This is a genomic window from Aeromonas sp. sia0103, assembly GCF_963895295.1.
GTDB lineage: Bacteria > Pseudomonadota > Gammaproteobacteria > Enterobacterales > Aeromonadaceae > Aeromonas > Aeromonas encheleia.
Genome location: NZ_CAWQKG010000055.1, coordinates 225,677 through 337,023 on the forward strand (window position 1 = coordinate 225,677; position 111,347 = coordinate 337,023).

Here is a 111,347-nt window from a genome sequence, read left to right on the forward strand (position 1 = left end):
CGGCATGAAGATCGTCATCGCCGACAAGATGTCTCGTCTCGGCGGCTCCTCCCTGATCTCCGGCCTCAATATGGCGGTGGTCGGCTCCCGCTGGCAAAAAGAGATGGGGGTGACGGATGACAGCTGGGAGCTGCTCTATGCGGACATGGAGAAGGAGTCCAAGGGCTTTAATCATCCCGAGATCAGCAAGGTCGTCGCACAAAATAGCTTGCAGCTCTTCGACTTCATGGCCGAGCACGGCGTCGAATATGACAAGAGCATGGGCAACGGCACTGGGGTTAAAAACCTCGGCGGTCACTCCCGCGCCCGGGTCGTATGGCCAAAAGAGGGGGGGACCGGCGTCATCAAGAACCTGCATGGCTACATGGCCAAGCACCTGCCCAACATCGAGATCCGCAAGCGGGTCAAGCTGGAAGAGATCTATCGGGATGCGACCGGCCGCGTGGTAGGGGTGCGGGTGCGCGAGGAGTATTTCTTCGATCTGAATACCCCCGACTTCGGCCGCAACGACGATCCCGCCTTCAACGGTACGGGTGTCACCAAGCTCTACAAGGTGAAGCGGGCGCTGGTGATGGCCTCGGGTGGCTTCAATCAGGATCGCAAGTTCCGCGGCGATGAGATAGGCGTGCTGCACGATTGCGTCTCTACCGCCAGTCCAGGCGCCACCGGCGGCGCCCTCAAGTGCATGATGCAGGCGGGCTTCAAGCCGGTGCACATGACGCTCTTCCGCTTTGCCTTTGCCATCCCCACCGAGGACATCAACTGGGGCATTCTGGTGAACCCGCAGACCTGCAAGCGGTTCATCAACGAGCACAACAACAACGACCGTCAGGGCCTGGGGCTGGCGATCCTGGCCGAGCGGCGCAAGCTCAAACCCGGCCAGCAGGCGATCCTCATCTATGACCAGACCGGGGTGGACAGTTATCACGACAAGCAGCGCTTCCAGCTCTCGCTGGAGGCGAAAAATGGCACCGAGGGCACCATCTGGAAGTTCGACACCCTGACCGCATTGGCGGCCCGCTTCGAGATGGATCTGGACAAGCTGGAGGCGACCATCGCCGAATACAACGCCAACATGGCCAAGGATCAGGATGCCTTTGGCAAGCCAAGAGCCGTGGTGGGCAATGCCATCGCCATCGGCAAGGCGCCCTATTACGCCATGTATCTCAATCCCCGTTACAACTACAGCCAGGGTGGCGCCCTCATCACCCCCAGGGCCGAAGCGCTGGATGTGGTCAGTCAACAGCCGATCCCCGGCGTCTTCGTCTGCGGTGAAGCCGCCGCCGGTACCTTCGGTTATATCCGATTGACCGCCTGCAGCAGCCTGGATAGCGGTGTCTATGGCATGATCGCCGGCGAAAATGCCGCTAAAACAGAGCCTTGGGCTTAAGGAGCAGAGGAATGAGACCATTATTCCTGACCCTGATGGCGCTGGCGGGCCTCTGGTTTGGCGGCGGTGCCTTGGCCGAGCCTCCTGTCACGGCGATGACGCCCGTCTCCCCGGCGGCCAGCCATAGCCTCAAGCCGCATCATGGCAAGCTCGGCTTCACCTGTGAGAACTGCCATCAGGGGAAGGACCCCAAGCAGTATCAGCGGCTCAAGACCGAGGACTGTCTGGCGTGCCACGGCAGCGCGCAGAAGGTGGCAAATCGCACCCGTTTCATGGATGCGAACCACACCAATCCGCACAACTCGCTGCACGACAAGCTGGATCTCGATTGCTACGAGTGCCATGCCGAGCACAAGCCGTCCCAAAATCTCTGCCAGACCTGCCACGACAATACCCGTGACTGGTTTGGTCCCACCCCCTAGGAGCCTTGTTGATGAATCGAATGAAATTCGGTCTACTGTTGGCGTGCGTCCTGGGTCTGGTCTCTCTGGGGATCAGCCTGATCGGGGCCGAGGTGGTCAAGGCGACCGGTGACGAGCGCTTCTGTGGTTCCTGCCACGAGATGAAACCCATGGTGGAGGCCTATCGGCATGATATTCACGGGGGTAGCAACAGGGTGGGCTTCAAGGCGGAATGTGCCGATTGTCATCTGCCCCATGACAACACCTTCAACTACCTGCTGAAGAAAGCGACCAGTGGTCTCAACGACGTCTACAAGGTGACCCTGACCGATACCAGCAAGATCGACTGGCTCGGTAAGCGGGATAGGCGCGAGGAGTTTGTCTACGATTCGGGCTGCCTCTCCTGTCACCAGGGACTGCTGGAAAAAACGGTGGCCACCAACCCCAAGTCACTGCAGATGCACGCCCATTACCAGGAGATGCAACAAAAAGGGGAAGAACTCCAATGCGTCTCTTGCCACGTGACCATTGGCCACAACGGCGAGCTGCGCAGCCGCTTCAACGAGACCCAGCCGGAATATCAATTCCAGCATGATCTGCGGGCCAGGGAGGCGGCCAAGGCGGGCACGGCCAAGTAATCGCCCTTTACCCTGCCTTAAAAAGCCCTGGATGGAAATTCGGGGCTTTTTTCATTGTTGTGGTGGTCTGCGGCGACGAACCGCTTCAAAGTTGAATCTGTATATAATTATTTGATAATAAACAGTATTCACGAGCAGTTTCAAACTTTCACAGGGCATGGTTTGCCAAATCATCGAGTTTGGTTATGATGCAAGACGCCGTGTTAACCCTAACTGGCATATAACGAGATAAAAAACGGGGTGTATGGGTGATTAATGTATTCCTGGTCGATGATCATGAGTTGGTGCGTACAGGGATAAGACGCATTTTGGAGGATGTCCGCGGGATCAAGGTGGTGGGCGAGGCACAGAGCGGCGAGACAGCCGTGACCTTCTGCCGGCAACACCACCCCGACGTGATCCTGATGGACATGAACATGCCGGGCATCGGCGGCCTGGAGGCGACCCGCAAGATCCTGCGGATCCGGCCCGATGTGCGCATCATAGTGCTGACCATTCATTCAGAGAACCCGTTCCCCACCAAGGTGATGCAGGCGGGCGCCGCCGGTTATCTGACCAAGGGCGCGGCCCCGGACGAGATGATCCACGCCATCCGGCTGGTGCACTCCGGCCAGCGTTACATCTCCCCGGAGATCGCCCAGCAGATGGCCCTGAGCCAGTTTGCCTCGGCCGACGAGAACCCCTTCAAGTCTCTCTCCGAGCGCGAGCTGCAGATCATGATGATGATCACCAAGGGGCAGAAGGTGACCGACATCTCCGAGCAGCTGAACCTGAGCCCGAAGACGGTCAACAGCTACCGTTACCGCCTGTTCAGCAAGCTCAACATCAATGGCGATGTGGAGCTGACCCATCTGGCCATTCGCTATGGCATGCTGGATGCCGACACCCTGTAACCGGAAACCCTGATGCGCAAGAGGCGGCCCGGGCCGCCTCTTGCTTTCCGGTGCCTTTTGCTTTCGGGTGGCGGGGCGCAGTATCCTCTGCTCATGAGCCTTGACCCCTTTGTTTTGAGCCGAGTAGCAGATGACCCTTTCCCCCGAGCCCCTCTTCGATCGCAAGGCGTTTCTGAACGCGGTGACGCACCAGCATATCGACGTCTGTCGCCGGAGCCATCATGACCTCTCCTGAACCTTTCTTCGACAGCAAGGCGTTTCTGAACGCGGTGACGCATCAGAGCGGCGTCTATCGCATGTATGATCAGGGCGGCACCTGCATCTACGTGGGCAAGGCCAAGGATCTCAAGAAGCGGCTCGCCTCCTATTTTCGCACCAACGTCGACAGCATCAAGACCCGCACCCTAGTGCGCCAGATCGCCGATATCCAGCTGACGGTGACCCACACCGAGACCGAGGCGCTGATCCTCGAGCACAATCTCATCAAGCAGTACCAGCCGCGCTACAACGTGCTGCTGCGGGACGACAAGTCCTACCCCTGGATCATCATCACCGCCCATCGGCATCCCCGCATCGGCGTTCACCGCGGTGCCCGCAAGGTGAAGGGGGAGTACTTCGGTCCTTATCCTTCCGGCGGCGCCGTGCGCGCGAGCCTGCACCTGATGCAGAAGATCTTCCCGGTGCGCCAGTGCGAGGATGCGGTCTACGCCAACCGCAGCCGCCCCTGCCTGCTCTATCAGCTCAAGCGCTGCGCCGGACCCTGCGTGGCCGGGCTGGTGAGCGAGGCGGAGTATGCCCAGCAGGTGGAGCTGGCCAAGCTGTTCCTGGCGGGCAAGAACCAGCAGGTGATAGGGGAGCTGGTGGGCAAGATGGAGTCCGCCAGCGGCGATCTGCGCTTCGAGGAGGCGGCCCGCTACCGGGATCAGATCCAGGCGCTGCGGCGGGTGACCGAGCAGCAGTCGGTGAGCGGCAACGTGCTCGACGAGCTGGATGTGGTCGGCGTCGCCTTCGATCAGGGGGCGGCCTGCATCCATGTGCTGTTCATTCGCCAGGGCAAGGTGCTCGGCTCGCGCAGCTATTTCCCCAAGGTGCCGGCGGATACGCCGCCCGAGGAGGTGGTGCAATCCTTCCTGCTGCAGTTCTACCTGTCGGGACAGGGGGGCAGGCAGATCCCGAGCGAGGTGCTGCTGGACGTGGCACTGGAAGACGAGGCGGTGATCGCCGAGACCCTGAGCCAGACCGCGGGCTACAAGGTCCGGGTGCAGAGCCGCACTCGTAGTGAACGAGCACGCTTTATCCGGCTCGCCACCATCAATGCCGAGACGGCGCTGCGCTCGCGCCTCGCCCACAAGAGCACCACCCAGGCCCGCTTCAGCCAGCTGGAGGAGCTGCTGGAGCTGGAGGCCCCCATCGCCCGCATGGAATGTTTCGACATCTCCCACACCATGGGGGAGCGCACCGTGGCCTCCTGCGTGGTGTTCAACCGGGAGGGGCCGCTCTCGTCGGAATACCGCCGCTTCAACATAGACGGCATCACCGGCGGCGATGACTACGCCGCCATGGAGCAGGCACTGGAGCGCCGCTTCGGCAAGCTGCAGGAGCCGGACAAGGTGCCGGACGTGCTGTTTATCGACGGCGGCCTCGGTCAGTTGCGCCGTGCCGAGGAGATCCTGACTCGCCAGCTGGAGTTTCTCGGCGGCAAGTACCCGCTGCTGGTGGGCATCGCCAAGGGGGTGACCCGCAAGGCGGGGCTGGAGACCCTGATCCTGGGAGATAGCCATGAAGAGCTGCACTTGCCGGCAGATATGCCAGCTTTGCACCTTATCCAGCACATTCGCGACGAATCTCACCGTTTTGCCATCACCGGTCACCGTGCCCGGCGGGCCAAGGCGCGCACCACCAGTACCCTGGAAGATATTCCCGGGGTGGGGCCCAAGCGCCGGCAGGCCCTGCTCAAGTATCTGGGCGGGTTGCAGGAGGTGAAGAAGGCAGGGGTGGACGAGCTCGCCAAGGTGCCCGGCATCAGCCAGGAGCTGGCCCAGTCCATTCATGATGCGCTGCACTCGCTCTAGCGCCGTCGAGCGGGGGTAAACTCACCTTTCCGACGTACAAGGGCCGTGACGCAGGGGGCCCGCCAATGCCATAATGGTCCCATCCTGAGGTTATTGATGGATTCATAGACCAAGGCGGGCACCGACCCGGTTGCATCTGCGATCGGCTTGGGGCTACCATGTAGCGGCATACAAGAAGTGGCTGAAAAATAATGACAAATATTCCTAACCTGCTGACGTTTTTTCGGATTTTGCTCATCCCCGTCTTCGTCATCCTGTTCTATCTTCCCTATCAGTGGTCCTACATGGCGGCCGCCATCGTCTTTATCGTGGCGGCGGCGACCGACTGGTTTGATGGCTATCTCGCCCGCAAGCTGAACCAGTCCACCGCTTTTGGCGCCTTCCTCGATCCGGTCGCCGACAAGATCATGGTCGCCGCCGCCCTGGTGGTCATAGTCGAACACTACAACACCATCTGGGTCACCATCCCCGCCATGACCATGATCGGCCGCGAGATCATCATCTCCGCCCTGCGCGAGTGGATGGCCGAGCTCGGCAAGCGCTCCTCGGTGGCGGTCAGCTGGATCGGCAAATGGAAGACCATGATCCAGATGGTGTCGCTCACTGGCCTCATCTGGCAATATGACATCTGGATGGTGTGGCTCGCCTACGTGTTGCTCTACGTGGCGACAGTGCTCACCTTCTGGTCCATGTTCCAGTACATGAAGGCCGCCTGGGGAGATCTGACCTACCACTCCCGCTTCTAGTCTGCCGGCAGGCAAACCGCCGTTTCCCTGCCGTTGGGGCCGGGAAACGGCCATGAGCGGTAAAAGTGTGGGATAAGGGCAAAAAACACCCGAACGATCAGAGTATTAAATGTTTTTGGTTGACTGGACGAGGAACATCGCTAGAATGCGTCCTCGTAGTCAGGCAATCAGCCAGACCGATGCGGGAATAGCTCAGTTGGTAGAGCACGACCTTGCCAAGGTCGGGGTCGCGAGTTCGAGTCTCGTTTCCCGCTCCAAATTCAGACAATCGAGAGCCAACTCTCTTTTGCATGGCGCGTTAGCAAAGCGGTTATGCAGCGGATTGCAAATCCGTTTAGTCCGGTTCGACTCCGGAACGTGCCTCCATATTGACAAGCCCGCCACGCGGGCTTGATACCGATTGCGGTGCCCGAGTGGTGAAATCGGTAGACACAAGGGATTTAAAATCCCTCGACGTTCGCGTCGTGCCGGTTCGATTCCGGCCTCGGGCACCATTAAAATCAAAGACTTACGAAGGCCACTAGCGATAGTGGCCTTTTTTGTTTTTGGCCAAATGGCGACAGAGTGGCGACAGCGCTTTTGATGATGAAACCGCAATCGTGTACTGGGTGCTGAATGCATCTTTCTTGTATGATGCCGTTCTGTTTGATTGCGTATTTCATGCGGCGCCATTCCCTGGCCATGTTCCAGTGCGTTGTCAGACAGAAAGAGAAGGGCCCCACATGGTGGGGCCCTTCTCGCATTCGAAATTCACTCCGGTAGTTCTTCCAGTTTCACTTCCAGCTGCAGGCGGTTGGTGTAGCCCTGATTGGTGAGGTCGTGCACCACCTGGGTGAGCAACCAAGGGGCGACGTCGATGTCGGGTTTGAAGCCACTGACGGTGGCGGGCTGCTCCGGGTAGAGTTCGGGGCGGCCGATGGCCAGGTTGATCTCGAACTCGGCCACTCCGCGCTGCAGCCGCTCCCACTCCGCCCGAGCCGCCCGTTTGGCATTGCCCTCGTTGGCGTACACATGGCGCAGATATTTGACGTTGTCACTGTCGCCGACCAGCAACTCGTGCTGCGCCTTATCCACCTTGATGCCGGGCTCCGGCGCCTTCTGTTTGCGTTTGACCGCGATCTGTTTCTTCTCGCCCGCTTGGGTGTCTTGCCAATAGGCCACCACGCCGGTGTAGGCATTGCGGTCTGCGACCGAAAAGCGATGCCGATCCCCATCTTGGCGAGTCAGTTGAATGGCTGGCAGGGGCTGACCGCTGGCGGTCGTGGTCTGGCCCGCCTTGATGAACAGCAGGCGGCCGGATTTGACCGTCGCAATGGCATCGAGCTGGTCGGCCAAGCGGGTGAGGAAGGCCAGATCGCTCTCGTTGGTCTGGTCGATATGGTCGATGAGCTGACCCTTGAGCGATCCTCCCACGCAGGGGGTGAGGCTGTAGCGGGTGGCCAGCTGACTGACGATGCTGTCGACGGTCACATCGTGCCAACTGCGCTCGCGCAGCTTGTTCATGTCACCACGCAGGTCTGCCGACTTGCCCCGGATGGTGAGCACGTCCGGCGCGCCACCGTGCTCCACCTCGTCGATGGTGTAGGTGCCCTTGTCCACCAGGGCACTGCCCTGCCAGCCAATCAGGGCTTGCAGATTCGCCCCTCGCCGCGGCAAGGCCAGCTTGCCGTCGGTGTCATCGAGGGAGAGCTCTATGGTGTCAACCTCGAAACCCCGGTTGTCAGCAAGGGAGAGGCTGATTAGGCGGGGGCGAATGGCGGCGGAAATATCCTGACCATCGACCAGGATCTGGTAAGCCGGGGCGCGATGCTGGTTCATGTCACCACCCGGCCATAGAGACTACCCAGCGTGCGCCCGGTCAGCTTCTGGCCGACCGTCGCTATCTCGTCATCCACCCGTTTGAGTTTGAGGGTGAACTCAATGCGCCGTGCTGCGCCATCGCGGAAGAACTCCGAGCGGGTCACGCTGGTCCCTTCAATGACAAACCAGCCGCGCATCACCCCATCGCCCTGCAGCAGCGGAAACGCTTCCCCGGTATCGGCCATGGAGTGCAGCAAATCGAGGCTGACCGGGCCGCCGGTCACCTCTGGATAGAGTGAGCCCGACAGGGTGCTGGTCTCATCGTCGCGGCCGGTGAACTGGTAGGCCGGGGCGGTGCCGATACGGGCATTGCCCGGGTGGCGCCAGCCGCGCTCATCCTGCTGTGATTGGGGGGCAAAGGTTCGGCGCTCAAACACGAACCACCCCAGGGTCATCATCATGGTGGGTTCCTCTTACTGGTTATCGCGGGTGGAGGCGTTCTGTTTCCGGCTCTGCTCCCGGTTGAGGCGCTCCATCTCGAGGCGCACCTCGCGGGCGACATCGACGCCCGATTGCCCCGGTTGCTGGTAAACAGTGATGGGGGCATGCACCACGCTGCTGGTCTGGCTGGCGGTCGGCTTGAGTGCCGGTGGCTGGTAGAGGCTTGGCCCGTAGCCACTGCTGCCGGCGCTGGCAGGGCCACTGCCGGCGTTGCCGGTGACGTAGCCGCTCGGCTGAGAGGGCAGGTCGAGCCTGGGCCCCTTCACCTTCTCCAGCACGCCGAAGGCCTCCAGCACCCACGTCAGCCCGCTGAGCAGCGTCTTGAGCGGGGTCAGGGCGGCATTGAATGCCCAACCCAGAATCTCGCCCACGAAGCGGCCGGCAGAGGAGACCGCGTCGAGCGTCTCCTTGGTAAAGCCCAGCGGCTCGAGCAGATTAGTGAAGGCGTTGCCGATGCCGTTGACCAGGGGCGCGAACGGCTTGAAGGCATCGAACACCGGCTGCAGGCCAGCCAGGATCCCCTCGAACAGGCCCGAGAAGAACGCCTTGATGGGCTCCCAAAACTTGATGATGGCGATACCTGCCGCCACGAACAGGGCGAGCGGCCCCAGCAGGGCGCCGACTGCACCAAAGAGCCCGCCGAAGGTGATCCCCAAGGTCGTCAGGGTCAGCCTCAGCATGGCCAGGGGGCCGAGCAAGGCGGCGAGGATCAGGGACAGACCGCCAAAGGCGGCCGTGACCAGGGCGATGACGCCGGCCATCTTCATCAGGGTGTTGGCGAGCTCGGGGTTGTCTTTTGCCCATTGGCCAAGGCGCTCTGACAGGTCGGTTACCCAGGTGGTGAGCGCCTTGATTTCAGGGGCGATAGCCTCACCGACATTGACCATGGCGTTGGTGAAGGTACCGGTGGCGGCGTCCCAGAGGTTACCCAGGGTGCCGAGCTGAGCGTTGACCCGCAGTTGCAACGAGGCCTGCGCCGCCATCTTCCGCTGCACCTCGTCATAGCCGGCCTTGCCCTTGTCGATGAGCAGGTTAAGCACCTGCAGGGTTTGGGCATCGTCGCCATAGATGCCCTTGAGCACCGCCAACCGCTGTTCGGTGCTGAGGGCCTTGAGCTTGGCCAACTGGGCAAACAGGTTATCGAGCCCGGCAAACTCGCCCTTGCCGTCGGTGAAGTTCAGCGACAGCCCGGTGCCCTGGGTCACCTTGGCGACTTGGCCGCTATTCATGCTCATCTGAAACACTTTGCGGTAGGCGTTGCCCGCCGATTCGCCCGCCATGGCAGCCTGATCGGCCATCACCACCAGGGGCGCCAGGGCCTTGGTCGCGGCCAACCCATCCATCCGCAATATGCCGAGGGCGGGGGACAGGTTGCTGAAGGCCTGCTGCATGTTGTTGCTGTCCATGCCGAGGTAGCTCATGCGCTGGATGGTATCCATCAGCCCCAGCATGTCGCCCTCGGTGGTGCGGGTCGCGTCTTGCAGCTTGGCGGCAAACTGGGCCGCCTGGTCAAAGGGCATTTTCAGTTGCACGCCGAGCAAGGCGCTCGCTTCACCCAATCCACCCAGCACCGCCTTGGCGGACATGCCCTGCTGGATCAGCGTGCTCATCATGAGCTGAAACTCGGCGGTGGTACCGGGGAGCCGATTACCCAGCCGGGTGGCCAGGGCCGAGATTTCGTCAAACTCTTTTCCGGTCTTGCCGTTGGCCCCCATCATGGTGACGCGCAGCTCGGTGATGGCCGCTTCGGCCTTGGCATAAGCGCTGATCGGGGCGAGCGCGGTCGCCCCCACCGTCATGCCGGTAGCGATGTTGCTGACCCCCGAGGCAGCGAGGTTGCCGCGCAGCGCCTGGGTCTTCTGGTATCCCGCCCGTGCCTCGGCCAGCTTGCGCTGCTGACGGGTCACGGCATCGAGCTGTTCGCGCTGGTGCTTGAGCTGGTCATTGGCGGCCGCCAGGTCGGTCTTGAGTCGGCGCTGATGGTCAGAGAGGGCCTTGGTGTCGATGCCCGTCTGGCGCAGGGCTTGCCCCATGTCGCCGTGGCTGCGGACCATGTCCTGCTGCTTGGTGGTGAGGTTGCCGAGGGCCTTCTGCGCCTTGTTGTACTCGTTGACCATCATCCGGGTGGGCGCGGTGCTGGCCTCGATGGCTTGCTTGATGCCGTCGAATTTAGCCTGGGCATCCTTGAGCTGGGCGTTGGTCACCCCTATCTGGGCGCCGAGCTTCTTGTAGCCATCAATCTGGGCCGATTGTTGCTCCAGATCACGCACGCTCTTCTTGGTGGCAGCGAGGTCTTTGGCGGTGAGGGTGCTTTGCCGGCTGATGGCCTTGAGGGGGGCGGTCAGTTTGTCGACCGCCCCCAGCATGATCTGCAGCTTGAGTTGTTGGCTCATTCAGGGGCCCCGTGCAGGCGATTGTGACGTTCAACCAGGCGCTGATGCCAGGCGATGAACTCATCGAGTGCCATGGCCGCCATCTCGGACGGCGGCCAGTGCACCAGGATGGCGATGTCGGCCATCAGGTCGTCTATGCAGGCAGGAAGGCCACCTCCGGCTTGATGAAAAAACCGATGATGACCATCCCGGCTTGCAGCAGGTCAGCCGGATCCAGGTTCCCCACTTCCTGCTCGGTCAGGCTGGGGGTGGACACGCGGGGGATGAACTTGATGAGGGCATCGACGTTGAGGTTGAGCAGCTCGACGGTATTGATGCCGCGCAGCTGCGCCACCTTGGCGGGTTTGGTCAGGGTGAGCTCGGTGTAAACCTGCTCGCCGCGCTGGATGGGGGTGGTCAGGGTGATGCTGGGCTGTTCCATGGTGTTGTCTCTGAAAAAGGGGCGGCTGGGCCGCCCGTGGAGGAAGGGTTACAGACCGAGCGCCTTGCGATGCTCGGCCATGCGGTCAACACCATCGGGACCGATGTCGATCATGTTGATGATGTCGATTTCGCACAGCACCTGGCCGTCGACGATTTCCTTGTAGTAGGTGTTGACCATGGAAATTTTTGCCTGGGTGTTGTCGCCGGTCTTGAGGGTGCCGCGGTCGATCTCCTTGAAGCGGCCACGGCAGTGGATCTCCACCGCCGAGACTTCGGCGGTGTCGTCCCGTTGCAGCGAGCCACAGAAGCGCACCACGGTGCCGTCTGCCTTGGGCTCGCCCATGCAGCGCAGCAACTCGTCGCCGTAGCCGCCGAAGGTGAATTCGACATCGAGGGCGCCGTCATCGAGGCCCATGTCGACGTTGACGGCGCCGGGCATGCCGCCGCCCCGGTAAGCCTCGAACTTGCGGGTCAGCTTGGCCGGGGTGAACTCTTCGGCGACGCCTATCCAGTTGTCGCCGTTGAGAAATTGATTCAGATGCTTGAGTTTGCGTGGCATGGCCATGTGGGGTTCTCCTTAGGCGGCCGGGGCGAGGCTGACCAGGTAGCGGTCGGTGATGCGTTGCTGCAGGGTGAGGTCTTCCAGAGGCGGTACCGGGGTGTAGTCGTAATCGACGTAGAGCTTGCCCGCTTTGAGGCTGTCGGCCGGGTTAGATTCGCTGCTGTACCAGCAGTCAAAGCCGAGCAGGTAGCCTTGAGTGACCAGCTGACGGCCCTTGGCCTTGATGCCTTCGACGATGTCGGTCACCAAGGAGGGGGTCATCGGTTTGTCGACGGCCCACATGTGCGCCTCGGCCATGGTGTCGGCCAGGATCTGGGCGGTGCGGGTGTAGTTCTCGAACAGGAACAACGGATCGTCGGAACAGGTGTGTGAGCCCCAGAAGCGGAAGCCGTCCTGCTGGATGAGGCAGGTCACATCGGCGGCGTTGAGCAGGCCGGCGTCGGTGTCCGGGTCTTGCAAGTCCCAGAACACCTTCTTGGTCAGGCCTTCCACGCCGCTGACGGCGACGTTGGAGAGGGTCTTGTGCCAGCCCACCTCCTTGTCGATCAGGGCGCGCAGCGCCATGGCTTTGGTTACGGAGCTGGCCGGGGCCGAGGCGTTGGTGGCGGTGTCCCACTTCTCGAAGTCGCCGAAGATCACCATCACCTCGCGCTCGGCAAAGTTGGTCCGGTAGGCGGTGGCATCGGTCGGGAGGTTGCAGCCATAGGCGGAGACGTAGGCGAAGGCACGCAGCCCTTTGGCCACGCTGGCCAGCTCGGTGGCCACCTGCAGATTGTCATATTCGGGAACGCCGAGGATGCGCGGTGAGACGCCCACATAGGCCTTGGCCCGCTTGAGGGCTTTGAGGCCGGTATAGGTGCCATCAGGTGTCACGGTGCCGATGATGTTGGAGGTGGTGTCCGCAGGCGTGTCGCCCTCGGCGACGCGCACCACGATGGTGAAGGTGTTAACGGTATCGGCGATCAGCTGCAGGTTGCGCGCCAGGTTGCCGGTGGTGCCCGCCTTGGCGACGGCGGCCTGCACGTCGGTGAGCAGCACCGGGGTGTTGAGTGGAAAGGCCGTTTCATCGGCATCATCTGCGACGCAGACCATGCCGATCACCGCGGTGGCGATGGTAGTGATGGTACGGGTGCCGTCGTTGATCTCGACGACTCGTACGCCGTGATGGGACATGGAATGCTCCTGTCTAAGGGGGGATACGGATGACTTGGGCAGGATGCGGAGCGAGGCAGGGGATGGCGAGTGCTGGCGGGTGTGTACTGGGCTGGCACACCCAGCCTATGAAAAACAACACCCCGCATGTAGCGGGGTGGGCGGTGTTACTCGATTGGTTTGATGCTTTCTGTCATTGAGGTTGTTGTGGCCACAGCTCCTTTGCTGGCACCTCCTCCATGTAGCTCATTGCACTCAGTTGCAGGTAGTAATCATGCCAACGCGCCGCGTTCATGAGGTCATTCTTGGATTGGTAGTCACGCAGGACCGCATAGGTAATGCGGATGGTGTCCATCAGTTCGGTGCGGGTGTTCACAGCGACCACCACATCAGAAGGCACCACCTCCCAGTTATCAGCCAGCACATCATTGGCCGTGAACAGGATGGGTAGCTCCACACTCCCCAGCGCTGCCGTGGACACCCCCCTGAGGTAGGGATATTCACCGGTGACCAGCTCGATGTATGCCACCCCGGACACTTCTGGGCGGACGATCTTGCCACCCGCTTTCAACTCACCCATTGCATCTTCAAATTTCATACATTCCCTTAGTAGTAGAGGCCCCAGATAGCGGTAAATTCTTTGTTGATTGAAAGGGTGAGTGTCACGCCGTCAAACGATGAGTTCAGTACTCCGTCATAGTCGCGGTCTGCATTTTCCCCGCCTCGGTTTACGAAGCAAACAGACGAGTCAGTGACGTGTGCGGTCAGCCAAACAGGGCGGGTCCTTAATATCGCGACAACGTGGTAGATGGATTTACCCGCCATGTTGACAGCAAGCGAAGCCGCTCCGGCGCCACTGCCTGGATTCACACGAGCGACCTGAGCCATGGTGTGGGTGTGATTTGAGACCTGTCCGTCCACATAGTCTTTACGGGTCAAGGCGTCGGGGGTTGTCCCCTGAGCCGCCGAGGTCCTTACCGAGGTGAGCGTTAGCACCCGGTCCTGGGCCGAGAATGAGAACACCTGAGGGCCGCCGGTATTGTCCTCCTGCAGGCGGATCCCGTACCCGTCAGCAACTATCCAGTAATCTTTGGTGGTATCTGACTCTCTGAACACAAGGCTCGGGCTAGAACCTTGCAGCACTAGGGGATCACCGGCATGAGAGTCGACCGTCTTCCCGTTGGCCGGCAGGGCGCCCACCTCGGCCGCCGTCGGCGGAGAGTTCTTGCCATACACCCGCCCCTGGAGAAGGGAGTAGAAGCCAGAGCCGGCGTCCAGGGAGGCCAGCAACAGGGTTTTCGTGCCCGCGCCCACGTGCGGGGTGGGGGACGGCGTGAACGTTGATGTGCCATAGACCACCGAGGTCCCAGTCTCGGGCGGCGGCAGCGTATCGCGGTACTCAATGGTCACCGGGAACGCCGCACCATCCACGTAGAAGGCGACGGCACCCGCGCTCTCAGAGGGGACGGTCATACAGCTCAACGAGATCTCGCCAGGCTCGTATTGGAAGAACTCGCCAGAGTATTTAGAGCCCCGGTCAGACCATCCGCCCGCGCCAATCGTGCCAGCAAAGCTGCTGCAGTTCATCGGTAGGCTAGAGCCACCGGATGCCGTATGGATGGTGACGGGCGTCCCGCTTGACCCGACGTCAAGGTAGACGAGGACCGGATACCAGGTTCCGGTCACGGCCCCCGCCGGGGCCTGGATCACGATCTGAGCCATGGCATGTTTTGCGGCCAACGTCTCGTCCAACCCATTTACGTCTCCAATCTCATGCTGGTGAACCACCTCGGCCTTCTCATCCAGCGCCTCTTGCAACCACAGCACGTCGTCAATCTCGTGCTCATGTTCCAGCGGTGCCGCGCCAGCCTCCTGCGGAGTGTGGCTGTGTACCTTTCGCGCAAAGGTGATACTCGCGGTTTGAGGGGTCACCGCACTGGTGTGGTCAGTGCCCTCGTCCACCATGGCCTGGGTGGCCAGCGGGATCATGCCCTGGGCGCCTTCGGTTGCCGCCGGGTGGTCACGACTGGCGGCGTGCTCGGCCAGCTTGGCATCGACATAAGCCCGACTGGCCATCACGGTGTCCGGGTTGATGATGAGCTCCACGGCCGCGGTGTCGCTCACGATCAAGATCATGCGGGTCAGCAGCGAGCGGCCCGCCCCTTCGGCAAGCACCGGCTTGTAGGAATCAGGGGTGTTGCACACCGCAAACAGCTCACCCGACTCGGCGAACAGGCCCAGCTCGCGGATCCAGAACCCCCCGACGGTTTCGGCCATGACCATCTCGGCCACAATCTGGTTGGGGGCGCTGGGGTCGACAAACAGCTGGTTGAGGGGGGCCCGGTGCACCTCGTTGACCAGTTCGGTCATCTCTGCGAGCGGGGTGACGGGTTGGCCGCCGCCGTCTCCTGCCGCCATGGCGGTGAGCGGCAGTGGCGTTCCGCTGGCAATGGCGGCTGCCAACAGGGCCTGCCCCTGGTCAGTCAGGATGCCGTAGTAGATGGGCGCCGCCTCGGTGACTGCGGGAGCGGTTGCCCGCGGCTGGGGCTGGATGCTGTGCAGGTTCTGGATCATATCTCGGTTCGCAGTGGCTGGATGGTCAGCTCTTCGCCCTGGTGACAGGCGGCGGCAGTGTAAAACTGCCCGACGGACTCCAGGTTGATGGTGAGGTGGGTCATGTGGCGCGAGACTGGCTTGGCGTCGTTGAGCTGACGCTCCAGCTCCTGGTAGAGCGTCTCGTCGATACCGACGTCGGTCACGCTGACATCGACGGAGAACGTCCCCGGCTCGGTGGCCTGTTGCCACCACATGGTGATCTGGTTGAGCTTGAAAGTAGGCTCGATGGCCCGACGAATGGCGCCGACGGTGCCCTTGCGGCGGTGCACAAAGTAGCTGTTGCCGATGGCCTGGCGCTTCTTGTCATCGCTCCAGGCCTCGTCCCAGTGGTCGACCGACCAGCTGGCTGCCAGGTGGGGGAGCAGGTGCGCCGGGGCCGAGGCCGGCAGCCACAGGTCGCGCAGTGCTACCGGCAGTTGCACCGCCTGGGCGGTGACTTGCTCCAGGTTGCGCTCGAGCGGCGTGGTATTGGGGGGCAGCAGGGTCATCATGGCGCTCGCTCAACGTTCCAGCCCTCGCACCAGCCCGCCTGCTGCTGGGTGGGGACGATGTCGACCCAGTCGATGAGATCGACCCGGCGCACACCGGGCACATGCAGCACGGCATCGACCGCGGAGCGTGGCACCTCGACACCAAGGCGCAGGCGCGGGTTGACCCACGCGGCCAGTCGGTCGCGGGCGGTCTTCAGGATCAGCTCCGCTTCGGCATCGGTGGCGTCGATGGTGAGCCGCGCATCGATGAGATAGGGCAGGATCTCGGCCGATTGCACCGTCACCCGGTCAGCGCAGGGGGTGACATCCTCGCCGCTGAATGCCGCCTCGACGATGGCCAACAGCTCGGCTGAGGCGCTGCCATCGCCCTCACTACTGAGCACGGTCACCGTCACGCAGGCCGGCGTGGGTGACACGGCCTTGGCATCGCTAACCCGGCCGTCGGCCGAGCGGGCAAAGTACTCATACGCCTGCTCGGGGCCCGCCACGCTCAGACCATCCCACGCCAGCAGGGCTCGCTCGCGCAGGGCCTCGTCGCTCTCCATGATGGTCGGCACAGGGGGTGTGGCGGTCTCGTCGCCCTCCTGAATGACCAGGCGAAACACATCCCAGTTCGCCACCAGGTTGTCGAGGTCAGCCCCCGTTGACCAGGGCAACATGCAGGCCAGGGCGGCGTTGTTGATGCGCTGGCGCAGCAGCATCTCCAGATAGGCATTCTCCTGCAGCGTCTTGGTGATGGGCTCGGACTCCAGCGCCAGGGTGGCGGCAACAGCGGCCTGCTGCTCGGGTGGATAGAGCGCGATGAAGGCATCCTTGCGCTGGGTGAAGAGGACCTCGAAATCGAGGGACTCGATGATCTCGGGTGGGGGGAGCTGCGAGAGCATGACGGCGCTCATGGGGCTTTGATTCCTGTTGGGAGGGTCAGGGAGCCGTGCTCGGTCAGACCGTTGTCAGCGCGGCTCCAGGTCAGGGTGATAACGAGGGCCCCCTGCAGCCCCTGGGGGCCGACTTCGACGCGGCGGATCTTGATGCGCGGCTCCCAGCGGGTCAGGGCATCGACGATGGCGGCCATCAGCCGCAGCCGGGTGGCGGCGTGCTGGGGCTGGTCGATGAGGTAGAACAGCTCGCTGCCGTAGTGGCGGCGCATCAGGCGCGAGCCGACCGGGGTGGCGAGGATGTCGCGCACCGACTGGATGATGTGGTCGGTTTCACTCAAGGTGCGGCCGGTGGCGGCGCTCATGCCCTGCCAGCTCATTGCGGTCCCCCGGTGCTGCCCTGGCCATTCTCTACCCCGCCGTGGCTATGGCTGCCAAAGGCGATGCCACCGATGGTGGCCGAGGACGCGGTCAGCTCGGTGCCCACCGTCACCCCCTGGCTGCACTCGATGCCGCCGCCCACTTTCAGGTCCTGGGTGCACTCGGTGAGCGGGGTATCGAGGGTGACACTGACCGAGGCGGTGAGGCGGGCACTCTTGATCCCGCTGGCGTGCAGCTCACCGGTGCTCGGGCGGTACGCCAGCACGGCGCCGTCCGGGTATTCGATGAGGTCGAGATCGGGGTCCTCGTCTTCGGGCAGCGGTTCGCTCATCTGTGCCTGGTTGATGGCGGGCAGCACGTAGGCGTTGCGCAGATCGCCCGAGACACTGAGCAGCAGCACCTGCTCGCCCAGGGTCGGGCGCTGGCGGACACGGGTATTCCCAGCGCGGGGCACCAGATAGGGTCGCCAGTTGGTTTCGAGCTCGCCGGTCTTGACTCGACATTGCCCCGAGCGCACCGCGGTGACGGTGCCGACGCGGAGCAGGTTGTCGATCAGGCGTTGCAGTTCAATGAGAGTTGGTCGCATGGCCCATTGTTTTGGGCGAGGGCTGCAAAGGCGAGCTGCGGCGGGTGTGCCGGGCGCTGGCACACCCGGCGAATGAGAAAACCGTCGTAATGACGCGGTCCAGGTACCTTACTTGAGCAGCGCCTCGATCAGGATGGCCTCGGCTTCCTTGGCATCCTCTGGGGTGATGGCGAGCAGCTGGCGCTCCGGGTAGCGCACCGGGTCGGCCTTGGGGTGTGGCTTGTCCTTGTCGCCGAAGTGGTGCACGGCGGCAACCTGATCGGCCACGCCGGCAAAGTAGATGCTGGCCTCGGCTTTGGTCAGTTTGGCCTTGAGCCAACGGGCCTTGATGAGGCCCTTGAACATCTTCTGCTGGCTTGGTCGGGTCAGCACCTTGCTCTTGTCGATGCTGATGGTGCGAATGACGCGGGATTTGAGGAAGGTTCGCACCGCGCCCCGATAGCGGTCGTACCCCGTGTATTTTCTGCCAAGGTTGCGATAGTTCTTGAGGTTACGGATCGCCTTGTGACCGCTCGCGGTCTTGTACAAGAACGAGATATGCGCGTTGCCCTGCTGCGGTGCTTTTCGCTCGCGCATCTTCTGGCCGGAGGGGGTGAGGTTGCGCTTGATGCGCGCCTGGTTGCGATCCCGGATCAGATCGTTCATCGCGCGCAGCGAGTGCTGCATCGCCCTTTCATTGCCCATCGCGGCAAAGCGGTCTGCCAATCGTTCCAGATCGGCTATCAGGTCATCGTGATTAGTGCTGGCGGCCATGGCACGTCCTCCCCGTTGAAGTTGTAATCCCACTCCATCCCCGCATAGGGGTCTTCTGGCGGCTCAGGCAGGTGCTCGCAGCACAACCCCGCCTCGGTGGTCCAGACCTTGACCCGCTCGGTCAGCGGGATGGTGATCTCGATGTCATAGAGGTCATTGGCCGAGATCTCGACCTCAAAGCGCAGACCGTCAGCACGCTTGTTGCTGTTGGTCATCAGTTCGGGTTGCTGTCGCCGGATCCACGCCAGCAGGGGGATGACCAGTGCATCCGGGTGGTGGGGGTAGTCGATGACGATGACCCGGGCGTCGTACTGATATTCGAACGAGAGGGAGGTGGCGCCGGTGGCCACCGCCTTGCCCTTGTCGGCGAACACCAGCAACCGATCCGGATTCTGGCGCAGATCGGGGTTGGTGAGGTTGATGGCGGCCCGCAGTTCGGCCAGCTTGTTCATGGCGCCTCCTGCTGATGGATAGCGCCGTGATGGCGATTGGCCGGGGCTTCCGTCATGGCGGGCAAATGCGGTCGGCGTCGGGGGAGCAGGTGATAGACCGAGCCGCGGCTCTTGAGCAGGGCACAGAGCAAGAAGACAGCCAGCACGACGTTGGAAGGGTCAGGAACCGGCAGACCGCCAACCAGCAAGCGCAGCGGGACCGAGCCCGCGGCCACGCAGAGTACCCATGCCAGCCAGGCGGGCAGGGCGCGATACTCGCCGCCGCGGCGGTCAAACAGTATCACCCGCAGGAAAATGGCGAGGCAGATCAAGGTATAAACGCAGGTGTAGATGGCCACGCCGATGGGGGCATCCTGGAGCAGGATCATGGTCCCTCCCGTCGATTGAGCAGGATGTTTAAGAGCCGCCCGGGCTCGGCCCGGATGAGGGGTTGCAGCAGGCGCACCATCATCGCCGACGAGAGCAGCGCGCCGATCTCCTTGCTGGAGGTGACACTGCCCGGCAGTGCGAGGGTCAGCAGCTGGCTGACCAGGTTGGCCAGCAACAGGCCGCCGATAAACGAGGCGATAAACAGGGCGAGTTTGCGCAGCCTGTCCAGTTCATCCGCGGTGGCGGCAAACACCACGGCGCCAGCAAAGGCGCCGAGTACCGTGGCAGGATCGACGCCGGGTAAGTTGAACAGCAACACCAACCCGGTGAGAGTGCCGGTGGCGGCGCCGGTTGAGATAGGGTCAGCCATCAGGCACTCCTTGGGTAATGGTGTTCGGCCAGGCTCTGGCAGTCGATGCAGCGCTCGCATCCCCTGACCGCCTCACGGCGGGCCTGGGGGATGGGTTCGTCGCAGTCGATGCAGAAATGGGGGCCGGTACCACTGATGCGGGCGGCATGGATGCCGGCGTCTATCGTCAGTTGGCGCAGTTGTTCGAGGCGGTCGAGTTCATCGTCGAGACGGCTCATGGTGTCAGTCCCATAGTTGGATTAGGGGGGCCTCGGCCTTGGTCGGGGCGTCTGGCAGGGTGATCAGGGTGCCGATGGGCAGAAGAGGGTCCAGCTCGGCCAGGGCCGGATTGAGTTGCAACACCTGTTCGGTGATGCCTGCGGTGTAGCCGTAGTGGTGGAACAGGATGAGGTCGAGGGTGTCGCCCTGCTTGGCCCTGATCTGCATCAGATGAGTTCCACCGTGAGGTGGCCGGTACCTAGGATGTCCCGGATAGCGAAACGGGCATCGCGGTACATGTCCGCCGCGGTGGTGTCGCGGGCCTCGGTGTCCTTGACCGCGTCACCGGTGGCCGAGCTGTCGAGATAGCGCTCGTACAGGTTGCCGCGTGCCATAGCGTAAACCGCCCGGCGGTAACGGTGCACCAGCACGGACTCCTGGTTGATTGACTCGGCGGGCACGGACATCAGGCTGGGGTAGCCGGCGGCCATCTGGTACTGGCTCCAGAGGGCGAGATCCCCGTTGACGCTGGCCACTGCGTCGATCACCGCATGACGTAGCCGATCGGTCGTGATGGTGCCGTCGGTGCGCATGGTGCTGCGAAAATCCTCCAGCTCGATCACCGGCCAAAAGTCACCGCTGATGACCTTGCCTTCGTTCGGGGGGATGGGGTTGGTGGGGATAAACCCCTTTGTCTGTATCTGCAATGGGCCTCCGAATGGGCGGTGGTCGGGCCGTCAGGAATGCCATCAGGCATGCATCGGGCCCGAGCCGCCCAGGGTGCGGGGTTCGCTCGGTCAGCTGCCGTCGGGGGAACCGGCGGCGGCTTGTTCTTTTTTCACCTCACGTTCGAGCACTTCCAGCTCCTTCTTGATGCCGACCTTGTCATGGAGGGCGATCGCGCGCTGGTAGTGTTCGATGGCGGCCTGCTTGTGACCGGCCCCCTGGCAGGCGCGGCCCGTGGCCTTGTGCAGCTTGGCGTGCACCTGGTCAAACATGTCGCTGTCGGCCAGCAGGGTGAGGTAGTGGCGCAGCAGTGCCAGATCGGGGCCTATGCCTGCGTCTTGCAACTTGATGGCTGTGTCGGCCACCTCTTCGGCGATCAGGGTGGCGGCAGTGCGATCAAAGCGATCCGGGGTGGCCAGGGCGTGCTTGATGACATAGCGGGCCATCGGCAAGGCGCCAGCCAGATCGCCGGTGTCGAGGGTCCACAGCAGAACGGTGACCAGTACGTCATCCTGGCCACCCCGGTCTGCGGCCAGCAGCCCTTGGACCCACGGTTGATAGGCGGCCAGCATGGTGCGTTTGACCTCAATCTTGCGCTCAATGCTCTGAATACCCTTGAGGGTGCGGCGATGTTCGGCCAGCTGCATCAGCTGGAGCTCGTAGGCGTTGGCGTATTGCCGGTCAGCGACCGGAGCCGCCCTGTTCAGGGCGGCTTGGGTCTTGGCCAGGTGGCGTTGGGCGGGGGTCATGCTGACTCGTCCTGCGGCGTTTCCCGAGCCTGGCCGGACAGTGCTGCACCCAGGGCCGCGGGCAGTTCGTTCAGGGCGTTGGTCAGCTCCGCCATGACTGTCAATCCCTGCTTCGCAGGATCTGCTGAGGCACTCATGACGATGTGCTCGGCGATGGCGATGCAGTCATAGTCCTCGACCACATAGGCATCGTTGGAGCTCTCCCAGTTGACGATGCGATCGCGTGCAGGCTGATCTTCAACTCGACGGCGGCGACCGCCCTCCTGCCAGTAGATGGACAAGTTCTCGAGCTTGGTCACCACCAGGCAATCGTCCGGCATGTAGGGCACACGGAGAGCCTTGAGGCCGCCGAGCTGCTTCTTGCTCATCAGCACCTCGCCAGCCAGCTTGCACTGGTTATCGTCGCCATCGTTGATGATCTGGAAATACTTGTCGCCCAGCAGTTTGCGACCGACGAGAACCACCAGATCGGTGTCTTCGGAGTACCAAGAGGCGATCAGGGTGTTGACCAGGTCATACACCAGGGCGTCGAGACTGATGTAATCGCCGGCGTTACCGATGAGGATCTGACCACTACCGGCAACCCCCTCGCTCATGATCTGGGTGGGCTGCTCGAGGCGGGTTTTTTCAATCCAGCCGATGTTGACGTCCTGCAGCATGGGGTTGGTGAGGCGGTCAGTGTTGGGCGCGGCCGAGGTGCCGTTCCAGCCGATCATGATGCGGTCGAGGCCCTGGCGTTGAAGGATGGCATCGCGGATACGAGTCTGGAAGTCGGGGAACTTGGCCCAGGTATCGAGCTTTACATAAGGGGTTGCGGTGTCGTAGTTGGTCTTGAAGCACTCGTAGCCCTTGGCTTGCATGGCGGTCGGGTCGATGGGCTGACGCTCTCCCTGGCTAGTATCGGTGCGGCCAGCGATGGTGCTGGCGATGCCGATACCCACCTTCTCACCCTTGAGCTCGTCCACCGGGATGACGTTGATCATGCCGAGGAAGGCGACCGACTCCTGCATCTTGGTTTCCAGGGTCTGCTGTACGCTCGGCTCCACGTTGAACGAGTTCATGGCGGAGGTAATGGCATTGAGCTGAGCCAGCTTGCTGGTGTACTGCTCGAATTTAAGGCGGGTCTTATTGCGCATGAGGGAGATTCCTTAGCAATTGGTTTCGACGGCGCTATCACCACCGGTCGCGGGATGGCGGGGCTGGGTGAACGCTTCTTGTTGTTCCAAGGTGGCCTTGAGGTCGGCCAGCGCGGTGGCGGTGGTGTCCAACTTGCCGGTCAGGGCGGTGATGGTGTTCGCCTGCTCGGCCAATTTGGCATTGAGGTCAGTGCCCTGGGCGGTGACCTCGTTGGCCACCGCTTCGACGGCCTGGTGCACATCGCTGAAATCGGCGGTTTCCTGCTGCTTGTGGCGGGTAAACAGGGCGGTGACCCGCTCCAGCAGGCCGGGGCCCTTGTCTTGCTCCTCCTCAAATTCGATGGTGGTCTCGATGGCGGCGGTGAACAGGCATTCCGGTGCGCTCTTGCGGCTGGCCAGTGGGTTGTCGCCGGCGCTGGCGCAGAACTTCAACATTTCGGTGCCCATGCTCGCCGGCGAGTCGGTGACCGCCAGCCCCATCAGGTAGGCGCCCTTCTGGTTGAGGTTGGGGTGGATCTCGACCGAGGTGTAGACCTTCTGGCGCTGCTTGTTGAGGGCGATCAGTTCCGGGGTGGGGTCAATCTGGACGAACAGGGCCAGCCGCTTTTCGCCCTCGAGCTCGATCTCTTCGGTCTTGGCGGCGGTGATGTCGCCGTACATCTTGAACATGCCGTTGGGGTCCCAGCCGCGGATGTGCTCCATGTTGACCCGGGAGCCGTAGGTGCCCTGGTTGTAGCGCTGGGCCATCTGCTCAATCCATTCGCGGGAAATGGTGCGGCCATCGGTGGTGCCGCCTTCAACGGCGACACGGAAGAATTTGGACTTAGTTGCCATGGGCGATCCCCTTGGGTGGCGGTAAGTGGTGAGTGAGTCATCAAGTCGCCGCTATGGTCTGGGGGAGGGGCGGGATCGTGCAATTGAGGCTGGGTGTGTGCGGCGCTGGCACACCCACGATGGCGCGGGAGGATGGCTGCGGCTGGGTAGACTGGCGCCATGACCACTGTCCTTTGGCCTTTCCCATGACAACTGCCCCCACCACCCCCCTGCTTTTTCCCCACGTAGACCCCAGACGGCAGGCCATGCACCTGTTCTTCCAGGGCTATCCGCTGCGAGCCATCAGTGAGTTGCTGCAGGTGCCGGAGGGGACGGTCTCGACCTGGAAGAAACGCGATGGCTGGGATGACATCAAACCCATCGACCGGGTGGATTTCGCCATCGAATCGCGCATGGTTCAGTTGGTGATGAAGGAGACCAAGACCGGAGGGGACTTCAAGGAGATCGACCTGCTGGGTCGGCAGCTCGAGCGGATCGCCAGGGTCAACAAATACAGCCACGGCGGCAATGAGGCCGACCTCAACCCGAAGGTGGCCAACCGCAACAAGGGGGCAAGGAAGGCGCCCGATCGCAATGTGGTGGAGCCCGAACAGCAGGCACGTTTAATCGAGCAGTTCGAGTCGACCATGTTTGGCTACCAGCGCACCTGGTTCGAGGCGGGCAAGCATCACCGGATCCGCAATCTGCTCAAGTCGCGCCAGATAGGGGCGACATACTTTTTTGCCTTCGAAGCGTTCATTGATGCGCTGGTGACCGGCCGTAATCAGATTTTCATGTCGGCCAGCAAGGCGCAGGCCCATATGTTCAAGCAGTACATCATTCAGTTCGCCAAAGGGGAGGGGGTCGAGCTCAAAGGCGATCCCATGGTGCTGCCCAACGGGGCGCACCTCTATTTCCTCGGTACCAACACCCGCACCGCCCAGGGCTACCACGGCAACATCTACATGGATGAGTACTTCTGGATCCATGGCTTCATGGATTTTCGAAAGGTCGCCTCCGGCATGGCGATGCACAAGAAGTGGCGCCAGACCTACATCTCGACCCCGTCCAGCCTTTCCCATCCTGCTTATAAGTTCTGGTCTGGTGCTCACTTCAACCGGGGCAAAGCCAAGGCTGACCGGATTGAGGTTGATCTCAGTCACGCCAACTTGGCGGACGGCAGGCTGTGCGGCGACCGGCATTGGCGCCAGATTGTGACGGTCGAAGATGCGGTCCGTGGCGGCTGTGACCTGTTCGATCTCGACGAGCTGCGCGGTGAGTATTCGGAGGACGAGTATCGCAACTTGCTGATGTGCGAGTTCATGGACGACACCCTCAGCCTGTTCCCGTTACTCACGTTGCAGCGCTGCATGGTCGACAGCTGGGAGTTGTGGGACGACTACAAGCCGTTCGCCGCCCGACCATTCGGCTATCGCGCGGTCTGGATCGGCTATGACCCGGCCAAGGGCGCCGCTGGCAGTGATAGCGCTGGCTGCGCGGTGCTGGCCCCACCGCTGGCACCCGGTGGCAAGTTTCGCATTCTGGAGCGCCACCGCTGGAGCGGGATGGATTTTGATGCCCAGGCGCGGGCCATCCGGGCCATGTGCGATCGCTACCACGTGACCTACATCGGCATCGATACCACCGGCATCGGCGAGGGGGTTTATCAGCTGGTGAAGCAGTTCTTCCCGGCGGTGACCGCCATTCAGTACAACCCGAACGTGAAGATGCGCATGGTGATGAAAGCGCAGGATGTGATGAACAAAGGGCGGCTGGAGTTCGACAGCGGAATGACCGATCTCGCCCAGGCGTTTATGAGCATCCGCCGTACCGTGACCCAAAGCGGCAAACTCCCTACCTTTGAAGCCAGCCGGTCGGAAGAGACCAGTCACGCCGACATCGCTTGGGCCACCATGCAGGCCCTGCTGCACGAGCCTCTCGAGGGCACCACCTCCACCAATTCCTCGTTCCTGGAGATTTACCAATGAGCAATCCCATGCCGGCCACGCCGGAGCCCTCTATCGAGGCCTTTACCTTTGGCGAACCGGTGCCGGTGCTGTCCCAGCGCGAGCTGTTCGACTACCTGGAATCGGCCTGGAACGGGCGCTGGTATGAGCCGCCCCTCTCCCTGGTGGGTCTGGCGCGGGTCTACCGGGCGGCGGTGCACCACGCCTCCGCCATCCAGATCAAGCGCAACATCCTGCGCGCCGGTTTCATCCCTCACCCCAAGTTGCCACTGGCCGGGTTCACCGCGCTGGTGATGGATTTTCTGGTGTTTGGCAACGGCTACCTGGGGAAGGTCAGCAACCGGCTGGGCGGGGCGCTGCGCTATGAGCACCTGCACGCCAAGTACGTGCGGCGGGGGCGGTTGCCTGAGCAATATTGGTGGGTAGCCGAGGCGGGCAAGCCGCTTGAGCTGCCGGCCGATAGCGTCGGCCAGGTGAAGGAGAGCGACATCAACCAGGAGATCTACGGTATCCCCGACTATGTGGCGTCGGTGAACTCCGCCCTGCTCAACGAGTCGGCGACCCTGTTTCGGCGCAAATACTACGAGAACGGTAGTCATGCCGGTTTCATCATGTATATGACCGACCCGTTGCACAACGAGAGTGACATCATTGCGCTGCGCAAGGCGCTCAAAGAGAGCAAGGGCCCTGGCAATTTCCGCAACCTGCTGCTCTACGCGCCGAACGGCAAGAAGGACGGAGTGCAGTTGATCCCGGTGTCTGAGGTAGCCGCCAAGGATGAGTTCCTGACCATCAAGAACGTGACCCGCGACGACCAGCTGGCGGCCAACCGGGTACCGCCCCAACTGATGGGAGTACTGCCCAACAACACCGGCGGCTTTGGGGATGCGGCCAAGGCGGCGCTGGTGTTTGATGCCACCGAGATGGACAGCATCCGCGCCAGCCTGATGGAGCTGAACGATTGGGCAGGGGAGGAGATCATCCGTTTCAAGCCCTATCGACTGACAGAAATGACAGGGCAGGCTGCATAAGAGAGGCTAATGTTACAGCGAATACCTGGAGTCTGTGCGTGTTCGAATGGCGTACGAAAAAGCCCCCTCACCAGAGGGGGCTTTGTTTTGTCCTTCACCTGGTGGCCTGTGCGGCCAGCAACTGCACCAGAGACGCCGGCCACACTCATCCGCTCGCGGATCCTCGCTCGCGCTCCAAGAGCGACAGGTGCAGCCTGCCGCCCCTGCCAGCACCCAGCGCGCGGAGTGAAGACCCCGCCTCGCCTGCGCGCTTTATGTGTCGATTTCCATGCGGGTGAACGACTGGGGGCGGGTGGCGGCTCCCCGCGCCAGCGCTGGCCGCGCGCAGGATTCTGGATCCTTTTTACGATCCTTCACTTTCTGTCAGATCCTTTCACATAGTGCGTCATGAGAGGCGGTGGATTCTTTTGGCTACTTATATGCACATTTGGAGGTCCTGATATAAAAATCAGGCTTGGGTTTTAGTTGGCTAGCAAAGTCACTCGCCAGTTTATGGTGCCAATAGGGGGCGATCATCTCCTGGTGAGGTGCTTTGGGACCAAGGGTCACATGCTTGACCGGGCCGAGATGGTGAGTCCGATACAGCTCCAGATAGAGTTTGGGGGGCGTTTTAGGGATCCCATTTTTCATATCGGGTTCTTGAAACTTAATTTCACTTGCACCATATTCTAGATGGGTAACGATAATACGATGTTCTTTTTCTGCCTCATAGTCAGAATTCTTTATAAGGTAAGGTAAAGGCCCTAGCAGTCTTGATAATTGCTGGAGTTTCTCGTTCTCTGGTGCGCTGCTTAGAAATAAATCAACTTCATTTTTTAATTTCACAAATAACTCTGTGAGCTCATGGGCTTCATCATTGCCATGAATTTCATTGTCATTATTAATATATATTATTCGATAGAACGCTGTACTTTCTTGAGGTGATCTTCCGGTGTTGGAGAAAGCTATTCTTGGCTCGTCTTGATGTGCATCAATCTGGGGGGATTGCAATAAGTTAAATTCAAAAAATTTCTCCGTGTTAAAGGTGATTGCACAACCACAAGCATCATCGTTATTATGGTTTTTACTGTAAAATCGCCACATATTCAAGCTATCATCATCTGGCAAAAAGCAGCCAACAAACACTGGCTTGCTCTCTACTGGTGAATGCCCCAGCATGCGCCATAGAATTCTCCCTTCATTGGGGTCATTGAATGCTTTAATATGGCCTAATCGTAGCGGGCTTTCTGCTAATAAAAGGTCACTGCCCACAGAAAGGGATGTGTAATGAGTCATGGTTGGTGTTTTTTCGCTATCAACTTTCAGCTGATTTAAAATCTCTGAACGTATATTGGTTATTGATAGCGACAACGCTTTTCGTTCTATTTCGTCTTGCAGCTCAATCGATTCAAAACGAACTTCGGAGCCAACAGCGCTGGCTGCTTCGCGACATAGATCCAGAGCCTTAGAATAGTTCTTTTCAACTATTCTGCCTTCCATATAGCATAGCGCTAGGTTGAATTGTGCTACTGCACTACCGTTGGCGGCCGCTTTTTGATATAAATCGACTGCTTCATGGATATTTTTCTCTAGACCTCGACCATTTTCGTACATCCAGCCCAGATTGCACTGAGCATCTGGATCACCCTGTTCGGCTGCTTTGCGATACCAAGCAACAGCTTCGCTGTCGCTTTGTTCTATGAGCTTACCATCTAGATAGATCGTCCCCAAATTATACTGGGCTGGGGCCCACCCCTGTTCAGCGGATTTACGATACCAAACAAGCGCTTCACTGTCGTTTTGTTCTACGCCGAGAGCATATTTATACATATGTCCCATAGCATTCTGGCTGCGAGCATGTCCCTGTTTAGCCGCTTTGCGAAACCACTCTACAGCCTTACTGTTGCTTTGTTCTACACCTTGCCCCTTATGGTATTTTTCGCCAAGTTCAAACTGGGCGGGTGCATCTCCAGAGTCTGCTTTTTCGATCAGTGCGGTGATTTCTTCTGGTAGTTCAGACTTATCCATATTCGATTGCCCCTGCTTTTGTTGTTATACCAACCCACACCGATCTTCATTTGCTGTTTTTATCCACAACGTATTGAAAATGATGTACTTATTCTAAATGTGGATATCTTGCCTTAAGTCCTAAACATTGTCGATTGAAGGGGGCGTGGGCCCCCGAGGATTTAACTGATCGAGTTCACATTACCAACTTTTTGCTGTCGGCAGGTGGGGCAGGTGGGGGATCAACCTGTTCCAGTCGCGGTCACCGTGGATGGCGGGCTGAATATGGCGGGTCTTCTCGGCACAGGATGTGCTGGGCACGCTGCAAGGTTATTTGGTATCCACGAATTTTGGAGTAGAAGGTACCCATTGTATGATATTCGGCAACCCGTCTTAACAGCTAAAGGTGAGTGACTGCCCCATTGCCTGTGAAAACCGCGTACGCTATAGACTCCTTTTGTGCTACTTCACTTTATGTTCCTCACTCCAGAAATATCCACCATGAAGTCTCTTATATTTTTTTGTAAATCCTTATATATTTTTATTGATTGTTCATATGCATCACTAACATCAATGGAGTCCTCATGAACTCCCGCGGTTATCTCATCATCTATTTTTTTTGCGGCCTCTAGGCTGAGTATTAGTTTCTTGCTCATTAATGAACGGTAAACATCTAAAACGTATTCTTGTTTTTCCCTGAACTTTTTATATACATCGGCCTCTGGTTTCGGTCCAAGATCCGAAACATCATTAGTTTCGCGTTGCTCAACTTGCATTAACCCATACTCGGAAGCTTTTATGACTTTAGATAGAGATGCTACCAAGTCGAATAAAATGACTTTGTTGATTTCCCATACTCTGTCTTTCTTTTGCCTTAACGTTGTATCAATGTGAATATATGTCGCAACTACCGTTGCCAATGCAATGATGCAATTCGTTATGATGTTAACATTGAACGTTGTCTCCGGGATTGTTGACAGCTTTATTATTAATGATGAGGCTCCAGCACCCATGATGAAACTAAAGAGGTTTTTTATCACAATGTCACCCACATAGAGTTTATGTTGATTTTTAATTGGTCAACGATATTATAAAATATACTTTATGTTGCCGGACAACTACATAACGGAAAAACATTTCTATCATACCTTATGAAGTAAATATGGTCACATTTTTGGTATTGATTCAACCACGTATCACAATGTCGAGCCATGGGATAATAACTTAGCAAAAACAGAGCCAAACGCCGAACGGTGATCCGATTTCAGCGGTTTGCTATACTGTTTATACATACAGTGTTTTCGAGATTTCCAGCATGTTTGCTCAACCCACCCCCGATGCCCCCTTGTTGGAGCTGCCCCTGTTCCTATCCCCTGTGGCCTGCGGCTTTCCATCGCCGGCGCAGGACTACACCGAGCAGACCATAGACCTCAACCAGCTGTGTGTTGCTCACCCGGCGGCGACCTACTTTGTGCGGGCGGCCGGTGACAGCATGGTCGACCACGGGATCAGCGATGGCGACCTGCTGGTCGTGGACCGCAGCCGCAAGGCGCTGCATGGCTGTGTGGTGGTCGCTGCGGTGGATGGCGAGTTCACGGTGAAGAAGCTGCAGCTTGAGCCGTCAGTCTCCCTGCTCCCGGGCAACCCGGCTTATCGGCCCATCCATTTCAGCGAGGGGCAGGAACTGGAGATTTTCGGGGTGGTGGCCTTCGTAGTGCACAAGATGGCGACCCCATGAACAAGCACTGCGCCGTCGCCCTGGTCGACGTGAACAACTTCTACGCCAGTTGCGAGCGGCTATTTCGCCCTGATTTGAAGGGGCGGCCCATAGTGGTGCTCTCCAACAACGATGGCTGCGTGGTGGCCCGTTCGGCGGAGGCCAAGGCGCTGGACATCAAGATGGGTGTGCCGTACTTCCAGATCCGCCAGTTCTTCGAGGCCATGGGTGGGGTCTGGTTTTCCAGCAACTACGCCCTCTATGGCGACATGAGCCAGCGGGTGATGACCATTCTGGAGGGGATGGCCCCGGCGGTGGAGGTCTACAGCATCGACGAGGCATTTATTGAGCTGAGCGAGCGCTGGGCGGGCGACCTGGTGGCCTATGGCCGCCAAGTCCGTGAGCGAGTGCAGCAGTGGACCGGGCTTGTGGTTGGGGTCGGTATCGGCCCCACCAAGACGCTCGCCAAGCTTGCCAACTACGCCGCCAAGAAGTGGCCGGCCACCGGTGGCGTGGTGGATCTGCGGGATGAAGGGCGGCGCGCCAGGCTGATGGCGATCACCCCGGTGGACGAGATATGGGGCATTGGCCGACGGCTCACCGCCAAGCTGGAGGCCCAGGGCATCAAGACGGTGGCCGACCTGGTCGCCGCCGATCCCAAGGCACTGCGGCGCCGCTATGGCGTAGTGGTCGAGCGCACGGTGCAGGAGCTGCGGGGGATCCCCTGTGCCGAGCTGGAACAGGAGGCCCAGGCCAAGCAGCAGATCATCTGCTCGCGCTCGTTTGGGGAGCGCATCACCCAGATAGGCCCCATGCACCAGGCGCTGGCCGGTTACATGGAGCGGGCCGCCGAGAAGCTGCGGGGGGAAGGGATGTGCTGCCGTCATGTCACCCTGTTCATTCGCACCAGCCCGTTCAGCGACCGGGAGCCCTATTACGGCAACCAGGTGAGTACCAGACTGGCACTGCCCACCCATGACACCCGAGCCCTGCTGGCCCTGATCCCCGAGCTGCTCCCCCGTATCTGGCGCGAGGAACAGCGATACCAGAAAGGCGGCGTGATGCTGAGTGATTTCACCCCCGCCAACATGCAGCAGGGCGACCTGTTCGCAGGTGAATCGCAAACCCCGCGCAGCGAGGCGCTGATGCAGGTCATCGACAAGATCAACCAAGGGCGGCTGGGGAAGGTCTACTTCGCGGCACGCGGCCGCGATACCCGGGAGTGGATGATGAAGCGGGAGCAGTTAAGCCCCCGCTATACCACCGCGCTCGGCGAGCTGCCGGTGGTGAAGACATAGGCACCATTAAAACTCTTCATACAATCAAGAGACTTGATATGAAAGATAGAGAGGGACTATGAGTACATTGAATAATTGAGATACAAACCGTGAATTGGTGATCAGACTTCTAAGCCGTCAGAACAAACATTCTTTACAACAGAGTCAATCATATCTTGTAGGAATCCATTCTTTGAGGCAGGGGAACTTTCGTAGCTAATTGCAGCTTCATTATCTGCTTCGTAAGAATAGCTAGCAATTTTCCCATTAGCGTACGCAGCAATAAAATGCCTAGCTCCATCATTGTAGTGACGAACTTCGTAATCAACTCCGTTGTAGGTGAAATTGTGAACAACCTTCATGTTAGTCATTATATAGAAACCTCTGACTGTTTAAATATGAATCATAAAAGGAAACCCTAGAATAGAGCTTCATTAAGGTCTGTCTATGTGCGTGCTAAATTGTTGCGATACAGTTCACAATGTAATGAAGAATTCACCACCACTTGTCCTCATCCACTTTTTGCCAGATAGCGCGTTTAAACTCGGCATCGCTCTGATTACCCTGGCGCATCGGGGGGTCATCAATCCAGCGCGTCAAAGCGCTGTACTCATCATGGGCAACCGGTGCTGAGTGGCGGCGGTTTCCTTGCAACAGGCCAGCTGCATAATCACGCTCATCAGGCGTTAGCATGTTAAGCCAGTCATCAATCTCATGTTGAGGCCATTGCCGCTCGAGGATGATACTGCAGCGGTTCTCGATGGCTTCGCTGCCATGCACCTGGGGCGTGTAGACCGTTGGCTTATTGTTCATCTGCTCTTTCCTCAATCGCTAGTGCTTTGATGTGTGGCTTCATACTGGGCAGGAACTCCCGTACCTCTTCGGGTAATGGGGAAGTGATGGCGGCATCCGTCACCCAATCGATAGACTTGTGCAGTTCGTCAAAGGCAATCTCGAAGTCAGCATCCGACAAATCGTTCCCAAACGCCAGACTCCCTCGAGTCAGGACAGCGCTACGCACTCGCATTCTCAGCTGTTCCTGGCGTAAAGCCTCTGCATCGGTAAAGGCTTTTTCAACCTCGGCCTCCACTGGTGTCAGCATTCCCTTGCTGCAGTGTCCCGGCGCACTGGTCGCCCCTGGCCAGTTGCGGCTCACAATCAGGCGATCGCCGACCAGGCGCACATATTGGCCGCCGGCATTGATGATGCTGCCGTGTTGCAGCAGGGCGGCGTTGCTTGCGTCGAGACCCATTCGGCCCAACTCTTTAGCCAGAGTGGATCCTTTAACCCCTGATTTGGATCCTTCCGTACAGTTATTGACAGAACTCCAAGGGGCGCAGCTGCCGCTGCTCAAGGGCAACTCGCTGCGCTCGCCTACGGCATGCTCGCGCTGCTCGCCCAAACCCGGCACTGCCCCCCCCTTGCGCACTATTTGCCAGCCTTCGGTACGGGTGACGGCCGTGGTCATGCCGATGTCGGTGATCAGCCCCAGCAGCTTGAGAACGTCTTCGCCGTATTTGTTGGCGGCTTCGTCCAGCCGCTTGGAGAGGCGGATCAGGTGTTCTTTACGGGGAGCATCGATGCCCCCCATGGCCTTGATGAAGTCGCCCCAGCGGTTGTGGTCAGCAGCGTGGCGGGCGGCTTCCAGCACGCAGTCCCACTCGATCACCTCGTCACCCAAGCGGCGCAGCTCGCGCCACACGCTCACGGCAGGGCCGCCGATCTGCTGGAACTGGCGGATGCGCCAGCAGCTGGCCCAGGCGGCCACGGCGATAGTGGTGTGGTCAATGGGGGCTTCGGCCTCGTAGTCCATCCCCACCTTGTGGCCGTCGATATTCTTGGCGATGTACTTGGCGATATAGCCAGTTGCGCTCCCCTCACTCTCGTCGATGAACTTCCAGTTCACCCTTGGGTTGATGGCCTTGACGACAGCCTTGTCGTTCACATCCAGCAGCCACTTGATGCGAGGCATCTTGTTACGGGTTGTCATCTTGGCTAGGTGGTCGAGCTGGCCGCCGTTTGGCATCTTCAGTTCGCTACGATCGGTATCGGTGAAGTGATAGGTGAGCAGGGTCAGGAAGTCGCGCTGATGCTCTGGGTTGATGAACAGCAGGCAATGCCAGTGAGGGGTACCGTCGTGGTGTGGCTCCACCACCCGAAATCCGAAAGCCATGATCCCCTCGCGTGCCAGCGCGGCCCGAAAGCGGGCCCACTGTTTGCACAGCAGGCGGTTGGTGATGGTTGGGGTGCTACCGTTGAACCCCTCATTCTGATAGGTCTTTGAGCTGTCTTTGCTGCCCTGGCGCCAGGCGTGATAGCTGGAGGGAGCAGTCAGGGTCAGAAACAGGCCCAGTTTGCCCTGTTCCTGCGCCATATCCTCAAAGCCCCGCATGCGCACCATCAGCTCATGACGGCGGATCTCGGGGTTGGCCACGGATGCCATGATTGCGTCAGCCAGATCGATCTCTTGCCCCAGCTCCTCGTTGACGGCGCTCATGCCCTCCATCCATGCCCGCTGGGCCGCCTTGCGCTGAGTGAACTCTCGCACCGCGTGGGAGCTGGCGTAGGGGCTGACCCCCTTGCGCACCTGCCCGGTGAGGATGGCGATCAGCTCGCAGTAAACTGCCCAGGCGCGGTTGATTTTGCGCCGCCACCAGGACTCATCAAGCAGGCGTATCAGCAGACTGGCGGCGGCCCCTTCGAACTGTTCCACCTCGCCGGCCAAGTCGTCTCGTTCTTTCTGGTTCAATGGGCGGCACAGCAAGCGCTCGACCTTGGTGCGGGGGTGGACCGGCAGGGAGGGGCAGAAATGCCACGCTTTCGCCTGTGAGCCCAGATCGGTCAGCAGCTCGGCGGCGGTGCGCTCGTTGCCCGCCGTTGTCATTAACTGTTGGCAGCGGCGGGCCCACTCGGCGGCGACCAGTTCGCGGCGCACATCGTTGCGCAGGTCGACAACCGGGATCGGGAAGCGGGCCGCTGCAGCGGCGCACACTTCAACGATACGGCGCAACCAGACATTGGCGGTCTTGGGGTTAGCGGGATAGCGGTGCAGGTAGGTTCTGGCCAGCGGCTTGGCAACGTGCCATTCGACACGGGCTAACTGCTCGGCAGCGCCTGACATGTTGATGGCATGGTGGCCCACCAGGTAGTGCTGAGGCAGCTGGATGCCCTGCAGGTTGGTGATTGCGTCATTCATGCAGCCACCTCCTGCGCATCTGCGCACATCTCTGGCAGGTTGGCGCGCACCAAGGCGGCAGCCAGTGGCGGGCACACGGCATTACCACAGCGGGCAACCTGCGCGGTCTTGGTGAACTTCTTGCCGTTGGCATCGTGGGCGATCACGTAGTCAGCAGGGAAACCCTGAGCCGCAAACAACTCATGGGGCTCCAGCATCCGCATCCCGATATCGACGATCTGGTAATCCTCGCCGCGCACGGTCACCAGGCCGAACCGGTGTTTGGTGGTGACAGTTTGCAGTGGCTCATCAGCGGCATGGCCGATATTGGTGCCGTAATACTTGAGCAGGAAGGCCCGCACCTCGCCGATATGCAGCCCGCCAGCGGTGACGGTGGGCATGGGCTCGGTCACCGGCTGGCCGTGCTGGCAGGTGCCGCGTAGCTTAATCAGGTGGCTGGTGACCAGCGCGTTGTGGTCAACGGTGGTCACGGTCGGCAGCGGCTGGGTCAGCTCTGCCCCCACGACGCCGGTGTAGTGCTTGGCCAGGAACGCGGTCACCAGCTGGCTCTTATCGGCCTTGGCCATCACCGTCCCCAGCGGGTCTTCCACCGATTGACCAACCGAGTTACCGAACTGCCGGGCGATTACTGGCGCTACTAGAGCGAAGTGACCACCCTTCACCTCTGCGCAGATGGTACGCAGAGGCTCATCAGCTGGCATATTGCGCTGATGGCTGGCGTTGGCATGTTCAGTGATGAAGGGGGCAAGTGCTGAGTTCCGGCCAATTGGCACGATGAATGGTTCGGCAGCATTGATGACGAACCTCTCCAGCCCCTTGGCAATCCGGCGCAATGTGTTCTCAGCCAGTGGCCGCTTGCGCTCGAATATCGAGGGGCACGGGATCGACCAGTCGATGATGTCAGCAGCAGTAGGCCACGGCAGCAGCTTGCCCGCCTTCACTTCGATACTGCCGGGGGCGCAGTGGGTCGGCTTGGGCCACACGATGGCGGCGCCATCCCGGCGGGCGATCAGAAACAGGCGCTTGCGGATGGTCGGGGTTCCGTAGTCACAGGCGCGCAGCTCGCGCCATTCCACCTTGTAACCTTGGCGGCGCAGGGCATTGATGAAGCTGTTGAAGGTGCGGCCCTTCTTGGCCGGGTCTGGGCGGGAGTTGCCATCATTGTCGATCAGCAAAGGCCCCCAGGTCTGAAACTCCTCGACGTTCTCCAGCATGATCACCCGGGGGCGAATCTGGGCAGCCCAGCGCAGGGCAACCCATGCCAAGCCCCGGATCTTCTTGCTGACCGGGGTTGAACCCTTGGCCTTGGAGAAGTGCTTGCAGTCAGGCGACAGCCAGACCAGCCCGACAGGGCGACCAGCTACCACGTCACGCGGCACGATGTCCCACACCGATTCGCAATAGTGCTCAGTGCTGGGGTGGTTGACGGTGTGCATGGCGATCGCATCCGGGTCGTGGTTGATGGCGATTTCAGGGCTACGGCCCAGCGCCATTTCGATCCCGGTAGAGGCCCCGCCGCCGCCGGCAAAGTTGTCGACCACGATCTCGTTGAAGAGGTTGAAGTTATGCTCTTTCATTTGCACACCCCGCATTTGCCAACTGTGTATTCGTTCGGTTGCAGGTAGCGGCCGCACTGGGTGCAGGTCGGTACCATGTCGAGGGTTGCCAGCCGATCAGACCAGCAGGTGGTCTCGCAGAAAAACAGGCTGGTCATGCGGTTGCCCGCCAGGATGACCGGGCGCACAAGGCTGAAATCACCGCAGCAACTGCAGAGCATCGAGGGGCGAGCAGCAGGGGCGGCCTTCACCACGGTTTCGCTGGCGGCACGTGCCAGCGGCCAGCAGCGTTCTACGCAATAGGGATAAGACCGACGGCCGTGGCGGCCGGCGACTGGAAGGCAAACAGCATGCTGTTTGCACTTGGTGCAAGGCTCCAGCGTGACGGGATTGGTGTTTGCAGGGCGCAGGACGCCCAAAGCCGGGGCAAGCCCGGCTGGTTTTTGATGGGTCATTAGATGGCGCCTCCGGCATAGAGGGACTGGATTTTGCGTGATGCCTGGCGGGCTGCGAGGCGGGTTTGACGGCACAGGGTCAGATGGGTTCTGGCCGGAGTGCGCTGGCCGTGGGGGCCATCTTTGCGCAGGTCCAGCAGGTCGAGCTGCAGGCCGTGCAGGCTGGCCTCGGCGGACAGCATGTTGGTGACCCATTGGTCGATGACTTGTTGGTGGCTCATTTGATGGTCTCCCCCAGGCCGTGTAGCGGTTCGCAGTCTGCCCACCACTCAGCGATCTCATTTGCCAGTGCCAGCTCGACGTTGGCGGTGGCCAGCCAGTACACGGCGCGGATGGCGCCCAGTGCCAGCAGCTCCTTGGTCACGTTGCGGTTGCGCTTGGCATCGCTGCCCGAGCTGGCGAACTCATCGACGGCAGCTTCCCAGTGTTTGGTCAGCTGGCTGACCGGTGCCGGTGGCTGCATATGGGCAGGGCCCGCCTCGGTGGTGCCCAGTGCGTCTTGTGGGGCTTCGAGTTCAAACAGGTCGACAGTCATACCCGTTCCCCTTTGGTGTTTAGGCATAACCAAAGTGAGCGCCAGGCATGGGCATTGACGGCATTAACCTGTGCGGCTTTATCGTCGGGTCGTTTAATGTGACGGCGGCCAGCGGTGTGGGCCAGCTGGCGGTTGAGCACCTTCACATTGCGTAGTGCGGTGGGAATCGCTACAGTTCGCATATCAGTTACCTCAGTTGCTGATGGAAACCCCGCTGGTGTTGGCGCACCAATAGCGGGGTTTTTTATTACCCGTTTCCGGGCACCTTTCTCATTGCCGCAATGCGGCTCTCCAATGTGCTGGCCTGTTCTGCGATAACAGCCCGGCGTTTGTGCTCGTGTTCTGCCTGTTCCAACTCGCTGCGGGTCGGTCCCTCACTGCGGCGGATGGAGCGGTGCCACTCACGGCGGTGCAGCACTCCCCCATCGAATTCGTGCAACGTGGTCAGCAGTTCGCCCAGGGCGAGGCGGATCGCCTCTTGCTGGTCAAAGTCGAACTGGTCCAGCTCCTGCCCGGCGGCGGTGGTCGATACCCCGGCCGCATAGCAGATGACGGCCCGGGCCTTGGCCGGCAGGCGTGACCAGCGGCTGGCCGCCCCATTGCGGCCGAGCTTGGCGCGGATTTCTGCCAGTGCTGCGGCTGCAGCGCTGGTTGGTTGAACGAGCTCGAAAACCTGTGCGGTGTTCATTAGGTGGCCCTCCGGTTATGCCTGCAGCAGCTGGGCCAGCCAGTTCGGGCGAGGTTGCTGGCGTGGCGCAAAGCGCAGGGTGCCACGGCGGCCCTGGCTGTCTTCCAGATAGCTGCCATCAAAGCGGGTGGTGTTGCGCATCACCGGCTCGACCTGTTCACTCACTGTCACGGCGCGGTTAAACAACAGGGTCGGCAGTGGGATCAGCCCCGACTGCTCGGCGCGAAGCTTGCTCATGGCGTCACCTTGAGCGGGATGCTCTTCGCTAGGGGCTGGCTGTTCTGACCCGAGCCTTTACTGATCGGCAGCACAATGGCCGGGTTGGGCAAGGCGCTGGGGCTGATGGTGGCGATAATCTCGAACGCCGCCTTGAAGGTGTGGCCACAATCCACATTGCGGCATTGATAACTGGCAACCCCAGTCAGGGGCGACATCCGACGCGAAGTGCGAACGGCGCTGCTATGGCCACAGTGTGGGCAAATCAATCTCATGTCTGGTCTCCTATGCGCCGAGGGCTGCGCGGGCCATATCGGCAGCACACGCAAGACCAGGGACGGCGTGAAAGCGGTCTTCGACTTCGGTGGCCAGCAGCACCAGGTGCTCGATGCCCACCCACAAGCCGCCCACAACGGTGTTTCGGTTGGATTTGGTGACACGGTCACCGGCGAGGATGGTGGTGGCCTGAGCGGTGACGCCCAGGATCTGGGCGCCCGCATTGAGCGCCTGCTGGGCACGAGCTTCTGGTGCGATGGCGGCACCAGCTGGGAGGCGAACGGCTGTCAAATCGCAATCAAACAGCAGCCCATCAAACAGCGTGTCATCGCCGGTGGCGCGGTAGATCACCACCAGATCACGCCCGGTCAGTTGATGTGGCTGATCAGGGTTGAGCTTGTTGCGCAGCATCTGCTCGCCTAATCCAGACTCTCTCGCCACATCGGCCAGGTTGTAACGTGCGGCGAAGAGCGCGCATGCCGCGTCGAAGTGATGCTGTTTGGATACGATCTGTTCAAACATGGTGCTAATCCCCCTGCTTGCGCGACACTCTGGGAGTGCGCACAGGCTTGGCCGCAGGCACTGTTCCTTGTTGGTTCATGGCCTGCTGGGTGTAGAGCACCAGGTTGATCAGCACTTTTTCAGCGCGTCCCTGTTTGGGCATGATGGGGATACGCCCGGCCCGCACGTAGTTCTCCACCGTGCGCTGGGTCAGGCCGGTACGCTCAGAGAAGCTCTCGACCGTGCAAACCGGGGTATCGATATGAATAGGGGCGATGATCATAGACGGTTGCCTCCTGCAAGTTCAGTTACGCGCGGCCATGCGCGGCGTGGGGCAGCTCGGCCTTCAACTTGCCGCCGGTCAGCACTTCGATCTGGTAGGCGCGGCCTTTGGGTACGACATCACGCCACTGGGATATCGCTTGAGGCTTACAGCCTAAGGCCTGCGCGAGTTTGTTAGTCCCACCGAAGTGGTCAATAGCATCCTTCTTCTTCATCTTGTCTTACCTTGTAAGGTTTATTTTCGAAAGCAAATGTAAAGCTAGATGAATCTGCATTGCAAGTAAAAACTTACAAAAAAGACAAGAAATACTACGAAAGCAACTTGTAAGATTGCTTACATGAAAATAAATGAACGTATCAAACAGACACGAAAGAGACTTGGGTATAGCCAAGAGATTCTTGGCTCGCGGGTCGGCGTATCACGCGTTTCCATTAGTCAGTGGGAGCGAGGTGAAAACACACCTAATGGCCGCTATCTCAATGAGTTAGCAGCAGCATTGGGGGTGACTGTTGACTGGCTACTGACAGGCGATGGCAGCTCGTCAGTACCACCGGCGGCAAAGTCGATACCTGGTTACGACAACGTCGAACCAGCCGTGATCCCGCAGGGGTCGCGGGTGCCGGTCTTGAGTTATGTCCAGGCTGGCCACTGGCACGAGATGTGCGACTCGGCCACGGCGTTCGATGGCAATGTCGAGTATGTGACCGCCAGCGTCGATGTTGGCCCTTGCGGCTTCGGTCTCTGGTTGCGCGGTCAGTCGATGGAGCCCTTCTTCAAAGAGGGCGACCTCATCATCGTCGACCCTGACGAAGCGCCCCAACCAGGGGACTACGTGGTAGCCAGCAATGGCAGTGATGAGGCCACCTTCAAGAAGTACCGGCCCCGCGGTATCGACGAGAACGGCCAGGAAGTGTTTGAACTGGTCCCCCTCAACGATGACTTCCCTACAATGCACTCCGATCGGCAGCACATCCAGATCATCGGCGTGATGGTAGAACACAGATCATTTAGAAAAAGACAAACAGGGCGCTAATGTGCCCTGTTTTTGTATTTGTCATTTGATGTGGAGAGTTAGTGAATAACCCATTAATGATAGTACATAGACTTAATATACCAACAACTCATAAATATTTAGGTCGTTGGGGATAAAAATAACTAATCCATACATATGTGTATGGCGGATGATTAGGGATAATAAATGAAAGTGAATAAAATAATAATTCATAATTTAAAAAAAGAGCAAGAAAGTAATGCAACAGAGGTTATTCCTGGGGGGACATTATTATCATCCAGTGATGAAAACACTATAAAATTAGTCGATCGACTTGATAAGTTATATAGTCGGCGTGGAAATGCTGCGGTATATGGTTCATTTTCTGACTCAGGAGTAAATGCCTTCCCTTCTGCAGTATCACGGTATGTTAGTGATGAGAGCATAGATAAAGAGTTCATTTCCATGAGTTTGGTGGCGATGAGTCAAGTTGAAGTGTTAGCAAGTAAGATACCTCAAGCTACGGGTGGTTACATTGTTTTCTCACATTATGAGGATGATAATGAAATAGAATATATATTGATCGCTAGCATTAAGGCTACTAGCGGTCTTAATATAAGCAGTGATCTTAAGATAATTTCTGTTCCTGAGATAGATTTATCAAAAATACATCAAGCCGCACGTATCAACGTTTCTGCATTTAAAAATTCAAAATCTAGCGTTGATGATATCGAAGGACGAGATGTAGATGACAACGAGGATGAAGATGAAGATGAAGAAGAAGATAGTGCACCTCCCTATCTTAGCTTTATTAGTCCAAGAACAACTGATGGTGTATCCGGTTATTTTTCACGAGGCTTAGGCTGCAGCGATGGCGTAAAGCCAATCAAAGCAACAAAAAATACATTCAAGCTAGTAGAAAAAATAATGTCCCATCCAGAGTTAAAGGACTACAGAGTTGATGTTGTCCGTTCTGTTACGGACTACTTGAAGGCAGTGAAAGATGATAAAACATCTGTGGCTAGCATTGATGGAATAGAAAATGCCATCAAACGGGCGATCCCAATAAAACTTCACGAATATACAGGAGATATATTTGCTTTAGCGAACTCAGAGGAATTCAAGATTCCTGAGGAATTTAATGTTCATAGTAAAAAATTAGATGAGTTAACTCGAATTTCAATTAAATCAAGGAAGTGGGAAGTTAATTTCGATAAAAACATGCTAGGATTCACTGAAAAAAGTGAAATATGGTATAATGAAGATGGAAATTCACTTGTTATTCGTTGTAATAAAGAGCTAAAAGCTGCTTTGGACAAAATAAAACAGGATAGTATTAAGTGATGGATAAAGCGCTCCGTACAGCCGTTGAGATATTCAAGCTTATTGAAGAGCCTGAGTTTGATAACTCATGTTTCAGTGGGGTGCTTCCTGTATCACCAAATTTACTTTTATTAGTCGAAACGTTAATAGCAAGTAGTGAAGGGAAGTATGTTGTTGACTTATCAGATGCGTCTACAAATCCCATCGTCGATAGGTTTACATCGGAGTTAGATGGGAAAAATAAGATTAAGAGCTTTTCTGCATGCTCATCGGTGCTGATTGAGGTAATAGTCCCTCAGAATGAAAATGGTTACTTTTACTCGGATCTAAATCAATGGCTAACATTAAATAACTTTTGTCTTTCGAAAGAAATGATATGTTCTCCATTTTATATCATAGATGATTCTATACTGTCAGAACCAAATAATGAACTCAGAAATAATGCCGAGCTATTATGTGAATTCATTAACAAGTTGAAGAAGTTAGCAAACTACCACGACGAGAAATCAAAATCAGGTTCATCGACGAAGCTTGTTTTTGTTAAACCAGGCAAAGATGACAGCAACAGGGCGACTCTTGTTATAGACTCATCAGTTACATCTGATTTATTTAAAACACCCTTGCCAGATTTTAAATTGATTGATGATATTGCTTTATCAACAGGGGCTGCTTTTCATCAGGCTGAAAAAATATCCGTTTTTAAAACATCGTTAATAGAGGTCGCAGAACTGTCAGGTCCAATGAATAATGTCAAGCTAGTATCTATTATTCAATGCTGGCCTCAAATTATAGATTCATTTAATGAGTCATGGGATAACTATCTTAATAATTTCTCATTTCATAAGATCCGCTCTGAACTAGCGGAGCAACAGGTTGCATTTACTCAAAAATTAACTGATACAGTCATAAGCTTAAGTGGGAAACTACTGACAATACCAGTTTCAATAGGTACCCTAACATTCTTTGATAAATATAGTGATATTACTTCTCTGAGCCTCTCTATATATTTTTTGGCTGCAATAGTTCTAGTGTATTCTGTGAGGGGGTCTATTGCAGTTCAATATGATTGTCTAAAAGAAATACAAAAAGCTTACCAGCGAGTTTTCATTAAGAAAAGAAAGGGAGATAAACAGCAATCAGAGTTTATAGATACAGAGATTACTAATATAGTATCTGGTCTTGATAGATTATTTGGTAGGCTAGAGAGAAGAGTGAAACGTTATTTAGAGCTATCATGGTTACCTTTATTAGCATTAACTTTGTTTTTTGCTTTCTCATCATTGGACTCATGGTTTCCTTTTTATCAGAATCTATTAGATTTGTAATGATTTTTCGCTATTAATGCACGTGCTCAAATTTAAGCTCATAGCTTCCCCCCATGTATGTCACAACCCTAACCAAACACTCCCAACCATCACTAATGACTGTATATAATCACAGTCCTTTTGTGGAGGTGTGATGGCAGTAAGAAAACAGACATCCGGCAAGTGGCTGGCCGAGATCTATCCGGAAGGGCGGCCCAGCAAGGCCAATCCCAACGCGCCGCGAGTGCGTAAGCAGTTTGCCACCAAGGGCGAGGCGCTGGCGTTCGAGCGCTTCGTGCTGGACCCGGACAAGGGCAAGCCCTGGCTGGAAGGGCAGGGGGAGCCAACCGACGGCCGGCGTCTCTCCGACCTGGTCGAACTCTGGTTTGGTCGTCATGGTCAGAGCCTGCGTGATGGCGAGGCCCGCAAGTCCAAGCTGCTGACCGTGTGCCATTCCCTGGGGGATCCGCTGGCGGTCAACTTCTCTGCCCGCGACTTTGCCGCCTATCGTGAAGCAAGGCTTTCCGGCGACATCACCGATCGGCGCGCCATCAACCAGGAAAAGCAGGGCGTCACCCCCAACACGGTGAACCGTGAACACGCCTACCTGCGGGCGGTATTCAACGAGCTGAAAAGGCTAGGGGAGTGGCAGGGTGAAAACCCCCTTGATGGCCTGCGAGCCTACAAGGTCGCCGAGGCCGAGCTGGCTTTTCTCTATCCCGACGAACTCAAGCGCCTGCTGACCGCCTGCGCCGAGAGTTCAAGCCCTGATCTGCTGATGGTGGTGAAACTCTGCCTTGCCACCGGCGCCCGCTGGTCTGAGGTGGAAGAGCTGACCCAGTCCCAGGTATCTCCCAACCGCGTGACCTTCACCCGCACCAAGAGCAAGAAGAGCCGTAGCGTGCCCATCAGCCCCGCGCTCTATGCCCAGTTGCCGAGAAAACGTGGCCGCCTGTTCGGTGACTGCTATCGAGCTTTCGAGGTGGTGGTCGAACGGGCAGGGCTGGAGCTGCCTGCCGGGCAGAATACCCACGTCCTGCGCCACACCTTCGCCAGCCACTTTATGATGAACGGCGGCAACATCCTGGTGCTGCAGAAGATCCTCGGCCACTCCACCATCGCCATGACCATGCGCTATGCACATTTCGCCCCCGATCATCTGGAAGATGCGGTACGATTGAACCCTCTTTCTGTTTGTGGTCTAAATTGAATCCGTAGAGGCAAATGGAGCTTGATGATGGATAGATTCCTGTCTGACATGGATTTGTGCGAGGCGCTCTCTGATCTCTTTGTCGATAACGAGGTCGACTATGGGTACATCGCCAGAGTGGCGAGAGTCTTTCCTGTCGCCCATGTGGAGAAGGCGCTGTTCGAATGGGTGGCACCGGTGTGCTACACGAATACACTCACCCCAGTTCCTGCCATCTGGGCAGGGTTTCAACGTGACGTACTGTGGGCGGATATTCAGAACCTGATTGCAGAAGAGGAAAGGGCTGGTTTTGCCAGGAAGTTGTCCATCAAGCTCCGGCAAGTTTACCTGAGAAGGCTGTTTTCCCCTGAGTGGAGAAAGCTGTCTGCGTTGCTGGCCAGGAAGGGATGAAAGTGGCGACAGAGTGGCGACAAAATTTTCAATGGGTGGTCGTTTTTGACCATCATTGGTTTACTAACCCTTTGATTTATATGTAAGTGGTTGTTTTCATTAGGGCGCATATCAGATTTAAAATCCCTCGCTTTTCGAGGCGTGCCGGTTCGATTCCGGCCTCGGGCACCATTAAAATCAAAGACTTACGAAGGCCACTAGCGATAGTGGCCTTTTTTGTTTGCTCTCAGTGTCCAGATTTGATCCTCGCAGATGTTTTAATGTGGGGCGGGCGGCCAGCGCGACCGAGGCGGCGGCCTGCTTGCCGGTGAAGCCCATCACCACAGAGATGAAACCGTCTTTGGTCATTTCGGATGCCCCTTGCTGAAAGAACGCCGCTATGCTCAGCTGGTCGCGATAAGCAGAGCCAAATATGGCACCAGATTGAACAGCATCACCCCGATTTTATAGACGGCGACCCCCAGGTAGTGGATGGCATCGAAGCGCTCCTCGGAGAGGTGGAACCAACGACTGTGCAGTCGGTACATCCAGCCGTGGGCAAACACAAATGCGGCAAACCACCCCAGCAGGATGAGATAGTTGATGACCAGGCAGCCGAGCAGGAATGCCTTTAGCGTGTGCAGATCCATGACTATGTCCTGTAGTGCCCAGAGAGAGGCGCCGGTGTCAGCCTCAGGCGAGCATGGCGCCAACACCAGCTTGAAATACACGGGTGACCATCACTTTGGTGATGGAGTGGTCACCATCGACATGCCGAACTGTGCTTTGGGCTCATCGGTAAAGTAACCACCGCCCATGCCCCCGCCGCCACTGCCCTTACCGCCGGCATTGCTTCCGTCATCCCCGCTCGGGGGAGGCGTCGCCCCGCCATTGGAGGCGCAGGCTGCCAGCAAGAGTTGTGCTGCTATCAGGCAAACTTTCCACATCTTCATGACAATCTCCTCAACTACTGAGCTTGCCCAGTGATCGGGCTGAACGAGTCGGTCGAGACGAGCAAGCAGGTAATTAGTTTAGTTCACGCAGGTCCCCTTCATGCCGGACGGCGCCGCGGTTAAACAGGCCCGATGAGGGGTAATGGCGGTATGTCGCTGACGGAGGGATGGCAGCGAGAGCGCAAACGTCATCCACCAGCAGATGGCATCCATATCCCGTCGACGGTCCATCTGAGGCTATCCATTCAATATCAGCGGCAGACACCGTTGGATAGAACAAAAAATACTCAGAAATCTGTTGCGGACTTGGCACGGTGGATCGGGTTTCAATCGCGGCGATGCATCTTGCCGTGCGCCGCGCCACCCGCTACAGGCTCAATCAGCCCAGCTCCCATCGAATCAATCCGATAGCGCACCACCGCAGTGGCAGGGCCACAGTTTCACGGGGAAAAGGGGAGTGCCAGGCCGGCGAGACCATCATCAGGCGGTGGTATCCGAACGAACTCATGCCCCATGCATGGCCTCGTCTTGGGCGCCGTCCCTTGCGCGCAGAGCGGCAGAAGCTGACGTACGCTTGACGCTTTATCACAAAAGGAGCCGCCCGCTTGCACATCAACGAAGTCAGATCAGACAGGAACGACAATTGAACGAACACAAACCTCAAGGAATCCATCATGAGTGTGCTCAATGTAAAATATGTGCTTATCGGCACCATGGCGCTGTTTTTAGGCAGCTGTGATACCGAAACCATGGTACCCGTGCCCGGTGAGGGCGGTGGAGGTAATGGAACAGACGCAACCCGGATCACCAGCCTGCAAGTCACCCCCTCAGAGAGCCGCCTCCCGGCAGGATTACAACAACAATTCATTGCCAAGATCACCCTGGATGATGGCTCGACAACAGATGCCACCCATGACGTGATCCTTCAGTGGAGCAGCAGTGACGCCAGCATAGTCACCGTCGATGCCACTGGTCGTGCGACCGCTGTCGGGGCCGGGATAGCCACCATCAACGCCACGGGTACCGAGAATGGCAGGGTATTTGAGGCCAGCGCCCGGCTGGAGGTGACGGATGCCGTCGTCACCGATCTGGCCCTCACCCCCACGGCTGCCGCCAGCATGCCGCCCTCGGATTCACAGCCGATTGTCCTCACCGTCTTTACCGCTAACGCGACACTCTCAGATGGCAGCCTCCTGGATCTGACCAACAACCCGGCCCTGAACTGGAGCTGCAGTGATGAGGCGGTGGCCACCGTCAGCAACGCCGCCGGCAGCAAAGGGGTGGCGACCGCGGTGGGGGCGGGCATCACCACCATTACCGCGAGCGGGATGCTCAATGGGCAGAACTTCAATGCCACCGCAGACTTGGCCGTGACCCCGTGACTGACGTTGTGGTAACGGGTAATACCCTACCAGTGTGACCATGACGGCAGAGCGCCGGCTCTGCCATTCGTCCCCCCTAAACCCCTTCGTTTTACTTCCCGTTGCAGATCCCCGTTGGGTCAGAAAGTGCGCCTCCAGAATGCCGCCATTGATCTTGTCGCGCCGCCTATTTGCAGGTGAAGGGTGCCGCCTTCCCAACCCAGACAGTGCCCGGGCGGCGCAGAGTGCTGCAGGCTTTCCCTGTGATAGCGGATGGCACCGTTTTATGCGGCACCATCCGCCAGGTGGTGGGGCGGTCAGGCAGATGGAAGAAGGCCCCAGATCCTGGGGCCTTCTTTGGCTGTTCATCGCTAGCGAATGCTAATCCTCGAAGAGGAATTCCAGCAGCAGCCTCCTTCTGGGTGAGCCGCTCCATGCCTCCAGCACACACAAGACCTCGTTGTGATCGGCGCCGAAGAGGGTGGTGTCTGCTACCAGCTCCTCGAGCACACCGTCTTGCTCACACACTTCGCGCGACTTGCCGCTATCGGTGATGAGTTTTCGCAGACGCGCTCTCGCCTGTTCGGTCATAGGCACCTCCCGACTTGGTCTGCAGCGTGGGTTTATTCAATGATAGGCAAGGGCGGGCTGGCCAGCGTCGGGCTTATACCCTCACCCGATAAGCTAACCGGGCGATACGCCGGCCATGGCTCGCGATCCTCCTGCTCAAAGGGTTCGCATCGGGCATCGGGCTGGGCTAGAGTCGGCCTTCTGGATTTATCGTCAGGCGAAACGAGGGGGAAGGTCACTCATGCTGAGAGTCATAGCGCAGGACTTCATCAAGCCGGATCGTATCGAGGAGGTCATGCCGCTGTATCGGGAGCTGGTGGAGAAGACCAGGGCGGAGCCGCTGTGCATCTCCTATGAGCTGTGCATCGATCAGAAGGATCCCGGGCACTTCGTGTTCCTGGAGGCGTGGCCCGATCGAGCGGCCCTGGATGCTCACTGCGCCACCGAGCATTTCAGGCGGCTGGTGCCCCTGATCGATCGGCATCAGCGGCTGCCCGGCACCTACCTGCTGATGGATGCGTTCGCGTGATCCCCTGGCCAGGCGCTCAGGCTGGCGCGGCGGCCATAAAAAATCCGAAACACCAGGTTTCGGATCTTGGCCCTGGGGGAACACAGGGATGGCGCCAGGGGGAGTGGGCGGCTCAGCTGCGCACCTTGTTGTAGATAAACAGCACCATCAAGGCGCCCACGGTCGCGATGAGAATGCTCGGCAGGTTGAAGCCGTTGACCGTACCCATGCCGAGCAGGGTGCTGACATAGCCACCCACCATGGCACCGATCACCCCCAGGATCACCGTCATGATGAAACCGCCCCCATCCTTGCCCGGCATGATCCACTTGGCCAGGATGCCGACGATCAATCCCAATACGATCCAGGTCATAAAGCCCATAACGTCGTCCTCATTGTGTGCAGAAAACCAGAGTATACGCAGGGATCTGCATTGCATCGCACCCCGGACGGGCATGGCTCATCAATGGCCATATGAGAACCAAGGGCCCTGACTAACTGAGGGCGCGGGTCTCGAGCCGCTGGCCCGCGGGGGAGCAGACCAGGATAGAGCCCTGTTCGAACCAGTCCCCCAGCACGATGCGGCGGGCAGGCGCCCCATCGAGGCTGAAGTCGTGGATGGCGGGTCTGTGGGTATGGCCGTGGATCATGGTACGGCACTCATGCTGTCTCATCAGCTCATCGACCGCCTCCGGGGTGACGTCCATGATGCTCCGATGCTTGTTGGGGTTCTCTGTCCCGCTTTGGCCACGGATCTTGTGGGCGATGGCCTGACGGCGGCGAAGGGGCAGGCGCAGGAACAGCCAGCGCAGCCATCTGAGGTTTACGATGCGGCGATACTTCTGGTAGTCGACATCATGGGTGCAGAGCATATCGCCGTGGCTCAGCAGCACCCGCTCGCCATAGAGTTCGATGACGCAGGGATCGCCGAGCAGGGTCATGCCCGCCCGCCTGGCAAACTGCTTGCCCAGCATGAAGTCGCGGTTGCCGTGGATGAAATAGATGGGCACCCCTTGCTGGCTCAGGGTCAGGAAGGCGGCGGCCACCTCCTGATGGAGCGCCGTGAGATCATCGTCGCCAATCCAGAATTCGAACAGATCCCCCAGCACATAGAGGGCATCGGCGCCGGGGGCGTCGTGCGCCAGGAAGCGGACCAGCGCGGCCGTCATGTCGGGGCGGGCGGCACAGAGGTGAATGTCGCTGATAAAAAGGGTGGTCGTCATGGTGCGCTAAGGATCCCGAAAGAGGCTGGGTGGGTCATAGGGTAGGTTGCCAGTTTAACCGAGCAGGGTCAGTCCCCTCCAGCGTCAACAACGCCAGATAGGGATCGCCCGCCAGGCCGAGCAGCTGGCAGATGGCGGCTTCGCCTTTCAGACCCTGCGCGAGGCGAAGGCGCAGCACGGCCCGATGGAAGTCATGGCCGAAGTGCTCGAGCAGGGCCGCCATCAGGCTGAGATGGCGCCAGCCGTGCAGGGTCTCGAGCCGCTCCGGGGTGACATAGAGCTCGACGGGCCAGGGGTGACCATCGGCGCCAGCCAGGGTTTGCTCCAGCAGCCAGACGCCGCCCGCCAAGGCGCGGCGCTGCCAGCCCCGTTCGGCAAGCAGGGTGGCCAGCGCGGCGGGATCCCTATGCCGGCAGAGGATATCGAGATCGCTGCCGGGCCTGTCGAGCCCAATGGTCAGGGTGCTCACCAGCGCCAGGTCCTGGCACAGCTGCCTCAGCTCATCCCACAGCCCCGCGGTCAACAGGGCATGGGCCGAGCGCTGGCGTGCGTTGCCAAGGGCCAGATAGTCGAGGCGGCGCCAGTTGGGGCATGTGGCGCGCGCAGATGGAAAAACTGCGGCCGGGGCCGCAGTCGTTTCATCTGGCAGAAGTCGACAATCAGTCGGCAAGGGTCACCTTGGTGATCACCACGTCTTCTACTGGCACGTCCTGATGGACACGGCCACGGTTACCGGTCTTGACGCTCTTGATCTTGTTGACCACGTCCATGCCGGCACTCACTTCACCGAACACGCAGTAGCCGAAGCCCTGGCTGGTGGCGGACTTGAAGTCGAGGAAGTCGTTGTTGTTCACGTTGATGAAGAACTGGGCGCTGGCAGAGTGCGGCTCCATGGTGCGGGCCATGGCGACGGTGCCAATCTTGTTGGACAGGCCGTTGGCCGCTTCGTTCTTGATGGAGGCGCGGGTGTCTTTCTCTTCGAAGCCGGGGGCATAACCGCCGCCCTGGATCATGAAGCCGTCGATGACGCGGTGGAAGATGGTGTTGTCGTAGTGACCGTCACGGCAGTATTGCAGGAAGTTGGCCACGGTTTCCGGGGCCTTGTCGGCGTGCAGGGTGAGGGTGATGTCGCCGTGGTTGGTGTGCAGAGTAACCATGATATGTCCTTTCAAATGTTGCGCGGGCACGAAGGCGGCTCGCGGCTGTTGCGTGGGCTATGGCCTAAAGTGGTGGCAATTCTAGCCCATCGGGGGCCTGCGGCATAGATGGCACGCAGGATCCGGCGCGTTTTCTGCCTCGTTTTCTCCACCGGATGCGGGTAGAATGGCAGGCCATTTTACTCACAGGCAGTGGTCATAAGATGCTGAAGATATACAACACACTCACTCGTCAAAAAGAAGAATTCAAACCTATCCACCCGGGCAAGGTGGGCATGTATGTGTGTGGTGTCACTATCTATGATCACTGTCATATCGGTCACGGTCGCACCTTCGTCGCCTTCGACGTGGTGGCCCGCTACCTGCGTTACAGCGGCTACCAGCTCAACTACGTGCGCAACGTCACCGACGTGGATGACAAGATCATCAAGCGCGCCGCCGAGACCCAGGTGACCTGCGACGACCTGACCGAGCGCCTGATCGGTGACATGCACCAGGATTTTGATGCCCTCGGCATGGTGCGTCCGGACGTCGAGCCGCGCGCCACCCAGCACATCCATGAGATCATCGCGCTGGTCGAGACCCTGATCGCCAAGGATCACGCCTACGTGGCCGACAACGGCGACGTCATGTTCATCGTCGAGTCGTTTGCCGACTACGGCAAGCTGTCCGGTCAGGATCTGGAGCAGCTGCAGGCCGGTGCCCGGGTCGATGTGGTGGATGCCAAGCGCAACCCGCTCGACTTCGTGCTGTGGAAGATGTCCAAGCCCGGCGAACCGACCTGGGACAGCCCCTGGGGCCCGGGTCGTCCCGGCTGGCACATCGAGTGCTCCGCCATGAACTCCAAGCACCTTGGCAACCACTTCGACATCCACGGTGGCGGCTCCGATCTGCAGTTCCCGCACCACGAGAACGAGATCGCCCAGTCCTGCTGCGCCCACGGTGGCGACTACGTCAACACCTGGATGCACAGCGGCATGGTGATGGTGGACAAAGAGAAGATGTCCAAGTCCCTCGGCAACTTCTTCACCATCCGCGACGTCCTGGCCCACTACGACGCCGAGAGCGTGCGTTACTTCCTGATGTCCGGCCACTACCGCAGTCAGCTCAACTACTCGGAAGACAACCTCAAGCAGGCCCGCGCCGCGCTGGAGCGGATGTACACCGCCCTGCGCGACCTGCCTGTCGCCGAGGCCGCCGGTGGTGACGAGCAGGTGGCTCGCTTCAAGGAGGCGATGGACGACGACTTCAACACCCCGGAAGCCTACTCCGCCCTGTTCGATCTGGTGCGCGAGATCAACCGCCAGAAGGCCGAAGACCTGACCGTGGCCGCCGGCCTCGGTGCCCGTCTGCGCGAGCTCGGCGCCGTGCTCGGCATCCTGCAACAGGATCCGGACGCCTTCCTCAAGGGCAATGACGCCGACGAGGAAGTGGCCGAGATCGAGCAGCTGATCGCCCAGCGCAACCAGGCCCGCGCCGACAAGAACTGGGCCGCCGCCGACGCCGCCCGCAACCGTCTCACCGAGATGGGAATCGTGCTGGAAGACAGCGCCGGCAAAACCAGCTGGCGCCGGGCTTAAGGCCGGTTGCTCTGTTAGAGCCAACAGGTTAACCAAAATAAAAAACCGCAGCCCTAGGGCTGCGGTTTTTGTTTGTGTCTTTTCCCTCGGAGCCTCTTAAGCCTTCGCTGCCTCCGCTCTGATCCCCTCTCCCCTTGCGGGAGAGGGCTAGGGTGAGGGGACTTACGTCATTCCTTGGCTGAATGTCGTCCAACGCCTTAATGGCATTGCTTCGATATGCTGGATGCGAGGGTTAATAGCCACGGGCGACTTTTACGAAGCGTCTTTCGCCAAGAGCTGCATGTTGAGTGAACTTGTTTTTAAGCCTGCTCTGTTGAACCTATAGCGCATGTATGCAGAGATATCGTCCTCGTGGGAGGAGACAATCAACTGACAATGCTTGAGTTCGCAACGGAGTAGATCGGTCAAGGAAGCAACGTTGATTTCATCCAGAGATTGCGACGGATCATCAATCAAGATGAGAGGTACCTTAGCATAGACCTTGTTGAGTGAGAGAAAGAAGGCAAGGCTAAGAGCGGACACCTGACCAGAACTCATGGACATGACTGCGTCGTGTTCAGACTTCTCGGCAGTCAGAAATCTCAGCTGTGTACCTTCGCGGCTCTCGATAAATAGACCCAGACCACGCTGGTAGTTTTGTATCAGTCGGCCACTGTAGATATGGAATATGAGTTCAATAGCCGAAATTGTCTGGTCGGTATACCTTTGTTCTGTCTCCTTCAGTGTGTCGCGGAGTGTTTTGATTTTAATTTGTGCTTTTTGGGCCGCTAGGGTTTCTTTTTCGATAAGTTTAAGATCGGAAATACAGGTTTGGAGACGAGCATTTTGAGCCTCGTTGGCTTTAATCGATATGTACAGCTCTTTGTCTTTTAGGTCTTCAGCCGTGATTATGTAGAAGTCCTGCAAGTCTTTAAAGGCGCTATTTGTTGTTTCTCGCCAGTCCTCTGGCAGCGCTAAAGCATCAGCTTCAACCTGTTTTTTATTCCTTATAATCGCTTTGAGCTTTTCAAATCGCTCATTTACTACCTCATCAATTTCAGTAAATGAGTCAGTAAATTGAATATTGTCGCTTTGCAGCTTCTCCATTAGCTGGGTTATTGCCGGGAGCCGAAGCTTAAGTTTGGTCAGCTCTGCATGAAGATTGGGTTCAAATGTTGGCTTGAGAAGTTTCAAACTGTCTTGGATATGGATGTCGATGAGTTTCAGCTCAGCGCCCATAGTAGCGATAAGGTTAACTAAGTCCTTACCGTCTTTGCTTAGTGATTCAGAGATCTGCTTGGTTCTTGCGTCAATGGCATCCACCATTGATTTGTGATCTTCCCAGTCTGCGCCACAGAGAGGGCACAACTGATCATCGGGATAGGACTTCTTATGTTCATCAATCAGCTGTCTTTTCAGACGTTCCAATTCGGCTACGACGTTCGCATTGGTGCTGCTTTTTTCGTGGAGGCTATTTCGGGATTCAATTTGTAACTCAAACCACTCAAGGCGCCCATCCGCCCAGTTTGGTAATGATCGGGCTTCTTCGAGTTTGATTGCCGTAGCACCGCGCTTGATGATTTTTGCTGAACTCTCTAACTCATCAATCCTCTTCTTGATAGCATCAAGCACATCAAGCTTGTTTAAGTCTTTACCAAACTGAGCCAAGCTTCTCAGGGATTCCTCATTGAGATCAATTTCGGCATCGATTGTCTCGTTGTGAACCCTGGTTTTTATCGTGGCTTTGAGCGGTAGAAGAGCAATAATTTTGCGAACTGATTCCTGATAGGCAGCATGATCTTCCGCTGAGTACGTTGAGAATAGGATCTCCCTGTCCCATATTGGTTGGACATCAGTCGTGGAGAGTTTTTTGTACTCAAGGTTACTTGTCTCTGCCTGCAATGTGCCTTTTAAGCTGGCTATCTCTTCTTTAAGTGATAAAGCTTTTCCCGTGCGTTCAGGATTGTTTATGTACCTTGTGAATTTATTGTATATGGTGTTGCAGTTTTCAATCTCGGTTTCGATATCGCTGATGTTAAAAAGGTTTCCAAGTTTATCCTTGCGTTCGTCTACCCGAGTGTGTAACAGTCGGTTTTGTCCTTGCTCCAGATAGTTAAGGAAGGAGAAGTTTTCCCTGAAGTTTTTACCGAAAACTTCGTCAAGTAAGTTGTTGTCTCGCAGATTGATCTTCGTAAAGTCAGATGATTCAAATTCCGGCAGCTCGTAAAGCTTAAAGTTTTCATACTTGTCTGCACGATTGTTCGCTGGTTTTTTGAATATAGCAACTGGGCAATGTCTTGCTAAAACAAGTTTGCGCTCACCATTAATAAATTCAATTTTAATGTAGAGATCGTTCTCGCCGGAGCGATTGTTCCAGAAGAGATTATCTGCGTAGTCTCTCTTGTTTCTGGTTAATAATGTATTGAATAGGTTTTGTATTCGACTGATTTGGCCGGTGAGTAGCAGTTCTATTGCATCAAAGATGCTTGTTTTACCATAACCGTTAGGACCGTCCAAAGTTAGCAAGGACGACTCGCCAAGGTCCAAATAGATATGCTTGAATGCTTTGAAACTAGAGACTTCAATCTTGGATATTTGCCAGTTCATTTTTAATCATTTCCTTGATAATTTCGTCGGCATTTTTGTCTGTAACTGTTTGGATAGTCGAATATGTATCGTTCAGGCCAGCTTCTGCAACGGACTCAACTGCTTGTAACCTCAAGGACACAAGGTTTCCTTGGTGACTAGGTAGCTCTAAAAAAGGAAGCTTGATAAAGATCTTCGCCGCGAAGCTGTATTGTGTGGCGACAAGAGGGTTTTCTTTGTAGTTAAGAAATTCCTTTTTGTCTGCAATCACAGATACCAGTTTGTCGTACGTAAAATCAGTTAGAACACTTTCCTCTGCAATACTGTAATAGAGGACGTATTTTTTATAAAAATGTGGATCTTCCTCGATAGCGAATATTTCTTCTTCGTGATCCTTGAACTCGGACAGAACATCAAGGCGATGAATGCAAATCAAGTCGCAGTTTTTCTTAAAGCTTGGGTTTCTGAGAATTTCCTCAGGTGCAAGGTGATTAATTCTATTATTCAGCTCGCCCGGGTCTGGTAGGTCGTCAAGATTATGTATGACTGCGAACCTGATGGCAGTTCCAGACTCGCGAATGTAAAAGCTTGTGGTATCCAGTTCGCGTTTACACACAAAATTATGGGCAACAAGTGCTTCATCAATGAGTTGCTTTATCATTCAGTCGGTCCTCCGCTTCGTCCTTTGTTATCACGCTAATGCATAGCGACTTGATTATGTTGCTTGCAAGAATTTCAGTGGTCTGCTTGTTGTCGTAGTCATCTGAGTTTGTGAATTTTGTATTAAAGGTGAATGAGGCCTCCGCTTTGCTGGCGATTAGATGGTTGTACTCAAAAAGTAGTCTCAGCAGAGCTCCGTTGTTTTTCATTTCATTGATCATGTCAGACTCACACTCTTCGCTTTCATCCACGTCAAGAGCGGTAGGCACGTAGAACCGATTTTTGCTGTCGAGGTAGTGCGGGAGATGGTTGAATATGGGCTCCACCGAAATAGCCTGTATGAGCTTGGTGTATCGCCTGATATCGTTCGTCTGAACGTCTTGAAACCGCTCGGATGGCTTCATCATCTGGCATAGCGTTTTTAATTCGTTGATGGGCGTTTCGCGTATGTGATCACACAAACGCCTAGCTCTCTCATAAGTGGCGTCACTCATTGTTGGTAGCGCTTGATCCAGCCTTTCTTCTAGATGGGTTAGGAGCCTAGCCTTTAATTCAACTGCATAGTAGTCCCTATTCTGATAGGGATTTTCGTTCAGCAGATCTGCTAAAAGGCTACTGGCTTTGATGCGATTTTCGTATGCAGCTCTGGCTTCTCGGACTCCGTCAACTTGATTTAGTTTATGGCAATGTATTGCGATGGTGCTTATTCTTTCTGACAGTAAGCAGTAGTTAAAGTTTATAAGGTTATCACTGACAGTGATGGACTGTTTCTCACATATTTTTTTTATAAGTCCTTTGGTCAACCCTTCAATGTCACCCAGTCCACAATAATATTTATCTCCGTAGCGGTAAAATTTTACTGTTTCTCCGCTAGCGCCTATGTGATCATCTGTATTGTCTAGTTGGACGGATACGTGAAAGTAACGGGTCGTCCCTTTTATTTTGTCTAATTCGATTAAAGTGGACTGCACTAGCGCCTTGGTGTAGCCACTACGATATTTGCTAATCTTAGCTTTTACTTGATGGGCGGTATGTAGTTTTCCATTTTTATAAATAGCAAAATCGTCGCTACTGTCTAGCTGAAGCTCGAAGTCTAAGTCGTCATCGTAAATAAGTTTAAGTGAGTGATATAGCGCAATTTTCCCTTGATAAACGAAACCGCTCCACGAGGATATGGCGCTGGCTGGATATTTTTCATCATCTTCTTGGCTCACATTAAATCCTTTTTAATTAACATGGATACACATGTTTTTTTTGGGGGTTATGATCATCTGGTTTTATAGTGGGTGCGTATTTTTTGACGAACGTGGTGTTGTGATGAATCTACATCAAAACAGCTCATCGTTCGATTGGAAAGGTGTAATCGGACGGTCGGGAAATAAGGTCTGTAATACTCCTAAATAATTCACTATCAGGCCTTAAATATAAAACAGTTTCCCGATAGAAATATATGCTGTTTGCTGTTGTATTCACCATGATTTTTTCACCTATGCAACCATGTCGATGGCGCTTGTTGCATAGGGGTGACAATTTGGTCTCGCCATAGGGTGGGCGAGGGGTTGGCAGTGAGGTAACAACCCGCTCGATCTTTGCCCCGAATAGGCTGGGGAGTGTTACCGCGGTGCAATGCGCTGCGCTTATTGCACCCTACGCCTGTTAACTGCCTCGGGGTTGCGGGTTTGGGTGTTGCCCCCTGTTGTTCGCCGAGGTGAGGGCACAAGGTCAGGAGCGCCGTCATGGACGACGGCGCAGACGCAGGCGGTACAGGGATGTACCGTCTGCGTCGTTCCGCCAGACCTTTTGCCTGAACGGAGGGAACCCGACGCAGGAGGGCGAACAAGCGGGGGAGAAGACCTTTGGTGACTTTGGGTCTTTCCAAAGTCACTCGCCCAGCCGCGCAGCGGCGGCGAAACCCAGTCGAGGATGGAATCCTCGTGTCCTGCATGGCGGAGCCATGCCTATATGGCAGTCGCCGACATTGCGCCGGACAATCGCGTTACCCAACCCCTCACCCTAACCCTCTCCCGCAAGGGGCGAGGGGATGGTTACAGCGGACGATTACGCTTCGCTAATCGACCCTACATGCTGACGGGCACCCTGCGTGGCAACGGGCAATGAACGGGCAACGGATTGCACCGGTCGAGGACAAGGTCCTCGCCTCTTGCCGCAGGCGCGGGATACCGGGCTGGTATCCGCCAGAATTGCTACCGCCCCTGGCTGTCGCTACCACAGTGCGTTGCTGACCATCAGCGGGGGAGAAGGGGGCCAACAGGCACAGCCCATCTTACGGAGCCATCTCGGTCTTCTCCATGCAATTGATGAGTCAATCGCCAGAATCGGTTGGTTTCTTGCGCTGCTTCAAAGTTCGGTGGCAGAGCGGGCGCTGGGCAGGCGGCGAGGGGAGGCGATTCCCCCCAACGTCAGCCGGTGTATCGGTCCGCCACAGGAAAACGGCAGGGGGAAGAGGGGCTGCCGACGTTATCTGTCCGGTGCGATTAAGAGTCGCAAGATGGCGGCGCGGATGGAGAGACGTGGGGCGGGCCGCTCGGGGAGGCCTCCTCTCCCGTGGGGGCAAACCCTGAGGGGGCCGGCATTTTGCCGGACCGAACTCCTGCCTGCGTCGACGGGGCTTGATAGTCCACCACCGGGTTGGCTATGGTGTCCGGGTTTGACATGCAAGCTGGGAGATGTGCGTGGACAAGATATTGCAGGCCCTGTCGGAGCGGGTCACAGAGGCGCGGGATCTGGAGAGCCTGACCCGTCCCCTGCTGGAGATGCTGGAGGCGGTGACCGGGCTGGAGTCGACCTATCTCACCGAGATCGATCTGGTGCAGGGCAAGCAGATCATTCGCTATGCCAACAATGCCAGTAATGCCAACGACGTGGCCGGATTGCAGATCCCGGAGGGGATCACGGTGGACTGGAGCGATACCCTGTGCCGACGGGCGATCGATGAGGGGCGCATCTATACCGACAACGTCGCCGAATGCTGGGGGGATTCCCAGGCGGCCAGTGCGCTCGGCATCCACACCTATCTGAGCAGCCCGGTGCGCACCTCCTCGGGCTCACTCTACGGCACCCTGTGCGCCGCCAGCGCCGAGCACAAGCCTTTGGTGGCGGGCTCCGAGCAGCTCATCGCCTTCTTCGCCCGGCTGATCGCCGAGCACGTGGAGCGGGAGCAACTGCTGCAACAGTTGCAGCGGGCCAACCAGGAGCTGTCGCGCCAGGCGCTCAGCGACCCCCTGACCGGCCTGCCGAACCGGCGGGCGCTGATGCACGAGCTCAATCGGCTGTTCTCCCTGTCGGAGCGGGCCGGCCACCCGGTGCTCATCGCCTTCATCGATCTCGATGGCTTCAAGGTCATCAACGACACCCACGGCCACGAGGCGGGGGATCTGCTGCTGGTCACCCTGGCGCGGCAACTGTCGGCGGCCCTGCGCGGCGGCGATCTGCTGGCGCGGGTCGGGGGTGACGAGTTCGTCGCCGTCGGCATGGGGCCTCATCGGGGCGATGAGTCGATAGAGGTGGCGGTGCAGCGTTTCCAGCGCCGGCTGTTCGAGCAGAGCGTGCTCCAGCTGCCGATCCCGTCCCGGGTGCTGCATTACCCCGGTGCCAGCGTGGGGGTGGTGGCCATAGATCCGGCCCACACCAGCATCGACGATGCCCTGCGCCAGGCCGATGCGCGCATGTATGCGGTCAAGCGCCAGCGCCGCACGCTGGGGTGAGGGTCGCCTTGCGCCTGGGGCCCTGGCCGTTGGGATCTCGGGCGCCGCTGCTTTGATTTCGCGCATTGTTGCCCCCGGGCCCGCGATGCTAGGATGCTTCTCCCCCCACACAGGCATCCTCTACCATGGCAAACCGCGTTATCAGCCGTTACCGCGCCCTGACGGCGAAAGTGGCCGATCTCTTTGCGGAACTCTCGGAGTTTCAGCAGCGCATCTGGGTGGTCAGCATCATGCACGACGCCTACACAGATACCTTTATCGTCAATGAAGGCAGCTTCGAGGAGCCCATGCAGTGGATGGTGCGCAAGGGCTACGACGGGGCCATGCTGCAACGGGTGAACAAGATGCAGCGCTCCCAGGCGATCCAGCTCGAGTTCGGTGGCATCAGCCATCGCCTGATGCGGGTCAAGTAGTCCCTCTCCCTCTCGATGTGTGCCCCGGCCGTCTGACGGTCTTTTCTCCCATCCCTCGATAAAAAAGAGGCCCGTATGGGCCTCTTTTTGTTGCGAGTTCGGGCTAGCGCACCGGAAGGTACTTGGCCTGCAACTGCTGGAAGTCGCTGCTGGCCAGCACCTGGGCCAGGCCGCGCTGAAACTCCCTGACCAGCGCATCGTCGATCGGATGGCTGAAGGCGAAGCAGAACTGCTCCGAGCTCAACACCCAGCGCACCTCGAAGTCGGCGGGATCCAGCTGCTGGGCGGCGATCAGCTCCAGCAAGGTGGTCTTGTTGCTGGAGATGAGATCGACCCGGCCCGAGGTGAGCATCTTGAGTGCCTGGGGGAGGCGGTTGGCGGTCATGATCCTCTGCTCGTCGAAGCCACTGTTGAGCAGCAGCTGCTCCCCGACGTCGGTGCGCACGGCGCCGATATGGTACTGCTGGGCCTCCGCCAGCGCCCCGAGCCGGATATCGCGGTTGGCCAGCCCCATCAGCACTATCTCCGCATAACCGATGGGGCAGGCCCATTTGAACAGGGGATCCCGTGCCTCGGTGCGGGCGGTGGAGAAGAGCACCACGTTGGGCTTCTGGGTCAGCAGGTAGTAGCCCCGCGCCCAGGGCAGGATGCCGATCGGCTGCGCCGGGGTGTCGGTCTGTTGCCACACCCGTTGCAGCAGCTCGACGGCGAGGCCGGTGGGCTCACCGGATGGGCCTGTGAAGTTGTAGGGTTTGTACTCCTCGGTGAGGTAGTGCAGCTTGCCGAGCGCGGGGCTGGCCTGGGCCTGGCCAGTCCAGCCGAGCAGGCCACCTAAGCCAACCGAGAGGGCGGCAGAAAGTGTGGCGGCGCGCGCGGCAACTGGCATCCATGTTCTCATCCCGGCCCTCCTGCTACGTGTGGTTCGCTTCAAGTGTCGCCGAGTCGCGGGGTTTCGCCAGCCGCAGCCGGGGCAGCCGGCCCCGAGCACCGTTGGCCGGTTTATCCCGGCCGGGAGCCTAGGCGGGGCGCCTTCTCCTGCCTCGTCAGGGGTTCCCGCCGTTCACCAGGTCGAGCGGGTGCGGCCTATGGGGTTGAACTCCTCGTCACGCAATCCCACCAGCAGCGTCTTGCCATCGGTCTGCAGCCGGAACTCGCCGTAGCGGGCCGCCTCGTACTGGGCGCCGCTGCCCTCCTCGAAGAAGAAGGCATCCGGCCCTATCCACCACTGGTTGTGCTGCCGGCGGACCTGCAACAGGCGCTGATCCCGGGTGGGGGCCTCGGGGTTGCCATCGGCCACCCAGTGCGCCACCTGATGCTCATCGAGCCGGATCACCAGGGTGTCGGTCGCCGGGGCCGCGTCTTGCGTCAGGCTCCCCAGCTGGCGGGCGAGCTCGTAGTTGAGGCGCATGTAGTCCCCCTGCATCAGGGAGCGGGGATCGACCGGCGCCAGCCGGAGCAGTACCACCTCGCCGCTGCGCATGGCGTGCTCGTAGCGCCAGACGGTGAAGTTGATGCCCGCCAGGATGGCGAGGCCGGTCAGCAGGAGGGCGAGTCGTCTCATGAGGGGATCTCCTTGCCGAGGATTTTCAACAACTGGCGGGCGCCGAGCAGCAGGGCGCCCGAGCCCAGCAGCAGCCAGGATTTGGTCATCAGGGTCAGCCCCAGATCGTAGTAATAGAGGGAGCCAAAGCCGAGCAGCAGCAGGCCCGCCAGCGTCATCAGCCCCAGGCTGCCGGCGTAGAAGCCGAGCACCAGCACCAGGGCACCGGCCCCCATGCCGGGAATGAGGGCGCTGATCAGCACCAGCGGCAGGCCATACAGCAGCGGCAGCTTCAGCCGGACCATGACTCCGAGCAGCAGGGCGGCGCAGAGCAGGGGGTTGATCCAGAGTGGCAGGCGGGAGTGGCCCAGCTCGTCGAGCATGCTGGCGCCCCCGTCCCACAGCGGATGATGCAGCCGGCCCAGCACCAGCAGGGAGAGCGCCAGCCCCAGGGTGAGGGACTCATAGAGCTGGTGACGGCTGGGTTGGCGTTCGGCCAGCAGCCAGCAGGCGGTGAGCACCGCCATCACCAGCGGCAGGGCCAGCAGTTGCAGACCGAGGCAGGCCAGCCCCAGCGTGAGCAGGATGGCGGCGGCGAAGCTGTGAAACAGCCGGATCAACCAGTGCTCGAACAGGGCGGCGATCCCTAGGGAGAGGGCGCAGAGGCCGAGCCAGAGGATGGCCGAGTGCAGATCGACCCGGTCGATGAGGCCATAGAGCAGCCAGGCATCGGCGGCCAGCGCCAGCGCCAGCACGAACTGATCCCAGAGATCGCCGCGGCTGGCCTTGCGATTGAGCCCGAGGGCGGCGGCCATCAGGATGGCGCCCATCGCCAGGGCATGGTCGGCCTCCCGGATGACACCCTCGAAGGCCATAAACAGGAAGAACAGCAGGAAGAGCGCGGCCAGCCAGCCGACTATGCCGAGCAGGAAGCGGCTCGACCAGTGGGGCTGCTCATCGAGGGGCGCCTCACCCTCGACCAGACTGGCGGCCAGCAGCCGCTGCCAGGGAGTCAGCTCAGACATGGGACCTCCGTTGTTGTTGCAACCAGCGGTTGGCCATGACCATGAAAGTCCGATGGCGATGAGATGGGATGGCCAGCAGGGGTGACCAGAGGATCGGCTCAGGCATGGGACCTCCGTTGTTGTTGCAGCCAGCGGCTGGCCATGACAGAGAGGCCGATGGCGATGAGGCTCAGCAGCAGGAAGCCGTTCACATCGGGCTCCATCCACTTGCCAAGGGCCGCCAGGATGACGGTGATGAGGCTCAGGCATCCCATGGCGAGCCCGGCGATGAAACGACCGTGCCAGCGCGCATAGGCCGCGATCAGCCAGCCGAGCCAGAGCGGCCAGACCCAGGGGGAGGCGGCCTCGAACAGCGACAGCAGCGCCAGCAGGGTGACGCCGAGCCCGGCGGCCAGGCCCGGCAGCCAGGAGGGCATCAGCCTGAAGCGGGCGGGCACCAGCAGGAGTGCGCCCCAGAGGGCGGCGTTGAACAGGGTGAGGCTCCAGCCGAGCGCCTCCTCATCGAAGGCGAAGAAGAAGTCGAACAGGCCGAGCCGCCAGTAGAGCACCAGCGCCAGCTGGCCGAGCAGCCAGCAGAGGGTCCAGAGCAAGGGGCTCCGGCCGAGGGCGGCCAGCGGCATCAGCAGCAGGGTCCAGGTGGCAAACAGCTGCCAGGGATCGGCGCCGGTCTGGTAGGTCTGGCCCACCAGGGCCAGCAGGGCGCCGATGTTGAGCGCCACGGCCAGCAGCAGGGCCTGGCGCGGGGTGTCCGCCAGCGGCTTGCGCCACAGCAGCACCAGCATGGCGAGCAGGGGCAGCTCCAGCAGGGCGAGGCGGGACAGGCGGCCCAGCTCCTGCCAGTTGAAGGCGACGAAGAACACCAGCCCGGCGCCGAGGCAGAGGCTGCCGAGCCAGAGCAGCAGGCGATCGAACAGCCACTGCCAGCGCGCGCTGGCGGGGGGCAGCTCCAGCAGGGCCAGGGCCGCCGGCAGGTTGGCCGGGGCGAGGCGGCCGCGTCTGACCCAGTCGAGTAGCGTCTGTCTTGAGGTGGGGTGCATGGCAAGGCTCCTGAAAGCAGGTCGAAACCGGGGTTTGACGCATTATGGCACGGCGCCGCGGCCCGGGGCAGGCCCCGCCTGGGCGGGTGCGACAAGGGCCTGCGGTCACGAGGGCACAAAAAAAGCCCCGACCTGAGGAGGGGGCTCGATGATGCCAGGGGGCTGGCTATGTCTTGGCGGCGTGCAGGCGTTCTGGGTCAGTGCTCACGCCGACCCCGGCGCCTTGGGCCGATGCCGATCAGACGAACAGCAGGGTGCTGATCCCCAGCCCCACGAAGAGGATGGCGCAGGCGATGCGGATCCCCTTGAGCGGCAGCTTGTCGGCGCCGAGCTTGCCGAGCAGCACCACGGGCACGTTCGCCAGCATCATGCCGAGGGTGGTGCCGGCGATGACCTGGGTCAGGGAGTCGTACTTGGCCGCCAGCAGTACTGTAGCTATCTGGGTCTTGTCGCCGATCTCGGCGATGAAGAACAGCACGAAGGTGGCCATGAAGGGGCCGTACTTGTCGAGGGAACTCTCCTCGTCGTCCATCTTGTCCGGCACCAGGATCCAGACCGCCATGGCGATGAAGGCTGCCGCTACCAGGTAGGTCATGATCTTGGGATCCAGCCAGTTGCTGATGAACCCGCCTATCCAGGCCGCGCCCGCATGGTTGAGCAGGGTAGCCACCAGCATGCCGGCGATGATGGGCCAGGGTTTGCGAAAACGACAGATGAGCAGTAACGCCAGCAGTTGGGTCTTGTCGCCGATTTCGGCGATGGCCACGCTGAGGGTTGAGGTTAACAAGGCTTCCATAAAAATAACCGGGGGACGGAATTGTTATAAACCAGAGACAAGCCTGCGCCATCCGTCCCCGGTATTGGCACTGGCCCGTCAAAGGTCTTGTCAAATCCGGCATTGCCCGGATCATCCTGACCATGGTGAGTTGGCACCAAGTATGTTGATCAGGATCGCGCGCGGCATTTGGGGCGCCGCGGCGAGACTACTCCCCCTCGATGGGAGCGGGCATTCTAGGGAAAAAGCGCAGGGGAAACAAGGAGGAATTAACCACCCACCAGCTTGACGCCGAAGCCGGCCTTCTCCAGCTCGGCCTTGATAAGCTCCCGCTTGTCACCCTGGATCTCGATGATGCCGTCCTTCAGCCCGCCGCCGGTGCCGCACTTCTTCTTGAGCAGGGTGGCGATGGTTTTTTGCTGGTCGGCGGGCACCCCATGGATGGTGATGACGCCGGCGCCCTTGCGTCCCTTGGTCTCGCGTCTGATGCGCACGGTGCCGTCGATGGGGAAGGGGGAGGCGCTCTGGACCGAGGCTTGTTCCTTGATCATGCCGCCGTCCGTGCTGTAGACCAGGCGGCTGTTGTTGTCTGGAGTCATGGCATTTCTTGTCTGGGTTAGCTGAGCAAAGTTTGATTTTACGCAAATTGTGGTTGAAGACCCAGCTTATAATGCCGTATCAAAAGAGAATCATTGTTATTTAACTTCAGGGGTCAGTCATGGTACTCACGCAGTTGTCGCCGGGGCAGAGTGCTCGCATCAAGAACATGAACCATCTTGGCCGCGCCTTGCGCCGCAAGCTGATGGTGATGGGCCTGCTGCCCCAGACGGAAGTCATCTACCTGCGGGCGGCGCCGCTGGGTGACCCGCTCCAGATCCAGTGCCAGGGCATCTGTCTCTCCATGCAGAAGAGCCTTGCGCAGCAGATCGAGGTCGAGCCGGTATGAGCTACTCCCTGGTAACCGTCGGTAACCCCAACAGCGGCAAGACCTCCCTGTTCAACGCCCTGACCGGCTCCCGCCAGCAGGTGGGCAACTGGAGCGGGGTCACGGTCGACAAGAAGATGGGCGAGTTCTCCGCCGCCGGTCATGACTATCAGCTGATGGACTTGCCCGGCATCTATGCCCTGGCCAACCAGGAGGCGAGCCTGGACGAGCAGATCGCCAGCCGCTTCGTGCAGGGCCAGCAGCCGGATCTGCTGCTCAACGTCATCGACGCCGCCAATCTGGAGCGTTCCCTCTACCTCACCCTGCAACTGCGGGAGCTGGGCCTGCCCATGGTGGTGGTGCTCAACAAGATGGATCTGCTGCAAAAGCGCCGGGTCACCATAGACGAGGGGCTGCTCAGCCAGGCGCTCGGCTGCCCCGTGGTGTCGCTGTCGGCCCACAACCGCCAGCAGGTGGCGGCCTTCAAGGCGCAGATCCACCAGTTCATCGGTCAGGCGCAACCCGCCCTGGTGCTCGATTATGGCCAGCCGCTGGAGCATGACATCGCCGAGCTGGAGAGCCTGCTCGCCCCCCATCACCTCGCCTCGCGCGGTCGCGCCCTGCGCCTGCTGGAGGAAGATGACATCATGCAGGAGACCCTGCTGCCGGGCCAGCAGGCCGCGGCCGGCAACCTGGTCAAGCGGGCCCATCATACCCAGGACATCGACCTGCAGCTGGCGGATCTGCGCTACGGCCACATCCATCACTGGAGCCAGCAGGCCTGCCAGCAGAAGGGCAGGCTCACCATAGCCCAGAGCGAGCGGCTGGATCGGGTGCTGCTGAACCGCTGGGTCGGCATCCCCTTCTTCCTGCTGGTGATGTACCTGATGTTCATGTTCGCCATCAAGGTGGGCAGCGCCTTCATCGACTTCTTCGACATCATGGGGGGCGCCCTGTTCGTGGACGGGGTGCACCACCTGCTGGGGCTGGTCGCGGCCCCCGACTGGCTGGGGGCCGTGCTGGCGGACGGCATAGGCGCCGGCCTGCAGACGGTGGCCACCTTCATCCCGGTGGTGGGCTGCCTGTTCCTGTTCCTGGCGGTGCTGGAGAGCTCCGGCTACCTGGCCCGCGCCGCCTTCGTGGTGGATGCCCTGATGCGTCGCCTCGGCCTGCCCGGCAAGGCCTTCGTGCCCATGCTGATGGGCTTTGGCTGCACCGTGCCGGCGGTGATGGCCACCCGCACCCTCAACTCGGAGCGGGAGCGGTTGATGACCACGACCATGGCGCCGTTCATGTCCTGTGGCGCCCGTCTGCCGGTCTATGCCCTGTTCGCGGTGGCCTTCTTCCCGGCATCCGGCCAGAACCTGGTGTTCGGTCTCTACCTCATCGGCATCCTGGTGGCGGTGCTCACCGGCTTGCTGCTGCGCAGCACCCTGCTGCCGGGCAAGAGCGACTCCCTGGTGATGGAGATGCCGGACTACGAGTGGCCCCGTCCGGTGGACGTGGGGATCCGCACCTGGCAGAAGCTCAAGGCGTTCATCTTCGGGGCGGGCAAGACCATAGTGCTGATGGTGGCCGTGCTGAGCGTGCTCAATTCTCTGGGGACAGACGGCAGCTTCGGCAACCAGGATCAGGAGCGCTCAGTGCTGAGCAAGCTCAGCCAGGCGGTGACCCCGGTGCTGCACCCTATAGGCGTGCGGGAAGAGAACTGGCAGGCCACGGTCGGCATCCTGACCGGCATCTTCGCCAAGGAGGCCGTGGTCGCGACCCTCAACAGCCTCTATGCCGGCGGCGGCGATGACGAGGAGGCGGCGGAATACTCCCTGCTGGGCAGCCTGCAGGAGGCGCTCGCCACCATCCCCGCCAACCTGGCGGACATAGACCCGACCGATCCCATGGGGCTCAAGGTCGGCGAGCTGGAGGATCAGCAGGCCGCCGCGCAGGCGCAGGAGGTCGACACCTCCACCTACGGCAACATGCAGACCCACTTCGACGGCGCCGCCGGTGCCTTCGCCTACCTGCTGTTCGTGCTGCTCTACATGCCTTGCGCCGCCGCCATGGGCGCCCTGGTGCGGGAGACCGGCCGCCAGTGGGCCCTGTTCACCGCCGCCTGGTGCAACTACATGGCCTTCCTGTGCGCCACCGTCTTCTACCAGGCGGCCACCTTCGCCGACCACCCCGAGCAGAGCCTGCTCTGGATCGCCAGCTACGGCCTCTCCCTGCTGCTGCTGTGGTGGGTCGGCCGGCGCCACGGTGACATAGTCGCCCGCAAGGTGGTGGCCCTGTGATGGCGTGTGGTTTGGCTTGTCGACGGGAGGTGCAGCCATGATATTGCGAGAGCTGGGGGACTACCTGGCGACCCAGAAGAGGGTGAGCCGACGGGAGCTGGCTCGCCACTTCCACACCTCGGAAGATGCGGTAGAGGCCATGCTCGGGGTCTGGATGCGCAAGGGGCGCGTCACCAAGCAGGAGAGCCAGCAGTGCGGCGGCAGCTGCTGCGGCAAGAGCCTGGAGGTGATGTTCGAGTGGTGTGAACCCGGCCGGATCGGCCTGATCCAGCGGTGCTGATCCCCGAACATCTGCGCGCTTCATCAGTAAAAAAGGACCCGCCGATGGCGGGTCCTTTTTGTTTTCGTGCCGTGCCCGGAGGGCGGCCCGGGCTCACAGCGCGGCCAGCATCTCCTGGGTGACCAGCACTATGCCCTGCTCTGAGCGGTGGAAGCGGCGGGCATCTTCGCAGGCGTTTTCCCCCACCACCAGCCCATCCGGCAGCTTGCAGCCCTTGTCGATCACCACCCGGCGCAGCCGGCAACCGGCCCCTATCTCGACCCCGGGGAAGATCACCGCCTGATCCAGGGTGCAGAAGGAGTCGACCCGCACGTTGGTGAACAACACCGAGCTCACGATGAAGGAGCCGCTGACGATGGTGCCGCCGGAGAACAGGGAGTTGATGGTCATGCCGTGCTGGCCGTTCTGATCCTGCACGAACTTGGCGGGGGGCGTCATCTTCTGGCTGGTCCAGATGGGCCACTCCTGATCGTAGATATCGAGCTCCGGGGTCACCGAGGCGAGATCCATGTTCGCCTCCCAGAAGGAATCCACCGTGCCCACATCCCGCCAGTAGGGTTTTTTTTGCTGACAGCAGCCGACGCAGGACATGCTGAACGGATGGGCATAGGCGGTGCCCTCCTTGACCACCCGCGGGATCACGTCCATGCCAAAATCGTGGTGGGAGTCGTCGTTGGCGAGATCCTCTTCCAGCAATTGGTAGAGATACTCGGCCTCGAAGATGTAGACCCCCATGGAGGCCAGCGCGGTGTCGGCCTTGCCGGGCATGGCGGGTGGGTCGGCGGGTTTCTCGACGAAGGCGTGGATCTTGCGATCCTCATCCACCGCCATCACGCCGAAGGCGCTCGCCTCCTGGCGGGGCACCTCGATGCAGGCCACCGTCACCCTGGCACCCAGGTTGACGTGATCGAGCAGCATGGCGGCGTAGTCCATCTTGTAGATGTGATCCCCCGCCAGCACCACCACGTATTTGGGGCCGTGATCGCGAATGATGTCCAGGTTCTGATAGACCGCATCGGCGGTGCCGCGATACCAGTTGACCTCATCCACCCGCTGCTGGGCGGGGAGCAGGTCGATGAACTCGTTCATCTGGTAGCGCAGGAAGGACCAGCCCGATTGCAGGTGACGCAGCAGGCTGTGGGACTTGTACTGGGTGACCACGCCGACCCGGCGGATGCCGGAGTTGATGCAGTTGGAGAGCACGAAATCGATGATGCGGAACTTGCCGCCGAAGTGCACCGCCGGTTTCGCCCTGTTGTCGGTCAACTGCTTGAGGCGACTGCCCCGCCCTCCTGCGAGAACCAGGGCCATGGTCTCGTTCAGCAGCTGTCTGGATTTTGCTGTATTGGCAGGTTGTAACAACATCGAGTACCCCTTTGTTGATATATCCCCTTGATTGTGCCTCCTTTGAAGCCTACGCGAAAGGGCTTTCATGCGAGCTCGGGATTCAAATTGATTTTTTTGTCATTTATGTGAGCGGGCGACACTGCCGAGAGGGGGGTTGTGCGCCCAGTGGTCGTATGGGGCGCGGCGGAGTGTGCGTAGAGTAGGGGGGTCAGCCGCGCTTGAACACATAGCCGTCATGGCGGCTATGTGTTCACGGGGGAGGGGCAGTTCCTGACTAGAACAGCTCGTCCTTGTCATCCTTGGTGGGCTCCAGACTCCAGCCGCTGGCATCCGCGCTGTTGGCGAGGGAGCCCTTCTCCTGCCACAGCTTGATCTTGAGGCGCAAGTTGTTGGCCGAGTCGGCGTTCTTCACCGCCTCCTCCTCGTCGATCACCCCCTCGACCACCAGATCGAACAGGGTACTGTCGAAGGTGACCATGCCGAGCGCCCTTGATTTCTCCATGATCTCCTTGAGGCTGCCAAACTCGCCACGCTTGATGAGGTCACGGATGGTGTGGGTGCCGAGCATGACCTCCACCGCCGCCCGCCGGCCGCCATCCGTGGTCTTCACCAGCCGCTGGGAGACGAACGCCTTGAGGTTGTTGCCCAGATCGTTGAGCAGTTGGGGGCGGCGCTCCTCCGGGAAGAAGTTGATGATGCGATCCAGCGCCTGGTTGGCGTTGTTGGCGTGCAGGGTGGAGATGGCGAGGTGCCCGGTCTCGGAGAAGGCCAGCGCATGCTCCATGGTCTCGCGGTCGCGGATCTCGCCGATCAGGATCACATCCGGTGCCTGGCGCAGGGTGTTCTTCAGCGCGGCATGGAAGCTGCGGGTATCCACCCCCACCTCCCGCTGGTTGATGATGCTCTTGCGGTGGCGATGGACGAACTCCACCGGATCCTCGATGGTGATGATGTGGCCGCTGTGGTTGCGGTTGCGATGGTCGATCAGCGCCGCCAGCGAGGTGGACTTGCCGGAGCCGGTGCCGCCGACGAACAGCACCAGGCCGCGTTTCTCCATGATGGTGTCGAGCAGCACAGGGGGCAGCTTGAGATCCTCGAAGCGCGGGATCTCGGTCTTGATGTTGCGCGCCACCAGGGAGACCTCGTTGCGCTGCTTGAAGATGTTGATCCGAAAGCGCCCTATCTGGGGCAGGGAGATGGCGAGATTCATCTCCAGCTCCTTCTCGAACTGCTGCTTCTGCTCCGAGTCCATGAGATCGGCGGCGATCCTGGCCACCTCACCCGGCTCCAGGCTGGTCTCGCTCAGGGGGCGCAGGGCGCCGTTGAACTTGGCGCAGGGCGGCGCGCCGGTGGAGAGGTAGAGGTCTGAGCCATCCTGGCTGGCCAGCGTCTGTAGCATGTCTCGCAATTCCATGTTTTGCCTCGTCGCTCAAAGGGATGCGGTGGTTATCGATGTGGTTGAGTGTATAGCGTCAGGCACCGGTGAGTTTCTCGCGAAACACAAAAAACACCGCCCCCAGGATGCAGAGCCCGGCCCAGAGATAGTCCCACTTCAGGTCCTCTTTCAGATAGAAGATGGAGAAGGGGACGAAGACCGTCAGGGTGATCACCTCCTGCAGTATCTTGAGCTGGCCGACCGTCAGCACAGTGTGGCCGATGCGGTTGGCGGGCACCTGCAACAGGTACTCGAACAGCGCGATGCCCCAGCTCACCAAGGCGGCGATGATCCAGGGTTTGTGATTCATGCTCTTGAGATGGGCATACCAGGCGAAGGTCATGAAGACGTTGCTGCAGATCAGCAGGCCTATGCTGGTGATGATTGGGTTCATTAGGTTCTCCTTTAAAATCAATCGCATTTTATCTCTTCTTTGCGGGTTTCCATAAGTGGGGCCAAGGGGTATTTTTAGCTCACAAAGATGGCACAACAAAGGTTGGACAGGGATGGGCAAGGCAAGCTGGGGAGTGCTTGGTCTGCTGTTTAGTTGCCTGGCGCAGGGAGCGCCGACGCTGACGGTGGCGACCGACGTCTGGCCGCCGTTTCGCATGCTCGGCCAGGATGGGGAATTCCAGGGCCTGGATATCGATATCCTGCGCCAGTTGCAGGCCCGCAGCGGCATCCGGCTCGAGATCAAGCGGGTGCCCTGGGGACGGGCCCTCAAGCAGATGCAGAGCGGTCAGGCCGACCTGATGATAGGGCTGGCTCATACCCGGGAGCGGGCCGCCTTCATCGACTACCTGCAACCGGCCTACTATCAGTGTCGCCCGGCGTTTTACGGCAAGGCCGCGGCGGTCTCCGCCCTGCACCGCTACGACGATCTGCAGGGGCAGGAGGTGGGCTATGTGCTCAACTCCGCCTATTTCGCCGCCTTCGACGGTGACGAGCGGCTCGACAAGCACGGGGTGCCGACCGAGGATCAGCTGCTGCGCATGGTGGCGCGCGGCCACCTGCCGCTGATGATAGGTACCGACTGCCAGGTGGACTATGCCCTGCGCCAGCACAACGAGGCCGGCCTCATCAAGGCGGCCTATCGCCCGCCGCACCCTGTGATGCTCTATCTGGGGATGAGCAAGCACTCACCCCATCAACCCCTCAGGCAGCCGCTGGCGCTGGCGCTGCAGCAGATGATCGCCAGCGGCGAGATAGAGGCGCTGGCACGGGCTTACCATCCTTGACCTCGGGTGGCAACTCGCTGTTATCATGCACCTTTCGCGCTGGCTCCCGACTCGGGGCCGGCCCTTGTCTCACTCCGGGGATCCCCTGTGTATCTCGCTCTCGTCCATCGCCAGCAGCGCTGGCAGCGCCGCTGGCTGCTCGTCCTGTCGCTGCTCGTTCTGTCGCTGTTCCTGCTCTCCCTCGCCTGGGGGGAATTCCTGCTGCTGCCCTGGCACCCTCTGGGTGAGCTGGAGCAGCGCATCCTGCTGGAGTTGCGCCTGCCGCGGGCCCTGCTGGCCCTGCTGGCGGGGGCGGCGCTCGCCTGTGGCGGCGCCGTGCTGCAGGTGATGCTGCACAATCCGGTGGCCGAGCCCGGCCTGCTCGGCGTGTCGAGCGGGGCCGGACTCGCGGCCATGGTGGCGATGGCGGTGGCGAAATCCCTCGGCGTCTACCTGCCGGGCTGGGGACTGTCGCTGGCCGCCTTCGGCGGCGCCCTGCTGGTGACCATGCTGTTGATCCGGCTGGCGCGGCGGGCCAGGCTAGGCCACACCAAATTACTGCTGTTCGGGGTCGCCATCGGCATCCTCACCAACGCCGCCATGACCTGGCTGATGTACTTCGCCGACGATGGCTCCCTGCGCGAGTTCATGTTCTGGATGATGGGCAGCCTCTCCTATGGCAGCCAGCAGCTGGCCTGGTGGTGGCTGGTGCTGCCGCTGACCCTCGGCTGGCTCTGTTGGCAGGGGCGGGCCCTGCAACAGCTGCTGCTGGGGGAGGCCCAGGCGCGGCTGATGGGGCTGGATGTGGACAGGGTGCGGGTGCGACTGGTGCTGGCGGTCTGCCTGCTCACCGGCCTCGCGGTCTCCCTGTGCGGCGTCATCGGCTTCGTCGGCCTGGTGGTGCCCCATCTGCTGCGGCTGTGCGGCGGCAGCGATCAGCGCTTCCTGCTGCCCGCCTCGGCGCTGGGGGGCGGCGCCCTGCTGCTCGGCGCCGATCTGCTGGCCCGCTCGGTGCTGAGCGCCGGCGAGCTGCCCATCGGCGTCATCACCGCCTCGGTCGGGGCCCCGCTCTTTATCTACCTGCTACTGAGGCAAGATGCCGATGCCTGATCTGGCTGGATCCTCCCTGCTCGAGGCACGAGGCCTCAGTATTCCCGCGCGTCTGGCGCCGCTCGATCTCGACTGGCAAGGCGGTCAGCTGGTGGCCCTGCTCGGCCCCAACGGCAGCGGCAAGTCGACCCTGCTCGGCGCCCTGGCCGGCATACTGCCCGCCGAGGGCACGGTGCGGCTCGGCGGGGAGGCGATCGCCACCCTGAGCTGGCCCGAGCTGGCCAGGCGCCGCGCCATGCTGCCCCAGCGCCAGCCCCAGCTGTTCCACATTCCGGTGTTCCAGGTGCTGAGCCTGGGGCTGGATGAAGGTACTGAGCCCGAGGTGCGCAACCGGGCGGTGGCGAGCCTGTGCGAGGCGCTCGAACTGGAGGCGCTGCTGGCACGAGACTTCAGCTGCCTCTCCGGCGGCGAGCAGCAGCGGGTGCTGATCGCCCGCACCCTGCTGCAGCTGTGGCCCAGCCTCAACCCGGATGGGCGGATACTGCTGCTGGACGAGCCGCTGGCGGGGCTGGATCTGCATCATCAGCTGGCGCTGCTGCGGCTGCTCAAGAGCCTGGCCCGGCAGGGCTTGCTGGTGGTGCTCGCCATCCACGACATCAACCTGGCCATCGACTGGGCGGATCGGATCCTCTGTTTGCAGCAGGGGCGGCTGGTGAGCGAGGGGGGAATAGAGCTTATCGACGAGGCCCTGCTGGAGCGGGTGTTCCAGATAAGGACGGATCGCATCGAGGCCGGTGGCCGGGTCTGGTTTATGCCGAGCCTGTGAGGAGTGGCTTGGCGTAGGTTGGTGCTGAGCCCAACGTTGATTAACCGCGAAGCCCAACGTCGGTCGACAGCGAAGTCCAATGTATCTAGGTTCGCCGGGCAAAACAGGTACGAGTGGTGGGTTACGCCCACCCTACGACAATGACGACAGCAGCTTCACGCCGCAGCGAGAGCTTGCGGTGAGGTGAGCCGGAAAAGAGAAAGGGCCAGGCATCTATGATGCCTGGCCCTTTCGTATTGAGCCGCTTGCTTAGCTTGAATGCTTGCTCAACCGTACCTGCGCCGCTTCGGCCAGCATGGCCAGCAGGGTCTCGGTGTCGTTCCACGCAAGATAGACAGGCATCGGTGATGCTCTGGCCGCAGGTGGATGACGCAGCCGTTACCGCAGGTTTGCTTTGCTCAGCCGTACCTGTGCGGCTTCGGCCAGCATGGCCAGCAGGGTCTCGGTGTCGGTCCACGACAGGCAGGCATCGGTGATGCTCTGGCCGCAGGTGGATGACGCAGCCGTTACCGCAGGTTTGCTTTGTTCAACCGTACCTGCGCCGCTTCTGCCAGCATGGCCAGCAGGGTCTCGGTGTCATCCCACGATAAGCAGGCATCGGTGATGCTCTGGCCGAAGGTGGCGGCGCAGCCATTCTCCACGTCCTGACGCCCTTCCACCAGGAAGCTCTCGGCCATGATGCCGGCGATGCCGGTGCGGCCACGGCGCAGCTGATCGCAGATGTCCTGCGCCACCAGCAACTGACGGCGGTGATCCTTCATGCTGTTGCCGTGGCTGAAGTCCACCACCAGCCGCTCGGGCAGGCCGACATCGGCCAGGGCCTCGCAGGCCTCGTCGACGCTGGCAGTGTCGTAGTTCGGCCTGTGGCCGCCACGCAGGATCACGTGGCCATAGGGGTTGCCGGCGGTGCGGTAGATGGTCATCTTGCCGTCCTTGTCCGGGGAATAGAAGATGTGGCTGTGGCGGGCGGCGCGCACCGCATCGATGGCGATGCGGGTGTTGCCGTCGGTGCCGTTCTTGAAGCCGACCGGGCAGGAGAGGGCGGAGGCCATCTCGCGGTGCACCTGGGATTCGGTGGTGCGTGCGCCAATGGCGCCCCAGGTGATGAGGTCGCTGATGTACTGGCCGGTCACCATGTCGAGGAATTCGGTGGCGGTGGGCATGCCCATAGCGTTGATGTCCACCAGCAGCTGGCGGGCCAGTTTCAGCCCCGAGTTGACGTCGAAGCTGCCGTCGAGGCGCGGATCGTTGATCAGCCCCTTCCAGCCGACTATGGTGCGCGGCTTCTCGAAATAGGTGCGCATGACGATGCAGAGGCTCGCCTTGTATTGCTCGCGCAGCTGGTTGAGGCGCTGGGCGTATTCGCGGGCGGCGGCCGGGTCGTGGATGGAGCAGGGGCCGACGATGACCAGCAGGCGCTGATCCTCACCGGCCAGAATGGCTTCTACATCGCGGCGGGCATCCAGCAGGTTCTGGGCAATGCGGTCGTTGATCGGGAAGGCGTGCGCGAGTTCGCTCGGAGTGATCAAAGACTCCAGACGGCGGGTGCGCAATTCATCGGTGTGAATGGACATACGACTCAATTCTCGGGTGGTGGCGTGGATAGGGATGCCAAAAATGCAAGGGGATAAAATAAAGCAAAACACGCCGGATGGAAACCTTGGCGGGCTCTGTTAGGATGTGGGCCCGAAAGCCATTCCAAATGAGGTAGTTATCGTGGCAAAGCCAGGCGCGACCGGGGTTACCCGCGTCATCAATGCAACCGGTTACAGCATGAAAGGGCTCAAGTCGGCCTGGATCAACGAGGCCGCCTTCCGCCAGGAGCTGGTGCTTGTGCTGCTGTTGATGCCGCTGGCCTGCTGGCTCGGGGACTCCCTCAATCAGATCCTGCTGCTTATCGTCATCAGCTGGCTGGTGGTGATCGTCGAGGTGCTCAACTCCGCCATCGAGGCGGTGGTGGACCGCATCGGCTCCGAGCACCACGAGCTGTCGGGGCGTGCCAAGGATCTCGGCTCCGCCGCCGTCTTCATCGCCTTAGGCTTGAATGCCCTGGTGTGGGGCGCGCTGGTGGGACGCAATCTGCTCGGCTGGTGGTAGCTTGCGAAGCAAGCTTCCTCCTGACATGAAAAAAGCCCGTCATCGAGACGGGCTTTTTGTTGGCTGAGCGCAGGGGCTCAGGCCATCAATGCAGGATCCGGGCACGGATGGTGCCGTTGATCTCCTTGAGCTTGGCGAGCGCCTTCTCGCTGTGCTCCGTCTCCACATCGATCACCACGTAACCGATGTGGCTGCTGGTCTGCAGGTACTGACCGGCGATGTTGATCCCCTCTTCGGCGAAGATCTGGTTGATCTGGTTCATGACGCCCGGCTGGTTGCGGTGGATGTGCAGCAGCCGGCTGGAGCCCTTGTGACCCGGCAGTGAGACTTCCGGGAAGTTGACGGCGGAGAGGGTGGAGCCGTTGTCGGAGTACTTGACCAGCTTGTTGGCCACCTCTAGCCCGATGTTCTCCTGCGCTTCCTGGGTCGAACCGCCGATGTGGGGGGTCAGGATCACGTTGTCCAGGCCGCGCAGCGGGGTCAGGAACTCCTCGTCATTGGACTTGGGCTCGCTCGGGAAGACGTCGATGGCGGCGCCGGAGAGATGGCCGCTCTTGATGACGTCGGCCAGGGCCTCGATGTCCACCACGGTGCCGCGGGAGGCGTTGATGAAGATGGCGCCCGGTTTCATCATGCGCAGCTGCTCGGCACCGATCAGATCCTTGGTGGAGGCAGTCTCAGGCACGTGCAGACTGATGACGTCAGACATGTTGAGCAGCTCCACCATATTTGGCACCTGGATGGCGTTGCCGAGGGAAAGTTTGTTCTCGATGTCGTAGTAGTAGACCTTCATGCCGATCATCTCGGCGATGATGCCAAGCTGGGTGCCGATGTGGCCGTAGCCGATGATGCCGAGCTTCTTGCCACGGGCCTCCACCGAACGGTTGGCGAGCTTCTCCCACACGCCGCGATGGCACTTGGCATTTTTCTCCGGGATGCCGCGCAGCAGCAGCAGGATCTCTCCCAGCACCAGTTCGGCCACGGAGCGGGTGTTGGAGAAGGGGGCGTTGAACACCGGAATGCCACGCACATGGGCGGCGTCGAGCGCAACCTGGTTGGTGCCGATGCAGAAGCAGCCGATGGCGACCAGCTTGCCGGCGGCATCCAGCACCTTCTCGGTGAGCTGGGTGCGCGAGCGCAGGCCGACGAAGTGTACGTCACGAATGCGCTCGATCAGATCCTCTTCCGACAGGGAAGTCTTGAGATATTCCACACTGGTGTAACCGGCTGCACGGAAGGTCTCTACCGTGTTGGGATGGACTCCCTCCAGCAGCAGTACCTTGATTTTGTCCTTTTCCAGCGAAAACTTGGCAGTCATGACGATCCCTCTATATGTGCAAAGAATGAGTGCGGATATGGCGTGTGAAGAAAACCGTAAAGTAGCAAAAACGTGTGGGAGAGGGAATATTTGTGACGAAAGTCAAATTCTTTGAAGTTTTCAACGTTTGTTGTAGACGGGGACGGGCAACTTGTTGAGCCATAAATAGAAACGGCGCCATCGGGCGCCGTCATCCATTCACGCTGTGATTATTGGGTCACAACCCCATCCGGGGTGCCAATCAACACCACGTCCGCGCCACGGTGGGCGAACAGACCATTGGTGACCACGCCCACTATGCCGTTGAGCTGAACTTCCAGCCCCTTGGCATCTTCGATGGCCATGCCCTTGACGTCCAGGATGATGTTGCCGTTGTCGGTGACCACCCCTTCGCGCCACACAGGATTGCCGCCAAGCTTCTTGATCTCGCGGGACACGTATTCGCGGGCCATGGGGATCACTTCCACCGGCAGCGGGAAGGTGCCGAGCACCTCGACCGTCTTGGTGTTGTCGATGATGCAGATGAACTTGTCGGCCACGGCCGCCACTATCTTCTCGCGGGTCAGGGCCGCGCCGCCGCCCTTGATCATGTCGCGGCTGGCGTTGATCTCGTCGGCGCCATCCACGTAGACGCTGAGGGCATCGATGTCGTTGAGGTCATAGACGGTGATGCCGAGACCCTTGAGGCGCTCGGTGGAGGCAACCGAGCTCGATACCGCGCCCTTGATCTCGTCCTTCATGGTCGCCAGTGCGTCGATGAAGTGATTGACGGTAGAGCCGGTGCCGACCCCGACTATGGTGCCGGGAATCACGTATTTGAGCGCAGCCCAACCGGCCGCCTTCTTCATTTCATCTTGAGTCATGATGGATCCTTATGGAAAAAGCGGGCGCATTATATCCAAGCATCCGCCCCAGAGCGACCTTGGCGCTCACGTTCCGGGCCAAAAAGCCCCAAGATGTAAATCGTTTGCCTGTTTATTGGTCATAGCGGCGAGCAAATGCGGCCGACGGCGACTGAGGGCATCAGCCGGGCCGCTGTTGGCCGCATTCGCCCGGCGCCGGCCGGGCCAAGGAGGCGCCGGTCGAGTCAGGAGAACTGCCAGCGCCGGGCGGGGGTGATGATCTCGGGCAGCGGCACGTCCCACTGCTCCTGCGGCACGGCATCCACCTGCTGGCAGTCGTGGGCGAGGCCGAGGGGCTTGGGGCCGAGCCGGTGCTCGTGCCAGCAGGCGAGGGTGCGATCGTAATAGCCGCCCCCCATGCCGAGCCGGTTGCCCTCGGCGTCGAAGGCCACCAGCGGGGTACAAATAAGGTCGAGCTTGCTGTGGGGCACCACCTGCAGCATGTCGAGCTCGGGCTCGGCGATGCCGTAGCGGTTGTGGGTCATGGGGCTGGTGGGGGTATAGCGCTGGAACAGCAGGTGACCCGGGGTGAAGGGGTGCAGCACCGGCAGGAACACCTCTTTTTGCTGGGCCCAGAGCCAGTGAATGGTCGGCAGGGGATCGAGTTCACCGTCGTTGGCCAGATAGAGCGCGATGCGTCTGGCCGCCAGGATCTCGGTATGCTGCTGGAAGCGAAGGACCAGCTGCTGGGCCGCCGCCTGTTGCTCGGCCTGACTCAGGCTCTTTCTGCGTTGGCGGATGAGTTGACGCAGACTCTGTCGCTCATCGGGATGCTCGGGCTGATGATCTGGCATGGGGGCTCCTGTGAGGGGTTGGGCTCTGAGGCTACCTTAACAAGGGCAAAACGGGATGAAAAGCGGGAGGGGACAGGTTGGCATCTGGCCGGACACGCAGGGCGCGTGCCCGGCCAGGGGAGGTGGCTTAGGCCTGTGTTGACGGCTCGGCCGCCGCGCGCAGCTGGTGCTTGACGAACACCGCCACTATGGCGGCCAGCGCCAGCGCCATGGGGTAGAAGCTCATGCTCACCACCGAGAGCGGCGACAGTGCGAAGATGGAGCCGAGCAGCAGCGCTTGGGCGCCCCAGGGGATTAAGCCTTGCACCACGCAGGAGAAGATATCCAGCATGGAGGCGGCGCGGCGCGGGGTGACGCCGTGCTGCTCGGCCAGATCCCGTGCCACCTTGCTGGCGACTATGATGGCCACCGTATTGTTGGCGGTGCAGAGGTTGGTCAGCCCCACCACCCCGGCGATGCCGAGCTCGGCCGCCTTCTCGTTCTGCTCGCCATCGTGCGCACGGGTGAAGCGCGCGATGAGGGCGGCGATGCGGGCGCTGATCCAGGCCAGCCCACCCTGGCGCTCCATCAGGGCACCGAGGCCGCCGATCAGCATGGAGAGCAGGAAGATCTCCTGCATGCTGGTGAAGCCCTGATAGATATCCTTGCTGAACTGACCGAGGGGATAACCGCTGATCATGCCGACTGCGCCAGCGGCCAGGATGCCCAGCCCCAGTACCACGAACACGTTCATGCCAGCCAGCGCCAGCACTAGGATCAGCAGGTAGGGCATCACCTTGAACAAGTCAGCGCTGGCGGTGGCGGCGGGGGCCTCCCCGGTGGAGCCCAGCAGCAGGTAGAGCAGGATCACCAGCACGGCGGCGGGGGCGGCAATCTTGACGTTCTCGCGAAACTTGTCCTTCATCTCGCAGCCCTGGCTGCGGGTCGCGGCTATGGTGGTGTCGGAGATGATGGAGAGGTTATCGCCAAACATGGCGCCGGAGAGGATGGTGCCCGCCATCAGCACGGGATCGATGCCGGTCGCCTGGGCGACCCCGAGCGCCACCGGTGCCACTGCCCCTATGGTGCCCATGGAGGTGCCCATGGCGGTGGCAATGAAGGCCGAGATGAGGAACAGACCGGGCAGCAGGAACCAGCCGGGGATCAGGGAGAGGCCCAGCGCGACAGTGGCATCCACCCCTCCGGTGGCCTTGGCCACGGTGGCGAAGGCGCCCGCCAGCAGATAGATGAGGCACATGGCCATGATGTTGCTGTCACCCACCCCCTTGAAGAAGGTCTCCAGATTGCGGTTGAAGCCTTCCTTGCCCAGCATCAGCGCCAGCATGACGGCGGGCAGGGCGGCCACGGGGGCGGGCAGTTGATAGAAGGCGAATTCGACCCCCTGCAGGGTGAGCCAGGTACCGGTACCGATGAAGAGAGCGAGAAAGACCAGGAGGGGCAGCAGGGCTCTGGCACTGGGTTGGGTCTGGATCATGTGTTCCTCTGTGGTTGAACATGACCTCCCTGTCGCAGCCAGCCCGGATAATGGGTGAGCGTGGCGGGCTTCCTGCCGCTATGGGGCGCCCACAGTAGTGAGTCGGGGCCTGTCGGTCAAGATAGACGTCCAGATGGATAACTGTTTTTGTGTTGTGATTCTGTGTTTTTAATTAAACCTGTTTGATATTCGGATTTTATTAAAAATGCTGTCTATTCGTCGGTGTCATAACGACGGCCACGCCGGGCTTTTCAAAGGGTGCTCAGGCTGGTAAAACGGTCATCTTTCCATAAAAACAGATGAGAGGGTGGAGATGGACAATCCGATCCGTGTGGCCGTGATGGGCTGTAATGGTCGTATGGGCAAGGTGCTGCTGGAGGCCATCACCAACGCCGAGGGCGCCGTGGTCGGTGCGGCGCTGGAGCGGCCGGGCTCTGCCGTGATAGGGCTCGATGCCGGTGAGCTCAACGGGCTCGGCAAGCTTGGGGTGAGCATCAGCGACAGCCTGGACAAGGTGCGCGATGACTTCGATCTCATCATCGACTTCACCCGCCCCGAGGTGACCCTGGCCAACCTGGCGTTCGCCCAGGCGCACCACAAGCAGATGGTGATCGGCACCACCGGCTTCGACGAGGCCGGCAAGGCTGCCCTGAAACAGGCCGGCAGCCAGATTGGCATCGTATTCGCCTCCAACTACTCGGTGGGTGTCAACCTGGTGTTCAAGCTGCTGGAGCAGGCCGCCAAGGTGATGGGGGACTACACCGACATCGAGATCATCGAGGGGCACCACAGGCACAAGGTGGATGCACCGTCCGGCACCGCGCTCTCCATGGGGGAGGTGGTGGCCAGGACGCTCGGACGTGACCTGAAAGAGTGCGCCGTCTATGGCCGCGAAGGCATCACCGGCGAGCGGGATCGCAACACCATCGGCTTTGCCACCATTCGCGCCGGCGATCTGGTGGGGGAGCACACCGTCATGTTCGCCGATATCGGCGAACGGGTGGAGATCAGCCACAAGGCCTCCAGCCGTCTCACCTTCGCCAATGGTGCCGTGCGGGCGGGCAAGTGGCTCAGGAGCCAAGCCGCCGGACTCTACGACATGCAGGATGTGCTCAACCTGAAGTAAGGGGCCGGGCGCGCTACGCGCGAGATCTTGCCAAACCCCGGTGCGCCGGGGTTTTTTGTACCTTTTTGTATAAATGATGGTTACACATCGATTTTTATTCGAATCAGTCTAAATCCCACCTTTATCAAATCCCCCTCCCGCCCTCATTGCGCAGATGTCATCAAAGGGTAACGGGATAGGGTCTCAATCTCCCCTGTACCCGCATTTTTTACATGACGCAAAAAAGACTAAAAATTCAAAACCAGAAAAACGTTTTCTATTTTTATCAGCCAATCTTCTGCCATTAAATGGCCTGTTTAAGGTCTGGTGAGTTTTTTTTGTAAATCACAAAGCATTGTTTTATAGGGGTTAAATGTTGATTTTTGTACGTTGAGTGGCACAGGGTGCCGCTTTTGTAGCAGGTTTTGGCTTTTCTTTTGTGGGAGGGGGTTGCAAAGCAATCAAGTGCATAGATAATGGGTAATGTTGCTTTTTTATTGAATTTAGATGCATTTAAAACGAGAAAAGACGTTGAAATGCGATCGTTTTTAAGTAGAATGCGCCCAATTTGCCAGAAATCTGCCGGGTTTGAGCCCTGTTTCAAACAGCGTCCGGACCCGCAACACCCAGGTAAATTGCTGAATTTAAAGCTAAATAACTGGAGGTTGTCTTGAATCACACTGCATTGCTAGTGCTGGAAGATGGAACTGTGTTCAAAGGCGTGTCGATAGGCGCCGAGGGATGTTCCGTTGGTGAAGTGGTTTTCAATACGTCGATGACGGGCTATCAGGAAATCCTCACCGATCCCTCTTATTCCCGTCAGATAGTCACCCTCACTTATCCTCATATAGGCAACACCGGCACCAACAGCGAAGATGAAGAGTCCAGTCAAATCCACGCACAGGGATTGATCATCCGGGACCTTCCGATACTTGCCTCCAATTTCCGCAGTCAGCAATCCCTCTCCGATTACCTCAAGTTTCACAACATCGTTGGCATCGCCGACATCGACACCCGCAAACTGACCCGCATCCTGCGCGAGAAGGGTGCCCAGGCCGGTTGCATCCTGGCCGGCAAGCAGGCTGATGAAGTGTTCGCCCTCGAGCAGGCGCGCGCCTTCCCCGGTCTCAAGGGGATGGATCTGGCCAAGGAAGTGACGGTTAGCGAAGCCTACGCCTGGACCGAAGGCAGCTGGCATCTCGGCAAGGGGCACATCACCCCGGCGGCCGATGAGCTCAAATACCACGTGGTGGCCTACGACTTTGGCGTCAAGCGCAACATTTTGCGCATGCTGGTGGACCGTGGCTGCCGCCTGACAGTGGTGCCGGCCAAGACCCCGGCTGCCGAGGTGCTGGCGATGAATCCGGATGGCATCTTCCTCTCCAACGGCCCGGGTGATCCCGAGCCCTGCGACTACGCCATCGAGGCCATCAAGGCCTTCCTCAATACCAACACCCCGGTGTTTGGTATCTGCCTGGGTCACCAGCTGCTGGGTCTGGCCTCAGGTGCCAAGACGATGAAGATGAAGTTCGGCCACCACGGTGCCAACCACCCGGTGAAGAGCCTGGATGACAATACCGTGATGATCACCGCCCAGAACCACGGTTTCGCGGTCGATGAGCACAATCTGCCGGATTGCCTGCGCGCCACTCACGTCTCCCTGTTCGACGGGTCGCTGCAAGGCATCCACCGCACCGACCGTCCGGCCTTCAGCTTCCAGGGTCACCCCGAGGCGAGCCCGGGCCCGCACGACTGTGCCGGTCTGTTCGACCACTTTATTGAATTGATCAAGCAGTATCGCGCCTAAGAGGAAAAGAGAGAGACCATGCCAAAACGTAACGACCTACAGAGCATTCTGATCCTCGGCGCCGGCCCCATCGTCATCGGTCAGGCCTGCGAATTCGACTACTCCGGCGCCCAGGCCTGCAAGGCCCTGCGCGAGGAGGGTTACCGTGTCATCCTGGTGAACTCCAACCCGGCCACCATCATGACCGACCCCGAGATGGCCGATGCCACCTACATCGAGCCCATCACCTGGGAAGTGGTGCGCGAGATCATCAAGAAAGAGCGTCCGGATGCCGTGCTGCCCACCATGGGTGGCCAGACCGCGCTGAACTGCGCGCTGGATCTGGAGAAGCACGGCGTGCTGGCCGAGTTCGGTGTCGAGATGATCGGTGCCACCGCCGACGCCATCGACAAGGCGGAAGATCGCCGTCGCTTCGACATCGCCATGAAGAGCATCGGTCTGGAGTGCCCGCGCGCCGGCATCGCCCACAATATGGAAGAGGCCTGGGGCGTGCAGCAGATGGTCGGCTTCCCCTGCATCATCCGTCCCTCCTTCACCATGGGTGGCTCCGGTGGCGGCATCGCCTACAACACCGAAGAGTTCGTCGAGATCTGCGAGCGCGGTCTGGATCTCTCGCCGACCAAGGAGCTGCTCATCGATGAGTCGCTGATCGGCTGGAAAGAGTACGAGATGGAAGTGGTGCGGGATCGCAACGACAACTGCATCATCGTCTGCACCATCGAAAACTTCGACCCCATGGGCATCCACACCGGTGACTCCATCACGGTCGCGCCAGCCCAGACGCTGACCGACAAGGAGTTCCAGATCATGCGCAACGCCTCCATGGCGATACTGCGCGAGATCGGGGTCGAGACCGGTGGCTCCAACGTCCAGTTCGGCATCAACCCGAAAGATGGCCGCATGGTCATCATCGAGATGAACCCGCGGGTGTCCCGCTCCTCCGCGCTGGCCTCCAAGGCGACCGGTTTCCCCATCGCCAAGATCGCCGCCAAGCTCGCCATCGGTTACACCCTGGACGAGCTGATGAACGACATCACCGGCGGTCGCACCCCGGCCTCCTTCGAGCCGGCCATCGACTACGTGGTCACCAAGGTGCCGCGCTTCAACTTTGAGAAGTTTGCCGGCGCCAACGACCGTCTCACCACCCAGATGAAATCGGTCGGTGAAGTGATGGCCATAGGCCGCAACTTCCAGGAGTCCCTGCACAAGGCGCTGCGCAGCCTCGAGACCGGCAAGACCGGCTTCGACCCCATGGTCGACCTCAATGCCCCTGACTCCCTGACCCGCATCCGTCACGAGCTGCAGGATGCCGGCTGCGACCGGATCTGGTACATCGCCGATGCGTTCCGCGCCGGTCTCTCCATGGACGGCATCTTCAAGCTGACCAAGATTGACCCCTGGTTCCTGGTGCAGATAGAAGATCTCATCAAGCTGGAAGAGCAGGTGAGAGAACGCGGCATGGCCGGGCTCGATGCCGACTTCCTGCGCGCCTTGAAGCGCAAGGGCTTCGCCGACGCACGGCTGGCCAAGATCCTCGGCGTGGCCGAGGGCGAGGTGCGCAAGTTGCGTGCCCGCCACAACATCTTCCCTATCTACAAGCGGGTCGATACCTGCGCGGCCGAGTTCGCCACCAACACCGCCTACATGTACTCCAGCTATGACGAGGAGTGCGAGGCGGCCCCGACCAATCGTGACAAGATCATGATCATCGGCGGCGGCCCGAACCGTATCGGTCAGGGCATCGAGTTCGACTACTGCTGCGTGCACGCGGCACTGGCCCTGCGCGAAGACGGTTACGAGACCATCATGGTCAACTGCAACCCGGAGACCGTCTCCACCGACTACGACACCTCAGACCGCCTCTACTTCGAGCCGGTGACCCTGGAAGACGTGCTGGAAATCGTGCGCATCGAGAAGCCCAAGGGCGTCATCGTGCAGTACGGCGGCCAGACCCCGCTCAAGCTTGCTCGGGCATTGGAAGCGAACGGCGTGCCTGTCATCGGTACCAGCCCGGATGCCATCGACCGCGCCGAAGACCGCGAGCGTTTCCAGTCTGCGGTCGAGCGCCTCGGCCTCAAGCAGCCGGAAAACGGCACAGTCACCAACCTGGAACAGGCGGTACTGACCGCCGAGCGGATCACCTACCCGCTGGTGGTGCGCCCCTCCTACGTGCTGGGTGGCCGCGCCATGGAGATCGTCTATGACGAGACCGACCTGCGCCGCTACTTCGCCGAGGCGGTGAGCGTCTCCAACGAATCGCCAGTGCTGCTTGACCGCTTCCTGGATGACGCCACCGAGGTGGACGTGGACGCCATCTGCGACGGCGTCGATGTGGTCATCGGCGGCATCATGGAGCACATAGAGCAGGCCGGTATTCACTCCGGTGACTCGGGTTGTTCCCTGCCGCCCTACACCTTGTCCAAGAAAATTCAGGACGAGATGCGCGAGCAGGTACGGAAATTGGCGCTGGAGCTCGGCGTGGTGGGCTTGATGAACGTGCAGTTCGCGGTCAAGGAAAACGACATCTACCTCATCGAGGTGAACCCGCGCGCCGCCCGTACCGTGCCCTTCGTCTCCAAGGCGACAGGGGCGCCGCTGGCCAAGATCGCCGCCCGTGTCATGGCTGGTCAGTCCCTGCAATCCCAGGGCTTTACCACCGAGATCATCCCGCCTTACTACTCGGTGAAAGAGGTGGTACTGCCCTTCGCCAAGTTCCCGGGCGTGGATCCGCTGCTGGGGCCAGAGATGCGCTCTACCGGTGAGGTGATGGGGGTGGGCAGCAGCTTCGCCGAGGCCTATGCCAAGGCCCAGCTGGGTGCCAGCCACGCCGTGCCGAAGGAGGGTCGCGCCCTGCTGTCCGTGCGTCACAGCGACAAGGCGCAGGTCGTTGATCTCGCCGCCAAGCTGCTGGAGCTGGGCTATGAGCTGGATGCCACCCACGGCACCGCCGTCGCCCTGGGTGAGGCGAGCATCAACCCGCGCCTGGTCAACAAGGTGCACGAGGGTCGCCCGCACATCCTGGACCGCATCAAGAATGGCGAGTACACCTACATCGTCAACACAGCCGAAGGGCGGGTGGCGATCCAGGACTCCAAGCAGCTGCGCCGCGCGGCCTTGCAGCACAAGGTGGCTTATACCACCACCCTGAATGAGGCGTTCGCCACCTGCATGGCCATCAGCGTCGATGCCACCGCCAACGTGAACTCGGTACAAGAGTTGCACCAGAAGGTGAAAAACCGCTAAGGATTGCGCAACAAGGGCAGGGGAGTCTCCCCTCCTTCTTTGCACAAGACACGCGAACCCTGAAAAACCCCGCCAGCGATGGCGGGGTTTTTGTTTTTTGGCCGGGCTGGTCAGCCTCTGGCATGGAGGCGGAGGTGAGCAGGGGAGAGGCAATATCGTTATTGACGGGAGAGATGCGCCCTTTAATTTGCATTAAATTGATAATTATTGCGTGCTGGCGGCTTTTGTTCGCAATCTTTGCAATCACTCACCCGACCCGCCTCTATATACTGGTTTCTCATCACATAAGGTCGTCTGCGCCTGCAACAGCGGGGTGCGAGGATCAGGGCCAGCTGCTTATCCGGCAGCGCAGGCCGGCCCCTCTTATCAAGAAGGGCCACAGGAAACCGGTTGTGGGGTTACCACCCACGCAACCGTCAGGGCCAGCGTTACCGCGCCAACCCGCTTCCCCCTCCTTACCCCGTCTGCTCAGTCGCGTCGTTGCTCACCGTCATCGCCAGCAACGGCGCCGCGCCTCAAGGACATCAGCCAAGGGAATCTGAATATGAGCTTCGATCACCGCAAATACCGCCCCGCTCCCGTCATCGCCTTGGCGGACCGTCAATGGCCCAACCGGGTGATGACGCAGGCGCCGCTCTGGTGCGCCGTGGACTTGCGCGACGGCAACCAGGCGCTGGTCGAACCCATGACGGTGGCCCAGAAGCTGCAGATGTGGGCGCTGATGGTCCATGTGGGCTTCAAGCATATCGAGGTGGGTTTCCCGGCCGCCTCCCAGCCCGATTTCGACTTCGTGCGCGAGCTTATCGAGCGCAACCTGATCCCGGACGACGTGACCATACAGGTGTTGGTGCAGGCCCGCGAGGATCTGATCGCCCGCACCTTCGAGGCGCTCAAGGGGGCCAGGCGCGCCATCGTCCACGTCTACAACTCGGTCAACCCGACCCAGCGCAACTATGTGTTCAACAGCGGGCGCGAGGGGGTCAAGGCCATCGCCGTGCAGGGGGCGCGCTGGGTACGCGAGCATGCGGCGCGCAACCCCGGCACCGAGTGGAGTTTCCAATATTCCCCCGAGAGTTTCAGCAGCACAGAGGTGGAGTTCGCGGTGGAGGTGTGTGACGCGGTGATCGACGAGTGGCGGTCCGCCGCCCGCCCCATGATCCTCAACTTGCCCGCCACGGTCGAGGTGAGCACCCCCAACGTGTTCGCGGATCAGGTGGAGTGGTTCTGCCGCCACCTCAAGGCGCGCCCCGAGGTGAGCATCTCCATCCACACCCACAACGACAGGGGCTGCGGCGTGGCCGCCGCCGAGCTGGCGGTGCTGGCGGGGGCCGATCGCATCGAGGGGACCCTGCTCGGCAACGGCGAGCGCACCGGCAACATGGACATAGTCACCATGGCCATGAACCTCTACAGCCAGGGCATAGATCCCGAGCTGGACTTGTCTGACATGGATGCCATCGTCGCCACCGTGGGCGCCTGCACCCAGATAGCCCTGCACCCGCGCCACCCCTATGCCGGCGAGCTGGTCTACACGGCGTTTTCCGGCAGCCATCAGGATGCGATCCGCAAGTCCCTGGCGGCCCCCAAACCCGATGCCTTCTGGGATGTGGCCTACCTGCCGATCGATCCCGCAGACCTCGGCCGCAGCTACGAGGCGGTGATCCGCATCAACAGCCAGTCCGGCAAGGGGGGCGTCACCTACCTGCTGGAGCGAGATCTCGGCCTGCAACTGCCGCGCTGGCTGCAAATTGACTTCAGCCGCCGGGTGCAGGCCCAGGCGGAGGCGAGCAGCAGCGAGATCAGCCCGGAGCAGATCCGCGCCCTGTTCGAGCAGCATTACCTCGAGCCGCTGCACGGCTATCGCATCGGCCGCTTCCAGCTCGGTCACGACAGCCAGGAGAGCCTGCGCCTGGAGTTGCAGACCCCGGACGGCACGCTGCAGCTGTGTGGCGAGGGGGAGGGGGCCATCACCGCGCTGGTCAACGGCTGGGAGCGCCAGACCGGGATGCACATAGACGTGCTCGACTACTCGGAGCATGCCCTCTCTGCCGGCACCGAGTCCCGCGCCGCCGCCTATGTGCTGCTCAGCGTCGATGGCGTACGGATGTGCGGGGTCGCCATCGGCCGCGACGTGGTCAACGCCTCCCTGCAGGCGGTGATCAATGGGGCGGCCCAGATCCGTGCCCTGCGGCAGAGTGCCTGAGGTCATGGGGAGGGTGCCCGTGGCATGACCCGGCGCAGCGCATCCTCGCCTCGCTCACAGTTCCCCTCACCCCTGTGGTGAGGGGATTGTTTTTTATGGAAATATCGGCTCACAATGGGCACTGGCCTGGCGGTCCGAAAGCGGTCGCATCGGGATAGGGACAGTGACGTTCAGGAGCCAGAAAGACGATGAAGACTCTCCCCAGTTTATCCATACACCCGGCCAGACTGTTTTCCCTCTCCCCCTGCCGCCGCTGCGTCCTCCTTGCCCTGCTGGGCTCCTTGCTGCTGGTCGCCAGCCTGGATGCCTACTGTTTCGACAGGCTGGTGCAGAATCATCTGCGCACCATAGGTGCCCTGGCCGAGGCCATCAACGTGGTGACCCTGCTGTTCATGTTCTGGGTCGTGCAGTGCGCCCAGATCTCCAGCAAGACCTACTTCTTCCTCTCTGCCGGCCTGGGGGTGTGGCTCGTCTCGGGGGCCATCGATGTGATGGACGAGGCCTACTTCCAGCCCTGGTGGCTCTCCATGGTCGAAGACAGCCTGCGCTCCCTCGGCATGCTGGCCACGGCCTGGGGAGTGCTGCTGTTGCTGCAACAGATGCACTGCACCCACCTTAGGCTGGCGTCGCTGGCCATGTCGGATGAACTGACCGGGCTCTCCAATCGCCGCTCGTTTCGCTCCGTGCTGGAGGCCCGTGCCGAGGCGGGGACCCCGCTGCTGCTGCTGGATCTGGATCACTTCAAGCAGATCAATGATCGTTATGGCCACGGCATAGGTGACAACGTGTTGCGGGAGTTCGGCTGCCTGCTGCGCCAGCACTGTCCGCCGAATGGGGTGGTGGCGCGGCTGGGCGGGGAGGAGTTTGCCCTCTGGCTGCCCGGCACCCCGGCCGAGCAGGCCCATGCCCTGGCGGAGCAGATGAGGCGCGCCACCGAGGCGCTGGTCTCGGGGGACGGGGTGCGGTTTACCGTGAGCATAGCCGTCGGTGTCTGCCATGCCGGGGAGGCTGTCGAAGCCCTTTTCCGGCGCACCGATCTCGCCCTCTATCGGGCCAAGCACCTGGGTCGCAACCGGGTTGAGCTGGCGTGACGACGGGCCCTGGCAGGTGCCGTGGGGCGGGCAGCCGAAAATGGACGCGATTGAACGGCTGCCTTCAGATTGCCCACCCGATCCACTACAATGGCCGCCTGTTTGCGTTCGGGGCCCCCTTGCATCGATGATGCGCGAGCCGCCCGGCGCCTTGTCTCTTTAGCGGAAGCCTTCATGATCCCTCTCTCCTCCTTCTCCACGGGGCGCCTGGTCGCCCTGCCGCTGCTGATGGCCGCCTTGCTGGCGGGCTGTGCCAGCGAGCCGACGGCCCCGGCGCAGGACGCCGCCAGCGCTCAGCAACAGGCCAAACAACCCAAGGCCATGCAACCGCGCAAGCCGGCCGACATGAAGAGCCGCATAGTGCGCTTCCTGCCCGCCAACGTGTCCGACAAGCAGGGCTGGGCCAATGACGTGGTGACCGCACTCTCGACCCAGGGCATAGCGGTGAGCGATCACAACGTCTGCAGCGTGCTGGCGGTGGCGGAGCAGGAGGCGACCTACCAGGCGGATCCCGTGGTGCCCGGCCTTGGCAAGATCGCCTGGAAGGAGATCAACCGGCGGGCGGCCAAGCTGCTGATCCCCGAGTTTGTGGTGCGCACGGCCCTCGGCATCGAGTCCCCCACCGGCAAGTCCTACGCAGAGCGCATCGACAAGTTGCGCACCGAGCGGGAGATGAGCCTGATATTCGAGGACATGATAGGCACTGTGCCCATGGGCAAGACCCTGTTTGGCAACATGAATCCGGTGCACACCGGCGGCCCCATGCAGGTCAGCATCGCCTTCGCCGAGGCCAACGTCCGGGGCTACCCCTATTCCGTCAAGGAGAGCATCCGTCACGAAGTCTTCACCCGCCGTGGCGGCATCTGGTTTGGCACCAAGCACATCTTCGGCTACCCCGCCGATTACCCTGATACCCTCTATCGCTTCGCCGACTTCAATGCCGGCTGGTACGCGAGCCGCAACGCCGCCTTCCAGGCCGCCGTCAGCCGGGTGAGCGGCAAGACCCTGGCGCTGGATGGGGATCTCATCCGCTACGACTCCGACCAGCCCGGCAACACCGAGCTCGCGGTCCACGGCATCGCCAGCCGGATCAACATGAGCAAGCAGGCGATCCACCAGAGCCTGCGCACAGGGGACAGCGCCGAGTTTGCCCAGACCGACCTCTACCACAGGATCTTCACCCTGGCCGACCAGCAGGCTGGCAAGCGGCAACCCCGCGCCGTGCTGCCCGGCATCCAGCTCAAGAGCCCCAAGATCACTCGCAACCTCACCACCGCCTGGTTCGCCAAGCGGGTGGATGACAGGGAGCAGAGGTGTGTCAAGCGCATGGCGGCCATTCAATGACCACATAAGGGAAAACAAGGGCGGCCAATGGCCGCCCTTGTTTTTGTTGGGGTAGCTCTTGAGCAACGCAGAGTGTCTGTTGGCTCAAGGGTGTTGGAGGCGATGACTCTCTCTATGTTCAGGCAGTTGGCTTTCAGACAGCGTCACTAAGGTGAGGACGAGACAATGCCTCTGCACTTTGGATAGCCGCTACAACCCCAAAACGGGTTGCCCTTATTTTCCCCTCGACTGGCGGTACGCAAGATCATGGGGTTGCCGCATTTAGGACATGCGGGGACGGCATGGACGGTCTCGATAGTGCCTGGCTCAGAGGTGCGTTTGTCATGGTCAACTGAGGATGTATTGCGTGCCACGGATTTTATGGGGGCCATGCCATGGCGTGCCTTGAGCCGTGCCACATGTTGTTTATGAGTCTGCCAGTTGGCGGCCAATCGCCCTCGCTGGATGGTATCGACGATCCTATCCACTTCGTCCTGGCGCAATAGCTGGGTGGTTTTGCTCTTGATGTAGGGAGTAAGGCCGCGGTTGAGCACATTCTCCGGCATCGGCGTCTTGAAGGTACAATCGCCGATAAAGTAGACCACCGAATGGAGTTGATGGTCCGCCAGCCCCAGCAGGGACTTGAGCGTCATCACATGTTTGTAGTTCTGGTGCAGGGGGTTCTGGAAGCTGTGCTTGCGGCGGTAGATCTGCTGAGTCCAGTGCTTGTGTGCAGGATTACCGAAGATCCACCCCTTCATATTCTTGGTTTCAATCACGAAGACCCCGTAGCGGGAGACGATGATGTGATCGATCTGGGTGGAGCCATCTTCGGTCGGCAGGGTCAGGTTCTTGAGTAGTCGGTAGTCTCGCTTGTCGAGAAATAGCCGGATCGAGAGATTGAGAAACCATTCCCCCACCATCCCCTTGAACCAGGGGGTTTTTATCACGGTGGCAATCAGTAACAGTGGCAGCAGATACCAGAGCTGAGCAAGCAGCAAGGTAATGACGGGAGTGAAGTCCATTTCATCGACTCTCCATGGGAGCTTGCTTAAGGGTTAAGCCTCGATAGTAATCAGGCTGCGGCACTTGGGATATCCTGGATAGCCCGGAAGGTATCGTCCCGTTTACCGGCTACAAGAAGTGGTGACTGGTGGAATATAGCGGGTAAATAGCCAGTCTATCTGGAGGCATGCCTAGTTTGATCCCAATGCTCGAGGTGCCGCTCTTTAACCGGCTCAGCCGTTGTCGCAGATTTGTACCTGGATCCGCAACAGGCCGCGAAAGCCTCTGGCGGCGTAGTAAGACTGGGCGCCGTTGTGATAGAGGAACACCTGGTCATAGCGGCGATCGCAGAACAGGGCGCCACCTAGCTGTCTGATGTCGGCGGGGGTCTTTACCCAGCTCGAGGTCTTGGCATCGAAGCCGCCAAGCCGTTGCAGTGCTCTATATTCTGACTCCGTCAGCAAGTCGATTCCCATGGCCGCGGCCATCTCCATGGCACTGCCTTCCGGCCGGTTCTCCTTTCTGGACTCCAGTGCCGCTCTGTCATAGCAGAGGCTTCTGCGCCCGGCGGGGCTCTCTGCGCTGCAGTCGCAGAAGAGGAAGGCCCCGTGCTCATCCTGGCCAATGACGTCCGGCTCGCCGCCCGTATCCTCCATTGTCTGCAGCGAGCGCAACTGCGTGGGCGCCGCCTCCAGCCTGGTTTGCACGGCCGACCACGCCAGCCCGGCATGGCGGTGCATGTTTGCCTCAAAGCGAGTCTGCAAGATGGCGAGCAGTGCCTCTGTCTGCTGCTTGGTCGGGTTCATGATCCATCGTCCTCCGAGATAGGAGCGTCTCGCCGCTCGTGGATAAAGAGTGGATACGGCATAGCATCGCGCCCATGGGGCCGTCCCGTGAAGGGGCATTTGCGGCATGACCCTATCCACTTGTGTCTTTGACGACAGATTATGGCCCAGAGTCGTCGCCGTGGGGCAGGCTGGCGCTAACGGCAAGCCTTGCGGAGCGAGAGTGGTCAATGTTGTTGGCAAAATCCATGATGGGGTTCGTTGACGCGAGGGGGAGCGGTACTTGTCTGCAGTAGGCGGGAATACCTGAAATGACAAAGCCCCAAAAAGGGGCCCTGGATCTGCACGGCGCTGAGGCCTGACTGGAAAGGGTTGTCTTGCCTATAGGGTCGACGATTCGTCTGGCATGAGTCAGATGGCCTGGCGCCAGGAGCGATTAACCCCGGCTGATGCCCTGCACATGACCCTGGGCATCGCTGACGCAGCGCCACAGTTTGGCATCGTTGGCCACCTTGATATCGACGCCGGTGGCGGCCTGGGATTCGGCCACATAGTCGATCACCAGAGTATTTTGAGCGGCACCGCTCTCCTTGGCCACCGCCTTCAGGCAGGCTTTTTCCGCCGGCTTGGTTTGGCTGTTGCTGCCGTTATAGGCGGCCTGGGCCGTGCTGGCTACCGCGGCCTGCTCGGTCTGGCAGATGCCGTTGCCACCGTGCTTGACGGTGTAGCTGATGCTCAGTCCACCCTCGTTCATGATGGAGAGGGTGGTCTTGCCAGACTTCGCCTCGTAATAGGTGGGGCTGAATTTCTTGACGGTGGCATTCTTGCCATTGATGGAGACGACGCCAGACTCGGCGTGGGCCTTGATATTCCCCGGGCAGCTGGCGCTGAAATCCGGAACCTGGGCCTGGGCAACACCCGCGAGCAGCAACATAGACAGGGTGATCATGGTCTTTTTCATAGAGTAACCTCAAACAGCGAGCAGTTAATAAAACGGGTAATGACATCAATGTGCACGAGGGGGACTGGGCCGGCCTCGTCCATCTATTGCATCCTGTCGGGGGCTCAATCTAGCAGGCGAGGGGAAGAAGTAAAATAAAACGAAATACGCAGAAATAAAAACCTGTGAAAAAATATAAATACTATATATCAGCACCTTACGATATTGTTTCGACTGTGTTGGGGCGGCGTCCATTCCACGGCCGCCCCCCTCTTCACGCCGCAACGGTCAAGCGAAGGCTCGGCGTCGGCCATCATGGCTGCTTGCTGGCGGGGGAACATGAGCCCTGGCCTCGAGGGATGATTGAATGGCGTCCCTCCGCTGAGCAGGCCGGGTGACACTCACCGAGATCCGGGGCGAATCGCATCTTACGAATGGCGTAACGGCGCCGCCATTATTGAGACCGGCCAATGCGCCATTGCGTTAGAAACTCATCGCCAGCCCGACGGAATAGCCGCTGGTGTTGTGGCTGAACATATAACGGCCGACCAGCCGGGTGCGGCTGATGAAGATATCGTATTTGCTGCTGTCGAGTTCGAGCCCGAGGCCGAGGGAGTTGAGGCTGTTGAAGCCGAGCAGGCCGCGCTGCTCGCCCAGGTATTCGGTACGGGCCGCCTCCAGCACATAGCGCAGCGGGCGATCCAGCAGGGTCCAGTCCCACATGGGGGCGCGACGGCGCAGATAGAGCCCCAGGTTCTCCGCCTCTGCCTGGCCGGCGACGCTGGATGCGGTGCCGGAGTAGCTCTGCAGTTGCTGATAGGAGTAGCGCAGCTCCGCATCTATGTCCTGACTCTTGGAGAACAGCTCGTAGTCGAGCATCAGCGATCCCCCCAGGCCATAGACGTTGAGCCGGCCGCCGTCGAGAAAATCGAGGTTCTTGCCCGTCTTGTGAGAGATGAAGGCGGCGCCGATGCGCAGATCGCTGGCCACTGTCCCCAGGGTGAAGTTGCCGATGGGGCGCAGCACCAGGTTGCCGCCCCAGCGGTCACGGTGCAGGCTGAAGTCCCAGCCGATGCCACCGGTGGCGCTCAGGCTGTTCCACTTGACCGGGATGGTGCGCGTCTCATTGCCGTCGCTGAACACGAACTGGGGATCGTAGCGGCTGTAACCCAGGGTGCCCTCCAGATAGATAGGGAACCCCTCGCTCATGGTGGCGCCGCCGCCGAGCTGGGTGATGGTCAGCGCCGCCTGTTCATTGGTGCTGCTGCCGATATCCAGGTTGCTGGCGGTGATGTCGGGCACCACGGCGAAGCTCATCAGGGAGACAACGGCATTGGCGCGCTGCTGAATGATGGACCCATCGTTGGCCTGGGCCGCCAGGCTGAACAGCCCGAGGCCAGTCAGTGAGAGAATTCTGCCGTAAGAAGAGGGGATCAGCGCCATACCTTGCTCCGTGATGTCCTCGTCCGATGAGGAACTTTTACACTGTAACGGTTTTTATTCCCCTTGGCAGCCAAGTCGTTGTGTCAACTGACAATATTATCGTCCAACGGGGCAGCGCCGCCGTCTGCCGCCCACCGCGCCAGCAGGGCTGGGTGCGCCTTTTGGCGAGGAAATGTGCGCATAACATGACGGACATTAATTTCTTGTTCAGTTCGACCGGTGTATAACGGTCATCCCACAGGAAGTATGGGGTGAGGCAACAGGGACAAACTGCCGGGTGAGGACCCTTGGGTCGTCATGACGGGTTCGCACTATGTTGACGGGAGTCAGACCAGATGCAGGACATGCTGCATGCCATATGGCATCAGGATTTTGAACAGCTTATTCATATGCAGGCCGTGGGTCTGCTCGTCACCTGCCTGGTGGTGATCCTCTTTCTCGAATCGAGTTTCGTCTTCCTGCCGCTGCCCGGCGACAGCGTGGTGCTGCTGGCCGGTGGCCTGGTCGGGCTCGGGGTGGTCGGCCTGGAAGTGCCGCTGCTCTATCTGCCGCTGGCGACCGGCTGCGGCAGTCTGATCGCCTATCTGCAGGGGAGGGCGCTGCAAGGCACCCGTTTCATGCAGAAGGTGGAGAAGGTGATCCCCGATGGCAGCCTGCCCAAGGCGACCCGTCTGCTGGAAAAATACGGCTTCTGGGCCATGTTCATCTCCCGCTTCATCCCCTTCGTCAGGGTGCTGACCCCCATGCTGATGGGGGTGGGTCATCTGGACAGGTTCAAGCTGGTGATGGCAAGCTTCGCCAGCGCCTTCCTCTGGGCCCTGGTGCTGGGGTTGGTGGGTCGCTTCGTCATGCTGTCTCCCTTCTTCGCCCAGTATCACGAGCTGCTGACCAAGTGCCTGCTGATGACCTCGTGCGTGCTGTTTGTGGTCGCCGTCGCCACCATCGTCTTCCGCTTGTGCAAGCGCTCGAGCGATCGGGCCAGCTGATCCTCCCCCGCGGTGGGCCGCCTGGCCCGCCGCACTTTTGCCTCGTCGCGCGCGTTCAATCCAGCCTCTGGCCGAGGGCAAGTCTGGCCGGCGGGCGAGGCGATCGCGGTGGCTCGCCATCTCCCCTCCCGAGCACAATGAAAATACAGGCCATTTGAGGCGGAATTTGTGACGCCTATCTGTTACACTTCGCGCCCGCCATTTTCCGGCTCACTCTCTGACGCTATGTCAGAATCAGCCGTCCTTGGCCGCAAGCCTCGCCGATGCCGCGCCACAAGCCGGCTCAAGCCACTTAAGCCAACTACAGCCCAGCTGGAACACAGGAACCCAATATGAGATTTGAATCGTTCGATTTTGCCCCCGAGATTTTGCGCGCCATCTCAGATTGCGGTTATCAGGAGATGACCCCTGTGCAGCAACAGGCGATCCCGACCATCCGTCGTGGTAGCGACGTGCTGGCCAGCGCCCAGACCGGGACCGGCAAGACCGCCGCCTTCGCGCTGCCGATCCTGCAACGCCTGCTGGACAAGCCGGCCGAGCTGCAGCCGTCCAACGCCCGGGTGCTGATCATGACCCCGACCCGCGAGCTGGCCGAGCAGATCACGAACAACATCAATGACTTCGCCAAGTACCTCGAGATCACCGTGCTGACGCTGGTGGGCGGTGGCAAGCAAGACGTGCAGGCCAAGAAGCTGAAAGCGGGCGCTCACATCATAGTGGCGACCCCGGGTCGTCTGCTGGAGCACCTGACCGCCTGCAACCTCAGCCTCTCCGGTGTCGAGTGCCTGGTGCTTGACGAAGCGGATCGCATCCTCGACATGGGCTTCAGCGCCGATGTGCAGCAGATCCTGCAAGCGGTCAACAAGCAGCGCCAGAACCTGCTGTTCTCCGCCACCTTCTCCGACGCGGTGAAGAAGCTCGCCAACCTGATGCTGGACCGCCCGCAGATCATCAGCGTCAACAAGCAGAACTCCACCGCCGACACCGTCAGCCACACCGTCTATCCGGTGGAGCAGAAGCGCAAGCGCGAGCTGCTGTCCGAGCTCATCGGCAAGCAGAACTGGCAACAGGTGCTGGTGTTTGCCAGCACCCGCGAGAGCTGTGACGTGCTGGTGGAAGAGCTGAACCTGGATGGCATCAAGGCCGCCGTGGTGCACGGTGACAAGGCGCAAGGCAGCCGTCGCCGCGCCCTGCGCGAATTCGTGGAAGGCAAGGTGCGGGTGCTGGTGTCCACCGAGGTGGCCGCCCGTGGGCTGGATATCCCGGATCTGGAGTACGTGGTCAACTACGATCTGCCGTTCCTGGCCGAGGATTACGTCCACCGCATCGGCCGTACCGGCCGCGCCGGCAAGAGCGGCATGGCGATCTCCTTCGTCAGCCGTGAAGAGGAGCGCACCCTGATCGAGATCGAGGCACTGATCGGCCAGAAGATCCGCCGCATCATGGTGCCGGGCTACGAGGTGAGCAGCCGTGACGAACTGATCCAGCAACTGCATGAGCGTCGTCGCTTCGGCAAACGTCCCCAGCGTGCCGACAACGCCGCCGCCCAGGCCATGGCGGAGTCCAAGCTGCAGGGTCAGCGCCTCAAGCGCCTGGCGGCCGCCAAGAAGCCCCGTCAGTCGAAATAAGCAGGCAAGCTCTGCGCGGGGGCCAGCAGCCCCCATCCCGTAAAGGCGCCAGTGGCGCCTTTACGCTGTTGATGACCCGCCCGTCTCTCTGAGGATCCGTGATGACCCCTCCCAACTACAATCAGGCCCTGTTCGACATGGCCACCCAGAGCCTGGCCGAGCTGGCGCGCACCGCCGAGCAGAAGGCCGGCAAGCGCACTCCCGCCCAGGAGAGTCACTTCCTCTGCACCTGGATGGCGGATTCCCTCAAGGAGAAGCGCTTCTCCCGGCTGGTGATGGAGGATCTGAAAGGCTGGATCCAGCAGGGCCGTACCCTGGGGGCCGGCGCCGATCTCAAGGGGCTGCTGGAGCGCATCGTCTGCCAGTACGGCCGTGCCATGGCGGTGCCCGAGCAGCTGGGCGCCAGGCTCGCCACCCTGCTGGCCGAGCTGGAAGAGGCGGGTTGGTTAGTGTTTACCGACAGCGAACTGGACGCCAAGCTGCGGCTGCTGAGTCAGGGTCAGTCCAGCCTGGTGATCTCGGCCAGCGAGTATCAGGGGCATATCGCCGAAGGGGAGCTGCTCAAGCCGCTGACCCTCTATGTGCGCGGTGACGAGAAGCAACTGGCACAGGCGGCCTTTGCACAGGGCCTGCTGCTGAGCCAGGGCGACAAGAAGGCCACCCTGGTCAAGCACCACAAGGCGTATCGACTGGTGCCCGCCAATGCCCAGCCCGCCCTGGCGCTGCTGGCCGAGGCCAGTGCCTGACGACGTTGTTCTGCTCGCCCCTATGACCCCGGCCCTGTGCCGGGGTTTTTTATGGCCAAAAGGCAGGGCAGGGACGAGTGACGGGGCGACGCCTTCATCTGTTTTTTCCCCCAATGCTGTCGCAGGGCGAGGGGGTTGCGAGGTGCCCCCTCCGATGGGGGGCGTCCCCCATATGGTGAGATGGTGGCGCAAAACTTCTGCTCTAGGGTGAGTGGGCCCCAAAGAGGGCCTTAGGGAAGCAAACCGCCTGATGGCGCTACTCAATGAATGAGGAAACATGATGAAAGCAACTCCAATTGCCCTGCTGCTGGCCGCGATGCTGGCCTCTCCGCTCTGCGCCGCCGGGCTCGATGCCAGGCTCACCCTGGTGGATGGCGGCACGGACGATGTGCGCGTCAACCTGACTCTGACCAACACGGGGGATAAGCCCATCCGTCTGCTCAACTGGCAACTGCCGGGCAGCGAGGACGCGCCCCTGTTCCTGGTGGAGCGCGATGGCCAGCGAGTCGGCTACGAGGGGGCCCTGATCAAGCGGGCGGCACCGACCGACAAGGACTTCCAGCAGCTCAAGGCCGGTCAGAGCCTGACGCTGCAGGCCGAGGTGTCCGGCCTCTACGACATGAGCGCCCAGGGCCAATACAGCATCCGCTACCGGTTGCCGACCCTGCCGCAGGAGGCGAAGGCCGCCAAGGCCAAGCAGGCCCAGGCCAGCGAGTCCAACGCCGTCAGCCTCTGGGTGGAGGGGGTGAACGATGAGCGGGTGCAGGCCAAGGCCGCTCCCCTGGTCGAGCCGCAGGCCATCACCGCCTCGGTCAGCTTCAGCGGGCGCTGCACCAACACCCAGAAGAGCGACATCCTGACGGCGCTGGATGCAGCCGGCACCATCAGCAACGACTCCAGCAGCTACCTGGCGGTGGACAAGCCGAGTGGCCAGCGCTATCGCAGCTGGTTTGGCGCCTATGATGCCTCCCGCTGGGATCAGGCCGAGACCCACTTCAGCAAGATCAAGGATGCAATAGACAACAAGCCGCTCACCTTCGACTGCGGCTGCAAGCAGAGCTACTTCGCCTACGTCTATCCGGATCAGCCCTACAAGGTCTACCTGTGCAAGAGCTTCTGGACCGCCCCCGTCACCGGCACCGACTCCCGCGCCGGCACCATAGTCCACGAGCTGAGCCACTTCAACCTGGTGGCAGGGACGGACGATCTGGGTTACGGTCAGGCCAATGCCCGCAACCTGGCGAGCACGGATCCGCTGAAGGCGCTGGGTAACGCCGACAACCACGAGTATTTCGCCGAGAACACCCCGAGCGAAAACTGATCTCTTGATCGGGGCCGCGAGGCCCCCTTTTGAAGGAAGGAGGCGCCATGATGACGCTCTTGCTGACTACGCTCGCGCTCGCCCCCCTGAAGTGCGAACTGTCGGTGCAGGCCGAAAGCCGGGTGAACGAGCCGCTGCCCCTGGTGATGACCCTGACCAACCAGGGGGAGGGGCCCATCGAGGTGTTGAGCTGGTTCACCCCGTTCGAGGGCTGGTTCGCCGATGCCATCGATCTCACCCTGGCGGATCGGCCGATAGCCTATAAGGGGCCGCTCGCCAAGCGGGGCAACCCCGGCGCCGACGACTTCTTCATCCTGGGTGCCGGCCAGCAGAGCCGGGCGGATGCGGAGCTGACCCAGGTCTACGACTTGTCGCGCCCCGGGGTCTATCACCTCAGCTACCGCGCCCAGCCGCTGACCCTGACCCAGGGGGTGGCGCCGCTCTGCCCCGCCATCAGCTTCAGCCGTATCGCCGCGCCCTAAGCGGCGCTGCGTCCCGTCGCGTCCAGCAGCCCCACAGCGCGGGCAGCGACCGCCAGATAATGGGGCGAGCGCGCCCGCTCCCGCCAGCAGCAGTGCACCAGCTTGATCACATGATCGTCCAGGCTGACCAGCGCCCGCGGCAGCACCAGCTCCCAATCCAGCCCTGTGGTATCCGGCCAGCGCTGAGCGTGCAGCGCCGGCGCCCCGACCGTGATGTAGGCGGCGGCCACCCCCTGCCACATCAGCGTTTGCCAGGGGGCTTGCAGCGCCTCTGGCAGGTGGCGCGCGACTATGGCGGCGGCCCGGCTGCCGGTCACCAGATGCAGCACTGTGAAGTTGCGGGTCTGCCAATAGAGGGGCAGGGCGGCCTCGGCCAGCTGTGCCAGCACATCTTGCCCATCAGCGAGGCTGCGTGGCAGCGAGCCTGGCCAGCGCGGATCCGCCGCCACCTGCCGCAGGCGGGCGGTGATCCACTCGCCCTGCCAGCGCGATCCCTCCCAGTGGGCCGACAGCCCGGCCAGCAGGCGGGTGACGTCCCGGCAGGGCGCCCCCTCCCCGGCAGGCAGGATCAGGGCCTTGCACTGCCAGGCGGCCAGCGCCGCCGCCTGCTCTCCCACATGGCCATTTTCCAGCGCGTAGGCGAAGCGGATGAGGGGGTGAAAGGCGCCCCCCGCGGGTGAGCCGCGCCGCGCCAGCAGCTCTTCGAAGCTGGGCAACCAGCCCTCTTTGGCGAAGCGGAGCACCAGCTGCTGGCGCAGCTCCACGAACAGGGTCTCCGCTTCTTCGCCCTGATTGTTCACCCCGGCCGGCAGGGCCTGGGTGGTCTGCCAATGGGTGAAGAAGTGCTGCAACTGTTGGGGACTGGCCCCCATCTCGTGCAGGGCGTGCAGCGCCATGGGGCAGTGGTTGGTGGTGTCCCGGCCATTGAGGGCGAAGGTCTGGTTGGCATCGAGCAGGGCATGCAGGTAATCCATAAGCGTTTGACTCCTTTTATGAGGGGAGACAGGATTGTGCAAGTTAAAGCTAACTTGAGGTCAAGGGTGAAGATGCAGCGCAAGTGGTTGGCCATCGGCCAGATAGTCAAACGCTCAGGCGTCAACGCCAGCGCCCTGCGCTTCTACGAGCAGCGGGGCTTGCTGAGCAGCGTGCGCAACGACGGCGGGCGGCGCCTCTATCCGCAGGATGCGCTGCGTCGCATCGCCTTCATCCGGGTGGCGCAGGGGATGGGACTGAGCCTGGGCGAGATTGGCGAGGCGCTCGCCGGCCTGCCCGATGGCCGCACCCCGGATCGCGGCGACTGGGAGCAGATCGCCAGCCAGTGGCAGGGGCTGCTCGATCGGCGTATCGAGGCTCTGCAACTGATGAAGCGCAAGCTCACCTCCTGCATCGGCTGCGGTTGCCTGTCACTCGATCACTGCGCCCTCTACAACCCGGCCGATCAGGCCGCCGGGCAGGGCAGCGGCCCCCGTTATCTGCTGGGGGATGTGCCGCCATCCGGCGAGTGATCAGAAGATGATAAACATGAACGCTGGCTCGGCATCTGGTGCGCCGAGGCCCCCGTACTTGCCCATCCCTATTTGTTGACCCATCCCCTCGCCATCTTCGTTAGTCATTATCTTGCTTAATATCGCCATATTTCATGGTTCGATAACGGCACCCCCCGCGTTATGTTTTGTCCATGCCGTCAACACCGCATCAATATCGGGTTATTACGATGGCGTCGGGAGCCCTGAATAATAATCACATGGCTTCATCCTATTATCCTTGGCAAGAAGTTGGATGCTCATAAATATAACGAGGTAAATAATGAAACATTTGCGATCCCTGTTTTTATTAGCCGCGCTTCCCCTGGCCGTGATGACCTCGGCCGAGGCCCAATCCAGTCTTGCCTCTATCCAGAGCGCCGGGGTGATCAAGATAGGCACCGAAGGCGCATACCCCCCGTTCACCTATCACGACAAGAGCGGCAAGCTGGTGGGCTTTGATGTGGAGATCGGCGAACTGATCGCCAGCGGTCTCGGGGTCAAGCCGGACTTCGTCGAAGGCAAGTGGGATGGGCTCATCGCCGGGGTGGATGCCAGGCGCTACGACCTGGTGCTGAACGAGGTGGCCATCACCCCGGATCGGCTGAAAAAATATGATTTTTCAGATCCTTACATCATCTCCAAGGCGGTGGTGGTGGTGCACAGCGACAACAGCAGCATCAACAGCTTCGCGGATCTGAGGGGCAAGAAATCCTCCCAGTCCCTGACCAGCAACTTCGCCCAACTGGCGAAGGCATCGGGGGCCGAGGTGGTGGCCACCGAGGGCTTCAACCAGTCGCTGGAGCTGGTGCTGAGCGGGCGGGTGGATGCCACCATCAACGACAGTCTCTCCTACCTGGACTTCAAGAAACAGAAGCCGGATGCCAAGTTGAAGGTGGCGGCAACCGAGGCGAAGGGGGATCAATCGGCCGTGCTGCTCGCCAAGGGACAACCGGAATTGCTGGCCGCCATCAATCAGACGCTGCGCACCGCCAAGCAAGACGGCAGCTATCAGAAGATATCGCTGAAATATTTTGGCACTGACGTCTCGCAATAATATCGCGGCAACATAATAACAATCGAGGAAATTAACGTGCCAGCCTGGTTGCAGTTAATGATCGACTCTTTTTGGCCCCTGCTCAGCGCGGGGCTTATTTTTACCGTGCCATTGACGCTGATCACCTTCGTGCTGGGAATATTGCTTGGATTTCTGGTGGCACTGGCAAGGCTGTATGGCCCGGCTCCCCTGATTGCGCTGGTCCGCTTCTATGTCTGGCTCATTCGGGGCACGCCACTGCTGGTGCAGCTGTTCCTCATCTTCTACGGCTTGCCGAGCGCCGGCATAGTGCTGGATGCCTTCACCGCCGCGGTCATCGGCTTCACCCTCAACATCGGCGCCTACAGCTCGGAGATCATCCGCGCCACCCTGGCGGCTATCCCGAAAGGGCAGTGGGAGGCGGCCCACTCCATCGGCATGAACTGGCCCCAGGTGATGTGGCGGGTGATATTGCCACAGGCGTCGCGCATCGCGGTGCCACCGCTCTCCAACACCTTCATCTCGCTGGTCAAGGACACCTCGCTGGCGGCGGCGGTGACGGTGCCCGAGCTGTTCCAGGCCGCTCAGCGGCTCGCCTCCGTCACCTATGAGCCGCTCATCCTCTACACCGAGACGGCCATCATCTACCTGCTGTTCAGCTCGGTGCTCTCCACCCTGCAAGACTGGCTGGAGCGCAAGTTGACTCATAAAGAGACCCGGGAGGTCGCCCCATGATCCGGTTGAGTGGTATCGAGAAGCAATTTGGCGGCCAGCGGGTGCTGAAGGGGGTTGGTCTCGCGCTGGCGGCGGGCAGCGTCACCGCGCTGATCGGTCCCTCCGGCAGCGGCAAGAGTACCCTGCTGCGCTGCGTGAATCTGCTGGAGCGGCCGGATGCGGGGCGACTGGTGCTGGGGGGGATCGAGCTCGACTTCTCCCATCACCTGCCGCGCCAGAGCGTGCTGAGCCTGCGCCAGCAGACTGGCATGGTGTTCCAGAACTTCCAGCTGTTTCCGCACATGACGGTGCTGGAGAACGTGATCGAAGGCCTGGTGACGGTGCTGAAGTGGCCGAAGGCCAAGGCGGTGGCGCGTGGTGTGCTGTTGCTCGACAAGGTGGGGCTCAGCCACAAGGCCGAGGCTGTGCCCGCCACCCTCTCCGGCGGCCAGCAGCAGCGGGTCGCCATCGCGCGGGCACTGGCCCAGTCACCCAAGGTGCTGCTCTGTGACGAGCCGACCTCGGCACTGGATCCCGAACTCGCGTTGGAGGTGGTGGCCGTGCTGCGCCAGCTGGCCCGCGAAGGCACCACCATGCTGATCGCCACCCATGATCTGCGCCTGGCGGCCCAGATAGCGCAGCAGGTGATCTTCCTCGAAGCGGGGGAGATAGTGGAGGCGGGCAGCGCGCAGCAGATGTTCACCACCCCCAGGCGAGCACGCACCTTCGAGTACATCTCCACCCTGACCGAGCGGTTGCCGGAGAACTGGAGCATCTAGTGGCCGCCGTGGTGAACGGGTGGTTAGCCACCCAAAAAAACAGCCCCGCAGATGCGGGGCTGTTTTCCTGGGGGAGGTGAACCTTGGATGGCAGATTAAACGGCCAAGTAGTCCATGATCCCCTCGGCGGCCTTGCGGCCCTCGTAGATGGCGGTCACCACCAGATCCGAGCCGCGCACCGCGTCGCCACCGGCGAACACCTTGGGGTTGCTGGTCTGGAAGGCATAATCCGCTTTCTCTTGGGCCTTGATGCGATCCCGGTTGTCGAGCTCGATGCCGTATTCCGCCATCCAGGGCTGGGGGTTGGGCTGGAAGCCGAACGCCATCACCACCGCATCGGCGGCCAGCACCTGCTCGGAGCCTGTCACAACCACCGGATTGCGACGGCCGTTGGCATCGGGGGCTGCGAGCTCGGTGCTCACCACCTTGATGCCGCAGGTGCGGCCATGGGCATCGAGCTCCACGCCGATGGGCTGCAGGTTGAACATAAATTCCACCCCTTCCTCGTGGGCGTTCTTCACCTCCCGCTTGGAGCCCGGCATGTTCTCGGCATCGCGACGGTAGGCGCAGATCACCTTGTCCGCACCCTGACGGATGGCGGTGCGCACGCAGTCCATGGCGGTATCGCCACCGCCGAGCACCACCACCTGCTTGCCGGCGAAGTCGATGTAATCGGCCTGCGCCTTCTCAAAGCCCAACAGTCGGTTGGCGTTGGAGATGAGGTAGGGCAGGGCGTCATACACGCCGGGCGCCGTCTCATTCTCGAAGCCGCCCTTCATGTACTTGTAGGTGCCGACCCCGAGGAAGACCGCATCGAACTCACCGAGCAGATCGGCGAAGGTGACATCCCGGCCCACCTCGGTCTCGAGGCGGAACTCGATCCCCATGCCCTCGAAGATCTCGCGCCGGCGCTGCATCACCTCTTTTTCCAGCTTGAAGGAGGGGATGCCGAAGGTCAGCAGGCCGCCGATCTCCGGATACTTGTCGAACACCACGGCGCTGACACCGCTGCGTGCCAGTACGTCGGCGCAGGCGAGCCCGGCCGGGCCGGCGCCGATAACGGCGACCCGCTTGCCGGTCTTCACCACCTTGGAGAGATCCGGGCGCCAGCCCATCTCGAACGCCTTGTCGGTGATGTATTTCTCGATGTTGCCTATGGTGACGGCGCCGAATCTGTCGTTGAGGGTGCAGGCACCCTCACACAGCCGATCTTGCGGGCAGACCCGGCCGCACACCTCCGGCAGGCTGTTGGTCTGGTGGGAGAGCTCCACCGCCTCCAGGATGCGTCCCTCGTTGGCCAGCTTCAGCCAGTTGGGGATGTAGTTGTGCACCGGGCACTTCCACTCGCAATAGGGGTTGCCGCAGTCGAGGCAACGATCCGCCTGCATGCCCACCTGGGCCTGGTTGAAGGGCTCGTAGATCTCCACGAACTGGATCTTGCGGATCTTGAGCGGTTTCTTCGGCGGGTCGACCCGCTGGACATCGATAAACTGGAATACGTTCTGGCTCATAGGGTTCCCTCCTTATTGCGCCTGGATTCTGAGTTCTGCACTAGAGCGGCTGGTGTGACCAAGCAGGGACTTGACGTCGCTGGACTTGGGCTTGATCAGCCTGAACTTGGGCACATAGGAGTCGAAGTTGGCCAGTATCTCCTCGGCGCGCGAGCTGCCTGTCTCGTTCAGGTGCGCCGTGATGATGCCGCGCAGGTGCTCCTGATGGATGGCGAGATCCGCCACGTCCAGCAGTTCCACCAGCTCGGGGTTGGTGCGCTTGGCAAAGTTGCCGCACTCGTCCAGCACGTAGGCGAAACCGCCTGTCATGCCCGCCGCGAAGTTGACGCCCGTGGTGCCGAGTATGGTGACTATGCCGCCGGTCATGTATTCACAACCGTTGTCGCCTATCCCCTCGACCACCGCCAGGGCGCCGGAGTTGCGCACCGCGAAGCGCTCGCCCGCGGTGCCTGCGGCGTAGAGCTTGCCGCCGGTGGCGCCGTAGAGGCAGGTGTTGCCTATGATGGCCGCCTCATGGGACTTGAATGCCACGCCGACGTGGGGTTTGACCACAAGCTTGCCGCCGGTCATGCCCTTGCCCACATAGTCGTTGGCGTCGCCGGTGAGTATCATCTCTAGGCCGCCGGCGTTCCAGACGCCGAAGCTCTGGCCCGCGGTGCCGTTGAAGTGGACCCGAACCGGATCGGACGCCATGCCCTGGTTGCCGTGGCGCTTGACGATCTCGCCAGACAGGCGCGCCCCCACCGAGCGGTCGGTGTTGCGAATGTCGTAGCGGAATTCACCGCCCGACTTGTGCTCGACCGCCTCCAGCAGATCTTCCACCATCTTGAGGTTGAGCGGCCCCTTGTCGAAGGTCGGGTTGTGCTGCTGGCTGAACAGGCTGGAGCCTGCCGGTGCCACCGGGCTCGCCAGTATGCCGGAGAGATCCAGCTTGGCCTGACGGGCGGTGAGGCCGGGCAGGGCCTCCAGCAGATCGGTGCGACCGATCAGATCCGTCAGCTGGGTCACCCCCAGCTGGGCCATCAGCTCGCGGGTCTCTTCTGCGATGAACTTGAAGTAGTTCATCACCATCTCCGGCAGGCCGGTGAAGTGCTCGCGGCGCAGCTTCTCATCCTGGGTGGCCACGCCGGTGGCGCAGTTGTTCAGGTGGCAGATACGCAGATATTTGCAGCCGAGCGCTACCATGGGGCCGGTGCCGAAGCCGAAGCTCTCGGCGCCGAGGATGGCCGCCTTGATGATGTCCAGACCGGTTTTGAGACCGCCGTCCACCTGTAGCCGCACCTTGTGGCGCAGGCCGTTGGCCACCAGGGCCTGTTGGGTTTCGGCCAGGCCCAGCTCCCAGGGGGAACCGGCGTATTTGACCGAACTGAGCGGGCTGGCGCCGGTGCCGCCGTCATAACCGGAGACGGTGATGAAGTCGGCATAGGCCTTGGCCACGCCACAGGCGATGGTACCGACACCGGGCTCGGAGACCAGCTTGACCGACACCAGGCAGTCCGGGTTGATCTGCTTGATGTCGAAGATGAGCTGGGCCAGATCCTCGATGGAGTAGATGTCGTGGTGCGGCGGCGGCGAGATCAGGGTCACGCCGGGCACCGAGTAACGCAGCTTGGCTATCTGGGCGGTGACCTTGTCACCGGGCAGTTGGCCACCCTCGCCGGGCTTGGCGCCCTGGGCCACCTTGATCTGCACCACGTCCGCATTCATCAGGTAGTGCGGGGTGACGCCGAAGCGACCAGATGCCACCTGTTTGATACGGGAATTCTTCTCGGTGCCGAAGCGCTTGGGATCTTCACCACCTTCGCCGGAGTTGCTCTTGCCGCCGAGCCGGTTCATGGCCACCGCCAGCGCCTCGTGCGCCTCAGGGCCCAGCGCGCCTATGGACATGGCGGCGGAGTCGAAGCGGGGGAACAGGCTGGCCGCGGGCTCAACTTGATCCAGCGCCACCGGGTTGGTGCCCTGTTTCAGGGCGAGCAGATCGCGCAGGGTGGCGACCGGCCGCTCATTGACCAGCTTGGCGTATTCCTTGTAATCGGCGTAGTTGCCGGAGCGCACCGCCACTTGCAGGGTCTGCACCACATCCGGGTTGTAGGTGTGATACTCGCCACCGTGGACGAACTTGAGCAGGCCGCCCTGAGTGAGCTCCTTGCGCGCCAGCCAGGCCTGGCGGGCCAGGTTGACCTGATCCTGCTGGATGTCGCCAAAATCACTGCCCTGGATACGGCTGGCGACGCCGCGGAAGCACAGCTCGACCACGGATTGGGAGAGGCCCACCGCCTCGAACAGCTGGGAGCAGCGGTAGCTCGCCACAGTGCTGATGCCCATCTTGGACATCACCTTGTAGAGGCCCTTGTTGATGCCGTTGCGGTAGTTGAGCATGGCCTGGCGCAGGCTCATCTTGAGCACGCCTTCCTCGACCTGCTTGGCGATGGTCTCGTAGGCCAGATAGGGGTAGATGGCGGTGGCGCCAAAGCCCAGTAGCACCGAGAAGTGGTGCGGGTCGCGCACGCTGGCGGTCTCCACCAGTATGTTGGCGTCACAACGCAGGTTGTTGTCGACCAGGGTGCGTTGCACCGCGCCCACCGCCATGGCGGCGGGGATGGGCAGGGTATCGGCACTGACGTCCCGATCCGACAGGATCAGCAACACTGTGCCGGCCTGGGCGGCGGCCTTGGCCTCCTCACAGACGCGGTTGAGCGCAGCTTCCAACCCCTCTTCGGGCTGGTAGTTGAGGCTCAGCACCGCATGACGGTAGTGTTCCCCCTCCAGCGCCAGCAGCTGATGGAAGTCGGAGTAGAGCAGGATCGGCGACTGGAACAGCACCCGGTGGGCGTGGCCGAAGGTCTCGTTGAACACGTTCTGCTCGCGGCCGATACAGGTGGCCAGCGACATGACGTGATTTTCCCGCAGCGGATCGATGGGCGGGTTGGTGACCTGGGCGAACATCTGGCGGAAGTAGTCGTACAGGGTACGCTGGCTGGAGGAGAGCACCGCCATCGGGGTGTCATCCCCCATGGAGCCCACCGCCTCCTGGCCGTTCTCGCCGAGCACGCGGATGATCTGATCCAGCTCCTCGTAGGAGTAGCCGAACAGTTTTTGATAGGTCTTGAGTTGATCGTCCGAGAACTCGCGGGCGCCGGTGCTGGCGTCATCCATCTGCTCGAACGGCACCAGCCGTTTGCAGTGCTTGTCCATCCACTGCTTGTAGGTATGACGGCTCTTGAGATCGTCATCGATCTCGAAGCTGGTCCACACCTTGCCGTTGCTGGTATCCACCACGAACAGCTCGCCCGGGCCGACCCGGCCCTTCTCCAGCACCTCGTCCGGGGTGTAGTCCCAGGTGCCGACCTCGGAGGCGAGGGTGATGAACTTGTCCTTGGTGATGACGTAGCGGGCCGGGCGCAGGCCGTTACGGTCCAGCGCACAGGTGGCGTAGCGGCCATCGGTCATGACGATGCCGGCCGGGCCATCCCAGGGCTCCATGTGCATGGAGTTGAAGTCATAGAAGGCGCGCAGATCGTCATCCATGTTCGGGTGCTTCTGCCATGCTGGCGGGATCAGCAGGCGCATGGCGCGGAACAGGTCCATGCCACCGGCGAGGAAGAGATCCAGCATGTTATCGAGGCTGGAGGAGTCGGAGCCGGTGGTGTTGACGAAGGGGGCCGCCTCTTGCAGATCGGGGATCAGCGGGGTGGCGAACTTGTAGCTGCGCGCCTTGGCCCACTGGCGGTTGCCGGCGATAGTGTTGATCTCGCCGTTGTGGGCGAGATAACGGAAGGGTTGCGCCAGCGGCCAGCGCGGGCTGGTGTTGGTGGAGAAGCGCTGGTGGAACACGCAGATGGCGGCCTGCATGCGGATGTCTGCGAGATCCAGATAGAAGCGCGGCAAATCCACCGGCATGCACAGTCCTTTATAGACGGTGACCAGGTTGGAGAGGCTGACCACATAGAAGTAGTCGTCGCTGATGCGCTTCTCGATGCGGCGGCGCACTATATAGAGGCGGCGCTCGAGATCCTTGTCGACCCAGCCTGGCGGCGCGTTGACAAAGACCTGTTCGATGCTGGGCAGGGAGGCCTTGGCGATGGGACCGAGCACATTGGTATCGATAGGCACCTTGCGCCAACCGACCAGACTCAAGGTCTCTCTTTCCAGCTCCTCGTCGATGATGTCGCGGGTCTGCTGGGCCAGGACGGGGTCCGGGTTCAGGAACAGCATGCCGACCGCATAGTTGCGGCCCAGGTGCCATCCCTTCTCCTCGGCGACAGCCCGATAGAAGCTGTCCGGTTTTTGCAGCAGCAGGCCGCAGCCGTCGCCGGTCTTGCCATCGGCGGAGATGCCGCCGCGGTGCTGCATGCGAGCCAAGGCTGACATCGCGAGACGGACAAGTTTGTGGCTGGCTTCCCCTTCCATGTGGGCCAACAGGCCGAAGCCACAGTTATCCCTCTCCAGCTTTGGATCATATAGTGACATTGCATTTCTCCCTTGCTCGGCCTTCCATCGCACTGTCATCAACAGACTGCATAAATTGCGATTGGCTCTTGTGGTTCCGTCCGCCTGAGGTGGCGAATCTCCAAACTAATGGGATTTTCGGACAAGGTCAATTGGACATCCGGACTGTTTGCAATGTTACATCGTCATAACAAAATGTCGGTTTTAGAGTGTTTAGGGGGAATTATCTCAATAAAAATCTTTAAGATTTATATATTGTGGTTTTTTATGCTGATAACTTTGGCTTTAGTGGTCGACTGCATCGTGCCGGTGAACTGTAGTAATCTTACCAACCCATGGGTCATGAGGTCTGGCAGGGATCACATTTCGGCATTCTTCATCTTGCATTTATCTCCATGCGGGCTATTGAAGAAATTTCAATGTCTTACATAGAGTTATGAGATCCATTTCGGCTCTTCTCTCATCATGCATGTCGACGCTATGGTTTCCAAAAGTACCCTGAACCCCCAGTTGGCGGATACTTATTCGGTATATGATGAATATTTATATGTTTTTGGTTCCCGGCTTCGCTTGATCCAGCTCAGCCTCCCGACTGGCTCCCGCCCGTACAATGGCGCCCCTTTAGCGGAGGTGTCATGCAGTTACACGAACTCGTCAATACATTCGGCCAGGATCTCAAGCAGCGGCACGGCCAGAAGATCCACAAACTCTCCATTCACGGCGCCTTCACCTGCCCGAATAGAGACGGCACCCTGGGGCGCGGTGGCTGCACCTTCTGCAACGTCTCTTCCTTCGCCGACGAGTCGGCCCAGCAGCTCTCCGTGGTGCAGCAACTGCTGGCCCGCCGGGACGAGGTCACCCGGGCCAAACGCTACCTCGCCTATTTTCAGGCCTATACCAGCACCTATGCCGAGGTGGAATACCTGCAGCGCATGTATGAGGAGGCGTTGTCGGTCAGCGACATGGTGGGGATCTGCGTCGGCACCCGCCCCGACTGCGTGCCGGATGCGGTGCTGGATCTGCTGGCCGGCTACCAGGCTCGAGGCTATGAGGTGTGGCTGGAGCTGGGCTTGCAGAGCGCCAGTGACAAGACGTTGCAGCACATCAACCGGGGTCACGGCTACGCCGCCTATGCCGATGCGGTCCAGCGGGCCCATAGCCGTGGCATCAAGATCTGTGCCCATCTGATCGTCGGCCTGCCGGGGGAGGTCCCCATGGACAGCCTGGACACCTTGCATCGCATCGTAGAAACGGGGGTGGAGGGGATCAAACTGCATCCGCTCCATGTAGTGGAAGGCAGCACCCTCGGCAAGGCCTGGCAGGCGGGGCGCCTCGAGGTGTTGACGCTGGAGCAGTATGTGGAGGCGGCGGTCGCCATGATCCAGCACACGCCGCCCGAGGTGGTCTATCACCGCATCTCGGCCTCGGCCCGTCGTCCGACCCTGTTGGCACCGGTCTGGTGTGAAAACCGCTGGACGGCGATGGCCGGCATTGCCAGCGAATTGGCCCGCTCTGGCGCCCAGGGATCTTGCCTTGGCAGACCCTTCTCGCTCGCCGGCGTTAATGAGTTGTCACTCTAATTTCATTAAAAAAACAGGGGGTTATTAGATGAAATTCAGTCTTTGCAGTATAGTTTCATTCAAGTCGCCTTGATATGATGGTCGGCTTGAAAAAGATATTGTCATCAATAATTTTATTTCCTAACCGGACAGAGGTTCTTGCACTTGATGTCGCATTCTCATCGTCATCGGGCGCCGAGCATGGACCATCGCTGCCCGGCTTGATGGTATTTGGGTCTGGCGATGACGAGTGACG

114 protein-coding genes, 3 tRNA genes and 1 pseudogene (1 of these 118 cut by a window edge) are annotated in these 111,347 nt (G+C 60.3%); 46 read left to right on the top strand and 72 right to left on the bottom strand.

Annotated elements, in window-relative coordinates; translation table 11 throughout:
- The 9 genes from AACW18_RS16995 to AACW18_RS17035 form a co-directional block, all read left to right on the top strand.
- Positions 1-1,390: the 3' portion of an FAD-dependent oxidoreductase gene (locus AACW18_RS16995; RefSeq protein ID WP_218389305.1), read on the top strand. The gene continues 227 nt to the left of window position 1, outside the view; the window shows 1,390 of its 1,617 coding nt (coding positions 228-1,617); its start codon lies beyond the left edge, outside the window; its stop codon occupies positions 1,388-1,390.
- An 11-nt stretch (positions 1,391-1,401) separates the two neighbouring features.
- On the top strand, positions 1,402-1,812 hold the full coding sequence (locus tag AACW18_RS17000; RefSeq protein WP_084228397.1) for a cytochrome c3 family protein: 411 nt from the start codon (positions 1,402-1,404) through the stop codon (positions 1,810-1,812).
- A gap of 11 nt (positions 1,813-1,823) precedes the next feature.
- Positions 1,824-2,429, top strand: a complete 606-nt coding sequence (locus AACW18_RS17005; protein ID WP_218389306.1) for a cytochrome c3 family protein — start codon at positions 1,824-1,826, stop codon at positions 2,427-2,429.
- 248 nt (positions 2,430-2,677) lie between these two features.
- Complete coding sequence (uvrY, locus tag AACW18_RS17010) at positions 2,678-3,322, top strand: UvrY/SirA/GacA family response regulator transcription factor (protein WP_011706579.1); 645 nt, start codon at positions 2,678-2,680, stop codon at positions 3,320-3,322.
- 221 nt (positions 3,323-3,543) lie between these two features.
- On the top strand, positions 3,544-5,394 hold the full coding sequence (gene uvrC / locus AACW18_RS17015; RefSeq protein ID WP_218389307.1) for an excinuclease ABC subunit UvrC: 1,851 nt from the start codon (positions 3,544-3,546) through the stop codon (positions 5,392-5,394).
- A 191-nt stretch (positions 5,395-5,585) separates the two neighbouring features.
- Positions 5,586-6,140 carry a CDP-diacylglycerol--glycerol-3-phosphate 3-phosphatidyltransferase gene (pgsA, locus tag AACW18_RS17020; protein ID WP_042654593.1) on the top strand — a complete coding sequence of 185 codons (555 nt, stop codon included), beginning with the start codon at positions 5,586-5,588 and terminating at the stop codon, positions 6,138-6,140.
- Positions 6,141-6,321: 181 nt separating this feature from the next.
- Positions 6,322-6,397 (top strand) — tRNA-Gly (locus tag AACW18_RS17025).
- A gap of 35 nt (positions 6,398-6,432) precedes the next feature.
- Positions 6,433-6,506 (top strand) — tRNA-Cys (locus AACW18_RS17030).
- A gap of 41 nt (positions 6,507-6,547) precedes the next feature.
- Positions 6,548-6,634, top strand: a tRNA-Leu gene (locus AACW18_RS17035).
- A 256-nt stretch (positions 6,635-6,890) separates the two neighbouring features.
- On the opposite strand, the gene AACW18_RS17040 is transcribed toward AACW18_RS17035, so the two are convergent.
- The 23 genes from AACW18_RS17040 to AACW18_RS17150 form a co-directional block, all read right to left on the bottom strand.
- Complete coding sequence (locus tag AACW18_RS17040; protein ID WP_218389308.1) at positions 6,891-7,958, bottom strand: phage late control D family protein; 1,068 nt, start codon at positions 7,956-7,958, stop codon at positions 6,891-6,893.
- Complete coding sequence (locus AACW18_RS17045) at positions 7,955-8,401, bottom strand: phage tail protein (RefSeq protein ID WP_218389309.1); 447 nt, start codon at positions 8,399-8,401, stop codon at positions 7,955-7,957. Before AACW18_RS17045 ends, AACW18_RS17040 begins: the two co-directional genes overlap by 4 nt.
- A gap of 12 nt (positions 8,402-8,413) precedes the next feature.
- Positions 8,414-10,834, bottom strand: a complete 2,421-nt coding sequence (locus tag AACW18_RS17050) for a phage tail tape measure protein (RefSeq protein WP_218389310.1) — start codon at positions 10,832-10,834, stop codon at positions 8,414-8,416.
- Complete coding sequence (locus AACW18_RS17055) at positions 10,831-10,959, bottom strand: GpE family phage tail protein (protein WP_218389311.1); 129 nt, start codon at positions 10,957-10,959, stop codon at positions 10,831-10,833. The genes AACW18_RS17050 and AACW18_RS17055 overlap by 4 nt, the downstream gene beginning before the upstream one ends.
- 8 nt (positions 10,960-10,967) lie before the next feature.
- Positions 10,968-11,255: a phage tail assembly protein gene (locus AACW18_RS17060; protein WP_218389312.1), complete on the bottom strand. Its 288-nt coding sequence runs from the start codon at positions 11,253-11,255 to the stop codon at positions 10,968-10,970.
- 48 nt (positions 11,256-11,303) lie between these two features.
- A complete protein-coding gene (locus AACW18_RS17065; protein ID WP_218389313.1) occupies positions 11,304-11,822 on the bottom strand; it encodes a phage major tail tube protein in 519 nt (172 codons plus the stop codon).
- Between the two features lie 12 nt (positions 11,823-11,834).
- Positions 11,835-12,992 carry a phage tail sheath protein gene (locus tag AACW18_RS17070; RefSeq protein ID WP_218389314.1) on the bottom strand — a complete coding sequence of 386 codons (1,158 nt, stop codon included), beginning with the start codon at positions 12,990-12,992 and terminating at the stop codon, positions 11,835-11,837.
- 172 nt (positions 12,993-13,164) lie between these two features.
- Positions 13,165-13,569 (bottom strand): DUF2829 domain-containing protein, encoded by a 405-nt coding sequence (locus AACW18_RS17075; protein WP_218389315.1) that lies wholly within the window; start codon positions 13,567-13,569, stop codon positions 13,165-13,167.
- Between the two features lie 8 nt (positions 13,570-13,577).
- Positions 13,578-15,545 (bottom strand): phage tail-collar fiber domain-containing protein, encoded by a 1,968-nt coding sequence (locus tag AACW18_RS17080; protein ID WP_218389316.1) that lies wholly within the window; start codon positions 15,543-15,545, stop codon positions 13,578-13,580.
- Positions 15,542-16,078: a phage tail protein I gene (locus tag AACW18_RS17085; RefSeq protein ID WP_339381568.1), complete on the bottom strand. Its 537-nt coding sequence runs from the start codon at positions 16,076-16,078 to the stop codon at positions 15,542-15,544. Before AACW18_RS17085 ends, AACW18_RS17080 begins: the two co-directional genes overlap by 4 nt.
- Complete coding sequence (locus AACW18_RS17090) at positions 16,075-16,974, bottom strand: baseplate J/gp47 family protein (RefSeq protein WP_218389318.1); 900 nt, start codon at positions 16,972-16,974, stop codon at positions 16,075-16,077. The genes AACW18_RS17085 and AACW18_RS17090 overlap by 4 nt, the downstream gene beginning before the upstream one ends.
- Complete coding sequence (locus tag AACW18_RS17095; protein WP_218389319.1) at positions 16,971-17,333, bottom strand: GPW/gp25 family protein; 363 nt, start codon at positions 17,331-17,333, stop codon at positions 16,971-16,973. Before AACW18_RS17095 ends, AACW18_RS17090 begins: the two co-directional genes overlap by 4 nt.
- The gene (locus AACW18_RS17100) at positions 17,330-17,920 is read right to left on the bottom strand and encodes a phage baseplate assembly protein V (RefSeq protein ID WP_218389320.1); all 591 of its coding nucleotides are present in this window, start codon (positions 17,918-17,920) and stop codon (positions 17,330-17,332) included. The genes AACW18_RS17095 and AACW18_RS17100 overlap by 4 nt, the downstream gene beginning before the upstream one ends.
- A gap of 108 nt (positions 17,921-18,028) precedes the next feature.
- Positions 18,029-18,673, bottom strand: a complete 645-nt coding sequence (locus AACW18_RS17105; RefSeq protein ID WP_218389321.1) for a phage virion morphogenesis protein — start codon at positions 18,671-18,673, stop codon at positions 18,029-18,031.
- Complete coding sequence (locus AACW18_RS17110) at positions 18,643-19,125, bottom strand: phage tail protein (RefSeq protein ID WP_218389322.1); 483 nt, start codon at positions 19,123-19,125, stop codon at positions 18,643-18,645. Before AACW18_RS17110 ends, AACW18_RS17105 begins: the two co-directional genes overlap by 31 nt.
- Positions 19,122-19,493 carry a phage holin family protein gene (locus tag AACW18_RS17115; protein WP_256351922.1) on the bottom strand — a complete coding sequence of 124 codons (372 nt, stop codon included), beginning with the start codon at positions 19,491-19,493 and terminating at the stop codon, positions 19,122-19,124. The genes AACW18_RS17110 and AACW18_RS17115 overlap by 4 nt, the downstream gene beginning before the upstream one ends.
- Positions 19,490-19,864, bottom strand: a complete 375-nt coding sequence (locus AACW18_RS17120) for a putative holin (protein ID WP_218389323.1) — start codon at positions 19,862-19,864, stop codon at positions 19,490-19,492. The genes AACW18_RS17115 and AACW18_RS17120 overlap by 4 nt, the downstream gene beginning before the upstream one ends.
- Positions 19,864-20,082, bottom strand: a complete 219-nt coding sequence (locus AACW18_RS17125; protein WP_218389324.1) for a TraR/DksA C4-type zinc finger protein — start codon at positions 20,080-20,082, stop codon at positions 19,864-19,866. Before AACW18_RS17125 ends, AACW18_RS17120 begins: the two co-directional genes overlap by 1 nt.
- A gap of 4 nt (positions 20,083-20,086) precedes the next feature.
- Positions 20,087-20,290, bottom strand: coding sequence for a tail protein X (locus tag AACW18_RS17130; RefSeq protein ID WP_218328236.1), 204 nt, complete (start codon positions 20,288-20,290; stop codon positions 20,087-20,089).
- A complete protein-coding gene (locus tag AACW18_RS17135; protein ID WP_256351923.1) occupies positions 20,290-20,769 on the bottom strand; it encodes a head completion/stabilization protein in 480 nt (159 codons plus the stop codon). The genes AACW18_RS17130 and AACW18_RS17135 overlap by 1 nt, the downstream gene beginning before the upstream one ends.
- Positions 20,770-20,859: 90 nt before the next feature.
- Entirely contained in the window at positions 20,860-21,537 is a 678-nt protein-coding gene (gpM, locus tag AACW18_RS17140) for a phage terminase small subunit (protein ID WP_218389325.1), read from the bottom strand.
- Entirely contained in the window at positions 21,534-22,673 is a 1,140-nt protein-coding gene (locus AACW18_RS17145; RefSeq protein ID WP_218389326.1) for a phage major capsid protein, P2 family, read from the bottom strand. Before AACW18_RS17145 ends, gpM begins: the two co-directional genes overlap by 4 nt.
- A 12-nt stretch (positions 22,674-22,685) precedes the next feature.
- Positions 22,686-23,507: a GPO family capsid scaffolding protein gene (locus tag AACW18_RS17150; protein ID WP_218389327.1), complete on the bottom strand. Its 822-nt coding sequence runs from the start codon at positions 23,505-23,507 to the stop codon at positions 22,686-22,688.
- A gap of 185 nt (positions 23,508-23,692) precedes the next feature.
- On the opposite strand from AACW18_RS17150, the gene AACW18_RS17155 reads away from it, so the two are divergent.
- Together AACW18_RS17155 and AACW18_RS17160 are read left to right on the top strand one after the other, a co-directional pair.
- A complete protein-coding gene (locus AACW18_RS17155; protein WP_218389328.1) occupies positions 23,693-25,474 on the top strand; it encodes a terminase ATPase subunit family protein in 1,782 nt (593 codons plus the stop codon).
- On the top strand, positions 25,471-26,484 hold the full coding sequence (locus AACW18_RS17160) for a phage portal protein (protein WP_256351924.1): 1,014 nt from the start codon (positions 25,471-25,473) through the stop codon (positions 26,482-26,484). Before AACW18_RS17155 ends, AACW18_RS17160 begins: the two co-directional genes overlap by 4 nt.
- Positions 26,485-26,895: 411 nt before the next feature.
- On the opposite strand, the gene AACW18_RS17165 is transcribed toward AACW18_RS17160, so the two are convergent.
- Both AACW18_RS17165 and AACW18_RS17170 read right to left on the bottom strand, forming a co-directional pair.
- Positions 26,896-28,491, bottom strand: a complete 1,596-nt coding sequence (locus AACW18_RS17165) for a DUF2971 domain-containing protein (RefSeq protein ID WP_218389329.1) — start codon at positions 28,489-28,491, stop codon at positions 26,896-26,898.
- A gap of 446 nt (positions 28,492-28,937) precedes the next feature.
- Positions 28,938-29,522: a hypothetical protein gene (locus AACW18_RS17170; RefSeq protein WP_339381569.1), complete on the bottom strand. Its 585-nt coding sequence runs from the start codon at positions 29,520-29,522 to the stop codon at positions 28,938-28,940.
- A gap of 263 nt (positions 29,523-29,785) precedes the next feature.
- Between AACW18_RS17170 and umuD the strand changes: the two genes are divergently transcribed.
- Both umuD and umuC read left to right on the top strand, forming a co-directional pair.
- Positions 29,786-30,208 (top strand): translesion error-prone DNA polymerase V autoproteolytic subunit, encoded by a 423-nt coding sequence (gene umuD, locus AACW18_RS17175; protein ID WP_218389331.1) that lies wholly within the window; start codon positions 29,786-29,788, stop codon positions 30,206-30,208.
- Complete coding sequence (umuC, locus tag AACW18_RS17180; protein ID WP_218389332.1) at positions 30,205-31,485, top strand: translesion error-prone DNA polymerase V subunit UmuC; 1,281 nt, start codon at positions 30,205-30,207, stop codon at positions 31,483-31,485. Before umuD ends, umuC begins: the two co-directional genes overlap by 4 nt.
- 101 nt (positions 31,486-31,586) lie before the next feature.
- On the opposite strand, the gene AACW18_RS17185 is transcribed toward umuC, so the two are convergent.
- The 13 genes from AACW18_RS17185 to AACW18_RS17245 all read right to left on the bottom strand — a co-directional run bounded on the left by AACW18_RS17185 (position 31,587) and on the right by AACW18_RS17245 (position 39,384).
- Entirely contained in the window at positions 31,587-31,835 is a 249-nt protein-coding gene (locus AACW18_RS17185) for a hypothetical protein (protein ID WP_218389333.1), read from the bottom strand.
- Positions 31,836-31,959: 124 nt separating this feature from the next.
- Complete coding sequence (locus AACW18_RS17190; RefSeq protein WP_218389334.1) at positions 31,960-32,277, bottom strand: hypothetical protein; 318 nt, start codon at positions 32,275-32,277, stop codon at positions 31,960-31,962.
- Entirely contained in the window at positions 32,267-34,660 is a 2,394-nt protein-coding gene (locus AACW18_RS17195; RefSeq protein WP_256351925.1) for a replication endonuclease, read from the bottom strand. The genes AACW18_RS17190 and AACW18_RS17195 overlap by 11 nt, the downstream gene beginning before the upstream one ends.
- Positions 34,657-36,237 carry a DNA cytosine methyltransferase gene (locus AACW18_RS17200; protein ID WP_256351926.1) on the bottom strand — a complete coding sequence of 527 codons (1,581 nt, stop codon included), beginning with the start codon at positions 36,235-36,237 and terminating at the stop codon, positions 34,657-34,659. Before AACW18_RS17200 ends, AACW18_RS17195 begins: the two co-directional genes overlap by 4 nt.
- Positions 36,234-36,671, bottom strand: a complete 438-nt coding sequence (locus AACW18_RS17205) for a hypothetical protein (protein ID WP_256351927.1) — start codon at positions 36,669-36,671, stop codon at positions 36,234-36,236. Before AACW18_RS17205 ends, AACW18_RS17200 begins: the two co-directional genes overlap by 4 nt.
- Entirely contained in the window at positions 36,671-36,892 is a 222-nt protein-coding gene (locus AACW18_RS17210) for a hypothetical protein (protein ID WP_042654628.1), read from the bottom strand. The genes AACW18_RS17205 and AACW18_RS17210 overlap by 1 nt, the downstream gene beginning before the upstream one ends.
- Positions 36,889-37,206 carry a hypothetical protein gene (locus tag AACW18_RS17215; protein WP_042654629.1) on the bottom strand — a complete coding sequence of 106 codons (318 nt, stop codon included), beginning with the start codon at positions 37,204-37,206 and terminating at the stop codon, positions 36,889-36,891. Before AACW18_RS17215 ends, AACW18_RS17210 begins: the two co-directional genes overlap by 4 nt.
- A gap of 247 nt (positions 37,207-37,453) precedes the next feature.
- The gene (locus AACW18_RS17220) at positions 37,454-37,894 is read right to left on the bottom strand and encodes a hypothetical protein (protein WP_218389336.1); all 441 of its coding nucleotides are present in this window, start codon (positions 37,892-37,894) and stop codon (positions 37,454-37,456) included.
- 15 nt (positions 37,895-37,909) lie between these two features.
- Complete coding sequence (locus AACW18_RS17225; RefSeq protein WP_218389337.1) at positions 37,910-38,131, bottom strand: hypothetical protein; 222 nt, start codon at positions 38,129-38,131, stop codon at positions 37,910-37,912.
- Entirely contained in the window at positions 38,128-38,385 is a 258-nt protein-coding gene (locus tag AACW18_RS17230) for an ogr/Delta-like zinc finger family protein (protein ID WP_218389338.1), read from the bottom strand. The genes AACW18_RS17225 and AACW18_RS17230 overlap by 4 nt, the downstream gene beginning before the upstream one ends.
- Positions 38,386-38,395: 10 nt before the next feature.
- Positions 38,396-38,908, bottom strand: a complete 513-nt coding sequence (locus tag AACW18_RS17235; RefSeq protein WP_218389339.1) for a phage regulatory CII family protein — start codon at positions 38,906-38,908, stop codon at positions 38,396-38,398.
- Positions 38,909-38,912: 4 nt separating this feature from the next.
- Positions 38,913-39,170 carry a regulator gene (locus AACW18_RS17240; RefSeq protein WP_218389340.1) on the bottom strand — a complete coding sequence of 86 codons (258 nt, stop codon included), beginning with the start codon at positions 39,168-39,170 and terminating at the stop codon, positions 38,913-38,915.
- Positions 39,171-39,195: 25 nt separating this feature from the next.
- Positions 39,196-39,384 carry a Cro/CI family transcriptional regulator gene (locus AACW18_RS17245; protein WP_218389341.1) on the bottom strand — a complete coding sequence of 63 codons (189 nt, stop codon included), beginning with the start codon at positions 39,382-39,384 and terminating at the stop codon, positions 39,196-39,198.
- A 123-nt stretch (positions 39,385-39,507) separates the two neighbouring features.
- On the opposite strand from AACW18_RS17245, the gene AACW18_RS17250 reads away from it, so the two are divergent.
- The 5 genes from AACW18_RS17250 to AACW18_RS17270 all read left to right on the top strand — a co-directional run bounded on the left by AACW18_RS17250 (position 39,508) and on the right by AACW18_RS17270 (position 44,388).
- Positions 39,508-40,203, top strand: a complete 696-nt coding sequence (locus tag AACW18_RS17250; protein ID WP_218389342.1) for a LexA family protein — start codon at positions 39,508-39,510, stop codon at positions 40,201-40,203.
- A gap of 165 nt (positions 40,204-40,368) precedes the next feature.
- Complete coding sequence (locus AACW18_RS17255; protein WP_218389343.1) at positions 40,369-41,505, top strand: nucleoid-associated protein; 1,137 nt, start codon at positions 40,369-40,371, stop codon at positions 41,503-41,505.
- Positions 41,505-42,809, top strand: a complete 1,305-nt coding sequence (locus tag AACW18_RS17260; RefSeq protein WP_218389344.1) for a hypothetical protein — start codon at positions 41,505-41,507, stop codon at positions 42,807-42,809. Before AACW18_RS17255 ends, AACW18_RS17260 begins: the two co-directional genes overlap by 1 nt.
- A gap of 133 nt (positions 42,810-42,942) precedes the next feature.
- The gene (locus AACW18_RS17265) at positions 42,943-43,998 is read left to right on the top strand and encodes a site-specific integrase (RefSeq protein ID WP_218389345.1); all 1,056 of its coding nucleotides are present in this window, start codon (positions 42,943-42,945) and stop codon (positions 43,996-43,998) included.
- 27 nt (positions 43,999-44,025) lie between these two features.
- Complete coding sequence (locus AACW18_RS17270) at positions 44,026-44,388, top strand: DUF7079 family protein (protein WP_218389346.1); 363 nt, start codon at positions 44,026-44,028, stop codon at positions 44,386-44,388.
- Between the two features lie 177 nt (positions 44,389-44,565).
- On the opposite strand, the gene AACW18_RS17275 is transcribed toward AACW18_RS17270, so the two are convergent.
- From AACW18_RS17275 to AACW18_RS17285, 3 genes are all read right to left on the bottom strand, one after another.
- Positions 44,566-44,736, bottom strand: coding sequence for a Rha family transcriptional regulator (locus AACW18_RS17275; protein ID WP_218389347.1), 171 nt, complete (start codon positions 44,734-44,736; stop codon positions 44,566-44,568).
- 35 nt (positions 44,737-44,771) lie between these two features.
- Complete coding sequence (locus tag AACW18_RS17280; RefSeq protein WP_218389348.1) at positions 44,772-45,017, bottom strand: DUF6868 family protein; 246 nt, start codon at positions 45,015-45,017, stop codon at positions 44,772-44,774.
- Positions 45,018-45,107: 90 nt separating this feature from the next.
- Positions 45,108-45,320 (bottom strand): hypothetical protein, encoded by a 213-nt coding sequence (locus AACW18_RS17285; RefSeq protein WP_042654669.1) that lies wholly within the window; start codon positions 45,318-45,320, stop codon positions 45,108-45,110.
- Positions 45,321-45,994: 674 nt separating this feature from the next.
- Between AACW18_RS17285 and AACW18_RS17290 the strand changes: the two genes are divergently transcribed.
- Positions 45,995-46,702: an Ig-like domain-containing protein gene (locus AACW18_RS17290; protein WP_218389349.1), complete on the top strand. Its 708-nt coding sequence runs from the start codon at positions 45,995-45,997 to the stop codon at positions 46,700-46,702.
- A gap of 360 nt (positions 46,703-47,062) precedes the next feature.
- Here AACW18_RS17290 and AACW18_RS17295 read toward each other — a convergent pair whose 3' ends face one another.
- Positions 47,063-47,272 carry a hypothetical protein gene (locus tag AACW18_RS17295; RefSeq protein ID WP_218389350.1) on the bottom strand — a complete coding sequence of 70 codons (210 nt, stop codon included), beginning with the start codon at positions 47,270-47,272 and terminating at the stop codon, positions 47,063-47,065.
- A 220-nt stretch (positions 47,273-47,492) separates the two neighbouring features.
- Here AACW18_RS17295 and AACW18_RS17300 point away from each other — a divergent pair, with 220 nt between their 5' ends.
- Positions 47,493-47,780 (top strand): putative quinol monooxygenase, encoded by a 288-nt coding sequence (locus AACW18_RS17300; protein WP_218328206.1) that lies wholly within the window; start codon positions 47,493-47,495, stop codon positions 47,778-47,780.
- Positions 47,781-47,892: 112 nt separating this feature from the next.
- Here AACW18_RS17300 and AACW18_RS17305 read toward each other — a convergent pair whose 3' ends face one another.
- The 4 genes from AACW18_RS17305 to AACW18_RS17320 form a co-directional block, all read right to left on the bottom strand.
- The gene (locus AACW18_RS17305; RefSeq protein WP_042654674.1) at positions 47,893-48,141 is read right to left on the bottom strand and encodes a GlsB/YeaQ/YmgE family stress response membrane protein; all 249 of its coding nucleotides are present in this window, start codon (positions 48,139-48,141) and stop codon (positions 47,893-47,895) included.
- Between the two features lie 112 nt (positions 48,142-48,253).
- Positions 48,254-48,982 (bottom strand): UDP-2,3-diacylglucosamine diphosphatase, encoded by a 729-nt coding sequence (gene lpxH / locus AACW18_RS17310; protein ID WP_218389351.1) that lies wholly within the window; start codon positions 48,980-48,982, stop codon positions 48,254-48,256.
- Between the two features lie 34 nt (positions 48,983-49,016).
- The gene (locus tag AACW18_RS17315; RefSeq protein ID WP_218389352.1) at positions 49,017-49,652 is read right to left on the bottom strand and encodes a DUF4269 domain-containing protein; all 636 of its coding nucleotides are present in this window, start codon (positions 49,650-49,652) and stop codon (positions 49,017-49,019) included.
- Positions 49,642-50,139 carry a peptidylprolyl isomerase gene (locus AACW18_RS17320; protein WP_042654677.1) on the bottom strand — a complete coding sequence of 166 codons (498 nt, stop codon included), beginning with the start codon at positions 50,137-50,139 and terminating at the stop codon, positions 49,642-49,644. The genes AACW18_RS17315 and AACW18_RS17320 overlap by 11 nt, the downstream gene beginning before the upstream one ends.
- Before the next feature lie 203 nt (positions 50,140-50,342).
- On the opposite strand from AACW18_RS17320, the gene cysS reads away from it, so the two are divergent.
- Positions 50,343-51,719 carry a cysteine--tRNA ligase gene (cysS, locus tag AACW18_RS17325; RefSeq protein ID WP_218389353.1) on the top strand — a complete coding sequence of 459 codons (1,377 nt, stop codon included), beginning with the start codon at positions 50,343-50,345 and terminating at the stop codon, positions 51,717-51,719.
- 252 nt (positions 51,720-51,971) lie between these two features.
- On the opposite strand, the gene AACW18_RS17330 is transcribed toward cysS, so the two are convergent.
- The 3 genes from AACW18_RS17330 to AACW18_RS17340 are packed head-to-tail and all read right to left on the bottom strand — an operon-like array spanning position 51,972 to position 56,158.
- Positions 51,972-54,305: an AAA family ATPase gene (locus AACW18_RS17330; protein WP_218389354.1), complete on the bottom strand. Its 2,334-nt coding sequence runs from the start codon at positions 54,303-54,305 to the stop codon at positions 51,972-51,974.
- The gene (locus AACW18_RS17335; protein ID WP_218389355.1) at positions 54,280-54,945 is read right to left on the bottom strand and encodes an ABC-three component system middle component 1; all 666 of its coding nucleotides are present in this window, start codon (positions 54,943-54,945) and stop codon (positions 54,280-54,282) included. Before AACW18_RS17335 ends, AACW18_RS17330 begins: the two co-directional genes overlap by 26 nt.
- Positions 54,926-56,158 carry an ABC-three component system protein gene (locus tag AACW18_RS17340; protein WP_218389356.1) on the bottom strand — a complete coding sequence of 411 codons (1,233 nt, stop codon included), beginning with the start codon at positions 56,156-56,158 and terminating at the stop codon, positions 54,926-54,928. The genes AACW18_RS17335 and AACW18_RS17340 overlap by 20 nt, the downstream gene beginning before the upstream one ends.
- Positions 56,159-57,631: 1,473 nt before the next feature.
- Between AACW18_RS17340 and AACW18_RS17345 the strand changes: the two genes are divergently transcribed.
- Together AACW18_RS17345 and AACW18_RS17350 are read left to right on the top strand one after the other, a co-directional pair.
- Entirely contained in the window at positions 57,632-58,669 is a 1,038-nt protein-coding gene (locus AACW18_RS17345; RefSeq protein ID WP_218389357.1) for a GGDEF domain-containing protein, read from the top strand.
- Between the two features lie 125 nt (positions 58,670-58,794).
- The gene (locus AACW18_RS17350; protein WP_042654680.1) at positions 58,795-59,082 is read left to right on the top strand and encodes a hypothetical protein; all 288 of its coding nucleotides are present in this window, start codon (positions 58,795-58,797) and stop codon (positions 59,080-59,082) included.
- A 103-nt stretch (positions 59,083-59,185) separates the two neighbouring features.
- Here the strand turns inward: AACW18_RS17350 and AACW18_RS17355 are convergent, their stop codons facing one another.
- From AACW18_RS17355 to AACW18_RS17380, 6 genes are all read right to left on the bottom strand, one after another.
- Entirely contained in the window at positions 59,186-59,908 is a 723-nt protein-coding gene (locus AACW18_RS17355; RefSeq protein ID WP_371317045.1) for a substrate-binding periplasmic protein, read from the bottom strand.
- A 234-nt stretch (positions 59,909-60,142) separates the two neighbouring features.
- Positions 60,143-60,643 carry a GDYXXLXY domain-containing protein gene (locus AACW18_RS17360; RefSeq protein ID WP_218389358.1) on the bottom strand — a complete coding sequence of 167 codons (501 nt, stop codon included), beginning with the start codon at positions 60,641-60,643 and terminating at the stop codon, positions 60,143-60,145.
- The gene (locus AACW18_RS17365; RefSeq protein WP_042654683.1) at positions 60,640-61,647 is read right to left on the bottom strand and encodes a DUF4401 domain-containing protein; all 1,008 of its coding nucleotides are present in this window, start codon (positions 61,645-61,647) and stop codon (positions 60,640-60,642) included. Before AACW18_RS17365 ends, AACW18_RS17360 begins: the two co-directional genes overlap by 4 nt.
- 98 nt (positions 61,648-61,745) lie before the next feature.
- The gene (locus AACW18_RS17370) at positions 61,746-62,684 is read right to left on the bottom strand and encodes a DUF2157 domain-containing protein (protein ID WP_218389359.1); all 939 of its coding nucleotides are present in this window, start codon (positions 62,682-62,684) and stop codon (positions 61,746-61,748) included.
- A 238-nt stretch (positions 62,685-62,922) separates the two neighbouring features.
- The gene (locus tag AACW18_RS17375; RefSeq protein WP_042654685.1) at positions 62,923-63,480 is read right to left on the bottom strand and encodes a TMEM165/GDT1 family protein; all 558 of its coding nucleotides are present in this window, start codon (positions 63,478-63,480) and stop codon (positions 62,923-62,925) included.
- 248 nt (positions 63,481-63,728) lie between these two features.
- Positions 63,729-64,058 carry a translation initiation factor gene (locus tag AACW18_RS17380; RefSeq protein ID WP_042654686.1) on the bottom strand — a complete coding sequence of 110 codons (330 nt, stop codon included), beginning with the start codon at positions 64,056-64,058 and terminating at the stop codon, positions 63,729-63,731.
- Between the two features lie 119 nt (positions 64,059-64,177).
- Between AACW18_RS17380 and AACW18_RS17385 the strand changes: the two genes are divergently transcribed.
- Genes AACW18_RS17385 through AACW18_RS17395 form a run of 3 tightly spaced genes read left to right on the top strand, consistent with a single transcriptional unit; the run spans position 64,178 to position 66,952 of the window.
- Positions 64,178-64,405: a FeoA family protein gene (locus tag AACW18_RS17385; RefSeq protein ID WP_042654687.1), complete on the top strand. Its 228-nt coding sequence runs from the start codon at positions 64,178-64,180 to the stop codon at positions 64,403-64,405.
- A complete protein-coding gene (feoB, locus tag AACW18_RS17390) occupies positions 64,402-66,672 on the top strand; it encodes a Fe(2+) transporter permease subunit FeoB (protein WP_218389360.1) in 2,271 nt (756 codons plus the stop codon). The genes AACW18_RS17385 and feoB overlap by 4 nt, the downstream gene beginning before the upstream one ends.
- Positions 66,673-66,709: 37 nt before the next feature.
- The gene (locus AACW18_RS17395) at positions 66,710-66,952 is read left to right on the top strand and encodes a FeoC-like transcriptional regulator (protein ID WP_042654689.1); all 243 of its coding nucleotides are present in this window, start codon (positions 66,710-66,712) and stop codon (positions 66,950-66,952) included.
- Between the two features lie 93 nt (positions 66,953-67,045).
- Here the strand turns inward: AACW18_RS17395 and glgC are convergent, their stop codons facing one another.
- From glgC to AACW18_RS17410, 3 genes are all read right to left on the bottom strand, one after another.
- A complete protein-coding gene (gene glgC, locus AACW18_RS17400) occupies positions 67,046-68,317 on the bottom strand; it encodes a glucose-1-phosphate adenylyltransferase (protein WP_218389361.1) in 1,272 nt (423 codons plus the stop codon).
- Between the two features lie 256 nt (positions 68,318-68,573).
- The gene (gene tapW / locus AACW18_RS17405) at positions 68,574-69,713 is read right to left on the bottom strand and encodes a type IVa pilus ATPase TapW (RefSeq protein ID WP_042654691.1); all 1,140 of its coding nucleotides are present in this window, start codon (positions 69,711-69,713) and stop codon (positions 68,574-68,576) included.
- A 58-nt stretch (positions 69,714-69,771) separates the two neighbouring features.
- Entirely contained in the window at positions 69,772-70,128 is a 357-nt protein-coding gene (locus AACW18_RS17410; protein ID WP_042654692.1) for a DMT family protein, read from the bottom strand.
- 112 nt (positions 70,129-70,240) lie between these two features.
- Here AACW18_RS17410 and AACW18_RS17415 point away from each other — a divergent pair, with 112 nt between their 5' ends.
- The 3 genes from AACW18_RS17415 to AACW18_RS17425 all read left to right on the top strand — a co-directional run bounded on the left by AACW18_RS17415 (position 70,241) and on the right by AACW18_RS17425 (position 72,827).
- Positions 70,241-70,972, top strand: coding sequence for a substrate-binding periplasmic protein (locus tag AACW18_RS17415; RefSeq protein WP_218291889.1), 732 nt, complete (start codon positions 70,241-70,243; stop codon positions 70,970-70,972).
- Positions 70,973-71,059: 87 nt separating this feature from the next.
- The gene (btuC, locus tag AACW18_RS17420) at positions 71,060-72,061 is read left to right on the top strand and encodes a vitamin B12 ABC transporter permease BtuC (protein WP_042654694.1); all 1,002 of its coding nucleotides are present in this window, start codon (positions 71,060-71,062) and stop codon (positions 72,059-72,061) included.
- Complete coding sequence (locus tag AACW18_RS17425) at positions 72,048-72,827, top strand: ATP-binding cassette domain-containing protein (protein WP_218389362.1); 780 nt, start codon at positions 72,048-72,050, stop codon at positions 72,825-72,827. The genes btuC and AACW18_RS17425 overlap by 14 nt, the downstream gene beginning before the upstream one ends.
- 378 nt (positions 72,828-73,205) lie before the next feature.
- Here AACW18_RS17425 and AACW18_RS21530 read toward each other — a convergent pair.
- Positions 73,206-73,319 (bottom strand): annotated as a pseudogene (locus AACW18_RS21530) (3-deoxy-7-phosphoheptulonate synthase); the annotation flags it as partial.
- A 14-nt stretch (positions 73,320-73,333) separates the two neighbouring features.
- Positions 73,334-74,401 (bottom strand): 3-deoxy-7-phosphoheptulonate synthase, encoded by a 1,068-nt coding sequence (locus tag AACW18_RS17430; RefSeq protein WP_218389363.1) that lies wholly within the window; start codon positions 74,399-74,401, stop codon positions 73,334-73,336.
- Between the two features lie 142 nt (positions 74,402-74,543).
- On the opposite strand from AACW18_RS17430, the gene AACW18_RS17435 reads away from it, so the two are divergent.
- On the top strand, positions 74,544-74,924 hold the full coding sequence (locus AACW18_RS17435) for a diacylglycerol kinase (protein WP_218389364.1): 381 nt from the start codon (positions 74,544-74,546) through the stop codon (positions 74,922-74,924).
- A gap of 85 nt (positions 74,925-75,009) precedes the next feature.
- Here AACW18_RS17435 and serA read toward each other — a convergent pair whose 3' ends face one another.
- The 4 genes from serA to AACW18_RS17455 all read right to left on the bottom strand — a co-directional run bounded on the left by serA (position 75,010) and on the right by AACW18_RS17455 (position 79,412).
- Positions 75,010-76,242, bottom strand: coding sequence for a phosphoglycerate dehydrogenase (gene serA, locus AACW18_RS17440; protein WP_042654698.1), 1,233 nt, complete (start codon positions 76,240-76,242; stop codon positions 75,010-75,012).
- 209 nt (positions 76,243-76,451) lie between these two features.
- Positions 76,452-77,105, bottom strand: a complete 654-nt coding sequence (gene rpiA / locus AACW18_RS17445; RefSeq protein WP_042654699.1) for a ribose-5-phosphate isomerase RpiA — start codon at positions 77,103-77,105, stop codon at positions 76,452-76,454.
- A gap of 224 nt (positions 77,106-77,329) precedes the next feature.
- Positions 77,330-77,938 carry a 5-formyltetrahydrofolate cyclo-ligase gene (locus tag AACW18_RS17450; protein WP_218389365.1) on the bottom strand — a complete coding sequence of 203 codons (609 nt, stop codon included), beginning with the start codon at positions 77,936-77,938 and terminating at the stop codon, positions 77,330-77,332.
- A gap of 127 nt (positions 77,939-78,065) precedes the next feature.
- Positions 78,066-79,412, bottom strand: a complete 1,347-nt coding sequence (locus tag AACW18_RS17455; RefSeq protein WP_218291884.1) for a Na+/H+ antiporter NhaC family protein — start codon at positions 79,410-79,412, stop codon at positions 78,066-78,068.
- A 313-nt stretch (positions 79,413-79,725) separates the two neighbouring features.
- Here AACW18_RS17455 and dapB point away from each other — a divergent pair, with 313 nt between their 5' ends.
- A complete protein-coding gene (dapB, locus tag AACW18_RS17460; RefSeq protein ID WP_218389366.1) occupies positions 79,726-80,538 on the top strand; it encodes a 4-hydroxy-tetrahydrodipicolinate reductase in 813 nt (270 codons plus the stop codon).
- 283 nt (positions 80,539-80,821) lie between these two features.
- On the opposite strand, the gene AACW18_RS17465 is transcribed toward dapB, so the two are convergent.
- Complete coding sequence (locus AACW18_RS17465; RefSeq protein ID WP_218389367.1) at positions 80,822-81,121, bottom strand: hypothetical protein; 300 nt, start codon at positions 81,119-81,121, stop codon at positions 80,822-80,824.
- Between the two features lie 66 nt (positions 81,122-81,187).
- Here AACW18_RS17465 and carA point away from each other — a divergent pair, with 66 nt between their 5' ends.
- From carA to AACW18_RS17490, 5 genes are all read left to right on the top strand, one after another.
- The gene (carA, locus tag AACW18_RS17470; protein WP_218389368.1) at positions 81,188-82,324 is read left to right on the top strand and encodes a glutamine-hydrolyzing carbamoyl-phosphate synthase small subunit; all 1,137 of its coding nucleotides are present in this window, start codon (positions 81,188-81,190) and stop codon (positions 82,322-82,324) included.
- A gap of 18 nt (positions 82,325-82,342) precedes the next feature.
- Positions 82,343-85,567 carry a carbamoyl-phosphate synthase large subunit gene (gene carB / locus AACW18_RS17475; RefSeq protein ID WP_042654704.1) on the top strand — a complete coding sequence of 1,075 codons (3,225 nt, stop codon included), beginning with the start codon at positions 82,343-82,345 and terminating at the stop codon, positions 85,565-85,567.
- Between the two features lie 544 nt (positions 85,568-86,111).
- Positions 86,112-87,770, top strand: a complete 1,659-nt coding sequence (gene leuA / locus AACW18_RS17480; RefSeq protein ID WP_218291880.1) for a 2-isopropylmalate synthase — start codon at positions 86,112-86,114, stop codon at positions 87,768-87,770.
- A 188-nt stretch (positions 87,771-87,958) separates the two neighbouring features.
- Complete coding sequence (locus AACW18_RS17485; protein ID WP_218389369.1) at positions 87,959-88,861, top strand: GGDEF domain-containing protein; 903 nt, start codon at positions 87,959-87,961, stop codon at positions 88,859-88,861.
- A 174-nt stretch (positions 88,862-89,035) separates the two neighbouring features.
- Positions 89,036-90,205 (top strand): DUF1615 domain-containing protein, encoded by a 1,170-nt coding sequence (locus AACW18_RS17490; RefSeq protein ID WP_218389370.1) that lies wholly within the window; start codon positions 89,036-89,038, stop codon positions 90,203-90,205.
- Positions 90,206-90,351: 146 nt separating this feature from the next.
- On the opposite strand, the gene AACW18_RS17495 is transcribed toward AACW18_RS17490, so the two are convergent.
- From AACW18_RS17495 to AACW18_RS17510, 4 genes are all read right to left on the bottom strand, one after another.
- Positions 90,352-91,209, bottom strand: a complete 858-nt coding sequence (locus AACW18_RS17495; protein WP_218389371.1) for a nuclease-related domain-containing protein — start codon at positions 91,207-91,209, stop codon at positions 90,352-90,354.
- Positions 91,210-91,422: 213 nt separating this feature from the next.
- Positions 91,423-91,995, bottom strand: a complete 573-nt coding sequence (locus tag AACW18_RS17500; protein ID WP_256351929.1) for a DUF4256 domain-containing protein — start codon at positions 91,993-91,995, stop codon at positions 91,423-91,425.
- Between the two features lie 415 nt (positions 91,996-92,410).
- Entirely contained in the window at positions 92,411-92,935 is a 525-nt protein-coding gene (locus AACW18_RS17505) for a hypothetical protein (RefSeq protein WP_218389372.1), read from the bottom strand.
- A gap of 462 nt (positions 92,936-93,397) precedes the next feature.
- Positions 93,398-94,357 (bottom strand): hypothetical protein, encoded by a 960-nt coding sequence (locus AACW18_RS17510; protein ID WP_218328187.1) that lies wholly within the window; start codon positions 94,355-94,357, stop codon positions 93,398-93,400.
- A 335-nt stretch (positions 94,358-94,692) separates the two neighbouring features.
- On the opposite strand from AACW18_RS17510, the gene AACW18_RS17515 reads away from it, so the two are divergent.
- From AACW18_RS17515 to AACW18_RS17535, 5 genes are all read left to right on the top strand, one after another.
- Positions 94,693-95,343 carry a DedA family protein gene (locus AACW18_RS17515; protein ID WP_042654711.1) on the top strand — a complete coding sequence of 217 codons (651 nt, stop codon included), beginning with the start codon at positions 94,693-94,695 and terminating at the stop codon, positions 95,341-95,343.
- A 332-nt stretch (positions 95,344-95,675) separates the two neighbouring features.
- Positions 95,676-96,971, top strand: a complete 1,296-nt coding sequence (locus AACW18_RS17520; RefSeq protein WP_218291874.1) for a DEAD/DEAH box helicase — start codon at positions 95,676-95,678, stop codon at positions 96,969-96,971.
- A 101-nt stretch (positions 96,972-97,072) separates the two neighbouring features.
- Positions 97,073-97,717 carry a DUF2913 family protein gene (locus AACW18_RS17525; protein WP_218389373.1) on the top strand — a complete coding sequence of 215 codons (645 nt, stop codon included), beginning with the start codon at positions 97,073-97,075 and terminating at the stop codon, positions 97,715-97,717.
- 277 nt (positions 97,718-97,994) lie between these two features.
- Entirely contained in the window at positions 97,995-99,038 is a 1,044-nt protein-coding gene (locus AACW18_RS17530) for a M35 family metallo-endopeptidase (RefSeq protein WP_218389374.1), read from the top strand.
- A gap of 47 nt (positions 99,039-99,085) precedes the next feature.
- Entirely contained in the window at positions 99,086-99,520 is a 435-nt protein-coding gene (locus AACW18_RS17535) for a protease (protein WP_218389375.1), read from the top strand.
- Here AACW18_RS17535 and AACW18_RS17540 read toward each other — a convergent pair.
- Positions 99,517-100,494 (bottom strand): questin oxidase family protein, encoded by a 978-nt coding sequence (locus AACW18_RS17540; protein ID WP_218389376.1) that lies wholly within the window; start codon positions 100,492-100,494, stop codon positions 99,517-99,519. The genes AACW18_RS17535 and AACW18_RS17540 overlap by 4 nt on opposite strands.
- Before the next feature lie 72 nt (positions 100,495-100,566).
- Between AACW18_RS17540 and soxR the strand changes: the two genes are divergently transcribed.
- The 4 genes from soxR (at position 100,567) to AACW18_RS17560 (ending at position 103,572) form a co-directional block, all read left to right on the top strand.
- Positions 100,567-101,025, top strand: a complete 459-nt coding sequence (gene soxR, locus AACW18_RS17545) for a redox-sensitive transcriptional activator SoxR (protein ID WP_218328180.1) — start codon at positions 100,567-100,569, stop codon at positions 101,023-101,025.
- Between the two features lie 301 nt (positions 101,026-101,326).
- Positions 101,327-102,100, top strand: coding sequence for an amino acid ABC transporter substrate-binding protein (locus AACW18_RS17550; protein WP_218328179.1), 774 nt, complete (start codon positions 101,327-101,329; stop codon positions 102,098-102,100).
- A 57-nt stretch (positions 102,101-102,157) separates the two neighbouring features.
- Positions 102,158-102,814 carry an amino acid ABC transporter permease gene (locus tag AACW18_RS17555; protein ID WP_218389377.1) on the top strand — a complete coding sequence of 219 codons (657 nt, stop codon included), beginning with the start codon at positions 102,158-102,160 and terminating at the stop codon, positions 102,812-102,814.
- Positions 102,811-103,572 carry an amino acid ABC transporter ATP-binding protein gene (locus AACW18_RS17560; protein WP_218389378.1) on the top strand — a complete coding sequence of 254 codons (762 nt, stop codon included), beginning with the start codon at positions 102,811-102,813 and terminating at the stop codon, positions 103,570-103,572. The genes AACW18_RS17555 and AACW18_RS17560 overlap by 4 nt, the downstream gene beginning before the upstream one ends.
- A 95-nt stretch (positions 103,573-103,667) precedes the next feature.
- Here AACW18_RS17560 and AACW18_RS17565 read toward each other — a convergent pair whose 3' ends face one another.
- Both AACW18_RS17565 and gltB read right to left on the bottom strand, forming a co-directional pair.
- On the bottom strand, positions 103,668-105,083 hold the full coding sequence (locus tag AACW18_RS17565; protein ID WP_218389379.1) for an FAD-dependent oxidoreductase: 1,416 nt from the start codon (positions 105,081-105,083) through the stop codon (positions 103,668-103,670).
- Between the two features lie 12 nt (positions 105,084-105,095).
- Positions 105,096-109,553, bottom strand: a complete 4,458-nt coding sequence (gltB, locus tag AACW18_RS17570; RefSeq protein WP_218389380.1) for a glutamate synthase large subunit — start codon at positions 109,551-109,553, stop codon at positions 105,096-105,098.
- A 614-nt stretch (positions 109,554-110,167) separates the two neighbouring features.
- Here gltB and AACW18_RS17575 point away from each other — a divergent pair.
- Positions 110,168-111,112, top strand: a complete 945-nt coding sequence (locus AACW18_RS17575) for a TIGR01212 family radical SAM protein (protein WP_218389381.1) — start codon at positions 110,168-110,170, stop codon at positions 111,110-111,112.
- The last annotated feature ends 235 nt before the right edge of the window (positions 111,113-111,347 follow it).

Coding starts and splice junctions, on each gene's coding strand:
- AACW18_RS17000 (WP_084228397.1), top strand. CDS start 1,402: ATGAGACCATTATTCCTGACCCTGATGGCGCTGGCGGGCCTCTGGTTT.
- AACW18_RS17005 (WP_218389306.1), top strand. CDS start 1,824: ATGAATCGAATGAAATTCGGTCTACTGTTGGCGTGCGTCCTGGGTCTG.
- uvrC (WP_218389307.1), top strand. CDS start 3,544: ATGACCTCTCCTGAACCTTTCTTCGACAGCAAGGCGTTTCTGAACGCG.
- pgsA (WP_042654593.1), top strand. CDS start 5,586: ATGACAAATATTCCTAACCTGCTGACGTTTTTTCGGATTTTGCTCATC.
- AACW18_RS17040 (WP_218389308.1), bottom strand. CDS start 7,958: ATGAACCAGCATCGCGCCCCGGCTTACCAGATCCTGGTCGATGGTCAG.
- AACW18_RS17045 (WP_218389309.1), bottom strand. CDS start 8,401: ATGATGATGACCCTGGGGTGGTTCGTGTTTGAGCGCCGAACCTTTGCC.
- AACW18_RS17050 (WP_218389310.1), bottom strand. CDS start 10,834: ATGAGCCAACAACTCAAGCTGCAGATCATGCTGGGGGCGGTCGACAAA.
- AACW18_RS17055 (WP_218389311.1), bottom strand. CDS start 10,959: ATGGCCGACATCGCCATCCTGGTGCACTGGCCGCCGTCCGAGATGGCG.
- AACW18_RS17060 (WP_218389312.1), bottom strand. CDS start 11,255: ATGGAACAGCCCAGCATCACCCTGACCACCCCCATCCAGCGCGGCGAG.
- AACW18_RS17065 (WP_218389313.1), bottom strand. CDS start 11,822: ATGGCCATGCCACGCAAACTCAAGCATCTGAATCAATTTCTCAACGGC.
- AACW18_RS17070 (WP_218389314.1), bottom strand. CDS start 12,992: ATGTCCCATCACGGCGTACGAGTCGTCGAGATCAACGACGGCACCCGT.
- AACW18_RS17075 (WP_218389315.1), bottom strand. CDS start 13,569: ATGAAATTTGAAGATGCAATGGGTGAGTTGAAAGCGGGTGGCAAGATC.
- AACW18_RS17080 (WP_218389316.1), bottom strand. CDS start 15,545: ATGATCCAGAACCTGCACAGCATCCAGCCCCAGCCGCGGGCAACCGCT.
- AACW18_RS17085 (WP_339381568.1), bottom strand. CDS start 16,078: ATGATGACCCTGCTGCCCCCCAATACCACGCCGCTCGAGCGCAACCTG.
- AACW18_RS17090 (WP_218389318.1), bottom strand. CDS start 16,974: ATGAGCGCCGTCATGCTCTCGCAGCTCCCCCCACCCGAGATCATCGAG.
- AACW18_RS17095 (WP_218389319.1), bottom strand. CDS start 17,333: ATGAGCTGGCAGGGCATGAGCGCCGCCACCGGCCGCACCTTGAGTGAA.
- AACW18_RS17100 (WP_218389320.1), bottom strand. CDS start 17,920: ATGCGACCAACTCTCATTGAACTGCAACGCCTGATCGACAACCTGCTC.
- AACW18_RS17105 (WP_218389321.1), bottom strand. CDS start 18,673: ATGGCCGCCAGCACTAATCACGATGACCTGATAGCCGATCTGGAACGA.
- AACW18_RS17110 (WP_218389322.1), bottom strand. CDS start 19,125: ATGAACAAGCTGGCCGAACTGCGGGCCGCCATCAACCTCACCAACCCC.
- AACW18_RS17115 (WP_256351922.1), bottom strand. CDS start 19,493: ATGATCCTGCTCCAGGATGCCCCCATCGGCGTGGCCATCTACACCTGC.
- AACW18_RS17120 (WP_218389323.1), bottom strand. CDS start 19,864: ATGGCTGACCCTATCTCAACCGGCGCCGCCACCGGCACTCTCACCGGG.
- AACW18_RS17125 (WP_218389324.1), bottom strand. CDS start 20,082: ATGAGCCGTCTCGACGATGAACTCGACCGCCTCGAACAACTGCGCCAA.
- AACW18_RS17130 (WP_218328236.1), bottom strand. CDS start 20,290: ATGCAGATCAGGGCCAAGCAGGGCGACACCCTCGACCTCATCCTGTTC.
- gpM (WP_218389325.1), bottom strand. CDS start 21,537: ATGACCCCCGCCCAACGCCACCTGGCCAAGACCCAAGCCGCCCTGAAC.
- AACW18_RS17145 (WP_218389326.1), bottom strand. CDS start 22,673: ATGCGCAATAAGACCCGCCTTAAATTCGAGCAGTACACCAGCAAGCTG.
- AACW18_RS17150 (WP_218389327.1), bottom strand. CDS start 23,507: ATGGCAACTAAGTCCAAATTCTTCCGTGTCGCCGTTGAAGGCGGCACC.
- AACW18_RS17155 (WP_218389328.1), top strand. CDS start 23,693: ATGACAACTGCCCCCACCACCCCCCTGCTTTTTCCCCACGTAGACCCC.
- AACW18_RS17160 (WP_256351924.1), top strand. CDS start 25,471: ATGAGCAATCCCATGCCGGCCACGCCGGAGCCCTCTATCGAGGCCTTT.
- AACW18_RS17165 (WP_218389329.1), bottom strand. CDS start 28,491: ATGGATAAGTCTGAACTACCAGAAGAAATCACCGCACTGATCGAAAAA.
- umuD (WP_218389331.1), top strand. CDS start 29,786: ATGTTTGCTCAACCCACCCCCGATGCCCCCTTGTTGGAGCTGCCCCTG.
- umuC (WP_218389332.1), top strand. CDS start 30,205: ATGAACAAGCACTGCGCCGTCGCCCTGGTCGACGTGAACAACTTCTAC.
- AACW18_RS17185 (WP_218389333.1), bottom strand. CDS start 31,835: ATGACTAACATGAAGGTTGTTCACAATTTCACCTACAACGGAGTTGAT.
- AACW18_RS17190 (WP_218389334.1), bottom strand. CDS start 32,277: ATGAACAATAAGCCAACGGTCTACACGCCCCAGGTGCATGGCAGCGAA.
- AACW18_RS17195 (WP_256351925.1), bottom strand. CDS start 34,660: ATGAATGACGCAATCACCAACCTGCAGGGCATCCAGCTGCCTCAGCAC.
- AACW18_RS17200 (WP_256351926.1), bottom strand. CDS start 36,237: ATGAAAGAGCATAACTTCAACCTCTTCAACGAGATCGTGGTCGACAAC.
- AACW18_RS17205 (WP_256351927.1), bottom strand. CDS start 36,671: ATGACCCATCAAAAACCAGCCGGGCTTGCCCCGGCTTTGGGCGTCCTG.
- AACW18_RS17210 (WP_042654628.1), bottom strand. CDS start 36,892: ATGAGCCACCAACAAGTCATCGACCAATGGGTCACCAACATGCTGTCC.
- AACW18_RS17215 (WP_042654629.1), bottom strand. CDS start 37,206: ATGACTGTCGACCTGTTTGAACTCGAAGCCCCACAAGACGCACTGGGC.
- AACW18_RS17220 (WP_218389336.1), bottom strand. CDS start 37,894: ATGAACACCGCACAGGTTTTCGAGCTCGTTCAACCAACCAGCGCTGCA.
- AACW18_RS17225 (WP_218389337.1), bottom strand. CDS start 38,131: ATGAGCAAGCTTCGCGCCGAGCAGTCGGGGCTGATCCCACTGCCGACC.
- AACW18_RS17230 (WP_218389338.1), bottom strand. CDS start 38,385: ATGAGATTGATTTGCCCACACTGTGGCCATAGCAGCGCCGTTCGCACT.
- AACW18_RS17235 (WP_218389339.1), bottom strand. CDS start 38,908: ATGTTTGAACAGATCGTATCCAAACAGCATCACTTCGACGCGGCATGC.
- AACW18_RS17240 (WP_218389340.1), bottom strand. CDS start 39,170: ATGATCATCGCCCCTATTCATATCGATACCCCGGTTTGCACGGTCGAG.
- AACW18_RS17245 (WP_218389341.1), bottom strand. CDS start 39,384: ATGAAGAAGAAGGATGCTATTGACCACTTCGGTGGGACTAACAAACTC.
- AACW18_RS17250 (WP_218389342.1), top strand. CDS start 39,508: ATGAAAATAAATGAACGTATCAAACAGACACGAAAGAGACTTGGGTAT.
- AACW18_RS17255 (WP_218389343.1), top strand. CDS start 40,369: ATGAAAGTGAATAAAATAATAATTCATAATTTAAAAAAAGAGCAAGAA.
- AACW18_RS17260 (WP_218389344.1), top strand. CDS start 41,505: ATGGATAAAGCGCTCCGTACAGCCGTTGAGATATTCAAGCTTATTGAA.
- AACW18_RS17265 (WP_218389345.1), top strand. CDS start 42,943: ATGGCAGTAAGAAAACAGACATCCGGCAAGTGGCTGGCCGAGATCTAT.
- AACW18_RS17270 (WP_218389346.1), top strand. CDS start 44,026: ATGGATAGATTCCTGTCTGACATGGATTTGTGCGAGGCGCTCTCTGAT.
- AACW18_RS17275 (WP_218389347.1), bottom strand. CDS start 44,736: ATGACCAAAGACGGTTTCATCTCTGTGGTGATGGGCTTCACCGGCAAG.
- AACW18_RS17280 (WP_218389348.1), bottom strand. CDS start 45,017: ATGGATCTGCACACGCTAAAGGCATTCCTGCTCGGCTGCCTGGTCATC.
- AACW18_RS17285 (WP_042654669.1), bottom strand. CDS start 45,320: ATGAAGATGTGGAAAGTTTGCCTGATAGCAGCACAACTCTTGCTGGCA.
- AACW18_RS17290 (WP_218389349.1), top strand. CDS start 45,995: ATGAGTGTGCTCAATGTAAAATATGTGCTTATCGGCACCATGGCGCTG.
- AACW18_RS17295 (WP_218389350.1), bottom strand. CDS start 47,272: ATGACCGAACAGGCGAGAGCGCGTCTGCGAAAACTCATCACCGATAGC.
- AACW18_RS17300 (WP_218328206.1), top strand. CDS start 47,493: ATGCTGAGAGTCATAGCGCAGGACTTCATCAAGCCGGATCGTATCGAG.
- AACW18_RS17305 (WP_042654674.1), bottom strand. CDS start 48,141: ATGGGCTTTATGACCTGGATCGTATTGGGATTGATCGTCGGCATCCTG.
- lpxH (WP_218389351.1), bottom strand. CDS start 48,982: ATGACGACCACCCTTTTTATCAGCGACATTCACCTCTGTGCCGCCCGC.
- AACW18_RS17320 (WP_042654677.1), bottom strand. CDS start 50,139: ATGGTTACTCTGCACACCAACCACGGCGACATCACCCTCACCCTGCAC.
- cysS (WP_218389353.1), top strand. CDS start 50,343: ATGCTGAAGATATACAACACACTCACTCGTCAAAAAGAAGAATTCAAA.
- AACW18_RS17330 (WP_218389354.1), bottom strand. CDS start 54,305: ATGAACTGGCAAATATCCAAGATTGAAGTCTCTAGTTTCAAAGCATTC.
- AACW18_RS17335 (WP_218389355.1), bottom strand. CDS start 54,945: ATGATAAAGCAACTCATTGATGAAGCACTTGTTGCCCATAATTTTGTG.
- AACW18_RS17345 (WP_218389357.1), top strand. CDS start 57,632: ATGTGCGTGGACAAGATATTGCAGGCCCTGTCGGAGCGGGTCACAGAG.
- AACW18_RS17350 (WP_042654680.1), top strand. CDS start 58,795: ATGGCAAACCGCGTTATCAGCCGTTACCGCGCCCTGACGGCGAAAGTG.
- AACW18_RS17360 (WP_218389358.1), bottom strand. CDS start 60,643: ATGAGACGACTCGCCCTCCTGCTGACCGGCCTCGCCATCCTGGCGGGC.
- AACW18_RS17365 (WP_042654683.1), bottom strand. CDS start 61,647: ATGTCTGAGCTGACTCCCTGGCAGCGGCTGCTGGCCGCCAGTCTGGTC.
- AACW18_RS17370 (WP_218389359.1), bottom strand. CDS start 62,684: ATGCACCCCACCTCAAGACAGACGCTACTCGACTGGGTCAGACGCGGC.
- AACW18_RS17375 (WP_042654685.1), bottom strand. CDS start 63,480: ATGGAAGCCTTGTTAACCTCAACCCTCAGCGTGGCCATCGCCGAAATC.
- AACW18_RS17380 (WP_042654686.1), bottom strand. CDS start 64,058: ATGACTCCAGACAACAACAGCCGCCTGGTCTACAGCACGGACGGCGGC.
- AACW18_RS17385 (WP_042654687.1), top strand. CDS start 64,178: ATGGTACTCACGCAGTTGTCGCCGGGGCAGAGTGCTCGCATCAAGAAC.
- feoB (WP_218389360.1), top strand. CDS start 64,402: ATGAGCTACTCCCTGGTAACCGTCGGTAACCCCAACAGCGGCAAGACC.
- AACW18_RS17395 (WP_042654689.1), top strand. CDS start 66,710: ATGATATTGCGAGAGCTGGGGGACTACCTGGCGACCCAGAAGAGGGTG.
- glgC (WP_218389361.1), bottom strand. CDS start 68,317: ATGTTGTTACAACCTGCCAATACAGCAAAATCCAGACAGCTGCTGAAC.
- tapW (WP_042654691.1), bottom strand. CDS start 69,713: ATGGAATTGCGAGACATGCTACAGACGCTGGCCAGCCAGGATGGCTCA.
- AACW18_RS17410 (WP_042654692.1), bottom strand. CDS start 70,128: ATGAACCCAATCATCACCAGCATAGGCCTGCTGATCTGCAGCAACGTC.
- AACW18_RS17415 (WP_218291889.1), top strand. CDS start 70,241: ATGGGCAAGGCAAGCTGGGGAGTGCTTGGTCTGCTGTTTAGTTGCCTG.
- AACW18_RS17425 (WP_218389362.1), top strand. CDS start 72,048: ATGCCGATGCCTGATCTGGCTGGATCCTCCCTGCTCGAGGCACGAGGC.
- AACW18_RS17430 (WP_218389363.1), bottom strand. CDS start 74,401: ATGTCCATTCACACCGATGAATTGCGCACCCGCCGTCTGGAGTCTTTG.
- serA (WP_042654698.1), bottom strand. CDS start 76,242: ATGACTGCCAAGTTTTCGCTGGAAAAGGACAAAATCAAGGTACTGCTG.
- rpiA (WP_042654699.1), bottom strand. CDS start 77,105: ATGACTCAAGATGAAATGAAGAAGGCGGCCGGTTGGGCTGCGCTCAAA.
- AACW18_RS17450 (WP_218389365.1), bottom strand. CDS start 77,938: ATGCCAGATCATCAGCCCGAGCATCCCGATGAGCGACAGAGTCTGCGT.
- AACW18_RS17455 (WP_218291884.1), bottom strand. CDS start 79,412: ATGATCCAGACCCAACCCAGTGCCAGAGCCCTGCTGCCCCTCCTGGTC.
- dapB (WP_218389366.1), top strand. CDS start 79,726: ATGGACAATCCGATCCGTGTGGCCGTGATGGGCTGTAATGGTCGTATG.
- carB (WP_042654704.1), top strand. CDS start 82,343: ATGCCAAAACGTAACGACCTACAGAGCATTCTGATCCTCGGCGCCGGC.
- leuA (WP_218291880.1), top strand. CDS start 86,112: ATGAGCTTCGATCACCGCAAATACCGCCCCGCTCCCGTCATCGCCTTG.
- AACW18_RS17485 (WP_218389369.1), top strand. CDS start 87,959: ATGAAGACTCTCCCCAGTTTATCCATACACCCGGCCAGACTGTTTTCC.
- AACW18_RS17490 (WP_218389370.1), top strand. CDS start 89,036: ATGATCCCTCTCTCCTCCTTCTCCACGGGGCGCCTGGTCGCCCTGCCG.
- AACW18_RS17495 (WP_218389371.1), bottom strand. CDS start 91,209: ATGGACTTCACTCCCGTCATTACCTTGCTGCTTGCTCAGCTCTGGTAT.
- AACW18_RS17500 (WP_256351929.1), bottom strand. CDS start 91,995: ATGAACCCGACCAAGCAGCAGACAGAGGCACTGCTCGCCATCTTGCAG.
- AACW18_RS17505 (WP_218389372.1), bottom strand. CDS start 92,935: ATGAAAAAGACCATGATCACCCTGTCTATGTTGCTGCTCGCGGGTGTT.
- AACW18_RS17510 (WP_218328187.1), bottom strand. CDS start 94,357: ATGGCGCTGATCCCCTCTTCTTACGGCAGAATTCTCTCACTGACTGGC.
- AACW18_RS17515 (WP_042654711.1), top strand. CDS start 94,693: ATGCAGGACATGCTGCATGCCATATGGCATCAGGATTTTGAACAGCTT.
- AACW18_RS17520 (WP_218291874.1), top strand. CDS start 95,676: ATGAGATTTGAATCGTTCGATTTTGCCCCCGAGATTTTGCGCGCCATC.
- AACW18_RS17525 (WP_218389373.1), top strand. CDS start 97,073: ATGACCCCTCCCAACTACAATCAGGCCCTGTTCGACATGGCCACCCAG.
- AACW18_RS17530 (WP_218389374.1), top strand. CDS start 97,995: ATGATGAAAGCAACTCCAATTGCCCTGCTGCTGGCCGCGATGCTGGCC.
- AACW18_RS17535 (WP_218389375.1), top strand. CDS start 99,086: ATGATGACGCTCTTGCTGACTACGCTCGCGCTCGCCCCCCTGAAGTGC.
- AACW18_RS17540 (WP_218389376.1), bottom strand. CDS start 100,494: ATGGATTACCTGCATGCCCTGCTCGATGCCAACCAGACCTTCGCCCTC.
- soxR (WP_218328180.1), top strand. CDS start 100,567: ATGCAGCGCAAGTGGTTGGCCATCGGCCAGATAGTCAAACGCTCAGGC.
- AACW18_RS17550 (WP_218328179.1), top strand. CDS start 101,327: ATGAAACATTTGCGATCCCTGTTTTTATTAGCCGCGCTTCCCCTGGCC.
- AACW18_RS17555 (WP_218389377.1), top strand. CDS start 102,158: ATGATCGACTCTTTTTGGCCCCTGCTCAGCGCGGGGCTTATTTTTACC.
- AACW18_RS17560 (WP_218389378.1), top strand. CDS start 102,811: ATGATCCGGTTGAGTGGTATCGAGAAGCAATTTGGCGGCCAGCGGGTG.
- AACW18_RS17565 (WP_218389379.1), bottom strand. CDS start 105,083: ATGAGCCAGAACGTATTCCAGTTTATCGATGTCCAGCGGGTCGACCCG.
- gltB (WP_218389380.1), bottom strand. CDS start 109,553: ATGTCACTATATGATCCAAAGCTGGAGAGGGATAACTGTGGCTTCGGC.
- AACW18_RS17575 (WP_218389381.1), top strand. CDS start 110,168: ATGCAGTTACACGAACTCGTCAATACATTCGGCCAGGATCTCAAGCAG.